This window comes from Parabacteroides sp. AT13, assembly GCF_002272965.1.
Classification (GTDB): Bacteria; Bacteroidota; Bacteroidia; order Bacteroidales; family Tannerellaceae; genus Parabacteroides; species Parabacteroides distasonis.
Window position 1 is genome coordinate 2,052,672 of sequence record NZ_NQMH01000001.1, and the last position, 97,329, is coordinate 2,150,000.

The 97,329-nt window shown below is 43.9% G+C and carries 65 protein-coding genes, 1 tRNA gene and 1 rRNA gene (1 of these 67 cut by a window edge); 49 read left to right on the forward strand and 18 right to left on the reverse strand.

Features of this window, described 5'->3' with window-relative positions; genetic code table 11:
- The 6 genes from CI959_RS08560 to CI959_RS08585 form a co-directional block, all read left to right on the forward strand.
- Positions 1-83 carry the 3' portion of an alanine dehydrogenase gene (locus CI959_RS08560; protein ID WP_005860726.1) on the forward strand. It extends 1,129 nt beyond the left edge of the window, so the window shows 83 of its 1,212 coding nt (coding positions 1,130-1,212); its start codon lies beyond the left edge, outside the window; the stop codon is at positions 81-83.
- Between the two features lie 88 nt (positions 84-171).
- The gene (locus tag CI959_RS08565) at positions 172-2,025 is read left to right on the forward strand and encodes a 2-oxoacid:acceptor oxidoreductase subunit alpha (RefSeq protein ID WP_048928484.1); all 1,854 of its coding nucleotides are present in this window, start codon (positions 172-174) and stop codon (positions 2,023-2,025) included.
- Positions 2,026-2,028: 3 nt separating this feature from the next.
- A complete protein-coding gene (locus CI959_RS08570) occupies positions 2,029-3,045 on the forward strand; it encodes a 2-oxoacid:ferredoxin oxidoreductase subunit beta (protein ID WP_005860730.1) in 1,017 nt (338 codons plus the stop codon).
- Positions 3,046-3,459: 414 nt separating this feature from the next.
- Positions 3,460-5,067 carry a phosphoenolpyruvate carboxykinase (ATP) gene (gene pckA, locus CI959_RS08575; protein ID WP_005860732.1) on the forward strand — a complete coding sequence of 536 codons (1,608 nt, stop codon included), beginning with the start codon at positions 3,460-3,462 and terminating at the stop codon, positions 5,065-5,067.
- A gap of 189 nt (positions 5,068-5,256) precedes the next feature.
- Entirely contained in the window at positions 5,257-6,357 is a 1,101-nt protein-coding gene (locus CI959_RS08580; protein ID WP_057317550.1) for a TlpA disulfide reductase family protein, read from the forward strand.
- 60 nt (positions 6,358-6,417) lie between these two features.
- The gene (locus CI959_RS08585) at positions 6,418-7,956 is read left to right on the forward strand and encodes a YifB family Mg chelatase-like AAA ATPase (protein WP_057317551.1); all 1,539 of its coding nucleotides are present in this window, start codon (positions 6,418-6,420) and stop codon (positions 7,954-7,956) included.
- 361 nt (positions 7,957-8,317) lie between these two features.
- Here CI959_RS08585 and CI959_RS08590 read toward each other — a convergent pair whose 3' ends face one another.
- A complete protein-coding gene (locus CI959_RS08590) occupies positions 8,318-9,166 on the reverse strand; it encodes an AraC family transcriptional regulator (RefSeq protein ID WP_005860739.1) in 849 nt (282 codons plus the stop codon).
- 962 nt (positions 9,167-10,128) lie between these two features.
- On the opposite strand from CI959_RS08590, the gene CI959_RS08595 reads away from it, so the two are divergent.
- The 23 genes from CI959_RS08595 (at position 10,129) to CI959_RS08710 (ending at position 40,718) form a co-directional block, all read left to right on the forward strand.
- Positions 10,129-10,911 carry a DUF4493 domain-containing protein gene (locus CI959_RS08595; RefSeq protein WP_005860743.1) on the forward strand — a complete coding sequence of 261 codons (783 nt, stop codon included), beginning with the start codon at positions 10,129-10,131 and terminating at the stop codon, positions 10,909-10,911.
- Positions 10,912-10,944: 33 nt separating this feature from the next.
- Complete coding sequence (locus CI959_RS08600) at positions 10,945-12,231, forward strand: DUF4493 domain-containing protein (protein ID WP_005860745.1); 1,287 nt, start codon at positions 10,945-10,947, stop codon at positions 12,229-12,231.
- A 1-nt stretch (position 12,232) separates the two neighbouring features.
- A complete protein-coding gene (locus CI959_RS08605; protein WP_005860747.1) occupies positions 12,233-14,032 on the forward strand; it encodes a DUF4493 domain-containing protein in 1,800 nt (599 codons plus the stop codon).
- A gap of 159 nt (positions 14,033-14,191) precedes the next feature.
- On the forward strand, positions 14,192-14,941 hold the full coding sequence (locus CI959_RS08610) for a hypothetical protein (protein ID WP_005860749.1): 750 nt from the start codon (positions 14,192-14,194) through the stop codon (positions 14,939-14,941).
- Between the two features lie 6 nt (positions 14,942-14,947).
- Complete coding sequence (locus tag CI959_RS08615) at positions 14,948-16,654, forward strand: PCMD domain-containing protein (RefSeq protein WP_005860751.1); 1,707 nt, start codon at positions 14,948-14,950, stop codon at positions 16,652-16,654.
- 5 nt (positions 16,655-16,659) lie between these two features.
- Positions 16,660-18,747: a DUF4493 domain-containing protein gene (locus CI959_RS08620; RefSeq protein ID WP_057317552.1), complete on the forward strand. Its 2,088-nt coding sequence runs from the start codon at positions 16,660-16,662 to the stop codon at positions 18,745-18,747.
- A 12-nt stretch (positions 18,748-18,759) separates the two neighbouring features.
- Positions 18,760-19,449 carry a DUF4493 domain-containing protein gene (locus CI959_RS08625; RefSeq protein WP_005860755.1) on the forward strand — a complete coding sequence of 230 codons (690 nt, stop codon included), beginning with the start codon at positions 18,760-18,762 and terminating at the stop codon, positions 19,447-19,449.
- 455 nt (positions 19,450-19,904) lie between these two features.
- Positions 19,905-21,629, forward strand: coding sequence for an ATP-binding protein (locus CI959_RS08630; RefSeq protein WP_005860757.1), 1,725 nt, complete (start codon positions 19,905-19,907; stop codon positions 21,627-21,629).
- Positions 21,630-21,798: 169 nt separating this feature from the next.
- The gene (gene metG / locus CI959_RS08635; protein ID WP_022192290.1) at positions 21,799-23,838 is read left to right on the forward strand and encodes a methionine--tRNA ligase; all 2,040 of its coding nucleotides are present in this window, start codon (positions 21,799-21,801) and stop codon (positions 23,836-23,838) included.
- A gap of 72 nt (positions 23,839-23,910) precedes the next feature.
- A complete protein-coding gene (locus tag CI959_RS08640) occupies positions 23,911-25,041 on the forward strand; it encodes a DegT/DnrJ/EryC1/StrS aminotransferase family protein (protein WP_036631781.1) in 1,131 nt (376 codons plus the stop codon).
- Positions 25,038-26,063, forward strand: coding sequence for a Gfo/Idh/MocA family protein (locus CI959_RS08645; RefSeq protein WP_057317553.1), 1,026 nt, complete (start codon positions 25,038-25,040; stop codon positions 26,061-26,063). The genes CI959_RS08640 and CI959_RS08645 overlap by 4 nt, the downstream gene beginning before the upstream one ends.
- A gap of 338 nt (positions 26,064-26,401) precedes the next feature.
- A complete protein-coding gene (locus CI959_RS08655; RefSeq protein WP_011966991.1) occupies positions 26,402-27,847 on the forward strand; it encodes a lipopolysaccharide biosynthesis protein in 1,446 nt (481 codons plus the stop codon).
- Entirely contained in the window at positions 27,844-28,692 is an 849-nt protein-coding gene (locus CI959_RS08660) for a glycosyltransferase family 2 protein (RefSeq protein ID WP_057317555.1), read from the forward strand. Before CI959_RS08655 ends, CI959_RS08660 begins: the two co-directional genes overlap by 4 nt.
- 62 nt (positions 28,693-28,754) lie before the next feature.
- Positions 28,755-29,816, forward strand: coding sequence for a hypothetical protein (locus CI959_RS08665; RefSeq protein ID WP_011966989.1), 1,062 nt, complete (start codon positions 28,755-28,757; stop codon positions 29,814-29,816).
- A gap of 67 nt (positions 29,817-29,883) precedes the next feature.
- Positions 29,884-30,879, forward strand: coding sequence for a glycosyltransferase family 10 domain-containing protein (locus CI959_RS08670; protein ID WP_011966988.1), 996 nt, complete (start codon positions 29,884-29,886; stop codon positions 30,877-30,879).
- A gap of 2 nt (positions 30,880-30,881) precedes the next feature.
- Positions 30,882-31,988 (forward strand): DegT/DnrJ/EryC1/StrS aminotransferase family protein, encoded by a 1,107-nt coding sequence (locus CI959_RS08675; RefSeq protein WP_011966987.1) that lies wholly within the window; start codon positions 30,882-30,884, stop codon positions 31,986-31,988.
- A gap of 7 nt (positions 31,989-31,995) precedes the next feature.
- A complete protein-coding gene (locus CI959_RS08680) occupies positions 31,996-32,535 on the forward strand; it encodes a galactoside O-acetyltransferase (protein WP_041525681.1) in 540 nt (179 codons plus the stop codon).
- 5 nt (positions 32,536-32,540) lie between these two features.
- Entirely contained in the window at positions 32,541-33,500 is a 960-nt protein-coding gene (locus CI959_RS08685) for a glycosyltransferase family 2 protein (RefSeq protein ID WP_011966985.1), read from the forward strand.
- Positions 33,501-33,552: 52 nt separating this feature from the next.
- Entirely contained in the window at positions 33,553-34,623 is a 1,071-nt protein-coding gene (locus CI959_RS08690; RefSeq protein ID WP_011966984.1) for a glycosyltransferase family 4 protein, read from the forward strand.
- A gap of 75 nt (positions 34,624-34,698) precedes the next feature.
- On the forward strand, positions 34,699-35,970 hold the full coding sequence (locus CI959_RS08695; RefSeq protein ID WP_011966983.1) for a glycosyltransferase family 4 protein: 1,272 nt from the start codon (positions 34,699-34,701) through the stop codon (positions 35,968-35,970).
- A gap of 1 nt (position 35,971) precedes the next feature.
- Complete coding sequence (locus tag CI959_RS08700; RefSeq protein ID WP_011966982.1) at positions 35,972-37,432, forward strand: RNA-binding domain-containing protein; 1,461 nt, start codon at positions 35,972-35,974, stop codon at positions 37,430-37,432.
- The gene (locus tag CI959_RS08705) at positions 37,429-38,190 is read left to right on the forward strand and encodes a glycosyltransferase family 2 protein (RefSeq protein WP_095231435.1); all 762 of its coding nucleotides are present in this window, start codon (positions 37,429-37,431) and stop codon (positions 38,188-38,190) included. Before CI959_RS08700 ends, CI959_RS08705 begins: the two co-directional genes overlap by 4 nt.
- Positions 38,191-38,213: 23 nt before the next feature.
- On the forward strand, positions 38,214-40,718 hold the full coding sequence (locus CI959_RS08710) for a YfhO family protein (protein WP_011966980.1): 2,505 nt from the start codon (positions 38,214-38,216) through the stop codon (positions 40,716-40,718).
- Between the two features lie 43 nt (positions 40,719-40,761).
- On the opposite strand, the gene CI959_RS08715 is transcribed toward CI959_RS08710, so the two are convergent.
- From CI959_RS08715 to rpsO, 7 genes are all read right to left on the reverse strand, one after another.
- Positions 40,762-41,889: a glycosyltransferase gene (locus tag CI959_RS08715; RefSeq protein WP_005864127.1), complete on the reverse strand. Its 1,128-nt coding sequence runs from the start codon at positions 41,887-41,889 to the stop codon at positions 40,762-40,764.
- 102 nt (positions 41,890-41,991) lie between these two features.
- A complete protein-coding gene (ahcY, locus tag CI959_RS08720; RefSeq protein WP_011966979.1) occupies positions 41,992-43,410 on the reverse strand; it encodes an adenosylhomocysteinase in 1,419 nt (472 codons plus the stop codon).
- Positions 43,411-43,595: 185 nt separating this feature from the next.
- Positions 43,596-44,351, reverse strand: coding sequence for a glucose 1-dehydrogenase (locus CI959_RS08725; protein ID WP_005860792.1), 756 nt, complete (start codon positions 44,349-44,351; stop codon positions 43,596-43,598).
- 112 nt (positions 44,352-44,463) lie between these two features.
- A complete protein-coding gene (locus CI959_RS08730) occupies positions 44,464-45,282 on the reverse strand; it encodes an AraC family transcriptional regulator (RefSeq protein WP_057317556.1) in 819 nt (272 codons plus the stop codon).
- Positions 45,283-45,368: 86 nt separating this feature from the next.
- Positions 45,369-47,018: an AMP-binding protein gene (locus tag CI959_RS08735; RefSeq protein ID WP_005860796.1), complete on the reverse strand. Its 1,650-nt coding sequence runs from the start codon at positions 47,016-47,018 to the stop codon at positions 45,369-45,371.
- A 12-nt stretch (positions 47,019-47,030) separates the two neighbouring features.
- A complete protein-coding gene (locus CI959_RS08740) occupies positions 47,031-47,612 on the reverse strand; it encodes a helix-turn-helix domain-containing protein (RefSeq protein WP_005860798.1) in 582 nt (193 codons plus the stop codon).
- A 159-nt stretch (positions 47,613-47,771) separates the two neighbouring features.
- Complete coding sequence (rpsO, locus tag CI959_RS08745) at positions 47,772-48,041, reverse strand: 30S ribosomal protein S15 (RefSeq protein WP_005860800.1); 270 nt, start codon at positions 48,039-48,041, stop codon at positions 47,772-47,774.
- A gap of 170 nt (positions 48,042-48,211) precedes the next feature.
- Here rpsO and typA point away from each other — a divergent pair, with 170 nt between their 5' ends.
- The gene (typA, locus tag CI959_RS08750) at positions 48,212-50,008 is read left to right on the forward strand and encodes a translational GTPase TypA (protein WP_005860802.1); all 1,797 of its coding nucleotides are present in this window, start codon (positions 48,212-48,214) and stop codon (positions 50,006-50,008) included.
- Positions 50,009-50,113: 105 nt separating this feature from the next.
- Here the strand turns inward: typA and CI959_RS08755 are convergent, their stop codons facing one another.
- From CI959_RS08755 to CI959_RS08765, 3 genes are all read right to left on the reverse strand, one after another.
- The gene (locus CI959_RS08755) at positions 50,114-51,868 is read right to left on the reverse strand and encodes an LruC domain-containing protein (protein ID WP_057317557.1); all 1,755 of its coding nucleotides are present in this window, start codon (positions 51,866-51,868) and stop codon (positions 50,114-50,116) included.
- A 208-nt stretch (positions 51,869-52,076) separates the two neighbouring features.
- Positions 52,077-53,768, reverse strand: a complete 1,692-nt coding sequence (locus tag CI959_RS08760) for a hypothetical protein (RefSeq protein ID WP_011966975.1) — start codon at positions 53,766-53,768, stop codon at positions 52,077-52,079.
- A gap of 265 nt (positions 53,769-54,033) precedes the next feature.
- On the reverse strand, positions 54,034-56,283 hold the full coding sequence (locus CI959_RS08765; protein ID WP_005860808.1) for a trypsin-like peptidase domain-containing protein: 2,250 nt from the start codon (positions 56,281-56,283) through the stop codon (positions 54,034-54,036).
- Between the two features lie 125 nt (positions 56,284-56,408).
- Between CI959_RS08765 and CI959_RS08770 the strand changes: the two genes are divergently transcribed.
- Positions 56,409-58,037, forward strand: a complete 1,629-nt coding sequence (locus CI959_RS08770) for a fumarate hydratase (protein WP_005860810.1) — start codon at positions 56,409-56,411, stop codon at positions 58,035-58,037.
- A gap of 89 nt (positions 58,038-58,126) precedes the next feature.
- Here the strand turns inward: CI959_RS08770 and CI959_RS08775 are convergent, their stop codons facing one another.
- Positions 58,127-59,326, reverse strand: coding sequence for an ATP-binding protein (locus CI959_RS08775; RefSeq protein ID WP_029257263.1), 1,200 nt, complete (start codon positions 59,324-59,326; stop codon positions 58,127-58,129).
- Between the two features lie 244 nt (positions 59,327-59,570).
- Here CI959_RS08775 and CI959_RS08780 point away from each other — a divergent pair, with 244 nt between their 5' ends.
- Together CI959_RS08780 and CI959_RS08785 are read left to right on the forward strand one after the other, a co-directional pair.
- On the forward strand, positions 59,571-61,310 hold the full coding sequence (locus CI959_RS08780) for a tetratricopeptide repeat protein (RefSeq protein ID WP_009276680.1): 1,740 nt from the start codon (positions 59,571-59,573) through the stop codon (positions 61,308-61,310).
- Positions 61,311-61,411: 101 nt separating this feature from the next.
- Positions 61,412-61,873: an outer membrane beta-barrel protein gene (locus CI959_RS08785; RefSeq protein WP_005860816.1), complete on the forward strand. Its 462-nt coding sequence runs from the start codon at positions 61,412-61,414 to the stop codon at positions 61,871-61,873.
- A gap of 928 nt (positions 61,874-62,801) precedes the next feature.
- Here the strand turns inward: CI959_RS08785 and pnp are convergent.
- Positions 62,802-65,042 carry a polyribonucleotide nucleotidyltransferase gene (gene pnp / locus CI959_RS08795; RefSeq protein ID WP_005860818.1) on the reverse strand — a complete coding sequence of 747 codons (2,241 nt, stop codon included), beginning with the start codon at positions 65,040-65,042 and terminating at the stop codon, positions 62,802-62,804.
- A gap of 203 nt (positions 65,043-65,245) precedes the next feature.
- Between pnp and CI959_RS08800 the strand changes: the two genes are divergently transcribed.
- The 3 genes from CI959_RS08800 to CI959_RS08810 all read left to right on the forward strand — a co-directional run bounded on the left by CI959_RS08800 (position 65,246) and on the right by CI959_RS08810 (position 67,481).
- Entirely contained in the window at positions 65,246-66,403 is a 1,158-nt protein-coding gene (locus CI959_RS08800; protein WP_005860820.1) for a TlpA disulfide reductase family protein, read from the forward strand.
- A 197-nt stretch (positions 66,404-66,600) separates the two neighbouring features.
- Positions 66,601-67,071 (forward strand): transcription elongation factor GreA, encoded by a 471-nt coding sequence (gene greA / locus CI959_RS08805; protein WP_005860822.1) that lies wholly within the window; start codon positions 66,601-66,603, stop codon positions 67,069-67,071.
- A gap of 14 nt (positions 67,072-67,085) precedes the next feature.
- On the forward strand, positions 67,086-67,481 hold the full coding sequence (locus tag CI959_RS08810; RefSeq protein WP_005860824.1) for an HIT family protein: 396 nt from the start codon (positions 67,086-67,088) through the stop codon (positions 67,479-67,481).
- A gap of 241 nt (positions 67,482-67,722) precedes the next feature.
- Here CI959_RS08810 and CI959_RS08815 read toward each other — a convergent pair whose 3' ends face one another.
- Both CI959_RS08815 and CI959_RS08820 read right to left on the reverse strand, forming a co-directional pair.
- On the reverse strand, positions 67,723-68,835 hold the full coding sequence (locus tag CI959_RS08815) for a PspC domain-containing protein (RefSeq protein ID WP_057317558.1): 1,113 nt from the start codon (positions 68,833-68,835) through the stop codon (positions 67,723-67,725).
- Between the two features lie 12 nt (positions 68,836-68,847).
- Positions 68,848-69,174 carry a PadR family transcriptional regulator gene (locus CI959_RS08820; protein ID WP_057317559.1) on the reverse strand — a complete coding sequence of 109 codons (327 nt, stop codon included), beginning with the start codon at positions 69,172-69,174 and terminating at the stop codon, positions 68,848-68,850.
- A 187-nt stretch (positions 69,175-69,361) separates the two neighbouring features.
- On the opposite strand from CI959_RS08820, the gene CI959_RS08825 reads away from it, so the two are divergent.
- The 3 genes from CI959_RS08825 to CI959_RS08835 all read left to right on the forward strand — a co-directional run bounded on the left by CI959_RS08825 (position 69,362) and on the right by CI959_RS08835 (position 72,506).
- On the forward strand, positions 69,362-71,167 hold the full coding sequence (locus CI959_RS08825; RefSeq protein WP_005860830.1) for a long-chain fatty acid--CoA ligase: 1,806 nt from the start codon (positions 69,362-69,364) through the stop codon (positions 71,165-71,167).
- Positions 71,168-71,229: 62 nt separating this feature from the next.
- Positions 71,230-72,355, forward strand: a protein-coding gene (prfB, locus tag CI959_RS08830) for a peptide chain release factor 2 (RefSeq protein ID WP_121956209.1) whose coding sequence is annotated in 2 segments (ribosomal slippage) — positions 71,230-71,292 and positions 71,294-72,355 — 1,125 coding nt in all. Because the reading frame shifts where the segments join, the coding sequence is not laid out codon by codon here.
- 77 nt (positions 72,356-72,432) lie between these two features.
- Positions 72,433-72,506, forward strand: a tRNA-Ile gene (locus CI959_RS08835).
- 109 nt (positions 72,507-72,615) lie between these two features.
- Here the strand turns inward: CI959_RS08835 and CI959_RS08840 are convergent.
- Positions 72,616-73,761, reverse strand: coding sequence for a DUF6051 family protein (locus CI959_RS08840; RefSeq protein WP_005860835.1), 1,146 nt, complete (start codon positions 73,759-73,761; stop codon positions 72,616-72,618).
- A gap of 179 nt (positions 73,762-73,940) precedes the next feature.
- Between CI959_RS08840 and CI959_RS08845 the strand changes: the two genes are divergently transcribed.
- Positions 73,941-74,783, forward strand: coding sequence for a LytTR family DNA-binding domain-containing protein (locus tag CI959_RS08845; RefSeq protein ID WP_034532338.1), 843 nt, complete (start codon positions 73,941-73,943; stop codon positions 74,781-74,783).
- Between the two features lie 4 nt (positions 74,784-74,787).
- Here CI959_RS08845 and CI959_RS08850 read toward each other — a convergent pair whose 3' ends face one another.
- Entirely contained in the window at positions 74,788-78,750 is a 3,963-nt protein-coding gene (locus CI959_RS08850; RefSeq protein ID WP_230327260.1) for a hybrid sensor histidine kinase/response regulator transcription factor, read from the reverse strand.
- 242 nt (positions 78,751-78,992) lie between these two features.
- Here CI959_RS08850 and CI959_RS08855 point away from each other — a divergent pair, with 242 nt between their 5' ends.
- The 8 genes from CI959_RS08855 to CI959_RS08890 all read left to right on the forward strand — a co-directional run bounded on the left by CI959_RS08855 (position 78,993) and on the right by CI959_RS08890 (position 92,822).
- Positions 78,993-80,081: a Gfo/Idh/MocA family protein gene (locus CI959_RS08855; RefSeq protein ID WP_008774382.1), complete on the forward strand. Its 1,089-nt coding sequence runs from the start codon at positions 78,993-78,995 to the stop codon at positions 80,079-80,081.
- Between the two features lie 165 nt (positions 80,082-80,246).
- Positions 80,247-81,014, forward strand: a complete 768-nt coding sequence (locus CI959_RS08860) for a DUF1080 domain-containing protein (protein ID WP_005860843.1) — start codon at positions 80,247-80,249, stop codon at positions 81,012-81,014.
- A 26-nt stretch (positions 81,015-81,040) separates the two neighbouring features.
- A complete protein-coding gene (locus CI959_RS08865; RefSeq protein WP_057317560.1) occupies positions 81,041-82,381 on the forward strand; it encodes a Gfo/Idh/MocA family oxidoreductase in 1,341 nt (446 codons plus the stop codon).
- 142 nt (positions 82,382-82,523) lie between these two features.
- Positions 82,524-85,487, forward strand: a complete 2,964-nt coding sequence (locus tag CI959_RS08870) for a TonB-dependent receptor (RefSeq protein WP_048928748.1) — start codon at positions 82,524-82,526, stop codon at positions 85,485-85,487.
- 24 nt (positions 85,488-85,511) lie between these two features.
- Entirely contained in the window at positions 85,512-87,083 is a 1,572-nt protein-coding gene (locus tag CI959_RS08875; RefSeq protein WP_005860849.1) for a RagB/SusD family nutrient uptake outer membrane protein, read from the forward strand.
- Between the two features lie 13 nt (positions 87,084-87,096).
- Positions 87,097-88,779 carry a carboxylesterase/lipase family protein gene (locus CI959_RS08880; protein WP_057317562.1) on the forward strand — a complete coding sequence of 561 codons (1,683 nt, stop codon included), beginning with the start codon at positions 87,097-87,099 and terminating at the stop codon, positions 88,777-88,779.
- Positions 88,780-88,796: 17 nt separating this feature from the next.
- Positions 88,797-89,771 (forward strand): sugar phosphate isomerase/epimerase, encoded by a 975-nt coding sequence (locus CI959_RS08885; RefSeq protein ID WP_005860854.1) that lies wholly within the window; start codon positions 88,797-88,799, stop codon positions 89,769-89,771.
- A gap of 222 nt (positions 89,772-89,993) precedes the next feature.
- Positions 89,994-92,822 (forward strand): ATP-binding protein, encoded by a 2,829-nt coding sequence (locus CI959_RS08890; RefSeq protein ID WP_057317563.1) that lies wholly within the window; start codon positions 89,994-89,996, stop codon positions 92,820-92,822.
- An 86-nt stretch (positions 92,823-92,908) separates the two neighbouring features.
- Here CI959_RS08890 and CI959_RS08895 read toward each other — a convergent pair whose 3' ends face one another.
- On the reverse strand, positions 92,909-94,969 hold the full coding sequence (locus CI959_RS08895) for an alpha-L-fucosidase (RefSeq protein ID WP_011966961.1): 2,061 nt from the start codon (positions 94,967-94,969) through the stop codon (positions 92,909-92,911).
- A gap of 774 nt (positions 94,970-95,743) precedes the next feature.
- Between CI959_RS08895 and CI959_RS08905 the strand changes: the two genes are divergently transcribed.
- Positions 95,744-97,268 (forward strand): 16S ribosomal RNA (locus CI959_RS08905).
- The last annotated feature ends 61 nt before the right edge of the window (positions 97,269-97,329 follow it).

Below are 97,329 nucleotides of genomic sequence, written 5' to 3' on the forward strand. Positions count from 1 at the left end.
ACGGGAAGACAGTGAATAGTTATGTGTCTAATCATTTTAATCTATCATCTAATAATCTTGATCTATACCTCTCTGCTTTTTGATGCGGAAAAGTTTTGAACTCGCAAAGTTTATGCTTTACTTTGCGGACGATCTAAATACCAATAAGCGATAAAGCTAATAAAGTATATTATGGCAGAACAGACAAAAGTTAAGACGCTGGAGAAGGTTGTAATTCGTTTCTCGGGAGACTCGGGAGATGGTATGCAGTTAACCGGTACAATCTTTTCAAACCTGTCCGCGGTTTTCGGGAACGAGATTTCTACATTCCCAGACTATCCGGCAGAAGTACGTGCTCCACAAGGAACACTAAGTGGTGTATCCGGATTCCAAGTACACTTGGGATCTCGTAAGATTTTTACACCCGGTGATAAGGCCGACGTATTGGTGGCCATGAATCCCGCCGCGCTGAAGGTGAACGTAAAACACCTAAAACCCAATGCGATTGTTTTAATCGACACGGACTCTTTCAAGAAAAGTGATTTGGATAAGGCCTTGTTTACGACCGATGATCCGTTTACTGAGCTGGGATTGACTGGCGTGCAGGTTGTTGCCGCTCCGATCTCTACGATGGTAAAAGACGGATTGGTTGAGTTTGGCTTGGACAATAAATCGGCTCTTCGCTGCAAGAATATGTTCGCCTTAGGACTTGTTTGCTGGTTGTTCGAGCGTCCGCTGGAGGAGGCTATGCACATGTTGCAGAATAAGTTCGCTAAGAAACCGGTTATCGCCCAAGCTAATATCAAGGCTTTGACGGACGGTTATAATTATGGTAATAACATCCATGCCTCGGTTTCTACGTATCGTATCGAGAGTAAGAAAGCCGAGCCCGGATTCTATACGGACGTGAATGGTAATAAGGCTACTTCCTATGGTTTGATAGCCGCTGCCGAGAAAGCTGGTTTGCAGTTGTTCTTGGGTAGCTACCCGATCACTCCGGCTACTGATATTTTACATGAATTATCTAAACGTAAGGATTTAGGCGTTATCACGGTTCAGGCCGAGGATGAGATCGCCGGTATCTGTACTTCTATCGGAGCTAGTTTCGCCGGTTGCTTGGCGGCTACATCTACTTCCGGACCGGGTCTTGCCTTGAAGAGCGAGGCGATCGGTTTGGCGGTGATCGCTGAGTTGCCTTTGGTGATTATCGATGTTCAGCGTGGCGGTCCTTCTACGGGCTTGCCTACGAAGAGCGAGCAAACGGACTTGATGCAGGCTCTGTATGGCCGTAATGGTGAGAGCCCTGCCGTGGTAATAGCGGCCTCTACGCCGACTGATTGTTTTGATGCCGCGTTTTGGGCAGGTAAGTTGGCCGTGGAGCATATGACTCCGGTTATCTTGTTGACCGATGCCTTTATCGCTAACGGTTCTTCCGCTTGGAGAATTCCGGAAATGGATAAATATCCGGAGATTAAGCCGAATTACGTAGCTAATTATCAAGACGAGAAAGTCTGGAAGGCGTATCGTCGTAACAAGGAAAGCTTGGTTCGTTACTGGGCGATTCCGGGAACGGAAGGTTTCGCTCATCGTCTGGGCGGTCTGGAGAAAGACTACGAGACGAGCGCTATCTCTACCGATCCGGCTAACCACCAGAAGATGGTGACGACCCGTCAGGCTAAGATCGATAAGATCGCCGACTATATCCCCGAACTGGAAGTGATCGGAGATGAGGACGCTGATTTATTGATCGTTGGTTGGGGTGGAACCTACGGGCACCTTTACGAGGCGATGGAGACGATGCAGGAGAATGGCAAGAAGGTGGCTTTCGCTCACTTCAAGTTTATCAACCCGCTGCCTAAGAATACGGCTGAGGTTCTTTCTAAGTATAAGAAAGTGGTGGTGGCTGAGCAAAATAACGGCCAGTTCGCTAACTATTTACGGGGAAAGGTTCCCGGATTTAACCCGTATCGCTTCAATCGTGTAAAGGGACAACCTTTTGTCGTTGCGAGATTAGTTGAGGAATTCACTAAAATATTGGAGGCTTAAAAGATGACAACAGAAGAAACTAAATTTCAACCGAAAGATTATAAAAGCGACCAGTACGTACGCTGGTGCCCGGGTTGTGGCGACCATGCGGTACTGAATTGCCTGCATAAGGCTATGGCCGAGGTAGGAGTGGCTCCTCACAATATGGCAGTTATCTCAGGTATCGGCTGTTCTTCCCGCTTACCTTATTATATGAATACGTATGGCTTCCATACGATCCATGGTCGTGGAGCGGCTATCGCTACCGGCGTAAAGACGGCTCGCCCGGACTTGAGCGTATGGTTGATTACGGGTGATGGCGACTGCTTGGCTATCGGCGGTAATCATTTTATCCACGCTGTCCGTCGTAATATCGACTTGAATATCGTTCTTTTCAACAATAAGATCTATGGTTTGACGAAGGGGCAGTATTCCCCGACATCCGACCGTGGTTTTGTATCCAAGAGCTCTCCTTATGGGACGGTGGAAGATCCGTTTATCCCGGCCGAGTTGGCGTTGGGTGCCCGTGGTAATTTCTTCGCCCGTACGATTGACGTGGATTTGAAGAATACGACCGAGGTATTGACGGCTTCCGCCCGTCATAAAGGCGCTTCCGTTACGGAAGTGTTGGTAAACTGCGTGATCTTTAATGATGGTATCCATAAGGGGATCGTTGATAAGGCATACCGTGCGGATCGTACGATTTTCCTTCGCCATGGCGAGAAAATGGTTTACGGCGCTAACATGGATAAAGGCCTTGTGCTAGACGGCCTAAAACTGAAATCCGTAACGATCGGACAAGATGGTTATACGATGGATGACGTATTGGTACACGACGCCCATGAGAAGGATAACACCTTGCATATGATGCTTGCCATGATGAGCGGTGATATGCCAATCGCGTTAGGCGTAATACGAGATGTGGAGGGACCGACCTATGATGAGGCTGTCCACCAGCAAATCGAGGAGGTACAAGCGAAGAATCCTACACGTAAATTACACGACCTTTTGATGAAAGGTGAGATTTGGGAGGTAAAGTAATATATTTCTGATCGGATATAAGAGAAGGCGCAAGATATTTATCCTGCGCCTTTCTTATATTTATACGCTGGATTTGTTTGTGTGGAAAAAAGTATATATCTTTGTTTCAGTCACAATAAAAGCGAATACCTATGATGACGACTTCGGAAATAGTTGAGATGCTAGCTAAAAGTATATGATTTGTAAACTCCATATTACAAATAGACTAAGGGTTTTGTTAATTGCATGGAAAAGAGTAATTATTACTGAAAAATTTCCTTAATAAGCTGTGTACGATAAAAAAAAATATTACTTTTGTACCGCGGTTAACAAGGTGGAGTCGCAGCAAGCTCCAAAAGGCCGGAAAGCCTCACCGTATCGAACTAGAGTAGAGAGAAAAGTTATATAAAGTCAATCATTTAAATTAAATTCAAGATGGCTAATTTAGATTTAAGCAAGTACGGAATTGTTGATGTGAAAGAAATCGTTCACAATCCGTCTTATGATGTTCTGTTCGCAGAAGAAACTAAACCGAGTTTGGAAGGCTTCGAGAAAGGCCAAGTAACTGAGCTAGGTGCTGTAAACGTGATGACTGGTATTTATACAGGTCGTTCTCCTAAAGATAAATTTTTCGTAAAGAATGAAGCCAGCGAAGATTCTGTATGGTGGACTTCTGATGAATATAAGAATGATAACAAGCCTTGTTCTGAGGCTGCTTGGGCAGACTTGAAGGCTAAAGCCGTAAAAGAATTGTCTGGCAAACGTTTGTTCGTTGTCGATACATTCTGTGGCGCTAACGAGGCTACTCGTTTGAAAGTACGTTTCATTATGGAGGTTGCTTGGCAAGCTCACTTCGTAACTAATATGTTCATCCGTCCGACAGCTGAGGAATTGGCTAACTACGGCGAACCTGATTTCGTTTCTTTCAACGCAGCTAAGGCTAAAGTTGACAACTACAAAGAATTAGGCTTGAACTCTGAGACTGCTACTGTTTTCAACTTGAAGACTAAAGAGCAAGTTATCTTGAATACTTGGTACGGTGGTGAGATGAAGAAGGGTATCTTCTCTATCATGAACTACTTGAACCCGTTGCGTGGTATCGCTTCTATGCACTGCTCCGCTAACACGGATAAAGAGGGCAAGAGCTCAGCTATCTTCTTCGGTTTGTCTGGTACTGGTAAGACTACTTTGTCTACGGACCCGAAACGTTTGTTGATCGGTGACGATGAGCACGGATGGGATAACGAAGGTGTATTCAACTACGAGGGTGGTTGCTACGCTAAGGTTATCAACTTGGATAAAGAGAGCGAGCCGGATATCTACAACGCTATCAAACGTGACGCTCTTCTTGAGAACGTAACAGTTGCCGCTGATGGTAAGATCGATTTCGCTGATAAGTCAGTTACAGAGAACACTCGTGTTTCTTATCCGATCTATCACATCGAGAACATCGTTAAGCCGGTTTCTAAAGGCCCGCACGCAAAACAAGTTATCTTCTTGTCTGCTGACGCATTCGGTGTATTGCCTCCAGTATCTATCTTGACTCCGGAGCAAACTCAATACTACTTCTTGTCTGGATTTACCGCTAAATTAGCAGGTACAGAGCGTGGTATCACGGAACCGACTCCTACATTCTCCGCTTGTTTCGGTGCTGCTTTCTTGTCATTGCACCCAACAAAATACGGCGAAGAGTTGGTTAAGAAGATGGAAATGACTGGCGCTAAGGCTTACTTGGTGAACACAGGTTGGAACGGTAGCGGCAAACGTATCTCTATCAAAGATACAAGAGGTATCATCGACGCTATCCTTGATGGTTCTATCAACGAGGCTCCGACAAAGAAGATCCCGTATTTCGACTTCGAGGTTCCGACTGCATTACCGGGCGTAGATCCGAAGATCTTAGATCCTCGCGATACCTATGCTGATCCTGCTCAATGGGATGAGAAAGCGAAGGATTTGGCTGCTCGCTTCCAGAAGAACTTCGCTAAGTTCACGGGCAACGAAGCTGGTAAGGCATTGGTTGCTGCTGGTCCTCAGTTATAATTGCTTAAAAAAACTTGATCAAAAAAGGTCAAGGTTTAAAAATATCTTTATAAAAAAGCGTGGAATTACTAATTCTGCGCTTTTTTTATGATAACTGCGTTAATTTTATTATAAATGTGAAGTAGTTTTAAAAAATATTCCTACCTTTAGACCGGATTATCTGTTATAAGAAGAGCTTAAAAAGGAGTAATGATAAAAAAACTGGCACTTATTATTGGCTTTATAATTTGTTTGTCATCTTGTGGCAAGGATTATGTCTATCGGATTGAAGGGGAACTTTCTAATCTGGAAGATCAAACCGTATATGCTGTATTTGAGAAGGATAATTATAAAGTGGTTGATACAGTGGCTTGTACGAAACCCGGGCAGTTCCAGATCGATCAACATGAAGCGGGTTTCCATTGTGTGACTATCTTCTTTGCGGATAAAGAGCATTGGGTTACGGCTTATCTGGAACCGGGAGAAACCGTGAAAATCACGGGCGACGCTAACTCTCCATTGCTATTGCAGGTAAAGGGGGGACGGACAAATGATAAGTTGACCGCTTTTAAGAAAAAAATCGCTCCTTTATTGACGGAATTGACAAATTTATCAAATTCTTTAAATAGCAAGGATTTGAACGATACGATCGAGGAGACGGATATCGCCGCTCGTTTGGCGAATGTTAATATGCAATTGAGCGAGGAAGCGATCCGGTACGTGAAAGAGAACCCGAATGAAGAGGCATCCGTTGTCTTGATTCAATCTTTTTTCTCAGATCCCGATGATACTCGTAAAATTGATGAGTTGTTGGCGTTATTGAATCCAAGGTTGAAAGACTTTTATCTGGTGAAGGAGCTGGAGCAATATAGCGCCCGTGCGAAACGTACGGCTTTGGGTGCGGAAGCCCCAGATTTCTCCGTAAGGAATATTTATGGGAATACGGTAAGTTTGGACTCTTTCCCGCAGAAATATTTATTGCTGACGTTTACCGCTCCTTGGTGTGATATGTGCCAGACAGAGGATCTATATCTGGATAAGGTAGCGATGAAATATCCGAAAGATCAGTTGGATATTCTTTTGGTTAGCTTGGACGATAATCCGGATAATGTCCGGGATGTACTGAAGAAGGATAGTATAGCGTGGAATCTGGTAACAGATTCGGCCGGACAAGCGGCTATGTTGATAGATCTGTATAACGTAAGCGTATTGCCACGCTGTTTCTTGATAGATGAGGATCATAAGATCTTGATGAAAACAGAGAATGGAATCGAGATCAAGCAAACACTGGAGAACTTGTTCGAAGACTGAGCGATTGAAAACAGGAGGTTCCGGTTTTAATTTGTAATTAGTAACTCAAAATTCTTAACTATGTTAGTAAAATCTTATGCCGCTGCCGTGCAGGGGATTTCCGCTACGGTCGTTACCGTAGAAGTGAACTGTTCCAAAGGTATCCAATTCTTTTTAGTCGGTCTTCCGGACGTGGCCGTTCGTGAGAGCCATGAACGCATTATCTCGGCTCTTCAAGTATGTGGTTATAAATTCCCCCGCAATCGTATCGTTATTAATATGGCCCCCGCAGATATCCGTAAGGAAGGGTCCTCTTATGATCTGCCTTTGGCGATCGGTATTCTGGCGGCGGCAGAGCAGATAGATTCATCCAACTTATCCAAATTCGTATTGATGGGCGAACTTTCTATGGATGGGAGCCTCCAACCGATAAAAGGGGCATTGCCTATCGCTATCAAGGCTAGGGAAGAAGGCTTTAAGGGCTTTATCTTACCCAAGCAAAACGCTTGTGAGGCTGCGGTGGTGAACGATCTGGAAGTGTATGGAGCTTCGAATATCAAAGAGGTGCTGGAGTTTATGGAGGGTAAACCTACATTGCGGCCTACGGTTATTGATACCCGTAAGGAGTTTTACGACCGCCAGCAATTGTTTGATTGCGATTTCTCCGATGTCCGGGGACAAGAGAACGTGAAGCGTGCGATGGAGGTGGCCGCCGCCGGCGGACATAATCTGATCATGGTAGGTCCTCCCGGAAGTGGCAAGTCCATGTTGGCGAAACGTCTCCCTACGGTCTTGCCTCCCTTTACCTTGCGTGAGTCCTTGGAAACAACTAAAATCCATTCCGTAGCCGGTAAGATAGGAGGTGGCGCCTCCTTGATGGTACAACGTCCTTTTCGCTCTCCCCATCATACGATCTCTAATGTCGCCATGGTAGGAGGGGGCACTTTCCCGCAGCCGGGAGAGATCAGCTTGGCTCACAATGGTGTCCTTTTTTTGGATGAGTTGCCGGAATTTAACAGGAGTGTCTTGGAAGTCATGCGGCAGCCATTGGAAGATCGAGTGATCAATATCTCCCGTGCCCGTTTCACGGTGGAATATCCGGCCGGCTTTATGCTTGTGGCCTCCATGAATCCTTGTCCCTGCGGCTATTACAACCATCCGGACCGTCCTTGCCTCTGTTCTCCCGGAGCCGTCCAGAAATATATGAACCGCATTTCCGGCCCTTTATTGGACCGTATCGATATCCAGATAGAGATTGTCCCTGTCCCTTTCGAGAAGATTTCCGAGCAACAGCCCTCAGAGCCTAGTATCGCTATCCGTGAGCGGGTCATAAAAGCCCGTGCGATCCAGGAAAGGCGTTTTGCCGCTTATGAGGGTATTTATTGTAATGCCCAGATGAACTCCAAGCTACTCCATCAGTACGCCGTTCCCGACGCTTCCGGCCTCTCCATCCTCAAAACCGCCATGCAACGTCTCTGCCTCTCCGCCCGTGCCTATGACCGTATCCTGAAAGTCTCCCGCACGATAGCGGACTTGGATAATTCGGAACATATCGAAGTCCGGCATTTGGCGGAGGCTATACAGTATAGGAGTTTGGATAGGGAGAATTGGGGGATGTGAGATTGCACTTAGAATACATCTATTAACCATAATAGTGCAGTTACTAAGCTGAAAAAACTATCTTTATATTAGTTGGAAATCGCGCTATTTATGGCTGTTGAAGTGAATAACTGACGGCTTGTCGAGTGAACAACTGACGGCTATACCTAGTGGTCAGCTTACGGCTTGGGAAGTGAATAACTAATCACTTGGGAAGTCTTTTGTGGATGACTTAACGTGCTGTATACCAATCTTGTTCGGTAAACGAGTTTTACTGTTCAACTAGCTCTTCAGCTAAATTAAAGAAGAACCAGTGATTTCAGGAAAAGACACCCGGCCGGAAGTGCTTTAAAAGTAAGCTAGCTTACTTTTTTAGGGTTGTTTAGGAATTGCGGTATTCTTGCGGACTCATACCTACATGGCGTTTAAAATACTTTCCGAAGAAGGACATATTAGTGAAATTCAGTGTATAGGCGATATCGTGGATGGTAAGGTTCGTCGATTTTAGTTGTGCCTTTGCGTCCATGATAACCATCGAGGTGATAATCTCTATGCAAGTTTTTCCCGTACTTTGTTTGACGATCGTACTTAGGTGTGCTTGCGTGATGCCAAGCCGCTTGGCATACCATGCAACGGATCGTTGCATGGTATAGTTTTGCATTACTAGTTGAGTGAAATTCTTACTGATTAGCTCTGCTTTAGAGAGCATTGACAGGTCTTCCGTCTGGTCTTTATACATGCTGCTGATCCCCATCAGCATACCGGTAAACAAATGGTTGGTAATCCCGCGATTTATTTTCGTGGCGTAAAACTCGTATGTTTTGAGTAATAACTCAAAATAATCTTTCATAAGAGGCTGGGCTTTCTCTTTTAGCTTATACACCGGATTGTCTTTCACGATATAGTGCATGTCTATGACAGCTTTGCTGGAGTTCGCTTGGCTGAGGAAATCAGATGAGAATCCCATGAAATAGATCTGTAGGTCCCCGTCTGCCCTATGGATCTGCAGGATTGATCCGGGCATGATGGTGATGAAGCTTCCGGGTTCTACCTTGAGTTGCGTTAAGTTGATGGATGCCTCGATCTCTCCTCCTAGGCATAGCACGAAAATCCCCGCTTTCAATCGGCATGGGTAATTCGCATACAGATTCAGCAGGCCTATATCTTCGATCGAAAGCTTCCCGATCACCCAATCTTGAGGCAGGTCTATTTTGGGAATGTCATTTTCCATGTTTGTTTAATTATTCACTTATCGGGAACGTTTGACAAAAATAGGCATTTTTAAAGATTTGCCGTGTCTTGTGGAAGGAAAATTATACGAGCGTCTGAAACTTGCGGTATTCCGGAGGCTTTTCGGAGTCGCTTGGGTGTTTGGGCTGGACTGGTATGGTTTCTTGTCGAAGGAAGTAGTTGCCATTAGAATTATCTTTTCTGTTTCGTTTTGATTGAATTTGGATGTATATTGTGACAGGGGTATTTCCTTGACCTATCAAAATAGCGAAAGAATCAGGAAGATAAGTGGCCTTTTATGTTAAAAAGTAACGTTTTCGGTACACGTTAGACGGCGAATATGTATGCAATAGGCAGCATTGGGCAATGCCTATACTGCCGTTGGGCATCGTGAGTAGTCGTGAATAGGGGTGTAAGTAGTCGTGAATAGGCATTCTTATACTGTTATAACCCTATTGTAAGACTGTTTTTTCCCTCTCTCACTCCCCATAATATGAATTACGATGAATTATTTTTGCTAGAACAAAATGTCGTTTTTTGATATATGGCTATCATTCAAATAATTGCTAATTTTCTCTTATGAATTTGGAAGTAAGTAGTACTTTGCCCCGAAATAATCGATACTCAAGAGGTTGAGATTACAAATTGCCATTTTGTCAAATCCTTTTTTCTTCCATCGAAGCGACTATCTTGTAATCTTGCTTTCTCTAGGGGCGGCTCTTGTCTGAGCGCATTCTGTTTAGGCACGGTTTCTAATAAAAGGAACAATGGGTTGTAAAAATAGGACATGGTCACTCTTTATAAATGGCTCTGTATGTGTAGGGGTGAGGTGTGGAATCTAAAAAAAGGAATAGGTAATAAGACAAATAGACCTTGTAGGATCTTTGTGAAATATATTCTTTTGCATCCGAATTGGGATCGAATGGATCTATACGAATTGAAGTAATTGAAAAAAGCATTTATATGAGGAAAAAGAATTTTACATCTATGGGAATGGCCTGCTTACTGGGCTGTTGTTTGATGTTGGGTAGCTGTAGCTCTGAAGTGGATAATTTGGATATTCCGAAGGGCAAAGGTTTCGTGAAAATAGATCTGGCACCGGAGGTCGGTTTTCAAACAAAAGCCGTGGATGAGAGTGAGTATAAGGATGTGAACAATTATACTGTGCAAGTGTTTAAATCCGGGCAAGAGGAGAATCTTATTATTAATGATTTGTATAAGAATTTGGAAGAGAAATATTCTTTGAATGTTGGTAACTATGTGTTGAAAGCCTTTACGGGTGAAGATAAACCGGTTTCTTCCGATGTGTTGTATTTTTCTGGCGAAGCTGCTTTTGAAGTGAAGGAGGGAAAGGAGGTGACAGCTCCTGTAATATGTAAGCCCAGCTCAGCTCGAATTAATGTTGTGTTCGATCCGAAGATGGATGAGTATTTCTCCGACTATTCCTTGAAGATTGAGACAGAGGCGCAGAAACCCTCTTCTTTTGTTTGGGCAAAGGCGACAGTCGGTCCGATGTATTTTAAGGTAGGTAATCAGGAAAAGGTCCAGGTTACGGTAAGCTTGACTAAGAAAGAGAATGTAAAAGCAGAAGGGACGGTTAAGACCTATACGTTAAGTCCAGCGGATGCTTTGAAACTTACTTTGAAACCAGTAGTCAACAATGGCAATTTAGGAATTTCGATTACAATTGAGGAGACTACGGTTGATCATCCGGTAGATATCGTTATTCCGGGGGATTGGGTATAAATATATATAACAGTAATAATAAGAGATTAGAATATGAAAGCGATCAATATATGGATGTTGAGCACGGTTTTGTTTTCCGGCTTGATGTCGTGTGAGATGAAAGAGGAAATTTTCGGGAAAGAGATCCCAAAGGAAACTGGCTATTTGACACTTGACGTGAGCGCAGGTTCCTCTGCTTCTTTAGCAACGAAAGGAGCAACTGATCAGAAAGAAGATTTTCCGCTCGTGATCAAGGCGATGGATTTTGATCTTACTAAAAACTATGAGTCGTTTGCTAAGTTTAAAGAAGAAAATGCGAATGGTGTGATTGAGTTGCCGAAAGGAAATTATGAGATAGAGGCGCATTCGCCGGGAGAGTTTGCCGAAAAGATGTACGATCCTTATTATGGAGGTGTAGAAAAAGCAGAGATAATGCCTAGTGTGGAAAAAACCGCTACGGTGAAATGTAAGATCCAGAATGTCAAAATTGCGATGGATTTTACCTCCGAGTTTATAAACTATTATAGCAAATGGTCTATTACGGTGGATGACAAGTGCGGTCATTCAGATATTTATACGCAAGAAAATCCAAACCCAACTCCGATTTATTGGAAAATGGCTGCTGAGACAGATAAGATTTATGTGTCGGGAACAGCTATAGTGAAGGAAACGAGTGAAGAAGTTATTATAAATCAGACATTAACGAAGAAGGAAAGTGCTGATTTTGTAGAAAGCGACAGCCCCTATTTTGTAGGAGGAGATGGTTTGGCGATCTCGTTGGCTCCCGGAAAAGAAGTGGATCTCAATAAAACCGGTATCACCATCACGGTTAACGGTTTTAACCAAGAGACAAATGAGAATATTGATATAGAAGTGGAAGGTGATAGTGGCGAAGAGAATCCTGAACCTCCGACACCACCGGTGACGGGTGATGATCCGACAATCACGATACCGCAAGCTCTTTATACGTTGCCCGCTGATGAACAAAAAAATGCAAATGTTATTATATCAACTCCTGCCGGCTTGAAAAATATCACTGTCGCGATAAAGGGAGGAAATGAGCTTTTTGCGTCAATAGTTAAAGATCTATTTGGTGAAGAGTTTAAATTGATAGGAAATGAAGCTTTAGGAGAGACGTTGACGTCAATGGGTGTAACTTTACCTGTTGGTGGAGAAAAGAGCTATGAATTTCCGGTACATGCCTTTTTTAGTTTGTTGCTAGATCCAAGTACTGGTGGAGGTGTTACAACAGATCCAGAAGGACACGTATTTAATATTACGGTGGAAGATAATGATGGTAAAGTCGTAAAAGATAAATTAAGTGTAAAAGTGGCTGAATAATATGAAGACAATATATACACTTTTATTTTTTGTGTTGGTATTAGGTTTGGTCGCTTGCCAGGCCGAGGATGATACATCCATGAAAAATACCGGTTATTTAAGTATGGATATAACGACCAATAATTCCACAGCCACCAAAGCGGGAAGTGAGGAGGTTGTTTATAATCCCAAACAGTTGGCGGTACAAATCTTGAATGATCAAGGAGGTGTTGTTAAGGAAACGGATGACTATACGGCGTGGGATGGAGAGCGATTTTCCTTGCCTACGGGTAAATACGTGGTGAAAGCCTCTTCAAATGGCTTCGATGGTAAAGCTGCCGAGTTTGATAAGCCCTATTATGTGGGATCAGCTGAGGTAGAGGTTATGGCAGGAAAGGATGTGACGGCCGAAGTTATCTGTACATTGGCGAATGTCTTGGTGACTGTTGAATTTGACGAGCTGTTCAAGAAAAGCTTTAAGTCTGCGACCATTGTTGTGGCTGATTCGGCAGACCAAACTGGAACCCGCCTTACCTTTGAGTTAGGTAAGAACGAGACAGCAAAGGCCTATTTCCCAGTTCCCGAGAAGTCGTTGATTATCTCAACGAGCGTAACGAATCAAAAGGGTACACTACATTCTAAGAAAGATACCGTTCGTGCGGTAAAAGCTCGAGATAATGTTCGCTTGATGTATAAAGTGGCTGACTCGCCAAATGGTTCTACCAGTATTGATATTACTTTGGACGGAACAATCAAGACCTATAATTTCACCATAGGTGTGCCTCTGACCGCTAAGACAACTCTATCGGCAAGTGCGGCGAACGCTTGGAGTTCATTTGCTTACTTGGAGGGGAAGGTGCTTTCAAAGGCAGGTGTCTTGGATCAAAGCAAGTTGGCGATGGAATATAAACTGGCAACAGACGAGGCTTGGACTCCGGTTGCGTATCTGACCGTAGGTGAAAACGATACCTATTCGGTAAGGATTACGGGCTTGACTCCTGCAACAAAATATCAATACCGTTTTATCTATAAGGATACGGAAGAGGTGGCAAGCGAAATCGTAGAGTTTACTACGGAGGCGGCTATCGCATTATATAATGCTAATTTTGATTTATGGTATCAGAATGGAAAGACATGGTATGCTGGGGAATCCGGTAAATCATTCTGGGATACGAGTAACCCGGGTACGACAACGGGGTTGGGAGCCATAGTGAATATCAATCCTACCCAAGGTAGTTCAGCGGTTGTGCATACATCGGGCGGAAAATCTGCGGAGTTGAAATCCCAGTTTAAGGTGAAATTCGCAGCGGCGAGCCTGTATACCGGATCTTTTGGTGGGCTGGTTGGTATGAATGGTGCTAAGATCAATTTTGGTCAGCCGTTCGCTTCTCGTCCAACAGCATTAAAGGGCTGGTTCCAATACGCTCCGGTAAATGTAACTCATGTAGGGGATAATCTTCCGGCTGACGCAGTTGTTGAAAAAGGAGATCCTGATGTTTGTTCTATTTATATAGCGATGTCTAAAAAGCAATATACTATAGATAATACCAAAATGGCAGAAACTGCGATCGATTTTGAGAATGATGCGAACATTATCGCCTATGGTGAGGTGCCTGTGTCGGAATGCGTAAGTACCAACGGACAATGGAAGGAGTTCAATATCCTCTTGAAATATAAGAATCTGACGGAGAAACCGACCCATATCATTGTGGTCTGCTCGTCCAGCAAGTATGGCGACTATTTCACCGGAGGCGATGGCAGCATAATGTATCTCGATGATTTTTCACTCATTTACGATGACGAGCCTACAATGTGGAAATAAACCATAGGCTGAAAGTCTATGTAGGGAACAATAAGTTTTTACTATAAATCTATTTGGCAAGTAAGGATATCTTCCTTGCTAAGTAGATTTTAAATATCTTTGTGGCAATATAAAGGATAGAACTAGAAAATGGCAATAACAATAGAGCGAATTATTTGAATGAGTAGAAAACTATTTACCTTATTGCTGTTATTAGCAATAGTGACCGGTACCGTAAATGCACAACGCGGTAAACGCGCCATTAAGCGCATCGACCGAGAGGTACAGGAGGCTGTGTTCATCCCGAAAGGAACATGGATGGCCGGAGGTGCCGTATCGTATTCCGAGCATGACGAGAGCAACTTGAACTTTCTTGTTATAAAGGATTTGGAAGGGAATGGCTATAATTTTGCGATAAGTCCGTACGTGGGCTATTTCTTCCGGGATAATATCTCGGCCGGTGTTCGCTTCGCTTACCGTAGGAACTATTTGGATCTAGGGAATGTGGATGCCAATTTGGGCGACATTACCATCTCGTTCAAGGACCTCTATTATCTGGAGCATAAATATGAGACATCCGGTTTCCTGCGTACCTATATCCCGATTGGGAAGAGCAAGATATTCGGTCTCTTCAACGAGGCTCGTGTGACCTATGGCTACGGTACGGGCAAGAATTCCACAGGCTCGGGGGCTAATTATGATGGTACTTACCAGAAGGTACAGAACCTACAGATTGGTTTCGCCCCCGGACTGGCCGCCTTTATCACCGATTGGAGCGCCGTGGAGGTGTCGGTCGGCGTGATGGGTTTCGATTTCAAATGGATCGACCAGACGACCAACCAAGTGGAGCAGGGTTCGAGCCGTACATCGTCCGGTAATTTCAAGATCAATCTTTTTTCCATTAACATAGGTATGACTTTCTATTTGTAATTGGATATGCGAATAATCAACGATATATATAAAGCGACCTGTCGCTTTTGCCTTTTTGTTTTCTTCGTGCTGGCTTCCTGTGCGATAGAGAATGATATACCCTATCCGATCGTCAATGCGGGTATCACGGACATTCGTGTGGAGGGACAGCGTCCGGCTGAAGGCTCTTCGGATGATGCGGCATTAATTGATGCTTCGGCAAAGACCATATTACTGTATGTAAATGATTCTGTTGATATTTCTAGATTGAAACTTACTCGTTTGGTGGTGAATCCAAGGGATGCGCAGGTTTTGGTTGATTCGGCTCTCTGTGCTAATCCTAATAAATTCCCGTTTGCCGGATTCGCCTCATTGGATAGTATTCCTATGTCATCCAATACGAGGGTCGATTTTACCAAACCGGTCAATTTTACTATAAAAACCTATCAAGATTATGTATGGCAAGTAAAGGTGAAGCAAATCATAGACCGGAAGGTCGAGGCCAAGGGTATGATAGACTATTCTATTGACGAACTGGATAATCGAGTGATTATTTATGTAGGGAAAGGAGAGAACCTGAAGAATATCTCTATAACCTCTTTGGCTTTGGGTGGAGCCTATGGCGAGGTGACGCCAAATCCTACTACCGTGAAAGATTTCACCTCTCCACAGAAGTTTTTGGTTCAGTATCCCTGGAGCGAGCCCAATAAGGGGACAATATGGACGGTATATGTCCGTCTGACCGATGAGGAGGGAGGCTCGCAGCCTTCAGCCGGAGACCTTTCCGTGAATGCCTGGAGCAAGTATGCGTTTGTGGAGGGGAAAGCAACGGAGGCTAATTGTTCGTTTGAGTATGTGAAACAGGGAGAGACTTCTTGGAACAAGGTCTCTGCGAAGGCAGACGGTTCGAAGGTCTCTGCGAAGATCGAGGGATTGCAGCCCGCCACGGCTTATCAATGCCGACTGGTGGATGCCTCGGGAAGCGTGTTGGGCGAGTCTACCTTCACGACAGAGACTGCCACACCATTATATAATGGTAATTTCGATCTGTGGCATCAAGATGGGAAAACATGGTATGCCGGTGAGGCGGGTCATTCATTTTGGGATACGAGCAATCCGGGTACGACAACTGGATTGGGGGCTGTGGTCAATATCAACCCGACTCAAGGAAATTCAACGGTTGTGCATACGCCGGGTGGAAAATCTGCCGAGTTGAAATCGCAGTTTAAGGTGAAATTTGCCGCTGCGAGCCTGTATACCGGATCTTTTGGCAGTTTGGTTGGAATGAATGGTGCGAAGATCAAATTCGGAAGGTCGTTCGCTTCGCGCCCGTTCGCATTGCATGGCTTTTTCCAATACGCTCCGGTTGCGGTAACTCATATAGGAGATAATCAGCCTGCGGGGACGCTTTCAAAAGGAGATATGGATGTTTGCTCGATTTATATCGCATTGGCTAAAGAGTCTTATACGGTGGATAATACCAAGGCTGAGACGTTTATCCAATTTAAGACGGATAATAATATTATAGCTTATGGTGAGCTTCCTCTCAAAGAGTGTGTCTCAACGAATGGAACATGGAAAGAATTTACGATCGATTTGGAATATAAGACGCTGGAGAAGCCCAATGATATGTATCTTATCGTAGTGGCAAGTGCCAGTAAATATGGCGATTATTTTACCGGAGGTGACGGTAGCATATTGTATGTAGATGATTTCGAACTTATATACGACTAAATAATATGATGAAGCAGATTGATAAATTTTGTTGTTGTATATTCTCATTATTTCTCATGGTGGCCTGTCAGGAGGAAGAAATAATGGATAAAACCGCCGGCTTTCAGGTATCCTTGCAGGATATGGGTGTTGCCATTGAGACGAAAAGTACGCCAGCGGAATTGGGAAAGCCACTAGCGGATCAGTTTAAGCTTAAGGTCGTGAAGAACGGGGATTCCTCTCCGTTGTTTGATGGTAATTATACCAGCCAGACGATACCTGCTTCGGCCGGTACTTATACGATATCTGCTTCCTATGGAGATAATCCGGTTTTAGCGTTGGATGCGCCCTATTATTTAGGCGACACTACTAATGTGGTGATTAAGGAGGGCGAGCAGAAGAAAATTACCTTGAGTTGCAAGGTGGCCAATGCGTTGGCTTCTGCCTCTTTCCCCACTGATACGGAGTTGAAGAAAATCTTCTCTTCTTATTGGGTGAAAGTAGTTGTTGGGAAGTCCTCTTGTAAATTGACTTCTGATAGTAAGAAAAGTGCCTATTTTCAAGCAGAGAAACAGGTTGCCTTTTATTTTGAGGGAACAAAGGTGAGCGGTAAGGATTTTTCCGAGGAGTTAAAACATAAGGATTTGCCTTCGGTATTGAAAGCCGGACATCATGTTAAACTGACATTGAAGTTATCGGATGATTTATTGTTGGATGTCGCTAAAGTTGAAATTAAAAAGGAGACAATAACGAGCGATATCCCGATGGATTGGTTGCCTAAGCCGAAAGTTGAGGCGGAAGGATTTGAGAATAATATACTTTCCTTTGCTGAGACAGAGACTAAAACGGCAATATTGAATTTAAATACGGCTTCAGCACTGCAAGACTTGAAGCTGAAATTTACTTTTGGTGATCCGCAATTTTCAAGCTTGAATGATAAGGACTATCTTTTATCTGTTCCGGCAGATAAAGCGGAAATGGAAAATGTGTTAGGCATTGTATTGCCTGAGATTGGTGTAGATAAAGCCTCTTTAGATTTGACTTCCATTGTCGCTAAGTTGCGAACAGATGCGGGTACGACAGTAGAAAATAAGATTGAAGTAGATGTGAGAGCGAATAATCGCTGGAGTAGTGAGGAGATTAAAGGGCAAGAAAACCCAAGCCGGGTTTATACGTTGAGGTGTAATAAGCCGGAAATGGCAGTATCTGTTCAACCCGGAAATATCTGGACGAAAGAGTTTACGATTGATGAACTGACCGTTACTACAGGAGATCCGGAGGTTATCAAGTCTAAGTTGAAATATCAGTATAAAGAAAAGTCCGGAGGTGATGATACTTGGAAAGACATTCAAGATATGAAAGTGTTATTCAATGAACATCCCCAAAATAGATCATATCAAGTGAGAGCGGTTTATCGTGATGTGGTTATGACGGATGCTATTGATGTGGAGCTAGAGAATCCGGTGCAGTTGCCGAATTCTGGGATGGAGGAGTGGCATGAGGAAGATCAGAGTGATCATAAAAATTTGTGGTTCCCGTTTTCTCAAGATTTAAGTCTTCAATGGATTACTAATAATCTGGAAACCACAAATTATAGAGGAGAATCCTTTTGCTCTGCATCTGCTGTTAAGCGTTCTGAAAATAAGTATAATGGTAATTATGCTGCTTTGATTAGAACTATAGGGCATGGTGTAGCAAATACAAATGTAGGTTCATTTCTAGGTATGAATGGTTCTATTACGGGAACTCATACAATAGGGATACTGTCTTATTCTGGAGATTTTCAAGTACGTCCAACAAAAGTGAAATTTTATTATCGTTATATTCCAGAAGGAGATGATGTAGGGGTAATAGAACTAAAAATAGAAAATGAAGATCAAGATGTTATTTTATATGAGGCTACAAATGTTGTTAGTAAGACTGAATATCAATTATATGAAATACCAATTAATTATATGGTAGAGAATGTAGTTGCTACTAAGTTGACTTTAACATTGAAATCTGGATCTAAACATACTAATGTTGTAAAAGCTAAAGTTAGGGGGAATGGAGCTGATGAACATTATGGTAGCGAGCTTTATATTGATGATATTTCCCTTGTTTATGACAAATAAAGATAAAGAAGAATGAAACATATCGTTTATATTCTATTAACTCTCATCCTTTTGGCAAGTTGCCAAAAGGATGAAGCCTTTGATATTTCAGAAGGCAAAGGAACTTTAATATTGGAAAATCTTTCTGTTCAAACAGAAAATGTCAATACTGTTTCTACTCGGGCAGTTCAGAATGATCTATATGTGGAGATTTGGCAAAACGGTCAATTAATGAGCGGGCAACAATATGAACCGGGAAAAGTGCCTGCTAAGCTGGATTTGCCTGCCGGAAGCTATCTGCTGAAAACCTATAACCTAGCGTATAAAGACATGCCCAATTGGGTAGATACAGAAACTGGTGGAGCAGCCTTTTATGCTGAAAAGAATTTTAAGATAGACGCTGGTAAAATAAACTATCTGAATGTAGAAGTCCCGATGGTGAATATCGGTGTTTCCTTAAAACTCCCGGAAGGTTTTAGTGATCGCTTTAAGGATTATCATTTTACCGTACAATTCGGAAACCGATCCGTAGAAATATCCAATGGAGAAACCGCTTATTTCCCCTCGAGTGAAGTAACTTACATTTTAAGTGTCACAAATAACGATGGTGAAAATAAAACGAATTCAAAGACGATCAAATCACCAGTGGCAGGAACTATATATGAAATCTCTTATGGCTATGCGACTAAAGGGTTGATTGTTAATGCTAAATATGGCTTATGAAATGAATAACTAACGGCTTCCCAAGCCGTTAGCTTACCACTGGGGGTAGCCGCTAGTTATTCACTTCACAAGCTATAAACAAGGGGGGTGTCGTTCTTTACATATAATATAAAACGTACGTGCGTACATTAAAATATACAGTCTCTCTCTTTAAAGGCAAATCCAAAAACATATCCAGTTACTTTTCTCCCCTTTTGGATTAAAAAGTATCTTAACAGTATCGTTCAACGAAACTAAGTGTGTTGGCCAAGTATCTTAGTTTCGTTGGCCAATGCACCTAGGTGCAAATATGTATTAAAGCATATGGACAATTTCCATCCCTCGTGTCCCAACCGTTATTCGCAAATTATTCCTTACCTTTTCTTGATAAAAGAAGATTTCTTAGCGAACAGGTATAAGAATTGGAGATTTTTATCTAAGTTTGTCAGTATACATCAAAAAGAAAGGAAGATCTTATGATACCTCAGATAACCATTCCCTATGCCGTGGCTGATTTCGCTGAAATACGCGAACGTGGCTTTTATTATGTGGATAAAACTCGGTTTATCCCTTATTTGGAGCGGTATAAGGCTCCGGTGTTTCTGCGTCCGCGGCGTTTTGGTAAGAGCTTGTTGGTCTCTATGCTCGCCCATTACTACGATCGCAGTAAGTCTCATCGCTTTGAGGAACTTTTTGGGGGGACTTGGATCGGGACCAATCCTACGCCGGAGCATAACCAATACATGATTATCCGCTACGACTTCTCGAAGATGGTGATGGATAGCACGATGGACGGGTTAGAGCAGAATTTTAATGATCTGAATTGTTCCCCCGTGGAGATCATGGTAGAGCATAACCGTGATCTTTTCGGTGATTTTAAGTTCTCAGTGAGAGGTAATGCCACCAAGATGCTGGAGGAGGCGTTGGCTTATGTCCGTATGCGCGGCTTGCCCAAGGTTTATATCCTTATTGATGAGTACGATAATTTCACCAACCAATTGCTCACGGCCTATAAGGACCCGCTTTACGAGTCTGTCACCACTGGCGAGAGCTTCTTGCGTACCTTCTTCAAGGCTATCAAGGCGGGTATCGGCGAGGGAAGTATCCGTACTTGCTTTTGTACGGGTGTGCTGCCTGTTACGATGGATGACTTGACGAGCGGCTATAATATCGCCGAAATTCTTACCTTGAAGCCTGACTTCACGGAGATGTTGGGTTTCAATCATGAGGAGGCTGCCGAATACCTGCGCTATGTTATTCGTAAATATGGCAATAATGAGGATCGTTTCGACGAGCTGTGGACGCTTATCGTAAACAACTATGATGGCTATCGCTTTCTGCCCAACGCGCATCCGTTATTTAATTCCACTATATTGACTTATTTTTTCAAGAACTTCGCCGAGCTGTCCGGTGGTGTCCCCGATGAGATGGTGGACGAGAACCTTCGAACGGACGTGAATTGGATCCGCCGCCTTACCATCACCTTGGAGAATGCGAAAGAGATGCTGGATGCCTTGGTGATCGATGGCGAGTTGATCTACTCTCAACCGGATCTTAGGAGTAAGTTCAATAAGCAGAAGTTCTTCGATCCGGATTTTTACCCCGTCAGTCTATATTACTTGGGCATGACAACGTTGAAAGATAATTATGTGATGGTGCTTCCCAACTTGACCGCTCAGAGCATCTACATGAATTATTACAACGAGTTGAATCAGATTAGCGATGACGCTCGCTGTTTTGTTCCCGCTTATCGCCTGTTTATGGATCATCGGAAGCTGGAGCCGCTTGTGGAAAATTATTTCAAGGAATATCTCGGCCAGTTCCCGGCGCAAGTATTCGACAAGATCAACGAGAACTTTATTCGTTGCTCTTTCTACGAGGTACTGAGTCGTTACTTGAGCAACTGCTATACCTTCGCCGTGGAGCAGAACTTGCCAAGCGGCCGTGCGGATCTGGTATTGACGGGCATATCGGGCACCGCCTTCCACAACGATTGCCGGGTGGTGGAGTTCAAGTATTTCAAGGCGAAAGACGCTACCATGGTAGAGGCCTTGAAGGTCGTTCGTCCCGAAGATGCCGATCAGGTGAGAAGATATGCCGCTGATATCAATCGGCAATTCCCCGCTTACCGCATGCGAGCGTATGTGGTGTATATAGCGGCAGGAAAAGTTTGTAAGACATGGGAAGTTATTAATCTCTAATGTAAAGGACAAGACATGAGACATTTGTTGATTATTCTATTATGTCTTGATCGGCAATATATACTATGCGATCGAAAGAGGAATATATCCATCCTTGAATGATATTCCAATCTTTTTTATCTAACCAAATTATTCCGTACCTTTGCCCCTCAAAAAGAGAACACAAGGTATGGAAAAACATTTTAAGAGAACGCTGATTACTACGGCGTTGCCGTATGCGAACGGACCGGTGCATATCGGCCATTTGGCCGGGGTATATGTGCCTGCTGATATTTATGCCCGTTACCTTCGTTTGAAGGGGGAGGAAGTGTTGATGATTGGTGGTTCGGACGAACATGGGGTACCCATCACGTTGAGAGCGAAGAAGGAGGGGATCACGCCGCAGGATGTGGTGGATCGTTACCACGGTATTATCAAGAAATCGTTCGAGGAGTTCGGTATCACGTTTGATATCTATTCTCGTACTACTTCCGCTACGCATCATCAGATGGCCTCGGATTTTTTCCGTACATTGTATGATAAAGGTGAATTCATCGAGAAAACAAGCGAGCAATACTACGATGAGGAGGCGAAGCAATTCTTGGCCGACCGTTATATCACGGGTACTTGTCCGCGTTGTGGAAACGAGAAGGCGTATGGCGATCAGTGCGAGGCTTGCGGTACGTCTCTTAGCCCGACGGATTTGATCGATCCGAAATCCGCTATCAGTGGCAGCAAGCCGGTGATGCGTGAGACGAAGCATTGGTATCTGCCTTTGGACAAGTGGGAGCCGTTTTTGCGTAAATGGATCTTGGAAGATCATAAGGAATGGAAACCGAACGTATATGGGCAGTGTAAGAGCTGGCTGGATATGGGACTGCAACCCCGTGCGGTGAGTCGTGATTTGGATTGGGGTATCCCTGTTCCCGTGGAAGGGGCGGAAGGAAAGGTGCTGTATGTCTGGTTCGACGCTCCGATCGGTTATATCTCTAATACGAAAGAGTTGCTGCCGGATAGCTGGGAGACTTGGTGGAAGGATCCGGAGACTAAAATGGTCCATTTCATCGGTAAAGATAATATCGTGTTCCATTGTATCGTGTTCCCTTCCATGCTGAAAGCGGAAGGTTCTTATAACTTGCCGGAGAATGTCCCCGCCAACGAGTTCTTGAACTTGGAGGGTGACAAGATCTCTACTTCCCGCAACTGGGCGGTTTGGTTGAACGAGTATCTGGTGGATATGCCGGGCAAGCAAGACGTGTTGCGCTATGTCTTGACGGCCAACGCGCCGGAGACAAAGGATAATGATTTCACATGGAAAGATTTTCAGGCTCGTAATAATAATGAGTTGGTCGCTATCTTAGGGAACTTCGTGAACCGTGCGTTAGTCCTTACGGATAAGTATTTCGAGGGTAAGGTGCCGGCGGCTGGCGAGTTGACAGATTATGATCGCCAGACCTTGAAGGATTTCGCAGATGTGAAAGAGAACGTGGAACGCCTGTTGGATACCTACCACTTCCGTGACGCTCAGAAAGAGGCGATGAACCTGGCCCGTATCGGAAATAAGTATCTCGCTGATATGGAGCCTTGGAAGTTGGCGAAGACGGATATGCCTCGTGTCGCTACGATCATGAACATCGCTTTGCAGATTACGGCTAATCTGGCGATCGCTTTTGAGCCGTTCTTGCCGTTTAGCATGGAGAAACTGAATAAGATGCTGAATGTAGAGCCGTTGGGATGGAATCGCCTAGGTGCTACGGATCTATTGGAGGCCGGTCATCAATTGGGCAAGGCAGAGTTGTTGTTCGAGAAGATAGAGGATAGCGTGATCGAGGCCCAAGTACAGAAATTATTGGATACGAAGAAAGCGAATGAGGAAGCGAATTATAAGGCGAAACCGATCCGTGAGAATATCGAGTTCGATGATTTCATGAAACTGGATATCCGTGTGGGTACGGTTCTGGAATGCGTGAAGGTTCCGAAAGCGGATAAGCTGCTTCAGTTCCGTATAGACGATGGTCTGGAGAAACGCACGATCGTATCGGGTATCGCCCAACATTATAAACCCGAGGAATTGGTAGGCAAGCAAGTTTGCTTCATCGCTAACTTAGCTCCCCGTAAGCTGAAAGGCATTGTTTCCGAGGGCATGATTCTCTCCGCTGAGAATTTTGATGGAAAGCTGGCGGTTATCACTCCGGAGAAAGAGGTGAAACCGGGTAGTGAGGTGAAATAATAAGGTAAACGCAATAATGAGGGGGCTATTTCGTTTTAACGACGGGATAGCCCTGTTTTTTGAATGGATAAGATGCTTGAGAAACAGATACAGATGGTAGATCTGCGGAAGCAGTATGAACGTTTGCGTAGTGAGATCGATGCCGCCATGCAAACGGTGATAAATGCTTGTGCCTTTATCAATGGCCCTCAGGTGAAGGGATTTTGTAACCATTTATCGGACTATTTAGGTGTTCCTTATGTGATCCCGTGCGGCAACGGTACGGATGCCTTGCAAATCTCCTTGATGGCATTAGACTTACATTCGGGCGATGAGGTGATCGTTCCTGCTTTTACATATATCGCTGCGGCTGAGGTTGCTTTGGCTCTTGGCCTAGTGCCGGTATTAGTGGATGTAGATCCCGGTACATTCAATATAGACCCGGAAAAGATAGAAGATGCCTTGTCTGAAAAGACGAGAGCTATTATCGCAGTTCATCTTTTTGGCCAGTGTTGTGATATGGAACCGATCTTGCGTATTGCCAGCCGTCATAATCTATATGTGATCGAGGATAATGCCCAGTCCATCGGTGCTAATTATACTTTCTCGGATGGAACGGTGAAGAAAGCCTGTACGATCGCCTCTATAGGAACGACCTCCTTCTTCCCTTCGAAACCGTTGGCTTGTTATGGTGATGGTGGGGCGATGTTTACTTCCGACGCACGATTGGCCGAACGACTGCGAATGATCGCCAATCATGGGCAAAAGGTAAAATATCATCATGCTTTGGTGGGCTGCAACTCCCGTTTGGATACCTTGCAGGCCGCTGTCTTAGATGTTAAGCTTCGGTATTTGGATGAATTTGCCGCCGCTCGTTGTAAAGTGGCTGCTAGATACGATGCTGCCTTTTCCGGATTGGATGCTGTACGCAAACCACTAAAATCAGCCTTTTCATCGCATGTTTATCATCAATATACGGTACAGCTAGCTGTAGAAAAGAGGGATCAAGTACAAGCTGCGTTAAAAGAACGAGGCATTCCTTCTATGATTTATTATCCATTGCCTTTGCAGGAGCAAGAGGTGATGAGGGGGCGATGCCGGATTTCCGGGGATTTGAATGTCGCTTCTCGCTTGAGCCGATCCGTATTATCCTTGCCGATTCATACGGAGATGACAGAAGAGGAGCAGGCTTATATTATAGAATCTATAAAGAGTGTTTTATGAATAAGAAGATACGTTTCGCCGTGATCGGCTGTGGTCATATAGGTAAGCGTCATGCCGAGATGATTACCCGGGATGAAGGAGCGGAGTTGGTCGCTTTATGTGATATCCGTCCGAAAGAGGAGCTGGGGATCGAGGCTTATGCGGTCCCTTTCGCCCGGGATATAGATGAACTATTCCGTTTGGGATTGGATATAGATGTGGTGAATATTTGTACACCTAACGGCTTACATGCCGAGATGGCGATCCAAGCGATAGAGAGCGGACATCATGTGGTCATAGAAAAGCCTATGGCCTTGACCTTGGCGGATGCCGAGAAAGTGGTTTATACCTCGTTGAGATTCCGTAAGCAGGTATTTTGCGTAATGCAAAACCGATATTCCCCGCCTTCGGTCTGGATCAAGGAGATGGTTGAGTCCGGAAAATTAGGCCAGATTTATATGGTGCAGCTGAATTGCTACTGGAACCGTGATGAACGCTACTATAAACCCGGAGGATGGCATGGCGACGCTGCCTTGGATGGAGGTACCTTATTCACTCAATTCTCCCATTTCATCGATATTATGTATTGGTTATTCGGGGATATTTGCAATATCCAGTCCCGTTTCGCTGATTTCAACCATGAGAAGCTAACGGCGTTCGAGGATTCCGGTTTCGTCAATTTCAATTTCGTGAACGGAGGAATGGGAAGCTTGAGTTATTCAACGGCGGTATGGGACAAGAATCTGGAAAGCAGCATGCTGATCGTGGCCGAGAATGGCAGCGTGAAAATCGGCGGTCAATATATGAATGAGGTAGAATATTGCCATATCAAGGATTATGAGATGCCGGAATTGGCTCCTACCAACCCCGGCAATGATTATGGCCCTTACAAAGGCTCCGCCCAGAACCACAACTTCGTGATCCGTAACGTGGTCAATGTCCTTTCCGGCGCCCCCGGCGAGATCATAACGACCAACGTCTTGGAAGGTATGAAGGTGGTGGATATTATACGGAGGATTTATGCGGGGAAAAGTGTGAAATAGCAGTGAGTAGATATGTGAAATCATTACAATAAGGTGATGATTTTGTGTGTCGCTATAATTATTTGATAATCAGAGCTCCAAAAAGACGTGCATGTTTCTCGGAAAACATGTACGTCTTTTTGGAAAAGTTGCTCATGTTTTTAAGAAAACACGTACGTGTTTTTCTATGGAAGATAAAGAGGGTTCGAAGGATAAAAAGAATTTTTACAATAACTCTTTGTTACCACATCATGTGCGGAAGATCGTAAATATACATAAAGCAGAGAAAAGCTTCCCATTTTTCACTGTTAGCCAAAGGTAAATGTTTATCTTTGTTGCACTTTTACCATAAATGTCAAATGGCGGAACAATCATTAAAAGATAAGACAGCGAAAGGGCTCTTCTGGGGAGGGGTAAGTAATGGGGTACAACAGCTGTTGGGGATGTTGTTTGGTATTTATCTGGCACGTACACTTAATGCCGAGGATTATGGATTGGTAGGTATGTTGGCGATATTTAGTGGAATTGCTAGTACGATTATTAATAGCGGATTTTCGGTAGCCTTGACTAACAAATTGGATGCTACTCATAAGGATTATAATGCGGTGTTTTGGTTTTCTTTTGTTGTAAGCATCTGTTTGTATATTGTTCTTTTTTTTTCAGCTCCGCTGATTGCGTCATTTTATGATCGTCAAGAACTGGTTAATTTATCTCGGGTAATATTTGCGAGTTTTTTGTTTTCTGGAATGGCGATTGTTCCTCATGTTATCTTATTTAAGCAATTACAAGTCAAGATGCAGGCGAAGATTGATGTTTTTGCGTTGTTCTTGTCGGGTATGTGCGGGGTTCTTTTGGCATTCAATGGTTTCGCTTATTGGGCATTGGCAATTCAAAGTACGGTGTATGTGGCAAGTGCATCTTTGTTGAAATGGATGGTTGTATCTTGGCGTCCTAGTCTTGATTTTTCGATCGAACCTCTGAAAGAGATGTTCCCGTTTAGTGTAAAGTTGTTCCTTACGAATATTTTCCAACAGGTCAATAATAATGTGTTTTCTGTTTTGTTAGGTAAATTATATAACGCTAATGTGTTAGGCTATTATTCGCAAGGAAATAAGTGGATGACTATGGGAGGTTCAATGTTGAACAATATGATCAATTCGGTGGCGCAACCTGTATTCGTGCAAGTGAATGATGATTTGGAACGTCAGCGGAATGTATTCCGCAAGATGGTTCGTTTCGCTGCGTTCGTGTCGTTTCCAGCTATGCTGGGATTGGCTTTTGTAGCTGAGGAGTTTATCTGTGCCACGATTGGCAATAAATGGTTGGAAAGTGTACCTATATTACAAATATTGTGCGTTCAAGGGGCGATAGGACCGATTATATTGCTATATACCCAAGTTCTTGTCTCGCACGGGAAATCGGATATGTTTTTATATGCGAATGTATTCCATGGTATATTACAATTGGCTATATTATGGCTTACTGCATCTTTTGGTATTCTTTGTATGGTTGTTGCATATGTGCTTACTTATGTATTTATGTTATTTGTGTGGCATCTTTTGGTTTATCGATTGATTCGTGTCCGTTTGGTACAATTGGCGCAAGATGTGTTACCTTATTTGGTGGTTACTTTGTTCGTCTTCTTTGTGGTATATGTCTTAACGATTAAGATTGAGAATCTATATATATTGTTACTATTGAAAATTAGTTTGTCAATTCTTTTTTATGCGTTCGCTTTATGGCGGTTGCGTTCTGTCGTATTCTTGGAAGGCGTGAATTTACTCCTTAATAAATGTCGGAAATGAAAGAGGTAAAGATAGGAAAGGATAAAATAAGTGTCGCATTATGTACTTATAATGGAGAGAAATTCATTCGTGAGCAGTTGCGGAGTATCGTTGGACAGACGATTCTACCGTGGCAGATCGTAGTGTGTGATGACCAATCGACCGACCGTACGATGGATATTGTAAGAGAGTTTGCGGATGACTATCCAAGTATCCGTTGGATGATTATACGGAATGAGGTTCGTTTGGGTGTCCGGCGTAATTTCGAGAAGGCGATTGCTTTAGCGGAAGGTGACTATATCGCTCCTTCAGACCAAGATGATATCTGGGAGAGAAATAAATTGGAGATCTTGTTGCATATAATGCGTGAAAAGAAGGTATCGTTAGTACATTCAAATATCCGTTATGTGGATGTGAAAGGGCGAGAGATGACTGAGAGATTGGATTTCCCTTGTTCGGTTCCGTTAGCTACATATCTTTATGGCTTGAATAATGTGATGGGCTGTACTTGTTTGTTTTGTGCGTCATTGAAAGACATATTATTTCCTTTTCCGATTCATTATTATTACCATGATCAATGGCTGGCGATTATGGCTTATCATAACGGAGGTATCTATCTTTGTGATCATAAACTGGTTCGATATAGACAACATGCGGATAATGTAGTATCTGCGATTTGTGGAGGGGGCAAAAGAGAGGGTGAAGAATTGGGGCTCAGCTATTTTGTCGGCAAGGCGGAAGACATATATATCTTGCTGCATCGACGTAAGCAGATTAAATATTCTCAGAAAGATTGGTGGCGTTTAGCTTGGTTGTATGTTTCGAATCGATTAGGGCTAGCGTGGTTGAAATTCAAGCTGTTATAATTTATGAATTAGTATGATAATATATTGAACATAGAATTGTTGAATAATAAATTTCATAAACAATGGATAGTGTGGATTTGTTAAATAAATATAAAGAATTAAATGAGTCATATAAACCGATATTGGTATATCATGTGGGGATAGATGCTGGTTTTTTCAGTGAGTTTAATGATTTGATTTTTATGATCCTTTATTGTTTGGAGCATAAAATTCAATTTAAATTATACTCTGATGATGCTAATTTTGGAATAGAAAAAGGTTGGCAAGATTATTTTGAGCCATTCTGTGAAGAAGTGCATGAACGATTTCATAGAATTTATAACAGGCACCCTCATTATGTTTCATGGAGGAAGATCGTAAATGCGGATTCTTACAAAATGAGTTGCTCATTATTGCGATGGCGATTAAAGTCAGATTTACTCATAGGTGTATCAAAGTGTATCCGGTTTTTCCAAGAAGGAAAATCTTTTGATTATTATACGCATGATTTGTTTGAGAAAATAAGTGTCAAGAATAAACGATATTATGTACCAGAACTGGATATTGATGGAGACTATATCCAAGCTTATAATGTAATTTATAACATCATATATCGTTTCAAGAAAACCGTGAAAGAAGAAATTTGCAGTTTGATAGAGGGATTCTCCCTACCTGAGCAGTATGTTGGTTGTCAAATACGAGGAGGTGATAAGTTTATAGAGTATGATTTGTTATCTGTTGACTTATATTTGCGAAAAATAAAGGAAGTGACGGATTTGAAGAACGTGTTTGTATTGACTGATGATTATGAAATAATTAAGTGTTTGAGAAAAATGGCACCAGAATATAATTGGTTCACATTCTGCCAATCAGATGAGAAAGGTTATTATAATTCTGCGTTTTCAAAAACAGATCCACTGATTAAGCGTAAAAGGATGATTCATTTCTTTGCGTCAATGGAGTTGTTGGAAAGGGCCTCGTTGATGCTGGGTACGATAACCTCTACTCCTTGTTTGGTTTTAGGCATTAGAAAATTAGGAAATGTTCATTGGGTGGATTTTGAAAAGAATGAATTCTTTCCGTCTATCGATTATTCTATTGCAAAGAAGAAAACCTTAACAGAACAATTTTTGAGGAGGAAATAAATGATGTTGAAAGATTTCATGGTATGATTGCTATATTTTGAGAATACAGTTTTGAAAGAAAGCTTATATGGTTAAAGAATTAAATATTAATATAATATCTCCAATTGCGGAGCTTTTTGAGAAACAATTGTCTTTAGATTGGGAATCTAGGGGAGTTCGGTTTTTTTTTAATTCCAAAGAGGAACGGTTGTGGGACGCTATTGTAGTATATGAAAATATAAGTGAGCCTTATACGTTGAGATGCCGTAAAGGAGGATTGTTTTTTATCTCTGGTGAACCTCCTATTGTGAAAGTATATTCTCAAGCATTTATCAGTTTATTCGATCATGTGATATCAGCACATAACTTAAAGCATCCTAACAATCATCGGGATCAACAAGCTTTGCCTTGGTATTTTGGTTATAACTTCCAAACCGCTTCTCCGTCTTATGCTTATGAAGAAATAGAGAAAATGGAAGTTCCTGAGAAAAAAAGAAAAATTTCTTTTATAACTTCTAGTCGTACATTTTTGCCGGGGCATACAAGAAGACTTGCTTGGATGAGAAAGATCCGTGAACTTTATGGAGATGAGATAGATTTCTATGGAAAGGGCATTTGTTCCGTAGATGACAAAGCCAAGGCCTTGGCTTCATACGAGTTTTCAATTTGCATTGAAAACTCGTATGAATATGATTATTGGACAGAAAAAATAGCAGATGCTATTTTGGCATATACGGTACCTATTTATTGTGGTTGCAAGAACATTGATGCTTATTTCCCTTCAGAGGCTATGATTTCTTTGAATATTAATGATGAACAAGGTTCTATTGCGCTTATAAATAATGTGTTGAATGATTCTAAACGTATTTATCAGGAGAAACTGCCATTCTTGAAAGAGGCTAGAAATCGTTTGTTATTTAAATATAATTTGTTCCCCTTTGTGAAATCATATATAGATAAATATGTAGATTTGGACTGTGATGAATATCGAAGTGTCTTGATTAAACCTTATGATACTTATCCAAAGGATTGGATACAAGATGTATTGCTTAAAACAAAAAGAGTTGTTTGTAAAATATTTTAGATATGAATGATATAATAACGGTTACTTCTCCTTTGATTCCTCCTTTAGAGGAGTTTATCCCTTATTTGGAGGATATTTGGAGACGTAAATGGTTGACAAATAATGGGTATTATCATCAAGAATTGGAGAGAGCACTTTGTGAATATTTGAAGATTCCTTATATCAGTTTATTCACGAATGGTACTTTACCGTTGATATGCGCTTTGCAAGCGATGCGTATTACGGGGGAGGTTATAACTACACCTTATAGTTTCGTGGCGACTACGCATGCGCTTTGGTGGAATGGAATTAAACCGGTGTTTGTCGATGTTGATCCTATGACAGGAAATATGGATCCTGAAAAGATAGAGGCTGCAATAACTCCGAAAACAACAGCAATAATGCCTGTACATGTATATGGGCAGCCTTGTGACGTGGATCGTATTAAGCAAATAGCAGACACTTATGGCTTGAAAATCATTTATGATGCTGCTCATGCCTTTGGTGTAGAGAAAAATGGAGAGTCTGTTATTGCAGCTGGCGATATGGCTACATTGAGCTTTCATGCTACGAAGGTTTATAATACAATAGAAGGGGGGGCTTTGGTTTGTCATGATGCGGAGACAAAACAGCGCATTGATTACATTAAGAACTTTGGTTTCGCTAATGAGACAACGGTAGTGGCTCCGGGTATCAATGGGAAAATGGATGAGGTACGTTCGGCTTATGGGCTGATGGCTCTGAAACATGTAGATGTCGCTATAGAATCTCGAAAGCGAGTGGCGAGACGTTATAGGGAGGCGCTAAAGGAGGTCCCGGGCATTCATCTTTTTGAAGATAAAGAGGGGGTTAAGGCTAATTATTCTTATTTTCCTATATTTATAGATGAAAGGATGTATGGTATGAGTCGTGATACATTATATGAGAAGATGAAAAATGCAGGAGTTTATGGAAGACGTTATTTTTATCCGTTAATCAGTACGTTCTCTACTTATCGGGGATTGGATTCAGCAGGAAAGGATAATTTACCAGAAGCGTATAAGATGGCTGAGCGGGTGATTTGTTTGCCTATGCACCATGCTTTGAGTGAGGATGATGTAGAGCGAGTGATAGGTCAAATAATAGAGTAAGATGTTTATGGATTCTTTTTATTCACGATCTGAATTAGAACATATAGGTTTTGCTACCATAGGCAAGAATGTACTGTTGAGCCGTAAGGCTAGTATCTATTCTCCCGCTATGATATCGATTGGAGATAATGTGAGGATTGATGACTTTTGTATCCTGTCCGGTTGTATTGGAATTGGTTCTCAAGTTCATATTTCCGCTTACGTGGCTTTATATGGAGGTATGGGAATCACAATTGAAGATTATTCAGGTGTATCGGCAAGGACTACAATTTATAGTGCTGTTGATGATTTTGGAGGAGATTATCTGATTGGGCCAATGTGTCCGGTAGAAATGACACATGTGATGGGAGGTCCGGTTGTTTTGCAAAAATATGTTCAAGTGGGGGCTTCTTGCGTAGTAATGCCGAGCTTAACAGTTGCGGAGGGTAGTGTCGTGGGAGCAATGAGTTTTGTTAATCAATCCTTGGCTTCATGGGGCATTTATGCTGGAGTACCGGTAAGAAGATTGCGAGATCGAAGCAAAAAATTATTAAAATTTACAAAATAACTTATATGTCAGAAGGTAATTACGCACCTATCATTGTTTCTGTATATGATCGTTTGGATCATTTGAAAAGGAATATAAAGGCATTGTTAAACAATAGATTAGCGGCTGAATCCCTGTTGTATATCGTATCTGATGCAGCTTATAAGTCCGAGCACCAATCCCGAATAAATGACGTTCGTAAATATGCATCTTCGATATCTGGTTTTAAAGAGGTTCGTTTGCTGTTTAGAGAGAAAAACTTAGGAGCACATGAATCGATTAAATCAGCGATAGAGGAGGTATTGCTTACTTATGATACTTTTATATTCTTGGAGGATGACATAATAGTGGCACAAAATTTCCTGTCTTATATGAACGAGGGACTAGCCTATTATAAAGGTATGGATAATGTGTTTGCTGTTTGTGGATTTAGTTTGCCATTTCCTTTACCTAAAGATTATAGGCAGGATGTTTATTTTTATCCATGTAACTCTCCTTGGGGATTTGCTACATGGCGGGATCGTTGGGAAAAAGTGAATTTAGATTATTTTGATCGTGAGGCAGAATTGAAGAAAAACCGTTGTCGTTATAAAGCGTTTGTATCTATTGGTTTTTTTATCAAAGGTATTTTGAAGGCAGATTCTCGGAGGGTGATAGAAGCGATGGATCTTCGTGTATATTTCCATATGTTTCAATGGGGGTTATGCTCTGTATTTCCGACTGTTTCCAAAACTCAAAATTGGGGCTTTGACGGAACAGGAGAGCATTGCGGGGAGAACAATGGTACGTGGTGGGTTAAGCCAGAATTGGATATTCGTAATCAACCAACTCAATTTATTCCTTTTAATGGTTATAATGCAGAGTTATTAAAGAATCATCGTGTTTTTCAAGATAAGATTAATGGCGGCTTCCTTGCAAAGTGGCTGAAATATACATGGATACATGATTTGTGGAAACGATTAAAAACACACACAAATTCTATCTGAAGAGTACATTTGTTTAATTAAGGTTTGGATTCGATAATTTTTAGATTGCTTTATGCGAGTTCTTTTTTATCATACAATTCCAGTAGAGACGTATTTTCAAGCATGGAAAAAGGGAGATTATCCTGGTCATCTTCTATATGGATTTACTCATTTTGAAAAATTCGGTATCAAAAGAGTTAGCTTTGAAATACCTTTTAACCCTTATAAGAATCGACTTAAATTGATGTGTTACAATTTAATTAGCATATTGTCTATGTTTAATCAATTTGATGCGATTTATGGAGCAACGCATCGAGGACTGGAACTGGTGATATTCTTAAGAGCTTTAGGGTTGTTTAGCAAACCTATAGTTATTTGGCATCATACTGCGGTAACGAATTCCTCCAATAAAATCAGAAATATTATATCCTCATTCTTTTATAGAGGAATAGATAAATTATTTTTCTTTAGTCAGCCTCTGTTGGATGCGTCTTTGCGAACAGGTAAGATAAAAAGAAAAGATGCGGTGTTGACGCATTGGGGGCCAGATTTGGCTTTCTATGACAGCCTTTTGAAACAAAGAAAAAGTAAAGATTTTTTTATATCTACAGGTAGAGAGAACAGAGATCTTATTACTTTAGTGAAGGCTTTTTCCGAAACAAAAGAGATGTGTGAGATTTATTTGGGAGCGAAAGTGGGAGCTGTTGATTATAAATCTATTTTTACAATGCAGTTAAATGATATACTCAAAAGTAATGTGCGTATTCATTTCGTCGATATGGAGTATAAAGAGATTGCGCTTATCACGAACGATGCGAAAGCGATAGTCATTAGTACTTATGATCTTCCTTATACGGTAGGATTAACAACATTGGTAGAGGCTATGGCTTTGGGTTTACCTGTTATTACGACTGACAATATGAATTATCCGATTGATGTGGAGGTTGAAAAAATCGGATTGAAGGTACCTTTTGGAGATATTAATTCTTGGAAAAAAGCTATAGAGTATGTGGCAATCCACCCTAAAGAAGCTAAAACTATGGGGGAGGCTGGCAGATACTTGGCTGAGAGGATTTATAACTTGGAACATTTTTCTTCAGAAGTGGCTTCTTGCTTATTGAGTGTCAGTGATAATTCCGTTTGATTTGCGAATTAACCGGTGGATAAGTGAATGGATTGAAACTAAGAAAAATAGTTGCAGGAAAATAATAGATAAGCGATGAATGTAGTGATATTAAATACAGCAGAATTAACAGGCGGTGCTGCAGTTGCTGCGAATCGTTTGATGAAGGCTTTGAATAGGTCTGGTGCGAATGTGTCAATGCTTGTGCGGGATCAAAAAAGCAGAGATCCAAGAGTTGTTTCGATCAATAATTCTAACTTGAGGGAGAAGTTTAACTTTATGCGTTTTGTATGGGAACGTTTAGTGATTTTTCTCTCTAATCATTTACGGCGGAAACCTTTGTTCCAGGTTTCTATTGCGAATACGGGAACAGATCTCAGCTCCCATCCATTAGTCCAAAATGCGGATGTTATTCATTTGCATTGGATTAATCAAGGATTTCTATCTTTAGATGATATAAAAAAGTTGATACGGATTGGTAAGCCTGTAGTCTGGACTATGCACGATATGTGGCCATGTACGGCGATTTGCCATTATTCGTTCGGTTGCGAGAGGTTCAAGAAAGAATGTGGAAAATGTCCTTTCCTAAGTTCGAGCGATAAAAAGGATTTGTCGTATCATGTTTTTAATAAGAAACGTTTCTTAGCGGATTCTAAGATACAACTGGTGGCGGTAAGTACTTGGTTAAGACAACAAGCTCAAGATAGTGCGTTGACCAATAGGTTGCCTGTAGAGGTGATTCCGAATGTGATTGACACGAGTCTGTTTGTACTTTCTGATAAGGCGGAGGCTAGGAAGAGCTTATCTTTACCTTTGGATAAGAAAATCATCTTGATGGGAGCCGCACGTATCAATGATCCGATTAAAGGTTTTGAATATCTTGTCAAGGCTTTATCTATATTGAAAGAGAGGAAAGGAGAGGAAGATTATTTCTTGGTTTTGTTTGGAGGTATCAAAGGGGATGATTCTTTTTTGTCGGAAATTCCGATTTCTTATGTATGGATGGGATCTTTGAGTGATCCTTCTATGATCGCGAAATTATATGCCGCAGCTGACGTAACGGTGGTAGCTTCTTTGTATGAGACTTTTGGCCAGACTATTATAGAAGGGATGGCTTGTGGTTGTCCGGCGGTGAGTTTTGATAATAGCGGACAGACTGATATTATAAACCACTTGGAAAATGGATACCTGGCGAAATATAAGGATACGGATGACTTGGCTACGGGTATCAAGTGGGTAATCGATAATCGAGAGTCTTTGCGATTAGATGAGGCTTGTATCCGCAAGGTACATGATTGTTATAAGGAATCGATTATTGCCAAAAAATATATAGCTTTGTATCAGAGTCTGTGTAATAAGCGTGAATAGAATGAAAGAAGACCAGCATATCGAATTTAAGGAATCATGGCATGACGAATATACTCGTTATGTCTCTGCTTTTTGTAATACGCAGGGAGGCGTGTTGTATATTGGTTTAAATGATAATGGGACGGTTGTTGGCATAGAGCATCCAGAGAAACTAATAGAGAGACTTCCTAATTTTATTGCCCAGAAAACCGGAATTATGCCTCTTGTCCATTTAAAAGAGAGTAATGGTAAAGAGTATTTAGAGATAGAAGTTCAGCCTTCTGCTATGCCGATTTCTGTACACGGGCGATATTATACTCGGAGTGGAAGTGTTACTTCTGAATTGCAGGGGAATCAGTTGAATATGTTTCTTGCTGCGAAAATGGGGCTGACGTGGGAGAGTGTGGTTGAGGAAGATTTCTCTTTGGATGATATAGATATAGAAACTGTAGAACGTTTTAAGTTATTAGCTAAGGATAGGGTTCCTTCCATTGAGCAGGAAACAGATATATTGGCTTTAATGAAACGATTGAATTTAGTAGTCGGAGGTAGATTCAAAAGAGCCGCTGTGGTCTTGTTTGGAAAGAATGTACAAAAATATGTGCTACAGGCTCGGATAAAGATCGGTAAGTTCCTTTCGGAGACTGAAGTACTGACGACTGATATCATTGAGGGCAATTTGATTCAGCAGGTTGATCGGGCGTTGGATATCTTGCGAACAAAATACTTGTTAAGTTATATATCTTATGAAGGGATTCATCGGCGCGAGAAATTAGTTTATCCCTATGAGGCCTTGCGGGAAGCCCTATTGAACTCGATTATTCATCGCGAATATTTTGTCTCTTCCGAAATACAAATCCGTATTTATGACGATAAGTTAGTAATGGGGAATGAGGCTCGTTTGCAGGATATTACGGTAGAGGACTTATCTAGGCCTCACCCTTCCAGACCTCATAATAAATTGATTGCGGATGTCTTTTACAAGGCTGGTTTTATTGAAAGCTGGGGAAGAGGGACACAGCGTATTATTGATAACTGTGTAGCTGAGGGATTATCTGCTCCTGTGTATGAGTATAAGATGGGATTCTTGTATTTGACTTTTATGTCTAAACAGATTGTTGAATCGCCTTATGTTGCGGATGAAACCTTGCGACCTTTAGGTGAAACCTTGCGACCTTTAGGTGAAACCTTGCGACCTTTAGGTGAAACCTTGCGACCTTTGAATGAAACCTTGCGACCTTCGGATATGGCCTCAAAGAGAGTCCGAAGAATGAGTAAAGCAGAGATGATGGATTCTATAGTAGCTTGTTGTTTGAATGCCTATTTAACGATAGAAGAAATAGCGTCTTTCGTGAATAGAAATCCTGCTTATATAAAAAATGAGTTTATACCTTTGCTTCTGTCAACGGGGCGTTTGACGCGCTTATATCCCAATACCCCAAATCATCCGAAACAGGCTTATAAAACAAAGAAGGAAAAATGAATCAGCAACCTACATTTTCGATCATAACGATCACCTATAATGCGGAGCGATGGTTGGAGCGTACGATATTGAGCGTACTTAGCCAGTCGTATCCGAATATCGAGTATATATTGATTGACGGAGCGTCGAAGGATAAGACCGTAGAGATCATCAAGCAATATGAGTCCGGTATCGCTTCTTGGATAAGCGAGCCTGATAAAGGCTTGTACGATGCCATGAATAAAGGTTTAAGGCGAGCCACGGGGGACTATGTGTGGTTCTTGAATGCGGGCGATACACTTTATACCGCAGATACCGTGCAAAGAATTGTGGTGTCTTTGAAAAAGAAAGTATCTTTGCCAGACGTGATTTACGGAGAGACCCGGATCGTTGACGCGGCGGGCAAATCGTTGGGGATGCGCAGGTTGAAGGCTCCGGAGAGACTCAGTTGGAAGGGTTTTCGAATGGGAATGTTGGTTTGTCACCAGTCGTTTATATCAAAACGGGAGATAGCTCCGTTATATAATACGGATTATCGTTTGACGGCCGATTATGATTGGTGCATCCAATGTCTGAAGCGTGCGAAAAGAGTGCATAATACGCATCTGGTTTTGTCTGACTTCTTGGAGGAAGGATTAAGTAGCGCCAATCGGAAAGCTTCCTTGAAAGAGCGGTATGAGATTATGTGCAAATATTATGGGAAAGTCTCGACAATCGCATTGCATGGTTGGTTCGCCGTACGTTTCTATTTTGCCAAATGGTTTAAAGGTAGAGTATAAATAATTAAATATAAATAAGTTTTATGCGGAGTATAATGCAAAAATGGGGGAAGCATATCGCTGCTGTAGCCGTGTTCTTGGTGCTGACAGTGGTTTATTTTGCCCCGGCCGTATTTGAGGGTAAATCGATTCGTCAGGGAGACATGGAGAAAGCTGTTGGCATGGGAGGTAGCCAGATGGAGAAATATGAGAAATCCGCCCAGCCCGGTGAATTTAGCGTTTGGTCTGATGCCATGTTTGGAGGAATGCCCTATGCGGGAGGATATGGGAATCCTGCCCCTAAGTTGCCTGGGTATACTTTATTAGAGGCACCATTAAAAGATATCGGTTATTTGAATGCGGGCATGGTATTTACCGGTTTGGTATGTTTTTATATATTGATGTGTGTAATGGGGGTGAATTGGTGGCTGGCCCTTGCGGGCTCGATCGCTTTTGCGTTAGCTTCTTATAATATAATCATTATAGAAGCCGGGCATATAACGAAAGCATATGTCATTGCCTATATGCCGCTAACCCTTGCGGGTATGGCGCTCCTGTTCAAACGTAAGTATTTGTGGGGAGGAATCGTATTCTTGTTGGGAGTTGCCTTATCCATATCGAATGGACATATCCAGATCACTTATTATTTATTGCTGCTTTGTTTGTTTGTTTATCTGGGGTACGTGTTCGCTAAACTACGAGAGAAAACATACAAAGAGTTAGGCAAAGTGACCGTGATTATGGTTGGTTGCGTTATATTAGCGATTCTTCCCAACGCTCAAAATATGTATGCTCATTGGGATCTTGGCAAGAACTCTATCCGTGGTGCTACGGAATTGACTACTACTACGGCTTCCGGAGAGAAAATCTCTTCGGGCCTGGATAAGGATTATGCTTTTGCCTGGAGCTATGGTAAAGGTGAGCTATTGACATTGCTGGTTCCTAATGCTTATGGAGGGGGATCCGGAGGTATGTTAGGACCGGACTCTGAATTGTATAAGGAATTAAGGGCAAAGGGGGCTCAAGTAGGAAAAGAAGTACAAGCTCCTACCTATTGGGGGGAGAAGACGTTTACTTCGGGACCGGTGTATTTTGGAGCGTTGGTTTGTTTCTTGTTTATCATAGGAATGTTCGTGATCCGGAACCCGATAAAGTGGTGGCTGTTCGCTGGTTCGGTGTTCTTGATTTTTTTGGCTTTGGGACGTAATTTTGATGGTTTTAATGATTTTATGTTCCATTATTTACCGATGTATAATAAATTCCGTACGGTGGAGATGGCTTTGGTTATTCCGGGTATGGTATTTCCCATCATAGCGATATGGGGGCTGAAAGAGATCGTGTCGGGAAAAGTGGATGATGCTTTATTTAAAAGGGGGTTAATCGTTTCTTTAGCGATTACGGGTGGATTGTGCTTGATCCTTTGGGTGATGCCAAGCATGTTACTTGATTTCCGTTCCTCTTTTGATGCTCAATACCAATTACCGGATTGGTACTATAATGCCTTATTGATGGATCGGGCTTCTTTGGCTTCCGCGGATGCTATGCGCTCTCTGATTTTTATATTGCTGGGTGCCGCTTTATTATTCTGGTATTATACGGTAAAAGATCGAAAGAAGGCTGGTACGATTGTGGGAATAGGTGTGGCTGTTTTGATGTTGGCTGATTTGTGGACTGTCGATAAACGTTATTTGAATGATGGTGATTTTGTTCGTCAGAAAGCTGTGGACGTGTATAAGGAGACTGTTGCGGACCAAGAGATCTTTAAGGATAAAGATCCTTCTTATCGTGTAGTGACGTTAAATAATCCATTTCAAGAGACTAGTGTATCTTATTATCACCACTCCATCGGCGGTTACTATGCCGCTAAATTGAGACGGTACCAAGAATTGATCGACCACCGTCTGCAAGGAGAGCTTAACTCGGTTATCGGGGCTTTCCAGAAAGCGCAGACCGCAGAGGATTTGATGGGGGCGTTCGCTGCTTGCCCGTCCTTGAATATGCTCAATACACGTTATATTATCTATAATCCGGAGCAACCGCCTTTGAGGAATCCGTTTGCTTTCGGCAACGCTTGGTTTGTGGATAAAGTGGAGGTCGTGGAGAATGCGGATGCGGAAATAGCGGCGTTGAATACGATCAATCCGTTAACGACGGCGGTTGTCGATAAACGTTTCGCTGATGAGGTGAAAGGTTTCACGCCTCAATTGGACTCTACTGCTACGATAACATTGGATAGTTATCGCCCTAATAAATTAGTTTATACGACGAAGACGAATTCTGAGCAATTAGCGGTATTCTCAGAGATCTATTATCAACCGGGATGGGAGGTAACTATTGATGGTAAGCCCGCTTCGCATTTCCGGGCGGATTGGATATTACGAGCTATGTTAGTTCCTGCGGGAGAGCATCAGATCGTATTTGAGTTTAGACCGCAAGGTTATATTACGGCGGCTTATATTACCTCTTTCAGTTCGTTGATTATCTTGTTGTTATTGATTGGTGCGGTAGGATATTCGGTTTGGAAAGCTAGAAAGCAAAAAGAGATATAAATTCCGGTTGGTTGTAGAGACGGGGCACACCCCGTCTCTACAACTAGATGAAACCGCTATTGATAAAATCGAGCAGTTTTCTCGTTAGGGTTTCCCACGAGAGAGCTGCTTTTTCTTTGGATATGTTCGCAGGGATGGTGGCTTGCTGTGAGGGGGTGAAAAGTTCCTCGATACCTTGGGCGAGGGCCGTTGCGGATATCTCAGGCACTACGATGCCTGTACCCGGCTTTTCGATGCTGTTCTTGAAATCGCCTACGGGAGTACTTAACATAGGTAAATCGTAATTGTAGGCTACGGATACGACACCACTTTGAGTGGCGGAGCGATAGGGGAGTACTAAGGCATCCGCCGCTGAGAAATAAATGGGGATTTCCTCGTCGCTGATATATTCACAGTGGACGAATATACGTTCTTTTGCCGGAGATGCATCGATCAGAGCCTGATACTTCTCGAAACTACCGTAACATTCGCCGGCTATAATGAGATGGTAATCCTCGTTAAGCTGTCCCATCGCTTCTATCAGCAGGTCTAATCCTTTATAATCCCGTATCAGTCCAAAGAATAGAAGATTCTTTTTGGACGGATGGATTCCTAATTTCCGGCATGCCTCGTTCTTGTTGATCTTACTCCCGAAATGATTATAAAGCGGGTGTGGGTTCTGGATATATTTAGCGCCCGGGTAAAGTTTCCGCAAATCATACCGCACGTTATCGCTCATCACGATAAAGCCATGGCATTGCTTGAAAAGTAACGAAGCTAAAGGCTTGTCGAAGAAACGCGGCTCATGGGGAATCGCGTTGTGGATAAGGGTGATTACCTTACAATGCTTTTTCATCCGATTTGCTACGTGGGCGTATCCGGGAACGAAAAAGGACATCCAGTAAGAGATAATCAGTACGTCCGGCGCATAGGAACGAATGGCGTTTACGGTACTGAAATAACTAACCGGGTTGACGCTATCTAATACTCGCACGCTCTCGATTTCGATCGCACGGTCTCCCGCTTCTACGTATTGAGTCTTGCCGGGAAATAAGATATCCGGATAAAGACGTTTGAAGTTGAAAGCCTTTACTTCATGACCTTCTTTTACTAATTCCGTATAGAGCATCCCGCTGAATTGGGCGATACCGCCACGATAGGGATAAATGGGGGAGAGAATAGCGAAACGCATGGTAATTGAAAATTAAGAATTGAAAATTGAAAATTAAGAATCGAGAACTACAGGAGCTGCCCTCCCTTCATTATCAATTCTCAACTTTCAATCTTCAATTAATTAGTATCTGTAATGATCAGCCTTGTACGGTCCTTCTACCGGTACGCCGATATAATCAGCTTGCTTTTGTGATAATGTAGATAATTTCACGCCGATACGTTCCAAGTGTAGGCGGGCAACTTCCTCATCCAAACGTTTCGGCAAACGATATACGCCTACCTCATAGGCCATTTGCCATAAATCCATCTGGGCAAGAACTTGGTTCGTAAATGAGTTGCTCATTACGAATGATGGGTGTCCCGTAGCGCAACCTAAGTTTACCAAGCGTCCCTCTGCCAATAAGAAGATGGAGTTTCCGTTCGGGAACGTATATTTGTCCACTTGAGGCTTGATATTCGTGTGCTTGATATTCGGATAGTTGACAAGCTTATCCACCTGTATCTCGTTGTCGAAGTGACCGATGTTACATACGATCGATTGGTCTTTCATCTGTGTCATATGCTCGATCGTGATGATATCGCAGTTTCCGGTGGTCGTAACGAAGATGTTACCCTCTTTCACGGCCTCTTCCATGGTCGTAACCTCGAAACCTTCCATAGCGGCTTGCAGGGCGCAGATCGGATCGATCTCGGTCACGAGTACACGGGCCCCGTAAGAGCGCATGGAGTGAGAGCAGCCTTTACCTACGTCACCATATCCGGCAACGACTACCACCTTGCCGGCGATCATTACGTCCGTAGCCCGCTTGATGCCGTCCGCCAAAGACTCACGGCAACCGTATAGGTTATCGAACTTGGATTTCGTCACGGAGTCATTAACATTGATAGCCGGAACCAGCAACTCACCTTTCTCCATCATCTGATACAGACGGTGAACGCCGGTGGTCGTCTCTTCCGATACCCCTTTCATCTCGGCTACCGTACGGTGCCAACGGCTGTTATCTTCTTGAAGGATACGATTTAATGTATCCAGGATTACCTGTTCCTCATGATTTCCGCCTTTGCGGTTGATAGTCTCCGCATCGTTCTCCGCACGATAGCCCATGTGAATCAGCAAGGAAGCGTCGCCGCCATCGTCAACAATCATGTGAGGGCCTTTACCTTCCGGGAAACGAAGCGCCATGTCCGTACACCACCAATACTCCTCCAGCGTCTCGCCTTTCCAAGCGAATACCGGTACGCCGTCCGCTGCGATAGCGGCAGCGGCATGATCTTGTGTGGAGAAGATGTTACAGCTAGCCCAGCGAACGTCCGCTCCCAACGCAACTAATGTTTCGATTAACACCGCCGTCTGAATAGTCATATGCAGTGAGCCGGTGATACGTGCGCCTTTCAAGGGTTTCTGATCGGCGTATTTCTGGCGTAGCGCCATTAATCCCGGCATTTCGTGTTCGGCGATCTCGATCTCTTTGCGACCGAATTCAGCCAAACTCATATCTGCCACTTTATAAGGCAGATTAGTTGGAAATAATTGTGACATAAATTAATACTATAAATGGTTGAGACGCAAAGGTACGAAAAAGCGTTGATAGTAGGTGTTCTTTATCTATGAATTTCCATCTAGGGCAGAGGCTTGCCGAGGGGTAGGTGGGTTTGTTACTGCAACCTGCCTTGCAGTAACACTGCAATGCCGTTGCAGTATTGGACTCTCTGTAGTTTTGCGATTTAATGAATACTGAAGGCTCCATCTACCAATAGCGCGTGGCCATCTACGAAGCTCGCTTGCGGGCTGCATAGCCAAAGTACGGCGTTGGCGATCTCTTCCGGTTTGCCGAGCCGCCCTGCGGGAATGTCGCGCACCAGCTCCTTCTCCAAGGAAGGGTCACGCCGCATTAAGTCTTCCGCCATCGGCGTACGGATAACGCCCGGACATACGGCATTGATGCGGATATTCTTTGCCGCATAGTCGATAGCGGCGGTACGTGTCAGTCCGATAACGGCATGCTTACAGGCTATGTAGGCCGCTTGCCCCGGAAATCCCGTGACTCCACCTTGCGATGAGGTGTTGACGATGGCGCCGCCGCCTTGTTTCAGCATTTGCAGGATCTCATAACGCATGCAGTTCCAGACACCTTTCAAATCCACAGCCACGGTACGGTCGAATTCATCGTCGGTGATTTCCGCCATTGGGCGTTGCGGTGTTTGTATGCCTGCGTTGTTAAGAGCCGCATCCAGTCTTCCGTAGGTAGCTACGGTCCAGTCGATCATCTCTTTTACGGCTTGCGTGTTTGATACGTCGCACCGATATGCTACGGCCTTCTGTCCCTCGGCTACTAATTTCTCTACTTGTTCTCCCGGCTCACGGATGTCTGCCAATACGGTTATGTATCCAGCCTTGGCGAAGGCTTCAGCGCAAGCGAGTCCGATACCCATCGCTGAACCGGTTACTAAAGCTACTTTCTCTTCCATTGTCTTTGTCATGATCATTTGATTTACATTTTGTTATTATTTATGTCGCGAAGATAAGGAGGGAGTGGTATAGAGGCTTTGTTATGTGGTTCAAATAGCTTTGTTGTGTGGGCCATTATAAATATTATATATCCTCGGTTGGCGGTACGCCATACGCTATCTTATAGATTTTCGAGAAATGGGAAAGGTTCTTGAAGCCTACCTCGAAACAAATCTCCGAGACCTTACGCCCCCCCTTACGTATCAGCCCATGTGCGGCTTCAAGGCGGCGTCGGATGAGCCATTCCCGGGGCGAGAGAGCGCTACATTTCTTGAAATCACGTTTAAATGTGGAGAGACTGCGTCCCGTATAGTTGGCGATTTCTTCCATGGAAATATCGTTCATATAATTCCGCTCCATAAATTCCAGTATGTCTATCTTCCATGGATCGGTAAAATCGAAGATAGAGGCATATAGATTCTTGTCGGTATTGAGCAACACATAGACGCCCTCGACCATTTTTAGTTGAAGCAATTCGTCTGTCGGTTGGATCTTGGAATTGAAATAAGGGGTCATCGACTCAAACAAGCTTACGATATCGGGACGGTTGGACGGTAGCTTGTAAAGGCTTACCTGATCTCGCTTGGCGTCTTTAGGGAGAATATTTCGATCTAATTTGCTGTAAAAGTCGCGTAGGAACTTCATGGTGAACATCAAGAAGATCGCCTTGAACTGCTCGCCATTCCATGCTTGTTTCGTCATCTGTACGCTGAAGTCCTTGCGGATGAAAGCGCATTCTCCTTTATGTAACCGGGTGATTTGGCCTTTCTCGTCGATTACCATCTCTCCGGAGTATACATACACCAACACATGCGAATGATTCCGGTGCAGGCAGCTCTTTCCGCCATCGAAATACATCGCTAAAAATAAATCCGAGTAACGCAGTGTGTTGATCCCGTCCATCGTTCTTTAGGAAAATGGGCGACACGGGAAGATCGTGCCGCCCATTATGAGGATTTTAAAGTAACTGTTAACTGTCCACTAAATCGTTAGGCCGGCGTGATACCTTGCTCTTGCAATAGTTTCAGCCCGAGGTCTTTCAACTTGAACTTCTGTATCTTTCCGCTTCCGGTCATCGGGAAGGTATCGACGAAGAAGATGTATTTCGGGATCTTATGCCGGGCGATCTTTCCGCGGCAGAAGTCTTTCACCTCTTCCTCCGTAGCCGTCACACCATCGTGAAGGATGATAAAGGCACCCACTTCCTCTCCATATTTCTTGGAAGGAACAGCAGCTACTTGCACGTCTTTCACGCCGGGGAAATGATAGAGGAACTCCTCCAGCTCACGGGGATAGATATTCTCGCCCCCGCGGATAATCATGTCCTTGATACGGCCGGTGATCCGATAGTTGCCGTTCTCGTCTTTCACGCCTAAGTCGCCGGAATGCAGGAAGCCATCCTTGTCGATCGCCTCATTGGTGGCGGCTTCGTTTTTATAGTAACCTTTCATGTTATTATAACCGCGGTTACACATCTCGCCCTGTACACCGACGGGGCATTCCTCGCCAGTCTCCGGATCGATAACCCGTACCTCGGTAAATTCGAACTCATGGCCTACGGTATTATAACGCACCTCGGCCGGATCTTCGATACGGGAGTGGGTCATACCCGGTGAGGTCTCTGTCAATCCATACACGCTGGTTACACGCATATGCATCTTCTCGTCCACGGTTTTCATGAGTTCAACCGGGCAAAGAGAACCTGCCATAATACCGGTACGTAACGACGTGAGGTCGAACATCTCGAACATCGGGTGGTTCAGCTCGGCAATGAACATGGTAGGCACGCCGTACACGGCCGTGCAACGCTCTTTATGTATAGAAGCTAATACCAATAGCGGATCGAATTTCTCGACCATCACTTGCGTACATCCATGCGTCAATACGTTCATGGAAGCTAATACCACACCAAAGCAATGAAAGAGAGGTACGCAGCAACAAAGCTTATCGTCGGCGGTGAATTTCATATGCTCACCCGTCAAGAAACCGTTGTTGGCGATGTTGTAGTGAGTCAACATGACCCCTTTCGGGAAGCCGGTCGTACCGGAAGTATATTGCATATTGACAACGTCGTGGCAATTTACTCTCGCTTTGGCAGCCTCTAACGTCTCATCCTTGATATTTTGTCCGAGGAGCAACATCTCGGGCGTATTGTACATACCCCTGTATTTCTCCTGTCCGATATATACTACATTTCTCAAGCGTGGGAAACGCTTGCTTTTCAAATACCCCCGTTGAGAGGTCTTCAATTCCGGCAACATGGTATAGACCATGTCCACGTAACTTCCATCAAACACGCCGTCTGTGATACACATCGTATGGATATCGGCGTTCTCAACCAGATATTCCAGTTCGCTTTGTTTATAGTTGGTGTTGATCGTGACCAGTACGGCACCGATCTTGGCTCCGGCATATAAGAAAGTCAGCCAATCCGGTACGTTTGTCGCCCATACGCCGACATGTGTGCCATGAGTGATACCGATCGCCAGCATGCCTTTCGCCATGTCGTCCACACGCTTGTTGAATTCGCTCCAAGTGAAACGTAAGTCACGGTCCGAATAAACGATATATTCCTTGTCCGGTGTAGTCTCGGCCCAATGTTCCAGCCATTGGCCAAGGGTTCTGTTATGTAATTCCATAAAACGCTGGATTTAATAAGGTGTATAGACAACTCCTAGGATTCGGGCCTTGTTGTCGGCTGCCGCATGTACATGATGCGCCACGATGGAATCATAATAGATGCTATCGCCTTCCTCTAGGATATAGGTGTTCTTTCCGTAATTGATCTCTACGACGCCATTCAATACGTAGATAAACTCCTCTCCCTCATGCGTGGACAGGATGAAATCCTCGCCTTCCTCGGAGGGAGCGATCTCGATCAAGAAGGGTTCCATATGGCGGCCGGACTTATCTTGCGAGAGCGAGTGGTAATCCATATGCTTGTGCCCTTGTGTCGCGTTGTTCGTGAACCCGATACCATCGGCCTCGCTGTCCTTTTTGCGGCATACGACCGGGCCTAGCTCCGCTTGGTCATCCAAGAATGTACCCAAACGTACCCCTAATACCCGTGCTATTTTGATAAGAGGGGCCAAAGATGGAAAATCCAAGTTACCCTCGATACGTTCGATCTGTTCGATACCTAACCCGGAGCGTTCGGCTACCTCCTCGATAGAGAGTTGTTTCGATTCCCGGATATTTTTAATTTTCGCGCCTATAATTTTGTTGTTTCCCATGTGTATGATTTGTTATTTATAGTCCTGTAATGTTTGATAATTTGATACTAAACGGCGCAAATTTACATTAATATTTTATTATATCTAGGATTAAGACAAATAAAAAGGGCAATACCCATTTGGGATTGCCCTTTTTAATATTTTCGAGTAAGCTTTTTCTTACTTTCTGATACCAAGTTCTTTGATGATAGCGCGGTATCTCTCGATGTCAGTCTTGATCAGATAGTCCAATAAACGACGACGTTTACCTACCAACATCTTCAATGATCTTTCCGTAGCGTAATCTTTGTGATTCACTTTCAAGTGCTCTGTCAAGTGAGAGATACGGAATGTGAACAATGCGATTTGGCTCTCAGCAGAACCTGTGTTAGTAGCTGATTTGCCATACTTTTCAAATAATTCTTGTTTCTTTGCTGAATCTAAATACATGATTCTTTTTACTTTAATAAATTAATACTATGTTATCTAAGCGGTCGCAAAGGTAGGCATTCCTTTTTGATTTGCAATAGATTCTGCTATCTTTTTTGTGTTTTGAAGCATGAATGTCATATATATATCGTAAAAATATCGTATTTTTGCAGCCAATAAATTAGTCTTCAATGCAAAAGATCAGAAACATTGCGATTATCGCGCACGTAGACCACGGCAAAACGACGCTCGTGGATAAGATGTTATTAGCCGGTAAGCTTTTCCGTGAAGGACAGGCAGAACCGGATCAGTTCATGGATAACAATGATCTGGAACGGGAACGAGGTATCACGATTCTTGCCAAGAACGTGTCTATCAATTATAAGGGATATAAGATCAATATTATTGACACTCCGGGCCACGCCGACTTTGGTGGCGAGGTGGAGCGTGTCTTGAATATGGCGGATGGTTGTTTGCTATTGGTAGACGCCTTTGAGGGGCCTATGCCGCAGACTCGTTTTGTTTTGCAAAAAGCGATTCAACTGGGTTTGAAGCCGATCGTGGTAATTAATAAGGTGGATAAGCCGAATTGCCGCCCGTCGGAAGTGCAGGAAATGGTATTCGACTTGATGTTTAGTCTGGATGCTACCGAGGAGCAGCTTGACTTCCCTACTATTTATGGTTCCGCCAAGCAGGGCTGGATGTCCGAGGATTGGAAGGAGCCGAAAGAGGATATCGCGGCTGTGCTTGATGCGATCATCAAGTATATCCCCGAACCAAAGATGTTGGAGGGTACTCCGCAGATGTTGATTACTTCTTTGGATTATTCTAAGTATGTAGGTCGTATCGCCGTAGGACGTGTACACCGTGGCGAGTTGAAAGAGGGCCAAGATGTCATGCTTTGTAAGCGTGATGGTAGTATGGTGAAATCGAGGATCAAGGAAGTGGATGTATTTGAGGGCTTGGGACGTACGAAAGTTGATTCCGTGCAGTCCGGGGATATTTGCGCTATTATCGGTATCGATGGTTTCGAGATCGGTGAGACAATCGCCGACGTGAACGAGCCGGAGCCATTGCCAACGATCGCTATCGACGAGCCTACGATGTCTATGCTTTTCACGATCAACAATTCTCCGTTCTTTGGTAAGGATGGTAAGTTTGTTACTTCCCGTCATATTTTTGACCGTTTGCAGAAAGAATTGGATAAGAACTTGGCTTTACGCGTAGTTCCTACTGATTCCGCTGATTCTTGGTTGGTATATGGCCGTGGCGTGCTTCACTTGTCTGTATTGATCGAGACGATGCGTCGTGAGGGATACGAGTTGCAGGTAGGTCAGCCTCAGGTTATCATCAAGGAGATCGATGGTGAGAAATGTGAGCCGGTAGAGCAATTGACGGTGAATCTTCCGGAGGAATGCTCTAGCCGTATTATCGATATGGTAACGAAGCGTAAGGGCGAGATGACCATGATGGAAAGCAAGAATGGTCGTATGCACTTAGAGTTCACAATTCCTTCCCGTGGTATTATCGGTTTGAACAACGCCGTATTGACCGCCTCTGCCGGTGAGGCTATCATGGCACACCGTTTCTTGGAATATCAACCGTGGAAGGGTGATATCGAACGACGTATGAATGGTTCGATTATCGCTATGGAGACAGGTCAGGCTTTCGCTTATGCCCTGAATAACTTGCAATCCCGCGGGCGTTTCTTCATCGCCCCGGGCGAGGAGGTTTACGCTGGACAGGTGGTTGGTGAGCATACCAAGGACAATGACTTGGTGGTAAATGTTACCAAATCCAAGAAGTTGACGAATATGCGTGCCTCTGGTTCGGACGACAAAGTTTCCTTGGCTCCTCCTATCGTATTCAGCCTAGAGGATGCGCTTGAGTACATCAAGGGCGATGAGTACGTAGAGATCACCCCGAATAATATGCGTATGCGTAAGATCATCTTGGATGAGACAGAGCGTAAGCGCCAAGGTAGATAATATATTCTTCTATTAATAGATACAAAAAACGGCGGGCCTTTAAAAAGCTCGCCGTTTTTTATATGATGTTAGGATTTTAGAGATCCTTCAATGAGTGTGTATCCTTCATTCTTTATTTTCCGGATCTTTCTTCTCTTCATCCGGAGTGGTAAATTGTATCACTAACGATTCATCTTTAGGAGTCTCATACCAATCTCCATGTGCCTTTCGGTAATCTTGGTCAAAATTATAAGCTTCGTCGATGCTTTTATTCTCTATACACCAACGGAAAGGTTGACTTTCCGAATAAGGAATATCCAATACATATGGGTATAGATCCGTATTCTTGACGTTTTTACTTACCGGTCCCTTCCCGTTATCAATGTAAGGCATGATCAGCTGAGTCGCACTATATGTTAATGTCTTTGTAATCCCACTTTCCGGTTCCTTGTCGAATTTTCTCACATTGACATATCCATTGACATCGGAGAAAAAGGGAGTTAGTCCATTGGCGTCCTTAAATCCAAATTGGTTGTGGAATGTACAGCCTTTAGCCAGTAACTGGGCATAAACATCTGCGGTACTCTTATCGGTATATGCTGTGATATTATAATATATGACAGCGTCATTGAAATCGAAATCGCCTTGGTTTGGATAATTATCTTCGAACAAGAGGAATCCTTTCTTGTTCGTTTGCGATTCTATGACGGGAGGGGTTACCGGCTCTGCCGGCTCGATGGCAACGGGATTACTTTCGATTAGACAAAGCATATCGTTGTAGTCTCCATCATAGGCCCTATAGTTTGGGCAGCGATTTTCCATTCCCAGTACATTTCCTTCAAAATCACCTTCTTGAATGTGGTGAATGAAGCCGTTTGCTACGTTTTTCTCTATTTTGAAAGAGGAATTACCATATTTTAAGGTATGGCCTACGTAATTATGGGAGAATGTCCCATTATCTGGTACTTTATTGTTATCCGGCCCATTTAATGCCGGAGTGGAGAACTGTGGACGGTCTGTGCCTCGATATACGAAGCCGACGTTGAGCCCCTTGTCGAATCTTCCCAAGGGTATTCGGGTATATTCTCCTGCTTGGGCCTTTGGCTGTTCTTCTTTGGAGTAGAATATATAATTATCGCCTTGGTTGATCGTATTGAAGTCAGTGACTTGGATAGCACCATTAGTTTTTCCATAGAAGGTGCAGTCATCTAAAGTAAGGTTCTCCATCTTCTCGGAGGGATATGTATAGAACCAAATTTTACCATGCATATTACTGTTGCCTTTGGACATTCCTCCGTCGCTTATATAGGTTAGCCAAATATCCGCTTTCTCAAAGCTACTGGTAAAAACGGTTTCCGTGATTTTTAGATCAGAACATCTATATAAATCTTCGCTTTTCACATTGTATGACTTTTCCGGGAAGTATTTGTTATTGATCAGATGAAGGACTTCATCACTGATCGCATTTGTAGCCCGTAAACTGCTTTTGGTTCCGCTACCGATCGTGATATCCTTTACATCGCTCTCGATAAGTTCCCCATCCCCTCTTAGGATATAGAGTTTCTTTACGTGTGTAGGTACTTCCAGAGCCATAAGGATCGGAGTTTTACCAATTAAATAAGGATCTTTGACTAAAGAGCCTTCCTCATAAGGATATTCATAATAAATAGAATATAGGGTCCCTTCATGCTGAGAAGATATGTTAACCTGTATGTTCTCGAAATTCTCGAACTGGGCTATGTAATCTTCTTCTTCTTTGGTAGGTTCTTGAGGATCTACCGAGGGGTCTTCTCCTTGATAAATGTCATGCTTAACGCATGATTCCATAAGGAAGAGCAGACAAAATACCCACACCATTTGTTTCCAGATTTGTGATCTCATAATTTCTTTACCCTATTTGATTAATATTTACAACAACTTTATTGAATTTTGCAAATCTACGGATTTATTTTATAAAAAGTCATTGATAATCAATATTTATTTTGAAGTGTTGCAATATTCTGAAATATAGGCTTGAGTGGGTGGAATATAAAAAAACCCCATCCAAAAGGATGAGGTCTTTTTCTTATTTAGAAAGAATATTTTCTAATTATTTTACTAAAGCTGAGAAGTCAGAGTTAGTCGCATATTTAGCGAACTCTAAGTCGATAGCAGCTTCCTTAGCCAAGCTCTTGTCAGCAGCGATAGCGGCCTTCAAGTTGCTTACTACACCGTTAGCGTCGTTTGTACGAGCAGCAACAACAGCCTTCAAGTAAGAGGTGATAGCATCAGGTTTAGCAACACCGTTCAAAGTCTGAGAAGCCTTGCTGTAATCCTTAACCAAGATCTGAGCCAAAGCAGCGTTGTTAGTCTTAACAGAACCGAAAGAGTTAACAGCCTTAGCATATTCGCCTTGCTCTAAGTAAAGAACGCCAAGAGCCTCGCTCAATTCGTTTACGCCGGCAGCGTTACCGAACAATTGTTGAGCCTTAGCTTGGTCACCCTTCGTTAATGCGATCAAACCTAAGTTCATGTTAGCGGAAGCGTTATTCTTAACAGAGTTAGACTTGTTAAACATTTGCTCAGCCTTAGCCAAATCACCAGCCTTGAATGCCATCATACCGATGTTGTTCCAAGTGCGGTAGCAGTTAGGATACAATTCAGAAGCTTTTGTATAGATAGCCATCTTCTCACCGTCGTTGTTAGTCAATGTAGCGGCGTAAAGGATTTCCTCGATATTCAACTCAGAAGGATTGCTCTTAGCCAAAGCGCTGATCTCGTCGTCAGACTTACCGATGATCTCGATGTTAGCGGTCAAACGAGAACGACGTAATTGCGGAAGGATAGTCTCAGCCAAGTCAGAGTAAACAGCGGAGATATTCTTGATTTCTTTCTCTCTTGTCTCAGGATCTTGGTACATAGAGATCACACGCAATACTAAGTCTTTATCTTGCAAGTTAGAAGCAGAAACTAATTCCTTGAAGCCTTCCCAGTCTTGAGCTGTGTAACGAGCGTCAACCGGAGCGTCAACTTTCATCTTCTTCAATTCCTTGTTCAAATATTTCGTAGTGTTTCCTTCACGATTCTCAGCCAACGTGTTGTTCAATTTGAAACCACCATCAGGAGAAGCGTAAGCGCTGATCTCGATAGCTACATTCTGGTTCGGAGCCTCGTCTGCGTTCTTAACAAGATCTTTCCATTCTTTGATAGCGTCAGAATTCAATTCTTGAGCGCGAAGGTTAGCTTGTTGGATCAAGAACATGATGTTAGCGTCATGAGCCTCTTTGATAATACGTTGGAATTTATCAGCTGCGATAGCTGCTGTAGCAGTAGCTGCGTCTGCCAATTCGGAAGTAGCGATAACGCCTTCACCGATCTTTACGTCCGGCAATTTAACAGTCTTGTTTTTGATCTTCGCGTCGAAAGTCAAATACAATTCTGATTTTTTCATCTCGGGTTTGTAAGTGAAAGAAGACTTCATAGTTACGTTAGCGCCTTCTTTTTGAGGGATTACTTGGTTGTTACCTTTTACTTTCTCACCTTGGTAAGTGTAAGAAGTGCCCCAAGCTTCGCCACCCTGGTAACGCAATACCGGAGTTACAGTTACAACAGCTTTCTTGTTGAACCATTTAGCGGGGAAAGTCGCGTTGATCGTTACAGGAACTTTGCCTCCGATAGCCTCTAGCGGCTGCGGCTCTGCTTTAATGTACTGTTCTGCCAACGGTTTCAACTTGTTTGAACAAGAAGAAAGAGTTAAAATGGCTGCCAATACGAAGAATGGCAATAAAAACTTTTTGTTCATAATCTTGATGTAAGTTTAAAATGTTACTATGTTAATATATTCACTTCCAAATTATCCCTTAGCCATTATCGTGCAAAACTAAAGTATTTTTTTGTTATGGATAGCAAAGAAGCGATAAAATCTTTTTAATTAATACTTATTAATGAATCCTAGGCTTGTTTTATACATAAAATATGGGTAGAATTATTGAAAAAATATGGCTGTGTACCTCTTGCCATTCTTTTCAATGGATGGTTTCCCAGAACTCTTATTGTATATTTTTTGATTAAAATATAATCTTTTGTGTATAATGCTCCTCGCCATAATGCACGGTTAGAAAGTAGACTCCAGATGTTAATTTTAGGAAATGGAGTGTAGCTTGCCTGTCCGTGATCTCTCCGTTTTCCGACACTTTTCCTTGTGCCGAGTGCAATGTATAAGTCGCTTTCTCCATTCCATCCGGCAAAACAAGGTGTACCATGCCTTTCTCCGGACCGAGATGAATGAGTACCTGCTCGTTCGCCTCGAGCTTTTCGTTGCTGATGGGGTTACCGTATTGAATGACGGGATCGATAAACAAGGAGGTGCTAAAACCTGCTTGCGTATATTCGGTAGCTTGTCTCCAGCCGTTTTTATCATGAACCCAAGCCGTATTCCGGGTCGTTTTGCCTTTGGGCAAATTGTAAGCGGAGAAATACGTGTTCTCCGGGACGCTCTTGAGCTTATAGCCGATGTAGAACTTTCCGCTGACGTTCACGGGCTTGGAGAAATGGATATAACTTTCCTGTGACCGATTTAGGGATTTAGCGGTCTCAATAAACGTATCGTCCAATATCGATTTATTGCTATAGGTGGGTTGGAATGTCTCCGTATATAATAATGTAGAGGGCTTAGAGTCGCCGCTGTAAACGGTAACTTCCACTTCCATCTGTTTGTAATTCGCTCCGGCAGGCGGTGTTACGAAATAAGCTCCGTATAAGGTACCCGCTTCGGCTACTTGGTAAGCTTCCGCATATTCAGTGATATTGGCGGGGTTGTTCCCGAATAAATACGCTTTTTCAGACCCGGGATAGAGCGTACATTCGGCGTTTTCTTGATTACCGGAGTCATAGATGTTGCTCAACCGGAAACAAGGGGCTGATTTATACGGATCAAGTCCCTCACAAACCTTGGTCTCGTCATTGGACGGGTTCAGCCAATATTTGAGCTGTCTCTCGGGGGTATCGATTGCGTCCCATGGTTTCATCAAAGAGAAGAAGTAATCATCCTTCGGGCTATTCTCGCTGGACTGCCCGCCGGATAACGCTCCGATAATCTCTCCGTCGGCATTGAATAAAGGAGATCCGGAGGAACCGCTGGCCGTATAACCTACTTCCCAAGTCTTGACATGCCAATGAGCGTTCTTGTAAAAAATCATGTTTGGATCTGTCAAGGTAAAGGGAGCCAGATCCTCATCGGATATACTGATTCGCTTTACCGAGTATTGGGGATGTTGGATGCACGTATAGGGGGCAGGTCCTACCTCTTGTGCGTTCCAGCCCGCGTAATAAGGCCTGTAATAAACCGGAGGTGTGGCGGTAAGTTCCAACAAGGCCATGTCTGCCATTTCATTAACCGCCTTGAAGTAAGTGGATGCGGTAGACATCTCTTCTGTTCCCCTTAGGATCGGGTCGCAGAAAGGACTGTTGAAGTTGAAAAAGCAGACGATGCTTCCGGCTATTTTCTCATAATCGGGGTTTTTCATCGTGAATTGCTTGTTCAGGCAATGGGAGGCGGTGAGTAGATAAGGCTTTCCGTCATTGTCCGTATTATTTATCAGGGTGCCCGTGCACCCTACGCTTCCGTCTATGATCAGGAGAACGACGCTTTGCCCCCATTGGGCGTAATCGTTTGTCCCATCTTGATAGCAAGCTAACGGTGGAATTTTACCGATCAGTGAGGTGTTGTCTCCCGGTTCTAACCCCCGCAAGCTCCGGTAGCCATGGTTGACTTCCCCGACGGTCAGTCTTCCTTGAAAAGAGGCGTTGGCCGGTTCTTGATATTCTATGATCAGGCGATCCCCTTGGATAGGAGAGACCGGCAATAGGTTTAACTCCGAGTTGTTTAGGTGATTGAACGAGCCTAATATCTGTGTCTGGTCCTCATTATATAGGAAGAGCTGGGCGCCTTCGGGCAGTTCATATTCCGTGAAGAGCACGTTGATGGAAAGGGCCCCGGGCGAGTAGATCCCGAGTCTCCATACACGTGTCCCATCCGGCCCGGTGAAAGTTACGCCCGAGTTGTACCGATTGTAATCCGTTATGAATTTATAGGCAAAACGGAAACCGCTTCTTAGGTCGCTCTCATTCAGCGAGTCGATACGCAATTCCTCTTGAACGTCGAACGGAGGCATTTCTTTAAACATCTGTCCGTTTGTACTTCGCATGAGCGATAGCGGAAGCGGGCGGCCTCCGTGGCTAACCTGCGCTTTCAGATTTCCTTGAAAACCGAGCATCGTTAGCAGGAATATAATGTATAAAGAGGTCAACTTTTTCATATCGGGCAAATATAACTATATTTCTTTACCCCATGATCTATATATCAAGTTTTTTCGCTAAGTTTGCCAATCGAAAAGTACGGACAAACTTAAATAAAACCAATATATAATTAAATTCTAAAGATATGGCAACACCTCCGTTTCACTACGAGCCGATGTTCCAAAAGGGACCGGACACAACAGAGTATTATTTGCTTACAAAAGATTATGTTTCCGTTTCTGAGTTTGAAGGAAAACCGATCTTGAAAGTCGCTAAAGAAGGTTTGACCGCTATGGCTAACGCCGCTTTCCGCGACGTATCATTCATGCTTCGCCGTTCTCACAACGAGCAGGTCGCTAAGATCCTAAGCGATCCGGAAGCTACGGACAACGATAAGTACGTGGCCTTGACATTCCTTCGCAACGCCGAGGTAGCGGCTAAAGGCGTACTTCCTTTCTGCCAAGATACCGGTACGGCTATTATCCACGGCGAGAAGGGCCAGCAGGTCTGGACCGGTTACTGTGATGAAGAAGCGCTTTCCTTAGGTGTTTACAAGACCTACACGGAAGAGAACCTTCGTTACTCCCAGAACGCTCCGCTGAATATGTACGATGAGGTAAATACGAAATGTAACTTGCCGGCCCAGATCGATATCGAGGCTACGGAAGGCATGGAGTATGAGTTCCTTTGCGTGACAAAAGGAGGTGGTTCCGCCAATAAGACTTATTTATACCAAGAGACAAAAGCGATCTTGAATCCGGGTACATTGGTTCCCTTCCTCGTAGAGAAGATCAAGACATTGGGTACGGCCGCTTGTCCTCCGTATCATATAGCGATCGTGATTGGCGGTACTTCCGCTGAGAAGAATTTATTGACGGTGAAGTTGGCTTCTACCCGTTTCTATGATAGCTTGCCTACGACCGGTAGCGAGGGTGGCCGTGCTTTCCGCGACGTGGAGTTGGAGAAAGAGGTATTGGCCGCCGCCCAGAATATTGGCTTGGGCGCTCAATTCGGTGGTAAATATCTGGCACATGATGTTCGCATCATCCGTTTGCCTCGCCATGGCGCTTCTTGCCCGGTAGGTTTGGGTGTAAGTTGCTCCGCGGACCGTAATATTAAATGTAAGATCAATAAGGAAGGTATCTGGATCGAGAAGTTGGATAGCCATCCCGGCGAATTGATTCCGGAGGAACTTCGTCAAGCGGGTGAGGGCGACGCTGTCAAGATCAACTTGAACCAACCGATGGCGGATATCTTGAAGGAATTGGATAAATATCCAGTATCTACTCGTTTGTCATTGAACGGAACGATCATCGTGGGCCGTGATATCGCTCACGCTAAGTTGAAGGAGCGTCTGGATCGTGGCGAGGATCTTCCCCAATACATCAAGGATCATCCTATTTATTACGCGGGCCCGGCTAAGACTCCGGCAGGTATGGCTTGTGGCTCTATGGGCCCGACGACCGCGGGTCGTATGGACTCATACGTTGACTTGTTCCAGAGCCATGGCGGTAGCATGATCATGTTGGCGAAGGGTAACCGTAGCCAGCAAGTTACGGACGCTTGTAAGAATCACGGCGGTTTCTACCTAGGATCTATCGGTGGCCCTGCGGCTATCCTGGCTCAGAACAATATCAAGAGCATCGAGTGCGTGGAATATCCGGAATTGGGTATGGAAGCGATCTGGAAGATCGAGGTAGAGAACTTCCCCGCATTTATCTTGGTAGATAACAAGGGTAATGACTTCTTCAAGCAGATCAAGCCTCGTTGCTGATTCCTTGATCGGTAAAGATAAATGAAAAGCGGTATCCGGCGGCAAGCTGGATACCGCTTTTTTCTAAAAAAAAAGTCGTACGTGTTTTTTTAATAGGTTAATCCCACGATCCACAGCGGTAGTTTCTTGCCGGTGGCGAACTCCATATTGTCAGCCAAGATGAAGGAATCGGGGAGATCCGCTATTTGCTTGAATGTTTTATCCGCTCCTCCTACCTCGAAGGTGTAGGCATGGTCTACGATAAAGTCACCTTTTGTTTTTCCATATTCCACGTTATGATTTACGGATAACTGGTTGACGACAAAAGTTTCCCTTGCCGTCCCGATCTGTACGGGAGCGGAAGCTATGGCGTACAATAGGTTGGGATTCTGTAGGTAAATCTTATCCGGTTTTTGCATCTTTTTGACAGATAGTAAATCCGAGTACAATAACTTGAGCAATTCCGCCTTGTCCAAATTCTGTAAGTAATTGATGACAGAGTTTCGGGAAAGTCCGATCATTCCCGCTAGTTTCGTGATGTCCAGCTCATAAGGAACAGAGGTAGCTAAGATACCCATCAAAGCCTTTAGCTTCCGTGTATAGGCAGGATCTACGCCACACAGCAACGGGAGTTCCTGCTCAATAATGAGATTGACCACATTCTCGATATTAATATAATAATCTTCTCTGTTACCCGTAAAAAAGGGGTAATACCCTTCGTGGAGATATTCGTTAAACATTTGTACGGGGCGACATTTCTCATTTATTTCCCGGCAAATGTTTCCCGGATTTTCCAGTATCGTTTGTAGGGAATAGACAGGTATATCAATTTGCTTATAGAACATGAGAAATTCCCGGAAGGAAAGTCCGTACATATTATATGGTAGGCAACGTCTGGAAAGATCGGCATCCGCATTCAATATATTCAATAGGGAAGAACCGCTAAAAACAATTCGTAGAGATGGATACAGGTCGTAGGCCTCTTTTATCTCTTTACTCCAAGTGGGATATTTATGTACTTCATCAAGGAATAATTGTTTTCCTCCTTGCAAATAGAACCGCTCAATCAGTTCAGATAGGGTGTGATTACTGAAATAGATGCTGTCGAGCGTGCAATAAAGTACCTCCCTGCTTCCCGGCTGGAAATTCAGTTTGATGTATTGCAACATGAGTGTTGTTTTTCCGACACCCCTTGATCCTCTGATGGCGATCAGAGGATTATCCCAGTGAATTTGGTTCATGAGTTCCCTTATGATATGGGTACTCGTTTGTGCCAGTAATCGTTCTTGTTTAATAAATAGACTATCCATACGCTGATTGAATGAATGACAAATATACGATTTATTCAAGATAGATAGCAAAAAGTACATGGATTTGTTAAGGGCAAAAAGCAAATCTGGTGTTTTTTTGTTAAGAGTAAAAAGCAAAACCTGTAAGTATCCGGTCGTAGCGTACTTTGCGTATTGGCTTTCAAAAGTTTGTATAAATATCAATGAAACTATTACACTTTAATTTTTTACCTTTGTTGCGTTTAAGTGATAAAACAGATTTCCAATGCCTCGTATATACATCCTCTTGATGTCGGTCTTGATCTCGGCTTTTTATGCTTGCGATCATCGGGGGAAGCCTTACCCCGCTACCCTGTCACGGATCGAATCCCTTGCGGATACAAATCCGGAGGAAGCCCGCCCTTTGTTGGATCGATTGCGGGATAGCCTTTCGTCCTTTGATGAGGAACAGCGTATGTATTATGACTTGCTCGACTTGAAGGTCAATGATAAGATGTATGTCCGGCATACTTCTGATTCTTTGATCAAACGAATCACCGCTTTCTATGAGACATATGGCGATCGAGACAAATTACTAGAGTCTTATTACTATATGGGCCGTGTCTACCGGGATTTGAATGATGCCCCGGAAGCGTTGAAGTATTTCCAAAAGGCATTGGATGTGGCGGGGGATACGAGAAAGTACCGATTATTGTCCAATGTCTATTCGCAGATGGGGATGCTTTATGATTATCAGAATGTATATGAAGAGGCGATCCGTATGTATGAGAAAGCGGCTGAGTATAAATTACTGAAAGGAGATAGTACTAGTTTTTCTCTTGTGCTGAGAGATATTGCCCGAGTATATGATATGGTCGATAAGAATGACAGTGCGCTTCTCTATTTTCAAAAAGCGGCAATTATAGCGAATGAAACAGGAAATAGACATCGATATTCCGGTATATTGACTGAGCTGGGTGATCTTTACCGGGAATTGGTAATGTATGATAAAGCTTTGGAATGTTTGTCTGAATCATTAAAAGATTCCGTAGACCGGAATATGTATCCTACTTATTCGGTTTTGGGGAATACTTATTTAGAACTCAATAAATTGGATTCTGCCGATTACTATTTAAGAAAGTGCCTGGATAGTCCTAACTTACATGTTAGAGACGCTATTTATGAGTACTTGTCGCTTTTGTATGAGCGTCGGTTGAATTATCGGGAGGCTATTCGCTATGTCCGTCTTGGCCAGCAAGTGCAAGATTCCATCCGCAAGATAACCGATTCGGAGGAAATCCGTAAAATGACCTCTTTATATAATTATCAAAAGCGGGAAACTGAGAATTTACGGCTAAAGGGCGAGAATGACCGGATGCAGATTCGTATTTACCGGATATTATCCTTGTTCGGATTGGGGCTTTCGATAACCTTATTGTTTATATATAGACTGAAACGGCAGAAAGAGCGGTTGGCTAGGCAGTTTGAGGCGCTTCAGCGGGAAAAGCAAGAACAATATGAGAGAAGTTTTCAATATGTAGAAGCGAATAACGCGAAATTGAATGAATTGGGAACCTTACTATCTAAAGACCATGAAGATACAAATTCATTGCTTCATGTGCGAAAAGAACTTTTGCAAGTGACCAATGAACAAATACAGTTGCGGCGTACCGAGCGTGATTTGTTAGAGTCGGATTTAAGGCATTCGGATATCTATATGAAATTCCATTCCACGAATGAGGCAGATCAGATAATCAGGGAAGAAGATTGGAATGCTTTACGGAAGGAGTTAGATAAGACATACAATAATTTTACGAATCGTCTATATCAGCTATACTCGGGAATGTCATTGATAGAACTCCGGATTTGTTACTTGATAAAGATATCAGTCAAGGTAACTGATATGGCAAAAATCTTGGGTCGCTCCAAACCCTCCGTATCCTCATCCCGTAAACGGCTTTATAAAAAAATAAAGGGAGAGGATGGAACCCCGAATGAACTGGATGAATTAATCGCTGGTCTTTAGCCTTATACAACTCTGCGAACAAAAAGCGAACAAAAAGCGAACAGTGTTTTAGCCCCGAATCCAACCTTATCGGATACTTTTGCAGTCAAAAAATGAATGGGATGAAAAGAATTTTACTTTTGACTTTGTTGAGTTGCGTGGGCTTGTGTACACAAATATTGAGTGTTTTTGCCCAACAAGGAGAGAAAAGTGTCGGGATAAATGTGGGTTACGGCACAGCAAGTAGTTTTGAGTCGTTTCGCTTAGGTGCTGAGTTCAATTGGAACGCAACGGATCATATTCGTTTGTCGCCTTCTTTCGATTGCTATTTTGCCAGTAGTACCTCTTATGTGGTTAGTGCGGATGTACATTATTTATTTCCGATAAAAAACACATGGCAGGTTTATCCTTTGCTGGGAGTCACTTATACTCATTTCATGACTAATGAATTTGGGGGAAATATTGGAGCTGGTGTGGAATATCCGATTTCCTCGTCTTTTTATGTAAGTGCCGAAGGGAAATACCAGCTTACGAAGGATTTCCAGCAATTTGCTTTGGCGGCAGGTGTAGCCTATAAGTTTTAATAGGTCATTTGATACATCGTTCGACGGAGTATAAAGACTAAATTCGTTGGGAGAACGAGATATAAGAACTTCTTAGGAGATGGTAACGTCCTATAAAATAAAATCCCGGATAGCGTTTAATCTACCCGGGATTATATATTAATGTATAAGACCTTATCTTAGTTTCTGTACTCCCTGCGAGGCCCGCAATCATTACGATCTTGATGAGGACCACGGTCTCCAGACGCTTCCAGCCGATCTCGGAAATGTGAAGCAGATCATCCTTGCCCGATATAAACTCAACGAACGTACCGTAAGGCATAAGAGAAGCGTTATCCCTCAAAAGGCATGTTTGGCAACATGATCCTAAATTATCAGTAGTACTTACCTTGCCAACGCAGTATATCTTCTATGCCACTTGCAGTATATATCCCATGGATAAGTAAGTAGTACTGACTTTTCCGGCATGAGAAAAGCGTTTCCCTTAGGCGAACAAATAGTTTCTCCTAGGGAAAACTAAAGTTTCGTAAGCACAAAACTAAGGTTTCCTCATGAGGAAACAAATGTTTCCATAGCGGAAAACTTTTGTTTTATACCAAGAAAAACTATAAATGTCAATTAATCAGTTTTTTAGATGATATATGAAGCATGACCAAATAGATAGCTTGCCGGCTAAGCAATGTCTCCGTCTTCGGTCGCTTCTTGAAAAAGATAGGACTAATAATACGGTTGGCGAGTAGGGGACGGTGGTGTTTTGTGATTGAAAAGTAGTAAATGGTTGTAGATACGAGCCAATAGTGGTAGATGCTATTTATCTACCACCACCCGATAAATAACTTATGACCAATTGATTATAGCTATAGTTGTAGGTGTGGTAGATGATTTGATAAAAAAATCCCGGATAGTGTTTAATCTACCCGGGATAATATATAATGTATAAGACCTTATCTTAGTCTCTGTACTCCCTGCGAGGTCCGCGATCACCACGATCCTGACGAGGACCACGGTCTCCACGATCTTGGCGAGGTCCACGCTCACCTCTTTCTGGTCTTGGCGGACGTTCCTCGTAACCTTCCGGTTTCGGAAGCAATACCTTGCGGGAAAGTTTGAACTTGCCTGTTTTCGGATCGATATCAACCAACTTGACAGAAACCGTATCGCCTTCCTTCAAGCCGGCTTGCTCAACGGTCTCCAGACGTTTCCAATCGATCTCGGAAATGTGAAGCAAACCATCCTTACCCGGCATGAACTCAACGAATGCACCATAAGGCATGATAGAGGAAATCTTTCCTTCATAAACCTCTCCGATCTCAGGAACAGCGACGATAGCCTTGATCGCCTTGACAGCCGCGTCGATCGTAGCCTTATTCGTGCCGGAGATCTCGATCTTTCCTACGCCGTCTACCTCATCGATAGATACCGTAGCTCCCGTTTTCTCTTGGATACCTTGGATGATCTTACCGCCCGGGCCGATTACCGCACCGATGAATTCCTTACCGATAATCATCGTCTCGATACGAGGTGCATGAGGTTTCAAATCCTCACGAGCTTCCGGTTGAGCCTCCAAGATCTTGCCCAAGATATGCATACGACCCTCTTTAGCTTGAGCCAAAGCATTCTCAAGGATCTCGTAAGACAAACCGTCTACCTTGATATCCATCTGAGTTGCCGTGATACCGTCTTTCGTACCCGTTACCTTGAAGTCCATATCACCCAAGTGATCCTCGTCGCCTAAGATATCAGACAAGATCGCGTAGTTCGTACCCTTGTTCTCGGAGATCAATCCCATAGCGATACCGGATACCGGTTTCTTCATCGGGACACCTGCGTCTCTCAACGCCAAGGTACCGGCGCAAACCGTAGCCATAGAAGAAGAACCGTTAGACTCCAAGATATCGGAGATTACACGTACTACATACGGATAGTTGTCCGGGATCATACGTTTCAGCGCACGGTGAGCCAAGTTGCCGTGTCCGATCTCACGACGGCCTACGCCACGTGTTGCTTTGGCCTCGCCTGTGGAGAATGGGGGGAAGTTATAATGTAAAAGGAAACGCTCGTATCCATGGTTCAATACGTCGTCTATCATTTTCTCATCAGACTTCGTACCTAAAGTTACCGTAGATAAAGACTGTGTCTCTCCACGTGTAAAGATAGCGGAACCGTGAGGACCCGGCAGGCAATCTGTCTCGATCCAGATCGGACGGATCTCGGTAGTCTTACGACCATCCAAACGCTTACCCTCATCAAGGATGGCACGGCGCATAGCCTCTTTCTCTACATCGTGATAGTAGCGACCGATCATTTCCAGTTTCTCGTCCGTCAACTCCTCCTCGGAGAATTGAGCCTTGTATTCTTCTACGATTTTCTCGAATGCCTCGCTGCGTTCGTGCTTGCCGCTACCAGATGTGGCTACGGCGTAAGCCTTGGCGTAACATTTGTCGTGTACGTCCTTGCGCAACTCGTCATCGTTTACCTCGTGGCAATATTCACGTTTTACCAATTTGCCGCAAGCCTCGGATAATTCCAATTGAGCCTTGCATTGTACCTTGATAGCCTCGTGAGCGACCTTGATAGCCTCAAGCATCTCAGATTCCTGAACCTCGTTCATTTCACCCTCAACCATCATGATGTTGTCTATGGTAGCGGCAACCATGATGTCGATATCAGCTTTCTCCAATTCTGCGGAAGTTGGGTTGACGATGTATTTTCCATCCGTACGAGCTACGCGAACCTCAGAGATCGGTCCGTTAAAAGGAATATCAGAAACTGCCAAAGCGGCGGAAGCGGCCAAACCTGCTAATGCGTCCGGCAAATCTTCGCCATCAGCGGAGAACAATATAATATTTACATATACCTCAGCGTGGTAGTTGTCTGGGAAAAGAGGACGCAACGCACGGTCTACTAAACGAGATGTGAGGATTTCATAATCAGAAGCTTTTCCTTCTCTTTTTGTAAAACCTCCGGGGAAACGTCCAAAAGCGGAGTATTTCTCTTTGTATTCTACTTGCAACGGCATGAAGTCAACACCCGGGTTCGCGTCTTTAGCGGCACAAACAGTGGCGAGCAACACGGTGTTGTTCATACGAACGGTAACCGCTCCGTCCGCCTGTTTGGCCAATTTCCCGGTTTCGATGGTAATGGTTCTTCCATCACCTAACTCGATCGTCTTGTTAATTGGATTAAGCATAATCTTTTTTCTTATTTTTCTATCTGTCAAAAATTGGTGCAAATGTAATGAAAGTTTACCTGTAATTGCATGAAAATGAAAAGAAATAACAGTCTTAAAGCACTTTTTTTGAAAAAAGCCTTGAAGAAATACGGAATAATAGTGCCACAATTGTAAAATAATGTATATTTGCACCGGATTAGTAATATAGACAAACTGGAATAATGAAACAAATATCTACGAATTTACTAGCTGTGCTGTGTGTTATGTTGCTTTTGTTCACGGCTTGTAAGAAGAATTCTGATTTTACGGTGGAAGGTGTAGTGTCCGGCGCAGACGGCCAGATGATGTATCTGGAGAATGTAGGTGTGTCGACGGTAGAGTTGATGGACTCCGTAAAACTGACGGCGGCCGGTAAATTCAGCTTTACGAAGCCTCGTCCGGCATTCCCGGATTTTTATCGCTTGCGTCTGAATAACCAATTGATCAACTTCTCGGTAGATTCTACGGAGACGATCTCGTTCGTGGCCGATGCCGGGACTTTCGCTACTTCTTATAGCGTGGAGGGCTCAGAGAATTGCAAGGCGATCAAGAATATTACTTTGGCTCAATTAGATGCGAACCAAGCGATCCATCGTTTACGGAAAGAATCTGAGTCCGGTCTGTTGGCGGATTCCGTATATTCCCGCCAGGTGCTCGAGGCCGCCGAGGCTTATAAGGACGTGGCTCGTAAGTATATTTATTCCGCCCCGATGTCCGCTGCCGCTTACTTTGCCTTGTTCCAGCAAATTGACGGCTTGCTGTTCTTCGATTTGTATGACAAGAACGACTCGAAGGCTTATGGCGCCGTAGCCACCAGCTTCGATCACTATTATCCGGAAAGCCCTCGTGCTAAGCATCTGTATAACTTGGCTCTTCAATCGATAAAGGTGATTCGTAGCCAGCGCCCGATGGACTTGGATAAGGTGGAGAAGAAAGAGGTTAGTTTCTTGGATATCGAGTTGCCGGATGTACATGGGGAAAACACGAAATTGTCTTCTGTCGCTACAGGTAAGGTGGTGTTGATCAACTTCACGGCCTATATGTCCGAATGGTCTCCTGCCTTGAATATGGAATTTGGCGATTTATATACGAGGTACCACGATAAGGGCTTGGAGATTTACCAGATCTCTTTGGATAGTGATCTTCACTTCTGGAAGAACGCCGCTTCTAATTTACCTTGGGCTTGCGTGCGTGATCCACAGTCGGTTTACTCTCAGACCGCAGCGTTGTATAACGTGAAACAGCTTCCGGCGATCTTTATCTTGGATCGCAAGGGAAACTTGGTTAAACGGGTGGACGACGTGAAGAAACTTGAGGCTGACATCAAGTCCGTATTGTAAATTGTTCATGATTTAATCATCAGATTTATATGTTATAAAGCACTTTCGTAAACTTGTTCATCTTAGAAAGATAACCTAACTTTGCGGAGTCTTGAAATGATAAAAAAGGGGAGTTCCGGCCATATGACTTGGTCGGGATTCTTTTTTATTATGCGATAATCAATCAATATTAATATAAAGAATAAGGAGGATTTAGTATGGCTGTTAGTTATATGACAAAGGACGGCTACGATAAGATTTTAGCTGAAATCAACTATTTGGAGACCGTGAAGCGCCCTGAAATATCAGCCCAGATCGCTGAGGCGAGGGATAAGGGTGACTTATCCGAGAACGCTGAGTACGATGCCGCCAAAGAGGCTCAAGGTATCATGGAGGCTAAGCTTGCGCAGTTAAAAGGTTTGATCTCAAACGCCCGTCTGATCGATGAGAGTCGTGTGAAAACTGATGAGGTTCAGATTTTGAACAAGGTGAAAATTAAGAATACGAAGAATAACGCTGTCATGACCTACACGTTGGTATCGGATTCGGAGGCTAACCTAAAAGAAGGAAAGATCTCCGTAAGCACGCCGATCGCCCAAGGTTTGATGGGAAAGAAGGTAGGGGATGTCGTTGAGATCCGTGTGCCTTCCGGCTTGATGACGTTTGAGATTATGGATATTTCAATTTAAAAACAGAAAGACGTATGGCAACTATTTTTAGTAGAATCGTGGCGGGTGAGATCCCTAGCCACAAGGTTGCGGAAGACGATGAGTTTTTTGCTTTCCTCGATATCAATCCGGTAGCCTTGGGGCATACCTTGGTAATTCCTAAGAAGGAGGTCGATTATATCTTTGATATCGATGATCCGATGCTGGGACGGATGGTAGCTTTCGCTAAACGGGTAGCTCGTGCTCAAGAGACCGCTATCGAGTGTAAGCGTGTAGGATTGGCTGTCATGGGTTTGGAAGTGCCCCATGCGCATATCCATTTGATTCCTATCACGAAGGAGTCCGATATGTATTTCGGCGGGAAGAAATTGGCTGTAAGTCAAGAAGAATTGGCCGAGATCGCCGCTAAGATTAGAAAAGAATTCAAATAATTGAATATAATTTTTTAATTATAAAAAATTGGTTATATTTGTACCCGCTGTTTTATGCGTGACAATATCATGCAAAGGGGACAGCAAATCATTAATATGATTCATTAGTGGTTTTTACTCATAAATTTGTTAACCTTAGAAGAAAGGCCCCTCTGTGACAGAGCGGCCTTCTTTTTTTAAACACACAATAAACATTATAAACTACTAAATTGATATCTTCATCTTACATCTTCGAATAGGATTAGGGGAGCCAAACGGCATGCCTGTTCCAACCGTGTACACCGTTCCAGTAATCATGCCAGTCATATAGCATACCGGATTGATGGATATATACGCCACATAATACAAGGGAGATAAGCCATAAGGCTAATAATATCCATCTTGCTTGCGTCGGTAAGGAACGTACCTTGAACAATTGGCAGCAAATCGCGTATATCAGGGAGAATATGGGGATGCCGATGAATAAGATCGTCCCTATGCATCCCATGATTGCCATTGACAGCGGTGCTCCGTTTATCAAGTCCGCTCCGAACGGAGAGAGATTATAGATGAATCCGGCTCCACCCATGAGCAAAGCGAATGTTACGACTACCAGAATGAATACGACTAGTACTAGCGGCGGCAACAAGAAGATTCCGGCTAATATGATGAAAAACTTCAAGATGAACCCGATGACCAGAACGAAAACATCCGCCAGCTTTTGGAAGAAGTTCCTCGGCTTATCCGAGCTGATGAAGTCGTTCACGTTATTGCTGACTTTCTCGAATCCATCTGTCACGGTCTTTCCGATATTCTCCACCGTCACGCTTTGCCCGCGCATCTCGAGTTTCTCGGTCGCCGTGCGTGCCATCGGTACTATGATCCACAACAAGAAGTAAAGCGGAACCGTGATTCCATAGAAGAACATCAGAAGGAAAAGCACGATACGTACGGCAGTCGGGTCCCAATCCATGTAGGCGGCGAAACCTCCGGCGACACCTCCCAGAATACGGTTGTCCGGGTCACGCATCAAGCGTTTCTTGGTCGTCTGGGCATGAGTCTCCTGTTGTTGCGTCCGGTAATTATCCTCGTGGTCGGTGCTTTTCTCTTCCTCCTCGAAAATCTCTTCCGGCTTACCCATCCGTTTGATCACTTCCTCTACCTGCTCGATCGTGATGACTTCGTAGCCTAAGCGGATACGCTCGTTAAGAAGCTCCGAGATACGCATCTCGAAATCATCCATGATCTCATCCGAACCTTCTTCTTTGCGGAAGTGGATACGCAGGTTCGACAGATATTTGTCTAATAATTGGTATGCGTCTTCGTCAATGTGGAAAACTGTGCCTCCCAGATTAACAGTAAGTGTCTTCTTCATCACTCTTTCGTTTTAATTGTTTCTGATGTGGTTTATTGTATCATTTAGTTCCTGCCATGAAGTCTCCAGCTCGCCGAGGAATAGTTCTCCTTTCTCGGTCAGTTGGTAATACTTGCGTGGCGGTCCTTGCGTAGATTCTATCCACTGATAACTTAATAGCTCGCTATTTTTTAGTCGGGTTAAAAGAGGATATAAAGTGCCTTCCACAACGATCAACTTCGCTTCTTGTAACTTCTGAATGATATCAGAGGTGTAAGCGGGTTCTTTTTTGAGAAGCAGGAGGATGCAATATTCCAGCGTCCCTTTCCTCATTTGTGATTTTACGTTCTCTGCATTCATCTCTTTTAATTTTATGCTACAAATGTATGTATTACATATGTACTATGCAATACATGCTACTATGAATTATTATTATTTAACCGAATACTTGCACAAAAAGAGCAATTATGTGTAAAAAAAGGACTGATGTCGTGTCTTTTAGAAGAGAAAAGCGTACTTTCGCGGTATCAATTCAAAATAAGGAATTATGATTTATTATCATTTCGCCGAGTTAATACACCGTCAGGCAGAGAAATATGGGAACCGTACAGCGTTGAAACATAGAGATAACGCTACGGGGAAATGGTTGAAGATTTCTTGGAGGGAGTTTTCCGATAAAGTTATGCTTACGGCCAAGGCGATGGCTGAGTTCGGGATAAAGGTACAAGAGAATATCGGAGTTTATTCCCAGAATATGCCTCAGTGTTTATATACGGACTTCGGTGCGTATGGTAACCGGGTGGTTTCCATCCCGATGTACGCGACGAATTCTCCGGGACAAATCGAGTACATCATCAATGACGCTAAGATCCGCACGTTGTTCGTGGGTGAGCAATTGCAGTATAATAACGCTTTCAAGGTACAGAAGGACTCTAAGTATCTGGAGCGTCTGGTTGTCTTTGATCCGGCGGTCAAGATGAATCCGGAAGATAAGACGTCCATTTATTTTGATGATTTCTTGCGCTTGGGGGATAACGCGCATGCGGAGAGCACGGTGAAAATACGTATGACGGAAGCCGTTCCGGAGGATCTGGCTACCATTATATATACGTCCGGTACGACAGGTGAGTCGAAAGGCGTAATGCTTCCTCATTCTTGCTATCTGGAGGCGATGCGGATACATGATGTCCGTCTGCCTCTGGTAACCGACAAGGATCTATCCATGAGTTTCTTGCCAATGACTCATATCTTCGAGAAAGCTTGGTGCTATTATTGTCTCCATAAAGGGGTTACGATCGCTATCAACCAAGACCCGAAAATGATCCAGAAGACATTGCCGGAGGTTCATCCTACTTTGATGTGCAATGTGCCTCGTTTCTGGGAGAAGGTGTATGCGGGCGTACACGAGAAGATCAACTCCGCCTCTCCGGCCATGAAGAAGATTTTCTTGGATGCTATCGAGACCGGGCGAAAGTATAATCTGGAGTATAAGAATAAAGGTATTCCGGCCCCGTGTGGTTTGAAGTTGAAGTTTCAATTTTACAATAAAACGGTTTTCACCTTATTGAAAAGGGTATTGGGTATTGAGCGTGGACGGTTTTTCCCGGTGGCGGGCGCTCCGTTATCGGATACGGTTAATGAGTTCTTGCAGTCCGTGAATATCCCGATCGCTTATGGTTATGGACTGAGCGAGACGACGGCTACGGTTTGTTTCTACCCGGAGATCGGATTCCAGTTTGGTTCTATTGGTGAGGTAATGCCGGGAGTTCAAGTGAAAATAGATCCGGGGAATAACGAGATCTTGGTGAAAGGCAAGACCGTGATGTCCGGATATTATAATAAACCGGAAGAGACGAAGAGGGCTTTCACCGAAGATGGTTTCTTCCGTACCGGCGACGCTGGTCGTTTGGAGGGTAATACGTTATTCTTTACGGAACGAATCAAGGATTTGTATAAGACTTCAAACGGAAAATATATCGCCCCGCAAGCGATCGAGATGGTGATGAGCGGTGATAATTATATCGAGCAAATCGCTGTTATCGGCGATCAACGTAAGTTCGTGAGCGCCTTGATCGTGCCGGCTTATCCATTGTTGGAGAAGTATGCCGGGGAAAAAGGCATCTCGTTCGAGAGCCGGGAGGAGTTGGTGAAGAACAAGGATATCATTCGTTTCATCGAGGCTAGGGTAGAGGAGCACCAGAAGAACTTGGCTTCTTACGAGAAGATCAAGCGCTTTACCTTGTTGCCGGAACCTTTCATGATGGGATGCGAGCTGACGGATACGCTAAAGTTGCGCCGTCCGGTCGTATTGCAGAAGTACGCTACCGAGATAGAGGCGATGTACGAGGAATAACGAGTTTGTCGGCTATCAACTATTTCTTATCTTCGCGGTAAATTTAAAAAAGAAAAGAACATATGATCACATCAGACCAACTACATGACGTGTTGGAGCGCGATAAGGCGCTGAGGGGGTATCTTTGACATCGATAGCAAGACCATTCAGTTAGAAGAGGAGGAGCTACGTACGCAAGACCCCGGTTTCTGGGAAGACGCCAAACGCGCGGAAGTCCAGATGAAGAAAGTAAAGGAGCTAAAGAAATGGATCGAGCTTTACGGTGAGGTACATGCGGCGGCTGAGGAGCTAGAGTTGGCTTACGAATATGTAAAGGAAGAGATTATCACCGAGGAAGAGGTGGACGCGGCTTATAAGAAGGCCCTTCATTTACTGGAAGACTTGGAGTTCCGCAATATGCTTCGCGACGAGGCTGATCAAATGAGCTGCGTGCTCAAGATCAACTCGGGTGCCGGTGGTACCGAGAGCCAAGATTGGGCTTCCATGTTGATGCGTATGTATCAGCGTTGGGCTGAGAATAACGGTTATAAGATCTCTATCGCCAACTATCAGGAAGGGGATGAGGCCGGTATCAAGACCGTGACCTTCAATATTGAGGGCGATTATGCCTATGGCTATCTAAAGAGCGAGAATGGCGTGCATCGTTTGGTACGTGTATCTCCTTACAACGCCCAAGGTAAACGAATGACCTCTTTCGCCTCCGTATTCGTCACCCCGTTGGTGGATGATACGATCGAGGTAAAGGTAGAGACGGCGGCTATCTCTTGGGATACGTTCCGTTCGGGCGGCGCCGGAGGACAGAACGTGAACAAGGTGGAATCCGGAGTTCGCTTGCGTTATCAGTTCAAGGACCCGTATACAGGTGAGGAAGAAGAGATCTTGATCGAGAATACCGAGACTCGCGACCAACCCAAGAACCGTGAGAACGCTATGCGTCAATTGCGTTCCATCCTTTACGATAAGGAGTTGCAGCATCGCATGGCCGAGCAGGCCAAGGTGGAGGCCGGAAAGAAAAAGATCGAGTGGGGTTCGCAGATCCGTAGTTACGTATTCGATGACCGTCGCGTAAAAGACCATCGTACGAACTACCAGACTTCCGACGTGAACGGTGTGATGGATGGAAAGATCGACGATTTCATCAAAGCATACTTGATGGAGTTCGCCGGAGAAGAAAGTGCGGAAAAATAAGTTTTTCCCTTTAACATTTGCATATCTCGATAATAAATCGTAATATTGCACCCGATTTCAGAGCCTAGCTCTGAACAGGTCCTATAGCTCAGTTGGTTAGAGCACCTGACTCATAATCAGGGAGTCCTTGGTTCAAGCCCAAGTGGGACCACGACGGATGATCGCTAAATAACGTAATATTAGTTATTTAGCGATTTTTTATTGTACCTGCATGAACTAAAAAAGAATATGAGTGTTTGAGGTCACAATTTGTGATCTCTTTAGAGAAACGCCGCCGCCCTCGTGAATATGGAATGAAAGGCTTGGTTGATCAGGCCCGGATCGATACGGGAGTGTGTAGGGAAGGGGATTTGATGGGAGTAAGCGAACGGGAAATCCAGTTCTTCCAATATCTTGCCGGACGCTTTTCCTAAAGCCTTGATCACCCCGCCAGTAGGCATAACGATATCTTTTTTCAATGAGATCGCCCGAATACGATCGCAAGCCCGTTGGAAGAACGACTCCCGGTAATCTCGTAACACATCCTCACGTACCATGGCCTTAAAGGCTTGCTCCAGAAAATCATTCTTGAACGAGGTGGGAAGCGTACGATTCTCCAAGAAATCATGCCGGAAGTAATGGCGTACCTTGGCGAACGCCTCCTTGTCCATGATATCACGGGCGTTGCCATCCATCTCACTGAAGATGGAGCCACCGCAAAACATGAATAAACGGGTGTCCGTAAACATCTTGTCCGGATTCGCTAATAACAAGACCTGCGAGAGTAACGCCCCGATGGAATAAGCGAATAAGTTGATGGACGTATCTTCCTTGAACAAAGGATGCTCGCCGTTCTTGATCTCATGAACCAATTGCCACATATTATAAACGGATTCTCTGCCCGAGGCGTAAAAGCGTAACGGGTTTTGGGATAGCCGGCTGCTGAGGGCCACGTTGGCGAAGGTGGAGTTCGTCACGTTCGCTACCTCCTCCTTGCGTTTGCTTACCCAAGGGAGGATCGCGCGGGGATTGGCCCATAATCCCGGGGTACGGTTCATATGGAAAGCGATCGGGAACAGGATGACCGGCTTACCGGTCGTATGGGTGAGGTATTCCGCCCATGTGAGGTATTTTTCCCAAGTCCGCTCGTTCAGGCCATGCAACAGGATAATCGCCTCATTATTCTTTTTACGTCCCGAGGGCGTGAATATGGCATACGAGAAAGATTTGTTCTCTTGGATACGATCGTCTGTCATCGGACAGAATCCGGTGGGGGTAAGTCCCTTCTGGAACTCGTCGATCTCGCTGGCGCCACGGGTCTGGGTGAAGCGAAACGGGATGATCTCCAGATGGCTCTCTTCCAATTCAGTCTTTTTGTCATAAGAGAAAAGACTGTTCAGTTGCTTAGTACGAAGTGAAATATCCATAATCCTCTGATTTTTTACTGCAAACAAACAATAGAAAAACATCTCTTCAAAATAAATGGTTTAAACAGGCTTTGTTGGGGACATAAAGTGTTATTTAGGGGTGAAATCTTTTATAGAGGGGTGAATTTCGTCTGGGAAAATGATTACATTTGTTCCAAAATAGAGGCAAAAAGATGGGAATGTGGGATCAAAAAATACCAAGTTACATATACGGTAAGCAGAATATCGTGAGGCTGATTCTGTGGACGGCCTTGTTTGCGTTGGTGTTTATCAACATCTACAAGCCGTTTAGCTCCACCTCTTGGTACAAGGTCTCGGAGTTTAAGTTCTTCGTATTCTCCAGCTTGATTATCTTGACGGGAGTATTGGTGGTTGTCTTGAGCCGTATTATTCTGTTCCACTGGGGGAAGCGGCATGCTATCACGGTCCGGGCCTATGCGATCTGGATCGTGCTGGAGATATTCTTCATGTCGCTTTTCTATACGATTTATACGTTGGTACTGAATCCGGAACGAGAATATATGGAAGTTTTTAACGATTCGGCGGTGAATACCAGTCTGGTTTTATTGCTCCCTTATTCCGTGCTGCACCTGTATTTCTCTTATAAAGAGAAAGAGCGGCAATTGCGATTGTTGGAGGAGAACCAGACAGAAGCGGCGGTTCGGCAAAGCGTTTTCTCTTTCTATGACGAGAAGAACGAGTTGCGCCTTTCCGTGAAGCGAAGTAACCTGCTGTATCTTGAATCGGCGGATAATTACGTTTGTATCTGGTATCTGAATAAGGGGCAGCTCACGAAGTTTATGCTTCGCAACTCCTTGAAGGCGATCGAAGAGAGCCTCGCTGATACGAATGTACTCCGTTGCCATCGTTCTTTCATGGTAAATTTCGACCAAGTGAAGGTGATCCGCAGGGAGAAGGAGGGCGTTTATCTGGAGCTGGGGATCGAGAAAGTACCCGATATCCCGATCTCCAAGACGTATAGCGAGAAGGTAACCCGCTGGTTCCAGACCTATTCTTCCTAGCGGGCTATTTCAATTCGATATTATTTTCTTTTGCGTATTGCGAGGGGCTCATGTTGAATTGCTTGGAGAAGGCCCGGCTGAAATAGGATTGCGAGTTGAAACCAACCGCCTCGGCGATCTCGTAAATCCTCATATCGCCTTGAAGGATTAACTCGGCGGCTTTCTTTAGCCGGCTGATCTTGATCAACTCGTTGGGCGTTACGTTCGACAGGCCGTTGATTTTACGGTAAAGGGTCGGACGGCTTAGATTCATCAAGTCCGCTATCATGTCCACGTCTAGGTTCACGTCGTTTATATGGCTGTCGATGATATCGTTCAGTTTCTTCAAGAACTTCTCGTCCGCCTTCGTGTAAGCCATGGATTTGATATTGGCAATCGGCGAGTTGAAATAATAGGCACGCATATTGCTCCGGTTGTTCAGCAGGTTCGTCACTTGGGTAAGCAATAGATCCATGGAGAAAGGTTTGTCGATGTAAGCGTCCGCCCCCAGCTCAAGCCCTTCCATGCGAGATTGTAAGGTGTTCTTAGCCGTCAGGAGGATGATCGGGATATGGCTGAACTCCAGATTAGTCTTTATCTTTTTCAATAAGGTGAAACCATCCATGACAGGCATCATGATATCGCTGATGATTAATTGGATGCCATATTCCTGAAGACGGGCAATCGCCTCCTCGCCATTACCGGCGGTGACAACATTGTAATGGACATTGATCTCTTGACCGATGAAATGGAGCATTTCGGTGTTATCTTCCACCACGAGAACCGTCGGGCGGGATTCTTGGGTGACATATTTCCGCTCGCTGGCAGGGTTGGTCAGGACCTCTGCTTTCTCTTCCTCTAGTTTTAATGAGTTCGGTTGGTTCACCGGCAAACGTAATCTAAAGATGATAAGCCCGGCCGGAGATTTCTCCAACGTCAACGATCCCTCGTGCATCTCCGCTAAAGAACGGGCCAAGGGTAGTCCGAGCCCGGTCCCGGATTTATGGATAGAGGAGTCATCCCGGTAGAAAGGCTCGAAGATCTTTTCTTTTATCTCCTCCGAGATGGGCTTTCCATCGTTCATGATATCGATCGTGAATCGCTCGCCATCTTGCGCCTCGAACCGGACGATGATCTTGCTTCTTGCGTATTTAATAGCGTTCGATAGGAGGTTGCTGAGTATCTTCGTGCAAGCCTCCTTATCGATAAAGGCGTAGAAAGATTTCACGTTACACTCGATAATCATTTGCAATGCCTCCTGCTCCGCCGTGTCGTGGAAACGCTCAAAGGTCTCTTGCATCAATGCGATGATGTCCGTATGTATGAAGTTTAGTTTATATCCCTCGATTTCCGTCTTCCTGAAATCCAGTAGTTGATTCACCAGATCCAGTAGCCGGTTCGCGTTTTTATCCACAATTGTCAGATAATTCTTTGCGCTGGGAGATAGCTTGATGTCCCGTGTTACTTTCTCCAGAGGACTTTTAATTAAAGTCAGGGGCGTACGTATCTCATGAGCGATATTGATGAAGAAATCAATCTTAGCTTGATAAAGCTCCTTCTCCTTTTCATTCTCGAACTCCTGTATTTTCTGCTGTATATTGGCCTTATTATGCCGGGAAATGATAAAGATCAGCAACACTACGCATCCGATAGCGATAATCCCATATAGGATTAACGCCTTGGTAGAGAGCCACCATGGGGGAAGGATCGTAATCTGGAACATCGCCGGCTCATCATTCCAAATACCGGACAGGTTCGCCGCCTTCACCTTGAACGTATAATTACCGGGCGGTAGTTTCGTGAAATAAACCCGGTTCTCGCCCACCACATGATACCATTTGGAACTTAACCCTTCCATGCAATAGGCGTATTGGGTGAGGTTGGGGGCTTGGTAGCTTAATGATGTGTAGTCGATGTAGAATGTGGACTGATTATGTTCTAAGGTGATCCCTTTTTTAAAAGTGATGTCTTTTTGCCTCAATAGATTATGGTCGGGGTCCGAATAATTGATTTGTGTCATATAAATCTTCGGTTGGATAGAGAACTGTTGGATATTATCGGGGTGGAACCGGACCAAGCCTTTCAAGGTCCCGAAATATAATTTGCCGTCTTTAGCTTTTAAAGAAGAGTTATAGTTGAATTGATTGGACAGGAGCCCATGTTCTTTTTTGAACACCTTGATCTCTTGATTGACAGGGTTAAGTACGGCCAGGCCATTTGTGGTACTGATCCACATGTGGCCTTTAGGGGCTTCCTCGATCCGGTAAATGACGTTACTGGGTAGGCCGTCTTGAGTCGTGTATTTTGTCGTACTCTTTAAATTCCGGTCGTACATTTTCACTCCGTTTCCGGTAGCGAACCATAGATTGTTTTTAGTATCCTCATGGATGTGATTGATCGTCCGGTTGGCGTTCGTGTTTATGGAATCCAATTTAAATTCGCCGTGTTTTTGCCGGATTGGGTCGAAATAATATAATCCGATATTGAATGTTCCGGCCCATATAACCCCTTCGTGATCCTCGAAGATCGTTTGTATCCTGCAATTACCGGGGAATTGATCGAGAGGCTCGAAAATATCTTTCTCCGGATTATATTGATACATGCCGGATGCCGTAGCTATGAGCAAGTTATTTTTCCGGGTTTTATAGAGATATACGATGATATCGTTTTGGGAGGCGTAAGGATTCGGGGCGATCGTATAATGCTTGATGATTTTCTCCGTACGGATATCCATCACGTCTACCCCGTTAGCGTGTGTCCCGATCCATAGATAGTCTCCAATCACGGTAAGCCCGTGGATACAGCTTTGGGAAAGACCGTCTTTATCTTGGAAGTTCTTATAGGTTTGCGTACGGATGTCGAGTTTATTGAGACCAGCGTCTTCGGTTCCTATCCATATATTATGGTTAGCGTCTTGGCAAATATCATGGATAATATCACCGTTAATTGTTTTTTGCCCGGGTATATTGTAGTCTTTCTTGAATTTGAGATAAGGGGGAAGGTAATTAATGCCCCCATTATCCGTACAGATCCATAAGCCACCTTCCCGGTCCTTGCAAAACTGTTTGATAGCGTTATTGGATAGTGAATATGGATCGCATTTGTCTTGTTCTATGTGAAAGGTCTTGTTTGAGGGGATTTGGTAGATATAGATACCGTTGTAGGTGGCGATCCATACCTCGTCGTTTGTCACTTGGAAAATATCCCGGGTATAGAGGGGGCTGTTCTTTTGCTGGGTAAGAACATTTCGGCAAACACCTGTTTGTATATTGACTTGTTTGACTCCGTTATCGCTTGTACCTATCAGTAATGTATTATCGGACGGGGATGCCCATAGAGTCGTCATATTATCTATATGTAGGGTGTCGCTACCGTTATGGATATTTAGAGGGATGAATTTGTTATCGGTCGGGTCTAAGAGGACGACATTGCCGTTTAGCGTGGTGGCCCAGATCTGATCTTGGGGGGTGATATAGAAAGAGGTGATCGGATCACTATCCTTATACAGGTAGTTTTGGTGTAGCTCGGATTGCTCATTATATTTAATAAGAGAAAAGCCGGATAACAGCATCCATAGATTCCCTTGGTGATCAAATTCCAGATAGGTACAGCCGATTCCTTTCGTGAACTTTATCAAGGAAAAAGTATCGGTTTGGTAATCGTATTTTTGTACTCCCATATTAGTACCCACCCAGAGTTCACCGGAAGGGCTTATCGCCAAGTCGGTAATCCAGCTACTTATTAAAGTCCCTCTCTGCTTGGTTTGATTTTTTATGATATGGAATTTGTTCCCGTCAAATCGATTGAGCCCGTCCCGTGTTCCAAACCACATAAAGCCATAATGATCTTGGACACAACATGTCACGTTATTATTGCTTAATCCATCTTCTACCTCATAGGATTTAAAGTAGTATGACCGGGCGTTGAGCTCTATTGCGGTTACTACAAATAATAGGACGTATAAATAATTCATCAAGTTTTTTTTCATAGATCTCCCTTGTATTTCATGCGCAATATAAAGCCTTTTCCTAGACTTTCCATAGCAGTATCGTATCATTGTTTTTCATTTTGTTTCAATGTCCAGACTTCGGTTTTTGGCTTTAAAAGCCGTTCCTTGCAAGACTGTTTGTTGAGACGATAGGTAATAATTTTGAGAGAAAAGTGTAATACTGTTTGACTCAAGGGGCTTTAATTTTGGCAAAAACAGTGTGAATCTTTAAAAGATAGAATATGAATCAAAAAGTAAAAGTAGGTATAATAGGTTTTGGTCGCATGGGTGGATTTTATTTGGAGGAGATGCGGAAGAGCGATCAATGGGAGGTACTTTACATCTGCGATACGGACCCAGAGGCACGAGATTTGGCAAGGAGAAAGTCGCCGACATCCCGAATCGTAGCGGATGAGCAAGTTGTATTCGAGGACCCGGAAGTACAAGTGGTCGGTTTATTTACATTGGCGGATTCCCGGTTGAGGCAAATTAAGAAGGCAATGGCATTTGGCAAACATGTCATCTCAGAGAAACCGGTCGCAGATACGATCGAGCATGAATGGGAGGTCGTGAAATGCGTGGAAAACTCAAGTTTGTTCTCGACCGTTAATTTGTATTTGCGTAATTCTTGGTACCATAATACGATTAAAGAATTTATCCGGAGAGGAGAGATCGGAGATTTGGCGATCATTCGCATTTGCCATATGACTCCGGGGTTGGCTCCGGGTGAAGGTCATGAATATGAAGGTCCGTCTTTTCATGATTGCGGAATGCATTATGTGGACATTTCCCGGTGGTATGCCGGATGCGAGTATAAGACATGGCATGCGCAGGCGATCCGGATGTGGGATTATCCCGAACCTTGGTGGTTGCAATGTCACGGGACATTTGAGAACGGGGTGGTATTTGATATAACACAAGGGCATGTGTATGGACAATTATCGAAAGACCAAACGCATAACTCTTACATAGATGTAATAGGAACGAAAGGAATCGCCCGGATGAGTCATGATTTTAAGACTGCGGTCGTGGAGTTGAGAGGTGTTAATGAAACACACCGGATCGAGAAGCCCTATGGGGGGAAAAATATAAGTACGCTATGTGATTTGTTCGCAGATTCCGTACGGACCGGAGTTTTTCATTCCCGCCTACCGCTGATGCGTGATTCCGCTATCGCTTCCGAGTATGCGTGGAAATTTTTGGATAACGCTAGACGAAATGAGATGCCTTCTATCGGGAATCTACAAACCTTGGAGGAAATCCGGGAGAGAAGACGGAATATGACGGAAGGGTATGGCTTGCTTCGCCATGTAAAATTGTCTCATTCTTGATACGATTTTCTCAATGACCGGAGGAAACAGGCTGGAACTTGTATTATGCGACAATCGGAAACGATTTTGATAAAATAGAAAAAGAGGAATTTTCGTATGCGTGATATATTTGCGGCAGCTTGTTCATAGAGCGAAAATAGAAACATTAATTTAATACTATGTAGCATGAAAAAAATGATTGTTCTTATCAGTCTTTTATGTGGAGCGTTTTTTATGAGCGCCCAACAAAGTAATCAACAACAAAGACCACCGGAAAGATGGAAACCTGAGAGTACTGAATGGTATTATCCGGTTCCTCCTAAGGTAAAGCCGGGTGTAGGAACTGGTGCTCCTTCCGATGCGATCATCCTGTTTGATGGAAAAGATCTTTCTATGTGGGAATCTGCGGGAAAAGATGGAGGTCCCGCTAAATGGACCGTAAAGGATGGGGCGATGATTGTGGCTTCCGGGACCGGATCGATCCGGACAAAAGATTATTTTGGAGATTGCCAGTTACATATCGAGTTCAAGACCCCTACACCGGGAAAGGATAATACATTACAGATGAAAGGTAATAGTGGCATTATGTTACAAAGCCGTTATGAGGTGCAGGTTTTGGATTGTGAGGATAATCCTACGTATGTGAATGGCTGGGTCGGCAGTATTTATAAGCAAAGTGCACCGTTGGTAAATGCTTTCACGAAGACAAATGAGTGGCAGGTTTATGATATTTATTGGAAAGCTCCCCGTTTCGGGACAAACGATGAATTGGAATCTCCCGCTATGATTACCGTGGTATTGAACGGTATCGTAGTACAGAATAATTATGTACTGAAAGGAACGACCCCATATACCGGTTTACCTAAATATGTAGCGCATGGCCGTCTGCCATTAAGCTTACAGGATCATGGAGTGGAAGTGGCTTTCCGTAATATATGGATTCGTAATTTATAAATTGTATAACCTTAAAATAATGATTTATGACTACACGTAGGAATTTTTTAAAGAACTCGACGATGTTGGCCGCTGGCTTAGGTATCTCACCTCTTTTGGCATCGGCAGCTCCTACCGTCTCTCATAAGGAAGAGACTATAAATGGGCGGGTGAATATCGCTGTAATAGGTGTCGGTATGGGATGCCGTGATTTGCAAGGGGCTTTGACTGATAATCCGTGGGTACATTGTGTGGGCATGTGCGACGTGAACAAAGTGAGACTTGATGAACAGATCGTACGTTTCAAAAAAGACTTTCCGAACCAAACGACTTCGATCAAGGCATATAGTGACTTCCGGGAAGTCTTGGCAAATAAGGATATCGACGGGGTCATTATCGCAACACCGGATCATTGGCATCCTTACATCTTCGCTGAGGCTTTAAAAGCGGGCAAGGCGATTTATGTGGAAAAGCCGGTTGGTAATTCGATTCCGGAGTGCCATTCGATGATGGATTTCCAAAAGAAATATAAAGGGGTGGTAACAACAGGCTTATGGCAGACTAGTCAACGATATTTCTTGGCGGCTAATGAGATATTGAAATCCGGTGTGTTGGGGGATGTTTATAAAGTTCAGCTATGGCTTTGCCAATCGACGGACCCACGTCCGGCCGTAGCGGATTCTCCGGTTCCTTCTACATTAGATTACAATATGTGGTTGGGCCCGGCTCCCGAGCGTCCATTTAATAATTACCGTTTTCGTGGATGGCGTGGCTTTTGGGATTATGGAGGCGGTCAGCAAACCGACTGGGGAGTGCATTGGATAGACTCTGCGTTCGATGGATTGAAAGCGTTAGGATTGTGTGACCGTGAATATCCGGAGGCGGTATTCTCTACGGCTTATAAAGATCCTACCTCTTTTAATGAGACTCCCAGTTGCCAGACAACGATCTTTCAGTATAAGAATTTCCATATAGAATGGGCCCAACAAGTCGCTCATCTCTATAATCGGGATCAAGGGGTAGCTTGGGTCGGAAGTAAAGCTACCTTAGTATGTAATCGTGAAGGTTATGAATTGATTCCAGAGAAGAATCGGGAGGGTGAGTTACTAACCGACCGTGCCCAGCTTGTCGGGAAGTTCGAGGATGGTGGTATTGAGGCCCATGCGACGAATTGGTGTAAGTGTATATTAAATAAATCTATTGAGACGAACAGCCCGATCGAGAAAGGGGCTTTCGCGACGATCCTAGCCCATATGGCTAATATCTCATATTTGACGGGAACTCGTGTTGTGTATGATCCGCAAGCTCGTAAGTTTGTGGATAATCCGAAAGCGGACGCGTATTTGAAGCGGAGCTATAGAAGCCCGTGGCAATTCCCGAAAGTTTAATGCGATTGAATGCTTAAAAACAACGACCGGTGGATTTTAATACTCTATTATATATAACCATTACCATACGAATTGAATTACAGCACATTGAGATCTCCGGTCGTTTTTTGTAAAAACAATGTCAACTTTAAATGAATGAGTTATGGAAAATCAAAAAAAGGAAGTATGGCTTCGAAAGGCCCTGTTTTTGATCGTTAGTTTGGCGTTATTCTTTCCCATGATGGCGCAAACGATTACAGTAAAAGGAGTTGTAAAGGAATCTATGACAGGCGAACCGATCATTGGCGCCAATGTAGCGGTGAAAGGAACGACTAACGGTACGATTTCTGATATAAGCGGTATGTATCAGATCTCGAATGTATCATCAAATGCCGTATTGATCGTTTCTTATATTGGATATAAGACCGCGGAGATTCCGGTAAATGGCAAGAACACGATAAATGTGAGCTTGGAGGAAGAAAGTATCGGACTTCAAGAAGTGGTAGCCGTGGGATATGGCTCTCAGAAAAAGAAAGAATTGACCGGCTCTGTTGCAGGCTTGAAGGAGGGAGACTTGATTAAGGGCGTACAGTCTGACCCAATGGGTATGTTGCAAGGTAAAGTGGCAGGTTTGAATATATCCAAACCAAATGCCGGCGACCCGAATGGAGAGTATAAGTTCCAATTACGTGGAACTTCATCCTTAACCGGTAATACTTCTCCGTTGATCGTCATTGATGGTATTCCTCAAGGGGATTTATCCGCTATTCCACAAGATGATATTGAAAGTATCGATGTATTGAAGGATGGTTCAGCGGCGGCGATATATGGAACCCGTGGAACGAATGGCGTTATCTTGGTTACGACAAAACGAGGTTCTGCCGGGAAGATGAGCGTTACCTACAATGGATATATGTCTATCTCTTCCATAGCCAATCAATTGGAAGTCATGGATCGTGACCAGTTTTTGGCAAATGGGGGAAACGACCGGGGATATGATACGAATTGGATGGATGAGATTACCCGAACTCCGTTCTCCCATTCGCATAACTTGGCATTGACAGGAGGTACGACCGATTTTAATTACCGGGCTTCTGTATCTTATCGAAATAATCAAGGTATCGCTCTTAAGTCAGGGTTCAATGAGATGATCGCTCGTTTTTCCGCTAATCAGAATTTATTCGATAAAAAGATTCAAATAGCATACGACGCTACTTATCGTCGTTTTGACCGGGAAGGTGAGAATTCCAGCTATGATGATTATTCCGCTTTTAAGCATGCGTATTATTATAATCCTACGGCACCCGTATACGACGAGACGGGAACGATAGATGCCGGAGGGTATTATGCGCTGGATATTCAGGGATATTCAAATCCGGTGGCTTATATTATGCAGCGTGACCGTCGTACAAAAGGCGGACTTTTCCAAGGGTCTGCTCGTGTAACTTGGAACATTTTGGAAGGACTTCGTGCGCAAGCTTTTGGCTCATTGAAATACTCTGATATAAATAAGGGTACTTATACCTCACGAGAGGTATTTAACACTTCTAGTTTCGGGTCAGCATCTCGGAGTTTTAATACTCGTTTTAATAAAACACTGGAGACGACGATCGACTATGTAAAATCTTTTGGAGAACATCATTTGGTGGTATTAGGTGGGTATACCTATGAGCATAACTATCGGGAATCATTTGGTATGAATAACTCGAATTTTGATTCGGATGTATATTCTTACTATAATTTGGGTGCGGGTAGTAACTTGATTAATAACCCTAGCCAAAGCATGATGGATGGTTCGGTTTCTCAAGATAATTTGGTTTCGTTCTTCGGCCGTGTAAATTATAACTGGGGAAATCGTTACTTGTTATCAGCGTCTGTACGACGTGAGGGTTCTACTCGTTTAGGTGCGGATTATAAATGGGGAACTTTCCCTGCGGTAAGTGTCGGTTGGTCTATCGGTAATGAGGCTTTTATGGAAAGCGCTAGCTGGATTAACGATTTGAAATTGCGCTTGGGATATGGCGTGACAGGAAATATGCCTTCAGATAATTATTTGTCTTTGTCGATGATGGGAGTGGTAGGCCGTTTTTATGATCATACTTCTAAACAATGGATCAATGCTTATGGGCCGACACAGAACCAGAATCCGGATTTGAAATGGGAGCGGAAAGGCGAATGGAATCTAGGTGTTGATTTTGCAGCGTTGAATAACCGCTTGAACGTGACCGTTGATTTGTATACCCGTAAGGTTTCAGATTTGTTGTATAAATATAAGGTTCCGACTCCTCCTTATCAATATTCTTCTATGTTGGCGAATGTTGGCGACGCTACAAGTAAAGGTCTGGAATTCTCTGTTTCCGGAACCCCGGTGCAGAATAAGAACTTCTCATGGACTAGTTCTATTAACTTTTCATTTAACACGAATAAATTGGACAAATTAAGTAATGAGACTTTCCAGACTGACTGGATTGAGACCGGTTATTTGTCGGATGGTGATTTAGGAGGTATGAACTCGACTCCATTGATTCGTTTGGTCCCGGGTGGCAAGGTCGGTGATTTTTATTTGCCGGTATTCGAGGGATTTACGGAAGATGGTAAATGGAAATTCAAGGATGTCGATGGTAGTGGTGACTTTACATATAATGAGGATCGTGAGATCGTAGGTAATGCGCAACCTGATTTTATAGCAGGATGGACTAACGAGTTTAAATATCGTGACTTCGATTTATCGTTTACATTCCGTGCTGTCGTAGGCAATGATGTATATAATGTAAGCCGTATGGCATTGGAGAATCGGAATGTGGCTGGAAAGGAGAAGAATATGTTGGCTTCGGTAATGGATATCCCGTTGCAAGATGCGGCTCAAGCCTCTAGTTATTATTTGGAGGATGGTTCTTTTGTGAAGTTGGACAATATCACATTGGGTTATAATGTGCCGGTGAAGAAATTAGGTTTCATGCAAAACTTACGTTTGTACTTGACTGGTCAGAACTTGTTTACGATCACAGGCTATAAGGGTATCGACCCGGAGGTTGATATGGTAGGATTAGATAATATGGGTATTGAGAGGACTCGTTATTATCCGGCTAGCCGTTCTTTTATTCTTGGTTTGAATGTTACGTTTTAATGGATACTCTAAATATCGAAGGTTATGAAAAAATATAGTTTAATATATATAGTATCAATGATTTGTTTCTTGGTTATCGCTCCTTCTTGTACGGATATGGATGAAGATACGACGGGACAAATGGTATCAAATGACTTTTATGCGGATCCTTCTTTGATTCCGCAAGCGGTAGGTGCTGCCTATGCGGAATTGCAGGCTTATCAGAATCACTGGGGAGTATGGGGGTTGCAGACTGTTTCCTCGGATGAATGTGTTGTTCCGACTCGTGCGCCGGGTAATGACTGGTATGACGGAGGGGTATGGCAGGATTTCCATCGTCATCAATGGCAATACAATCTGGATGCATTGAATAATGTGTGGATTTCCGTATTTTCTGGAATAACGACATGTAACCGTGTGGTTTACGACTTGGATACATATAAAGAGGAGATGGATGTCGATATCTATAATAAATATCGTGCGGAGACTGTCATCTTGAGATGTTTCTATTATTCTATCTTACTGGATTTATTCGGGAATGTTCCTTATATCGATACATATGAGAGTGAAATCACGGCTTCTCCTCAGACAAGCCGTCCTGAGCTTTATCAGAAAGTCGTAGATTGTATCTTAGATAATATGGAATATTTGGATGACGCTCCGTCTGCCGAGAATTATGGAAGATGTACGAAATCGATGGCTTATACGATGTTGGCAAAACTATATTTGAACGCAAAGGTGTTCAAAGGGGCCTCTTCTTACGATAAGGACGATATGAATAAAGTGATAGAGTATTGCGATAAAGTGATTAACTCTGGATATTATGAGGTCGTATCTGATTTCTCCGCTCCATTTAAAGTGGCGAATGAGTCTTGTAAAGAAAATATTTTCGTGGTACCGATGCAAAATGGTATCAATTCAAATGGAGACTACGAGTTTCATTTCCATAAATTCTCCGGACATCCCAAGTCTCGCCAGATGTGGGGTATAAATGTGGGCGGTTGGAATGGAGGTTGCGCTACTCCGGACTTCCTTGCTTTATATAAAGATGACGATACCCGGAAAAAGGCGACTTTTATTTACGGTTTGATTTATGATAAGGTCACGGGAGAGCCTGTTGAGGATGGTGATAATCCGGGAAAACAATTGGAATTGACTATTGAGGTATCTTCTATTAATGCCGCTTATCGTTGGGAAGGTGCTCGTATTCAGAAGTATGAATATGAGTTGGGTATGACTGGTAATATGAACAATGATTTTGTTTTATATCGTTTAGCTGATATCTATTATATGAAGGCTGAAGCTATTTTGAGAGGTGGTAATGCCGCTACTTTATCAGCTTTGTGTGCGGAACCTGCATTCCAGTTAATACGTGAAAGGGCAAATCAGCCCGTGTATACTCCGGAAACATTAACGTTGGATGAGTTGATCAATGAACGTGGCCGTGAATTTGCTTGGGAAGGTTGGCGTCGTCAAGACTTGGTTCGTTGGGATAAGTTCGCTAAAGGTAGCTGGACATTTAAGGAAGCCTTGAATAATAATTCGCGTGATTTATTCCCGATACCATACGATCAGATTACGAAAAACCAATCTTGGAAACAGAATCCGGGATATTAATAGTTGTGTTTTTATGCATATGGATAGACGACAATTCGTGAAAAACCTAGGACTGGGCACAGCCTCTTTAAGCATGGGAAGCTTGGTAACGGCTTCCTCATGTGCCCCGTCCGGGGATTCCTCCCTTAAACAAAACGTCAAGGAAGGAGAGGATGGACAGTTTTTATTTATCGGTGACGATATCGCCATTGCCCAGACAGAGTATGGGAAGGTGCAGGGATATCTGCTGAATCATGTATATACGTTCTTGGGGGTTCCTTATGGGGCTGATACGTCGGGAAAAAATCGCTTTATGCCTCCCCAAAAGCCAGAGCCGTGGACAGATGTGAGACCTGCGGTTTTTTATGGGAATACGGCGCCGCAACGTATGGAGAACCGGTGGCCCAATAATTACGGAACTTTTGCCGATCATTGGAACTACTGGGATGTGAGTGAGGATTGCTTATATTTAAATGTATGGACACCGGGCATTGCGGATGGTAAGAAACGTCCCGTATTGGTGTGGCTGCATGGCGGCGGTTTTACAAATGGTAGTGGGATCGAGCAGGATGGATATCATGGAGAGAATATAAGCCGGGAAGGAAATATCGTATTCTGTTCCATTAATCATCGGTTGGGGCCGATTGGCTTCTCTGACTTATCTGGTGTTGGTGGAGAAGCGTATAAGGATTCCGGAAACGTGGGGATGTTAGATATTATTGCCGCCTTGCGATGGGTTCATGATAATATCGCCAATTTCGGTGGAGATCCCGGGAACGTAACGGTTATGGGACAATCCGGAGGAGGTTCTAAGGTCTGTACAGTAGCCGCTATGCCGGCGGCAAAAGGTTTGATCCATAGAGCCGTGGCTTTAAGTGGATCTACGGTAGGAGCTTCCGATCAGGTGATGACCCGGAAGGTGGGAGAATATATTTTGAGAGAAGCGGGGCTGACCGCTTCCCAACTGGATAAATTGCAAAGAATACCTTGGCGGGAATATTTGGATATAGCGGATAGGGCTTGTAAAAAGTGCTGGGAAGATCAAGGGATTAGCATGAGACGGACTTTTGGCCCTGTTGCTGATGACCGGAATATTCCGGCCGGTGTATTCTACTCCGGTGAGAGCCATTTGGAGTCTCCTGTCGTCCCGATGATATTCTGTACGACTTTCCATGAATGGAACCCGAACAGGGCGGATGCGGCCTTGGAAAAAATCACTCAAGACGGTGTGATCGAGAAACTGAGAAGTCAATATGGTGATAAAGCGGAATCGATCGTGAAGGCTTTCGCCAAGAATTTCCCGGATAAGACTCCGATGGAGCTTTGGGCGATGATTTTGTCTTCCCGTCAACGAGTGGTTGAGGCGGCTAACGCAAAATTAAAGCAAGGCCAGCCTGTGTATGTAGCTTGGTTTGGCTGGTGTCCGCCCTTGTTTAATAACCGTATGCGTGCGTTCCATTGCTCGGATATCTGTTTCTGGTTTAAAAATACGGATCGGATGTTTACTCATACGGGTGGAGGTAAGGTACCTCGTGCGTTGTCAGATAAGATGTCTGGCGCTTTGTTGAATTTCATGCGGACAGGAGATCCGAACGGAGGAGAGTTACCCGCTTGGCCGAAATACACAGAAGAAAATGGAGAGGTGATGATCTTGAATAATACGTGTGAGGCTCGGAATGATCCGGATCGGGAGGCCCGTAAATCTTTGGAGGTTTAATTTAAAACGAGAGTGTTATGCTTGAGAAAAAGATTTCAAGACGTAATATGCTTCGGACTACCGGTCTGGCGGTTTTGGGCAGTACGTTCGCAGGCTTGGCTTCTTGCGCTCCGAAGAAAAAAGAGGAGCCATCACCCGAAGCATCCTCTTCGAAACGTCCTTTCCGTGTCTGTCTCAATGTCTCTACGATAGCGGGTTATAAACTTCCTGTTCAAAAACAGATTGATTTATGTGCCGAGGCTGGTTTTGAGGGAATTGAGTTATGGACCCGTGATGTGGATGCGTTCGTAAAGCAAGGGGGAACTTATGAGACACTCAGGCGTCAGCTGGAAGGCTCCGGACTTTTATTGGAGAATATGATCGGTTTTGCCTCGTGGTTTGCCGATGATCCTTCGAAACGGAAGGAAGGGCTAAACCAAATGCGGCATGATATGGAGATGGTAGCGGGATTGGGCGGTAAATTTATCGCCGCTCCTGCTCAAGGAGTTACTCAATTGGATCGTACACGGTTGCCGGAGTATTCCGAACGCTATCGGGCGATACTGGATTTAGGGGATGAGATGGGTGTCACTCCGATATTGGAACTATGGGGGGCCGGGGTTCTGAATCAATTATCGGATACCATGGCGATAGCGATCGCCTCCGGGCATTCGCGGGCTTCCGTCTTATTGGATTTCTACCATTTGTACAGAGGAGGAAATAGTTTTGATAGTTTACGCTTGATAAATGGGAAGATCCTTCCGGTTTTTCATATCAACGATTATCCGGAGTTGCCTCCTCGTACGGAGTTGAGAGATTCGGATCGGGTGTTTCCGGGAGATGGTATTTGCCCGTTTAATAAAGTACTTCCTTTGCTATACGACTCCGGTTTCCGGGGTGGGTTATCCGTAGAGCTTTTTAATAAGGGATATTGGGAAACCATGGATGTAAAGGAGGTCTTAAGGAAGAGTTTTGAGAAAACCACACAGGTAATCAATAGTTCGATGGGATAAAAGTTTGTTGGGATTTAGGAAAGGGACTGCCTCGAGGTGTTTTACCTTCGAGGCGGTCCCTTCTGTTTTTATAGTATCTTCTCTTAAAAATCAATTATTTTATAATCCGCTGTGATATAAAAAGTAGTATATTTGCGTACATCCAAAATAAACAGTTGTTTTGCGGAGGGTTATGGGGGTTGTTATCATCGGAAAAGCCGGTAATAAAAGATATACATTATAATGAACTTACTTCAGAGATATGTGAGTCATGGTATAGCTATAGGTTTGTTAGTATTTATAATGCTAGCGTTTAATTTGTCTGTGTTAGCGCGGACAAGTGAAAAACGTGTACTTAGGGTTGCCTTTCCGCAGGTAGATGGCATGAGTTGGACGGCCGAAGATGGTACTCATCATGGTATGCTCGTAGACTATCTCAATGAGATCGCCAAATATACCGGTTGGGAATACGAGTACATAGATACGAAGGGACCGGCTATGTTGAATGAATTTGTTGAGGGTAAGTACGAGTTGATGGGTGGAAACTATTATATACCCGCTTTAGAGAAATATTATGCTTATCCGAACTATAATATGGGATATAGCCGTTCATTATTACTTGCCCGATCTGATGATCGCTCTATCCATAGTTATGATTTGGAGAGTATGAATGGTAAAACCATCGGTGTGTATGAGAATGCAAGGGAGAACATTCGCCGTCTCAAAGAGTTTATGGCTATCAACGGATTGTATTGTAATATCCGATATTACAAACAGGAAGATATGGTGGGGAAAATCGGGTTATATCCCTATCTGGCTAAAGGTGAGATCGATTTGTTACTAAATAATGTTGCCCATATTAGCGATTCTGTCCGTGTAGTCGTGGCATATGACTCTCAGCCTTATTATATCGTGACCAATCCGGGTAATAAAGAAGTCTTGGATGGTTTGAATATGGCTTTGGAACGGATATTGGATGCCAATCCTAATTTTGCGGCGGAACGTTATGCCGTTAATTTCCCAGACCGGCTCGTAAACATCCAACTGAGCGACCGGGATCTGGAGTATGTCAATGAGAGGAAAACGATCACGGTAGCCGTACCTGAGAATTGGTATCCTTTGTATTGTAAAGAAACGCCGCTGAAGAACCATACGGGTATCATGGCGGATGTACTGGATGAGATTAAAAGTTTCACAGGGCTACGATTCTCGTATGTATATGCGAAAAATTATGCTGATGCGATCCGTTTGATACAGCAAGGGGATGCCGATATCTTAGGTTTTTTCTTGGGAGATGAGAACGATGCGGCCCAGCTAGGACTTGCGCTTTCAGCCTCTTATGTGAGTGCTAACAATATCATAGTGCGCAATAAAGCATGTAGTTATCCCGCACCGGGTCTGGTTGGAGCCTTAGTGGAAAATCAACGATTGCCGAGTGGTATATCGGTGGAGAAGATACGGTTCTATCCGAGTATTAAGGAGGCGTTATTTGCTGTCAATAATGGTGAGGCTGATTTTATTTATGGTTTGTCCTCTAGGATGGAACAGGATATCTTGCGCTATCATTTTACGAATCTTGCTCCCGTAACGTTGGTCAATGATCAGAGTACGATAAGTTTCGCGTTGCCTATCCCGGTCGATCCGGATTTGCTTACCATACTCAACAAGGCGATCAATAATCTTTCTGAGTCCGAGAGGACTGTTATACGCAATCGGAATCTGGAATCTATCGGCGTGAGTGAATTTTCTCTTACGGACTTTATATATGCGAATCCCTTACAATTCATGTTTATCGTGATGTTTGTCCTGTCGGTGCTATTTACGGCATTACTGCTGGCTATAGGGGCCCGGATGAAAGCGACCGTGATACAGGGCAACCTGAAACGGGCTGAGGCGGCTAACTTGGCGAAGAGCGAGTTTCTTTCCCGGATGAGTCATGAGATCCGTACGCCGATGAACGGAATTGTAGGTATGAGTACTATCGCCATGCAAAACATAGATAATACCGATAAGATAAAGGACTGTCTTGAGAAAGTAATCATGTCTTCCAAGCATCTTCTCGCTCTCATTAACGACGTGCTGGATATGTCGAAGATAGAAAGCGGAAAAGTGGAACTTCGACATGAGTGCTTTAATTTCCGGGCATTCTTGCAGGACTTTGAAAATCTGTATGGCGAGCAGGCCAAGAGTAAAGGGATCAGCTATGAGACGGTATTGGCTAGTGATCTGGAAGTACAGATTATAGGAGACTCCTTGCGCTTGAATCAAGTTCTCTCTAACCTGTTATCGAATGCGTTGAAATTTACGCCGGCCAAGGGAATAATTAAACTTCGGGTATCTAAAACAGGTGAGGATCAAGAGAATGTTTACCTTCGTTTCGAGGTAATCGATACGGGATGTGGTATAGCCGAGGAGAATTATGATAAGATCTTCGAATCGTTCGAACAGGAAAATGTGGATGTCACTTATAAATATGGAGGCACAGGATTAGGGCTTTCTATCGTTAAGCGTTTCACTCAGTTGATGGGAGGTGGCATACATGTGACAAGCGTGCAGGGGAGTGGCAGTACATTCACGGTTGATCTGCCTTTCGGCAAAATAAAGGAGTCGGGTAAGCCCACTCGTTTTTCCGATATTGATGGGCGAAGTGACCTTGCGAGGGATTGTTATGTGATTGATTATGATTTCAAAGGTAAACGGATCTTATTAGTTGAGGACAACGAGCTTAACCGGGAGATTGCGGAGGAATTGATCGGAGCTACCGGTGCTTCGGTGGAGAGCGCTGAGGACGGGGTGCAGGCCGTAAAGAAGTTTAAGGAATCTGCCGAAGGATATTATGATTTGATATTGATGGATGTGCAGATGCCGCATATGGATGGTTATGAGGCTACCCGATGTATCCGGGCATTGGGGCGTTCTGATGCTCAAAAGGTTCCTATCTTCGCTATGACAGCCAACGCATTCGCTGAGGATGTGCAGAAAAGTAGGGAGGCCGGTATGAATGCTCATATATCTAAGCCGTTGGATATACGTGCCGTGTATAAACAAATGAACCGATACCTTCAAGGATAAATAAAGGATCGATGAATAAATAAAAAGGGACCGCCTCGGGAAATTAGGTTTTCGAGGCGGTCCCTTCTGCTTTTATTAGATATTCTTTATTTTTCCGTAATTACCGAGAATTCACCGATACCCGCTTGCTTTTTATTATCTACGATACGGGTTGCGACCAAACGGATTTGGTTACCTTTCGTTATTGGGAAATGTACGACTTGCTCGATCGGGTTAGCCTTGATATTGGAGAATTCGCCTTCGGCCACCTTCTTTCCATTAATATATAATTGATAGTTGGAGATATGACCGCTTGCGTCACGTCCTTGGTTCGGGGTGTAGCGGAATCCGGATATAGGCATTTCTTTCGCTAATTGTACGACTAACTCTTGTTTCCCTTGTGGCAAATAGTAGGTCGTGTAGCCGTTTCCGTCTAGGATCAGGCTGGTTTTCTCATCTTTCGGTGATACGATCGTGTAATCACAAGCTGGAATATCGAACGTTTGCGCGGAAACCGGACTGACTGTATCGAAAGTCGGATCATAGGCAATCGCCTTGACAGTTCCTTTTTGAGCGAAAGCGAATGGCGCCTGATAAAGCGGTGAGTCCTTGGTCGGATCTGAGCCGTCGGTGGTATAATGAACCTCGGAGCCTTTATCCCCGGCCTGTATGGTTACCTCGTCATTGATATTACGGGCAATCGTTGGCTCGGTCACCAAGGCGGGGGCAAGGTATGCCTCCACGTTATTGATACAAAGCGGTCCGCGGGCATCCGTGAAGTTGATGCGTATCTTCTCCGCTTTCTCGGTCTGGAAACGGACAATTCGTTTATAGCCGACAGTTGTCGTAGAATCCACGGTCTGTGCCGGAATCCATTTACCCTCTTGCTCGAGTTCGATATTGAACGAGCGTACTCGTTGTCCTAATGGGATATATTCTTGTATGACCAAGCGGTTTACATCGGTAGGATGGGTTAACGTGAAAGTCAATGAACCACTGGTTACGCCATCGTCCGTAGCCCAATAGGTATCCCAATCCCCATCTACTGCCTTATTGGGACTAAAATTACGTCCTCTTTTATTGCTCGCTTGTACGTAACATCCTTTCAAAAGATTCTCCTTAAAGTCATTTTGGATGGTTTGATACCATTGTACGGCACGGGCGGAGTCTACCGGACTTATTTTTCCGTTCAACGCTACGGGGAAGTTCAATAGGAAATTGGCGTTATGCCCGACGCTTCGGTAATAAAGATCGACTAATTTTGCCAGCGACTTGACTTGGTGATCTTCCCGGGAGTGATAGAACCATCCCGGACGGATAGATACATCGCATTCTCCACCTAGCCACATCGGTCCGTTCTCATCTCCCCATACACTCTGTTGGAAAGTAGGCATGGAGGGTTCCGGGGCGAAGATGCTCCATTGGGTATCACCGGCCCAACCTTCCTCGTTACCGATCCAGCGGATATCGGGTACTGTCCCTCCGAAAACCATGATGTCCGGGTGGTGCGCCTTGATCGTGTCGCATGCCCGCTCATATTGATAATAGGTCTTGGCGTCTATAGCACGGGTTTCATTCGTGCCGCCATACCAGCCATTGCCACCGTTTGCCCCATCAAACCAGTATTCGAACAACGGGCCATAGTTGGAGACTAATTCATGTAATTGGGCATGGAATTTCTCTACATATCCCGGTTGTCCGTAATTCTCACTGTTTCTGTCCCAAGGGGAGAGATAGACACCGAATTTCAGCCCGTGTTTCTTACAAGCGTCGGATAGTTCTTTTACCATATCCCCTTTGCCATCTTTCCAAGGAGAATTCTTTACGCTATATTCGGTTGTGGCGGTAGGCCATAGACAGAAACCGTCATGATGCTTGGTAGTTAAGATTACGCCTTTCAATCCGGCGGCTTTGATTGTTTGCGCCCATTGATCGCAATCCAGATCCGTTGGATTGAATGTGGAGGCGGGAGTGTTTCCGTAACCCCATTCCAGATCATTGAACGTATTTAATCCGAAATGGACAAAGGCATATGTTTCCATCTTATGCCATTCAACTTGTGCCGGCGTGGGAACGGGCAGGATAGGGGCGGGCGCTGTCGCTTCTTTACAGGAGAAGAAGGAAAACAAGCCAAGCCCCAATAAAATAGAGGAACTCAAGTGCTTCATTATTTGTTTATATTTAGATGAGACCTCAAATATATGAAAAAAAACGGCAGATTTTTATTCTGTCTTTAGATATCTAGATAAAAGATAAAGTCTCCTGTCTTTTAGATGTCTCCTCTGGGGAAATTTTCATGCTAGCATATATTTGTTTATCAATTGTTTGCAGTGCCAGTTTATTTATCGCCTTTGGCACGGTCGTGCCATCACAGTGGCAACGCTGTGCCATCCGTGTGGCAGGGCCGTGCCATCGTAGTGGCACAGTATTGCCGCTATGATGGCAAGGGTACCGGCTATATCGTTTACGTGAGTAGTCGGTATTTTTGCGTGTGCTATATTATAATGTACCCGATATCCGTTGCCGTAAAAAACTTGAAAAATAATGCCCGATAAATTTGGACCGTATGTTTTATAGCATTATTTTTGCACCCGCATTCGAGAGAGAACGGCGCTTCAGAAATGATGGAAACGTGGAGGTATCCTTGGGTAGGGGATGAGGTTGGCTAGGCCAAGCGATAATTTCCAACCGCCCGGAGATCGGCTTGAGAAAAAAAACTTGAAAATTTTTCACCGAAAAATTTGGAGGTTAAGAAAAAGTCCTTACCTTTGCAGCCGCAATCGAGAAACGATAGCGAGAGGGTTCTTTGAGAGATTTACATAATTCAACAAGTAGTACAAGTATTAGGAAAAGAAATTTTCCGGATCGATACCGTCAATAGAAGTATGACTTTGGACTACGATAAACGGATTCCGGAGCGAGGATATTAAGAAACAATTTAAACAACGAAGAGTTTGATCCTGGCTCAGGATGAACGCTAGCGACAGGCTTAACACATGCAAGTCGAGGGGCAGCACAGGTAGCAATACCGGGTGGCGACCGGCGCACGGGTGAGTAACGCGTATGCAACTTACCTATCAGAGGGGGATAACCCGGCGAAAGTCGGACTAATACCGCATGAAGCAGGGGTCCCGCATGGGGATATTTGCTAAAGATTCATCGCTGATAGATAGGCATGCGTTCCATTAGGCAGTTGGCGGGGTAACGGCCCACCAAACCGACGATGGATAGGGGTTCTGAGAGGAAGGTCCCCCACATTGGTACTGAGACACGGACCAAACTCCTACGGGAGGCAGCAGTGAGGAATATTGGTCAATGGCCGAGAGGCTGAACCAGCCAAGTCGCGTGAGGGATGAAGGTTCTATGGATCGTAAACCTCTTTTATAAGGGAATAAAGTGCGGGACGTGTCCCGTTTTGTATGTACCTTATGAATAAGGATCGGCTAACTCCGTGCCAGCAGCCGCGGTAATACGGAGGATCCGAGCGTTATCCGGATTTATTGGGTTTAAAGGGTGCGTAGGCGGCCTTTTAAGTCAGCGGTGAAAGTCTGTGGCTCAACCATAGAATTGCCGTTGAAACTGGGGGGCTTGAGTATGTTTGAGGCAGGCGGAATGCGTGGTGTAGCGGTGAAATGCATAGATATCACGCAGAACCCCGATTGCGAAGGCAGCCTGCCAAGCCATTACTGACGCTGATGCACGAAAGCGTGGGGATCAAACAGGATTAGATACCCTGGTAGTCCACGCAGTAAACGATGATCACTAGCTGTTTGCGATACACTGTAAGCGGCACAGCGAAAGCGTTAAGTGATCCACCTGGGGAGTACGCCGGCAACGGTGAAACTCAAAGGAATTGACGGGGGCCCGCACAAGCGGAGGAACATGTGGTTTAATTCGATGATACGCGAGGAACCTTACCCGGGTTTGAACGCATTCGGACCGAGGTGGAAACACCTTTTCTAGCAATAGCCGTTTGCGAGGTGCTGCATGGTTGTCGTCAGCTCGTGCCGTGAGGTGTCGGCTTAAGTGCCATAACGAGCGCAACCCTTGCCACTAGTTACTAACAGGTAAAGCTGAGGACTCTGGTGGGACTGCCAGCGTAAGCTGCGAGGAAGGCGGGGATGACGTCAAATCAGCACGGCCCTTACATCCGGGGCGACACACGTGTTACAATGGCGTGGACAAAGGGAAGCCACCTGGCGACAGGGAGCGAATCCCCAAACCACGTCTCAGTTCGGATCGGAGTCTGCAACCCGACTCCGTGAAGCTGGATTCGCTAGTAATCGCGCATCAGCCATGGCGCGGTGAATACGTTCCCGGGCCTTGTACACACCGCCCGTCAAGCCATGGGAGCCGGGGGTACCTGAAGTCCGTAACCGCGAGGATCGGCCTAGGGTAAAACTGGTGACTGGGGCTAAGTCGTAACAAGGTAGCCGTACCGGAAGGTGCGGCTGGAACACCTCCTTTCTGGAGCTTTAGGATTCCGTCGCTGGCCAAGTGTCGGCGATGTCCGGTCATACGAGGTATC

Bases quoted from the DNA above. Each gene is read 5' to 3' on its own strand.
- CI959_RS08565 (WP_048928484.1), top strand. From the start codon at position 172: ATGGCAGAACAGACAAAAGTTAAGACGCTGGAGAAGGTTGTAATTCGT.
- CI959_RS08570 (WP_005860730.1), top strand. From the start codon at position 2,029: ATGACAACAGAAGAAACTAAATTTCAACCGAAAGATTATAAAAGCGAC.
- pckA (WP_005860732.1), top strand. From the start codon at position 3,460: ATGGCTAATTTAGATTTAAGCAAGTACGGAATTGTTGATGTGAAAGAA.
- CI959_RS08580 (WP_057317550.1), top strand. From the start codon at position 5,257: ATGATAAAAAAACTGGCACTTATTATTGGCTTTATAATTTGTTTGTCA.
- CI959_RS08585 (WP_057317551.1), top strand. From the start codon at position 6,418: ATGTTAGTAAAATCTTATGCCGCTGCCGTGCAGGGGATTTCCGCTACG.
- CI959_RS08590 (WP_005860739.1), bottom strand. From the start codon at position 9,166: ATGGAAAATGACATTCCCAAAATAGACCTGCCTCAAGATTGGGTGATC.
- CI959_RS08595 (WP_005860743.1), top strand. From the start codon at position 10,129: ATGAGGAAAAAGAATTTTACATCTATGGGAATGGCCTGCTTACTGGGC.
- CI959_RS08600 (WP_005860745.1), top strand. From the start codon at position 10,945: ATGAAAGCGATCAATATATGGATGTTGAGCACGGTTTTGTTTTCCGGC.
- CI959_RS08605 (WP_005860747.1), top strand. From the start codon at position 12,233: ATGAAGACAATATATACACTTTTATTTTTTGTGTTGGTATTAGGTTTG.
- CI959_RS08610 (WP_005860749.1), top strand. From the start codon at position 14,192: ATGAGTAGAAAACTATTTACCTTATTGCTGTTATTAGCAATAGTGACC.
- CI959_RS08615 (WP_005860751.1), top strand. From the start codon at position 14,948: ATGCGAATAATCAACGATATATATAAAGCGACCTGTCGCTTTTGCCTT.
- CI959_RS08620 (WP_057317552.1), top strand. From the start codon at position 16,660: ATGATGAAGCAGATTGATAAATTTTGTTGTTGTATATTCTCATTATTT.
- CI959_RS08625 (WP_005860755.1), top strand. From the start codon at position 18,760: ATGAAACATATCGTTTATATTCTATTAACTCTCATCCTTTTGGCAAGT.
- CI959_RS08630 (WP_005860757.1), top strand. From the start codon at position 19,905: ATGATACCTCAGATAACCATTCCCTATGCCGTGGCTGATTTCGCTGAA.
- metG (WP_022192290.1), top strand. From the start codon at position 21,799: ATGGAAAAACATTTTAAGAGAACGCTGATTACTACGGCGTTGCCGTAT.
- CI959_RS08640 (WP_036631781.1), top strand. From the start codon at position 23,911: ATGCTTGAGAAACAGATACAGATGGTAGATCTGCGGAAGCAGTATGAA.
- CI959_RS08645 (WP_057317553.1), top strand. From the start codon at position 25,038: ATGAATAAGAAGATACGTTTCGCCGTGATCGGCTGTGGTCATATAGGT.
- CI959_RS08655 (WP_011966991.1), top strand. From the start codon at position 26,402: ATGGCGGAACAATCATTAAAAGATAAGACAGCGAAAGGGCTCTTCTGG.
- CI959_RS08660 (WP_057317555.1), top strand. From the start codon at position 27,844: ATGAAAGAGGTAAAGATAGGAAAGGATAAAATAAGTGTCGCATTATGT.
- CI959_RS08665 (WP_011966989.1), top strand. From the start codon at position 28,755: ATGGATAGTGTGGATTTGTTAAATAAATATAAAGAATTAAATGAGTCA.
- CI959_RS08670 (WP_011966988.1), top strand. From the start codon at position 29,884: ATGGTTAAAGAATTAAATATTAATATAATATCTCCAATTGCGGAGCTT.
- CI959_RS08675 (WP_011966987.1), top strand. From the start codon at position 30,882: ATGAATGATATAATAACGGTTACTTCTCCTTTGATTCCTCCTTTAGAG.
- CI959_RS08680 (WP_041525681.1), top strand. From the start codon at position 31,996: ATGGATTCTTTTTATTCACGATCTGAATTAGAACATATAGGTTTTGCT.
- CI959_RS08685 (WP_011966985.1), top strand. From the start codon at position 32,541: ATGTCAGAAGGTAATTACGCACCTATCATTGTTTCTGTATATGATCGT.
- CI959_RS08690 (WP_011966984.1), top strand. From the start codon at position 33,553: ATGCGAGTTCTTTTTTATCATACAATTCCAGTAGAGACGTATTTTCAA.
- CI959_RS08695 (WP_011966983.1), top strand. From the start codon at position 34,699: ATGAATGTAGTGATATTAAATACAGCAGAATTAACAGGCGGTGCTGCA.
- CI959_RS08700 (WP_011966982.1), top strand. From the start codon at position 35,972: ATGAAAGAAGACCAGCATATCGAATTTAAGGAATCATGGCATGACGAA.
- CI959_RS08705 (WP_095231435.1), top strand. From the start codon at position 37,429: ATGAATCAGCAACCTACATTTTCGATCATAACGATCACCTATAATGCG.
- CI959_RS08710 (WP_011966980.1), top strand. From the start codon at position 38,214: ATGCGGAGTATAATGCAAAAATGGGGGAAGCATATCGCTGCTGTAGCC.
- CI959_RS08715 (WP_005864127.1), bottom strand. From the start codon at position 41,889: ATGCGTTTCGCTATTCTCTCCCCCATTTATCCCTATCGTGGCGGTATC.
- ahcY (WP_011966979.1), bottom strand. From the start codon at position 43,410: ATGTCACAATTATTTCCAACTAATCTGCCTTATAAAGTGGCAGATATG.
- CI959_RS08725 (WP_005860792.1), bottom strand. From the start codon at position 44,351: ATGACAAAGACAATGGAAGAGAAAGTAGCTTTAGTAACCGGTTCAGCG.
- CI959_RS08730 (WP_057317556.1), bottom strand. From the start codon at position 45,282: ATGGACGGGATCAACACACTGCGTTACTCGGATTTATTTTTAGCGATG.
- CI959_RS08735 (WP_005860796.1), bottom strand. From the start codon at position 47,018: ATGGAATTACATAACAGAACCCTTGGCCAATGGCTGGAACATTGGGCC.
- CI959_RS08740 (WP_005860798.1), bottom strand. From the start codon at position 47,612: ATGGGAAACAACAAAATTATAGGCGCGAAAATTAAAAATATCCGGGAA.
- rpsO (WP_005860800.1), bottom strand. From the start codon at position 48,041: ATGTATTTAGATTCAGCAAAGAAACAAGAATTATTTGAAAAGTATGGC.
- typA (WP_005860802.1), top strand. From the start codon at position 48,212: ATGCAAAAGATCAGAAACATTGCGATTATCGCGCACGTAGACCACGGC.
- CI959_RS08755 (WP_057317557.1), bottom strand. From the start codon at position 51,868: ATGAGATCACAAATCTGGAAACAAATGGTGTGGGTATTTTGTCTGCTC.
- CI959_RS08760 (WP_011966975.1), bottom strand. From the start codon at position 53,768: ATGAACAAAAAGTTTTTATTGCCATTCTTCGTATTGGCAGCCATTTTA.
- CI959_RS08765 (WP_005860808.1), bottom strand. From the start codon at position 56,283: ATGAAAAAGTTGACCTCTTTATACATTATATTCCTGCTAACGATGCTC.
- CI959_RS08770 (WP_005860810.1), top strand. From the start codon at position 56,409: ATGGCAACACCTCCGTTTCACTACGAGCCGATGTTCCAAAAGGGACCG.
- CI959_RS08775 (WP_029257263.1), bottom strand. From the start codon at position 59,326: ATGGATAGTCTATTTATTAAACAAGAACGATTACTGGCACAAACGAGT.
- CI959_RS08780 (WP_009276680.1), top strand. From the start codon at position 59,571: ATGCCTCGTATATACATCCTCTTGATGTCGGTCTTGATCTCGGCTTTT.
- CI959_RS08785 (WP_005860816.1), top strand. From the start codon at position 61,412: ATGAAAAGAATTTTACTTTTGACTTTGTTGAGTTGCGTGGGCTTGTGT.
- pnp (WP_005860818.1), bottom strand. From the start codon at position 65,042: ATGCTTAATCCAATTAACAAGACGATCGAGTTAGGTGATGGAAGAACC.
- CI959_RS08800 (WP_005860820.1), top strand. From the start codon at position 65,246: ATGAAACAAATATCTACGAATTTACTAGCTGTGCTGTGTGTTATGTTG.
- greA (WP_005860822.1), top strand. From the start codon at position 66,601: ATGGCTGTTAGTTATATGACAAAGGACGGCTACGATAAGATTTTAGCT.
- CI959_RS08810 (WP_005860824.1), top strand. From the start codon at position 67,086: ATGGCAACTATTTTTAGTAGAATCGTGGCGGGTGAGATCCCTAGCCAC.
- CI959_RS08815 (WP_057317558.1), bottom strand. From the start codon at position 68,835: ATGAAGAAGACACTTACTGTTAATCTGGGAGGCACAGTTTTCCACATT.
- CI959_RS08820 (WP_057317559.1), bottom strand. From the start codon at position 69,174: ATGAATGCAGAGAACGTAAAATCACAAATGAGGAAAGGGACGCTGGAA.
- CI959_RS08825 (WP_005860830.1), top strand. From the start codon at position 69,362: ATGATTTATTATCATTTCGCCGAGTTAATACACCGTCAGGCAGAGAAA.
- CI959_RS08840 (WP_005860835.1), bottom strand. From the start codon at position 73,761: ATGGATATTTCACTTCGTACTAAGCAACTGAACAGTCTTTTCTCTTAT.
- CI959_RS08845 (WP_034532338.1), top strand. From the start codon at position 73,941: ATGTGGGATCAAAAAATACCAAGTTACATATACGGTAAGCAGAATATC.
- CI959_RS08850 (WP_230327260.1), bottom strand. From the start codon at position 78,750: ATGAAAAAAAACTTGATGAATTATTTATACGTCCTATTATTTGTAGTA.
- CI959_RS08855 (WP_008774382.1), top strand. From the start codon at position 78,993: ATGAATCAAAAAGTAAAAGTAGGTATAATAGGTTTTGGTCGCATGGGT.
- CI959_RS08860 (WP_005860843.1), top strand. From the start codon at position 80,247: ATGAAAAAAATGATTGTTCTTATCAGTCTTTTATGTGGAGCGTTTTTT.
- CI959_RS08865 (WP_057317560.1), top strand. From the start codon at position 81,041: ATGACTACACGTAGGAATTTTTTAAAGAACTCGACGATGTTGGCCGCT.
- CI959_RS08870 (WP_048928748.1), top strand. From the start codon at position 82,524: ATGGAAAATCAAAAAAAGGAAGTATGGCTTCGAAAGGCCCTGTTTTTG.
- CI959_RS08875 (WP_005860849.1), top strand. From the start codon at position 85,512: ATGAAAAAATATAGTTTAATATATATAGTATCAATGATTTGTTTCTTG.
- CI959_RS08880 (WP_057317562.1), top strand. From the start codon at position 87,097: ATGCATATGGATAGACGACAATTCGTGAAAAACCTAGGACTGGGCACA.
- CI959_RS08885 (WP_005860854.1), top strand. From the start codon at position 88,797: ATGCTTGAGAAAAAGATTTCAAGACGTAATATGCTTCGGACTACCGGT.
- CI959_RS08890 (WP_057317563.1), top strand. From the start codon at position 89,994: ATGAACTTACTTCAGAGATATGTGAGTCATGGTATAGCTATAGGTTTG.
- CI959_RS08895 (WP_011966961.1), bottom strand. From the start codon at position 94,969: ATGAAGCACTTGAGTTCCTCTATTTTATTGGGGCTTGGCTTGTTTTCC.